Source organism: Pseudomonas sp. W15Feb34 (genome assembly GCF_023127765.1).
Classification (GTDB): Bacteria; Pseudomonadota; Gammaproteobacteria; order Pseudomonadales; family Pseudomonadaceae; genus Aquipseudomonas; species Aquipseudomonas synxantha_A.
This window is the reverse complement of sequence record NZ_SPKN01000010.1, coordinates 1-113440: the sequence shown is the minus strand read 5'-3', so window position 1 is coordinate 113440 and position 113440 is coordinate 1. Positions and strand designations below refer to the sequence as shown.

Here is a 113440-nt window from a genome sequence, read left to right as displayed (position 1 = left end):
AATTGCTGCGCCGCGTGTGGAAAGTGACTGCTCCACCACTGCCAGTAATCCGCCGTCCCGGCCAACGTTTCGACATGGGCAAACTGGCGATGCAGCGCGCACAGCAGCACGGGGAAGCGTGCTTCGAACTCCGGCGAATAGTCGATGACTTGGCTGGTATCCAGGCCCAGCTTGGTCTTGTAGTTGGGGTGCCACGGGTGCCCCAATGTTCCCCACTGCTCAAGTACGGATGTCGGATTGATCGTGCCTGCACCGTGCTTGAGATGACTCAGCAGGTTGCCTTGATGTACTGGGTCCATGGACGCATGCAGCTTGAGCGTCCATTGCTCATGGAAAGCGAGGCACAAGGTGTCGTTGATGAAGCTGTCGTCGATCTCGGCATTGAGGCGGTTGAGCACTTCCAGGTCGGCAGGTGACGTGAGGCTGGCGTTAAGCAACGTCAACAACTGTGATGGGAACTGGATCTTCTGGTCGGGCTGACCTTCGCGCAACAGGATGACTTTGCCACGCAGGTCCCAGCTGACCATGCGGCCAGGACGCAAATGATCAAAGCGCAGGCGAGCCTGACAAGGCAGTGTCAGCGAGCATTGCCCATGTTCGTCGTAAATGAGGGTGCTGGGGTCCAGCAGGCTTTCACGAAACAATGCTTGGATCAGGCGTTGGAAGCTACGTTCAGCGGCAGGTGCCAGCGCATTGACCAAGTCGTCGAGGCTGATGTGGCTGGCCTGGAATTGCGCAGTGGCAAGCGCTTCGCTCCAGCGTTCCAGTAACGCGTTTTCCGGCTTCCTGCTATTTCCGTGCATCTAATTGATTCCCTAATCGTGAGCCTGAATGAAAGGCGCATGAATGATATCGAGAATCATTATTTGTGTGTGCTTTTGTTACATTAATTCATATCGAATTTTTGACAAAAAAACCGCGCTCGAAAAGCGCGGTTTTTGATGTAGACGGCCCGGCTGCGTGGGCCGGGCGTCGACTTGATTTCAGAGTTTCAGGAGCTTTTCGCCTGGCGTTGCAATTCGAGAGTTTCAAGCTCGTTTTTATAATTGTGGGCATCGCTCTCGTTGTGAAACATGCCGACCAATACGTCTTGCTGATGGACATCCCAGATGTGAATCCCGTGGCCTACCGCCTCGTGGGACATATGCTCATCGTCGCGTTCAGTTACTTTTACAGTCATCTGCTTGCTCCAATCTCTGGTTGATCTGCGGCAAGTCGTCGCAGGCCTCTGTTATATTATTTGTTAGCTTGCTAAGTAAACTGATTTTGCGCGCAATAATTCATTGCAGAAAACGCAACAATCGCGCAGGCCGCTAAACCCGTGGCATTCGGTCGCAGGGGCATGAGTTTTATGACAAAAGTTTCATGTTTGCTTCTAGCAATAAGACCTTTGTCGTCCCTACCACCGCTATCGGGAGCAAGCCCCCTCCCACATTTGAAATGCATTCCACTGTGGGAGGGGGCTTGCTCCCGATAGCGTCATAAGCTTCACAGTAAAATTTCCAGGCAAAAAAAAGCCCCGCATTCAGCGAGGCTCTCTTCCAGCTCATCAGCGCAATCAGCTGCCTTTGACGGCCTTACCGTCAACGGTGCCATCCTGCAGCATGATGTTGTATTCCTTGCCGTCGGTCTCAACCTGGCGCAGGGCAACCAGAATGCCGCCCTGGTCCTTGGCAAACCACATCTGCGTGATGCGCTTGCTCTGGGAGGGATCACGTACGCGTTCAACCTTGATCGCGTCAATGGAGCCTACCTTGGTCTGAACCTTTTCCGGGCCAATCACACGGAAGTCATAGGTATCGACATCAGTCCCTTCGGCCACTCGGTAGCTCATGCTCTTCTTGCCGGCAGCCACGTCGCGCTGAAGGGCGAGCTGATACGTGGACTTGTCGAGCATGCCGCTTTCGAGGGTGACGTTGACCGGATCCTTGTTTTCAAAGCCGGTGATTTTCTTGTTCGCCTGGTCGAAATCCAGGTTGATCTTCTTGGCCTTGCCCAAACCGCCGCGCTCGAAGCTGTAGCTCTTGGGTTGCAGGGTGTCCTTGTCGAACAGGATCACGCTGGTTTCGGTCAGGCTGGCAATCATCATCGAGGCCTTGAAGTTCAAGGTCCAGGTGCCGTCGCCGTTTTTGGTCAGGCTGCGTTCAGCCGAACCACTCATGGGCAGTTGCTTCCAGTCGGCGGTGTAGCTGACGGAGAAAGGGTGAAGGTCTGCCGCTTGTACGGCAGGCAAAGCGAACAGCGCAAAAGCGAAGAGCAGGGCGCGACGCATAAAATCTCCTAGGTTCGAATCAAGTGGCCGCTGGCCGCGAGTAACTGACCGTCCAATAATGCACCCTGGTCACCAAGAATCAACCGTCCCTCGGCAAACCAGCGAACAGCCAGCGGGTAAATCCTGTGTTCCTGGGTATGAACCCGTTGCGCAAGCGTCTGCGCCGAGTCGCCTGACTCTACCGGAACCACTGCCTGTACGACCAGAGGCCCGCCATCGAGTTCCTCGGTGACAAAGTGCACGCTGCAGCCATGCTCGCTGTCGCCGGCGTCGAGGGCGCGCTGATGGGTGTGCATGCCTTTGTACTTGGGCAGCAGGGAAGGGTGGATATTGAGCAGGCGCCCTTCGTATTGCCGCACGAAATCAGCACTGAGGATGCGCATGAAGCCGGCAAGCACGACGAGCTTGGGTTTGAAGGCGTCGATCAGTTCGACCAGGGCGCGGTCGAAGGCCTCGCGGCCGTCGAACGCCTTGTGATCCAGCGAGCGGGTGTCGATACCCGCATCCCTGGCGCGTTGCAGGCCGTAGGCGTCGCTGCGGTTGGAAATCACCGCAGCGATGCGCACCGGGCTGTCGCCGCTGCGCGTGCTATCGATCAGGGCCTGCAAGTTACTGCCGGTGCCGGAGAGCAGCACCACGACATCACAGGTTGCAGGCATCAGTGCGCCTTAAGGTTCTTCAGTTCAACCTGGGCTGCGCCTTCTGGAGCAGTGGCGATCTGGCCGATGACCCAAGGTTGCTCGCCGGCTTCACGCAATACGTTCAGCGCGGTTTCAACGTGCTCTTGCGCCACGCAGATGACCATGCCCACGCCGCAGTTCAGCACGCGGTGCATCTCGGTTTCGTTGACGTTGCCTTTCTCTTGCAGCCAATCGAAGACTGCCGGGCGCTGCCAGCTGGCCACGTCGACAATCGCCTGGGCGCCTTTTGGCAGGACGCGCGGGATGTTGTCCAGCAGACCGCCGCCGGTGATGTGGGCCATGGCCTTGACGGCGCCGGTGTCCTTGATCAGCTTGAGCAGTGGCTTGACGTAAATGCGGGTCGGGGCCATCAGCAGGTCGGTCAGAGGCTTGCCGTCGAGCTGGATGTTCTCGATGTCGGCGCCGGACACTTCGATGATCTTGCGGATCAGCGAGTAACCATTGGAGTGCGGGCCGGACGATGGCAGGGCGAGCAGGGCGTCGCCGGCAGCCACTTTGGAGCCGTCGATGATCTCGGCTTTTTCCACGACGCCGACGCAGAAACCGGCCAGGTCGTAGTCTTCGCCTTCGTACATGCCTGGCATTTCAGCGGTTTCGCCGCCGACCAGCGAGCACCCCGACAGTTCGCAGCCGGCGCCGATGCCGGTGACCACCTGGGTTGCGGTTTCGACATTGAGCTTGCCGGTGGCGTAGTAGTCGAGGAAGAACAACGGCGCGGCGCCGCACACCACCAGGTCGTTGACGCACATGGCAACCAGGTCGATGCCGATGCTGTCGTGCTTGTTCAGGTTCAGGGCCAGGCGCAGCTTGGTGCCTACGCCGTCGGTGCCGGACACCAGTACAGGCTGCTTGTAGCCGGCCGGGATTTCGCAGAGGGCGCCAAAACCGCCCAGGCCGCCCATGACTTCAGGGCGCGCAGTGCGCTTGGCGACGCTCTTGATGCGTTCGACCAATGCTTCACCGGCGTCGATGTCTACACCGGCGTCCTTGTAGCTCAGGGAGGGTTGCTTGCTCATGATCCAGGCCTTTAGGGGGGGATTCAGGGGTAACGACCGAGCGGGCGGGCGCTTTTTAAAAAGGCCGCTGCCGTTGACGGTCTGCGAAGGCGCGCGATTTTATCAGGCTTGAAGGGCAGCGGCCATCCTCGGGCCGACGGGCAGGGCCATATAGATTAAAAAAGCCGGTTAAAAAATGCTGATCGGCTCTGCCAAGCGGCGTATTAAGGTATAGCCTTGAACCCGCTATCGTTATGACAGTACAAAAACTTACCGAGGCCCTGTGAATGTTTTGCCGGGTGCTGTGGTCACAGCCTGGCTAAACCGATTCACGCGGTCTGTTCCAGCCGCTAAATTTGTCGTTCGGGAATCTTCCATGCGTCTGTGTAAATTCTTCTTTGTGGGCTGTTTGTCGTTGGTCAGCCTGGCGAGTCATGCCGAAACCCTCAATGGCCTCTATCAAGTGCTCGAGCCGGTCAGCAGCCAGTCGCCCCAGGAGCGTGACCAGGCCACCCAGCGCGCCGTGCAGACTCTGGTGATTCGCCTCACCGGCGACGCCAAGGCCGCCGATGGCCCGGGCCTGGCGGCAATCCGCAAGGCCCCGCAACAAATCATCACCCAATACGGCTACGACGCCGGCCCGCCCGAGAGCCTGCAAGTGGACTTCGACCCGGTCAGCACCGATCGCGCCTTGCGTGATGCCGGCCTGTCGATCTGGGGCAGTAATCGGCCGTCGATTCTCGGTTGGTGGCTGAACGATTCTACCGAAGGCAGCAGCCTGGTCGGCGATGGCCAGGCGGTTGCCCAGACACTGCGCCGGGCCGCGCAACACCGTGGCTTGCCGTTGCGCCTGCCGCTGGGCGACTTGGATGAGCAAGTGGTTGCCACTGCGCCGAATCTGGAAAGCGCGGACGCTGCGCCCTTGCGTGCAGCCTCCGAGCGCTACGGAGCCGATGCGTTGCTGGCTGTGCATGCGCGTCAGGAAGGTAATCAGTGGCAGGCCAAATGGCGTCTGTGGCTGGGCGATAAGTCTGAGCAAGGTACCGTCCAAGGCGCTGATACTGCCGCACTGGCAGATGCTGTATTGCTGGAGGTCAGCCAAAAGCTGGCGCCGCGCTTTGCGGTCAAGCCTGGCGTGAGCAGCGAGCAGTTGCTTGAAGTGCAAGGCATGAACCTGGAGCGATACGCCGCCCTGGGCCGGTTGCTGGAGCCCTTTGGCGGTCAGCCGCAGTTAGTGGATGGCAATCGCATTGTGTATCGCGTCAACGGCAGTGCCGAGCAGCTGCGTACCCAATTGAGCCTGGCCAAGTTGCAGGAAATTCCCGCAGGTGAAACCCCGGCCCAGCAACCTGTGGTCGATGGCACGCAACCGGCTGCTGTACCTGAGCCTCAGGCGCAACTGCGGTTTCGTTGGTAAATAGTGCTCCTTCTTCTATATAGAAGAAGGGCGTCGATAATAGATGGAGTGGTTTATGGCGGATACGCGTCGTTGGGTGTGGCTTGGCGGGATAGTCCTGCTGTGCGGTTTTGTGTTCTTGCTGCATTCGATCCTGACGCCGTTTCTGGTGGCGCTGTTGCTCGCCTATCTGTTCGATCCCGTGGTGGATCGCCTGGAAAAAGCCGGTATGTCGCGTACTTTGGGCGTGGTCACGGTGTTCGCACTGTTCACGCTGATTATCACGGCGCTGGTGTTGATACTGGTGCCGATGCTGGCCAAGCAGCTGTTTCGCCTCTACGAGCTGGCGCCGCAGATGCTCGACTGGTTGCAGCACACGGCAATGCCGTGGGCCCAGTCCAAGTTCGGGTTGGCGGATGGGTTCTGGAAGTTCGACAAGGTCAAGGCGGCCATCAGCGAGCATATGGACAAGACCACCGATATCGTCACGGTGGTGCTCAGCCAGGCAACCGCTTCGAGCCTGGCGCTGATCGGCTGGTTGACCAACCTGGTGCTGATCCCGGTGGTGGCGTTTTACCTGCTGCGTGATTGGGACATCATGATGGCCAAGATCCGCAGCCTGCTGCCCCGTGACCGTGAAGAACGCATCGTCTCCCTTGCTGCAGAATGCCATGAAGTACTGGGGGCATTCGTTCGCGGTCAGTTGCTGGTGATGCTGGCGTTGGGGGTGATCTACGCAGCTGGCTTGATGGCCATCGGTCTGGAGCTGGGGCTGTTGATCGGCTTGATCGCAGGCCTGGCAGCCATCGTGCCGTATATGGGCTTTGTGATTGGTATCGGTGCGGCGCTGGTGGCCGGACTGTTCCAGTTTGGCGGCGACCTCTACCCAATGCTGGGGATTGTCGCGGTGTTCATGGTCGGCCAGGCATTGGAAGGCATGGTACTTACGCCGTTGCTGGTAGGCGATCGGATTGGCCTGCACCCGGTGGCGGTGATCTTTGCGATCCTGGCGGGTGGCGAGTTGTTCGGGTTTACCGGCATTCTGCTGGCGCTGCCGGTGGCGGCGGTGATCATGGTGCTGGTGCGTCATGTTCACGACTTGTACAAGGATTCGGACGTGTATACGGGCGTTGATGAGCCCGAGTTGTAATCGCAATGTCACAAACCCGGCCAAGGCCGGGTTTGTTGTTTCTGGCGGTGGTGCGTCAAACAATCCGCGTGAAACCGCCAAGTTAACGCAAACCTTTGATTTTGCTTGTGGTCTGCTGCATTGTGCACCCGGCGTCACGGGTATAAACTTTGCAAACTTTACACAGAGGCCACTAACGGTTCGATGGGAGCCGTTCAGTCAGCATGAAACCGATTCAGCTGCCCCTAGGTGTGCGTCTGCGTGATGACGCTACCTTTATCAATTACTACCCAGGCGCCAATGCCGCTGCACTCGGCTATGTGGAGCGGCTTTGCGAAGCCGACGCCGGGTGGACTGAAAGCCTGATCTATCTGTGGGGCAAGCATGGCGTGGGGCGTACCCACCTGTTGCAGGCCGCGTGCCTGCGTTTCGAACAGATGGGCGAGCCGGCAGTGTATTTGCCCCTGGCCGAGTTGATGGACCGCGGCATCGGCATCTTCGACAACCTTGAGCAATACGAACTGGTGTGCCTGGACGACTTGCAGGCGGTGGCCGGCAAGGCGGATTGGGAAGAAGCGCTGTTTCACCTGTTCAACCGCCTGCGCGACAGCGGTCGTCGTTTGCTGATCGCCGCTTCCACATCGCCTCGTGAGCTGCCGGTGAAGCTGGCCGACCTCAAGTCGCGCCTGACCCTGGCGCTGATCTTCCAGATGCGCCCGTTATCCGATGAGGACAAGTTGCGTGCCCTGCAGCTGCGTGCTTCCCGACGTGGCCTGCACCTGACCGACGAAGTCGGGCACTTTATCCTGACTCGTGGCACCCGCAGCATGAGCGCGCTGTTCGATTTGCTTGAGCAGCTTGACCAGGCTTCGTTGCAGGCGCAAAGAAAATTGACGATTCCTTTTCTGAAAGAAACGCTGGGTTGGTAAGGCGTTGATTTGCCACTAATCGGCATTTTAGGGGCGCCAGAAAACCTGCGTTTGAGCCCAGCGGGCCACGCAAGTGCAGTGATAAATGGAATTACGGCTTAGATGGCATAGTCCAAACAATAAGTCACATAGATCACGATTGAATTTGCAAATCGATGTGATAGAGGGCATAGTCTCGGCTTCTTTACACATCAGCCACGGTCGTGCCCATGCTAAATCGCTTCGCACCCCTCGTGCCTCTCGCACTCGTTACCCTATTGTTTGGTTGCGCCTCCCACCCTCAACAGGTGGCAGAACAGCCCAAACCACAGGTTCAAAATCAGGCCAAGTTCGTTGCTGCACAGTCTGCTTCTGTTTATGAAGAAGAGATGGCAACCGAAAAAGAACTCGCCGAGTTTTCAGACAGCAAGCCTTACCAGCTGCCCCTTCTGGCCGACAGCATTCTTGAACGCGGCAAGTCCCTGATCGGTACTCGTTACCGTTTTGGCGGCACCTCTGAAGCCGGTTTCGATTGCAGCGGTTTCATCGGTTATCTGTTTCGTGAAGAAGCTGGCATGAACCTGCCTCGCTCCACCCGCGAAATGATCAACGTGGATGCACCGTTGGTCGCACGCAACAACCTCAAGCCGGGCGATCTGCTTTTCTTTAGTACCAGTGGTCGTGGTCGTGTCAGCCACGCCGGTATCTACCTGGGCGATAACCAGTTTATCCACTCCAGCAGCCGCCGCAGCGGTGGTGTTCGGGTCGATAACCTGGGCGACAGCTACTGGAGCAAAACCTTCATCGAAGCCAAGCGCGCACTCGCCATGGCCCCGACTACGGTTACCGCTAGTAAGTAAAGTTAAAGTGATACTTGAAGTTTGACGTGTAAGCGCTAGAATCCCTGGACATTGTTGTTATCCGTTCGCGCGAGCTTTGCTTGCGCGTTCTGGTTTTCAACGTTCGGCAGCGAAAGCCGCATCCAGACCAGGATTGTTCTGCACATGTCGACCTCGGCCCGCCTGATGCTCATTGTTTGCGCCGCGCTGCTCAGCGCCTGCGCCAGCCGTCCACCGCCGCCCGCGCCTGTAGCGGTCAAGCCCAAGCCGGTATTCAACTACGCCACCCAGAATTTTTCGCCTGCTGCCGAAGACGTGCTCTTCCGTGCGCTGGGCCTGGTCGGCACGCCTTATCGCTGGGGCGGCAACACACCGGATTCGGGGTTTGATTGCAGTGGCCTGATCGGCTTTGTGTTCCGCGACGCCGCCGGCATTTCCCTGCCGCGCACCACCCGCGAACTGATCGTGATGCGTGGCCAGGACGTCAGCGAGCAGAACCTGCAAACCGGTGACTTGCTGTTCTTCGCCACAGGCGGTGGTTCACGGGTCAGCCATGCGGGAATCTATGTCGGGGAAGGGCGCTTTGTGCATGCGCCGCAAACCGGCGGTACGGTTAAGCTCGACACGCTATCCAAAGCGTATTGGCAGAATGCCTACCTGAGTGCCAAGCGGGTTTTACCGGGGAATCTGGCACGCAACCCTTGAGTCGTACATAGATCCAGTGTGGGAGGGGGCTTGCCCCCGATAGTGGTGTAACAGTCGGCACATACTCAGCTGACAGACCGCAATCGGGGGCAAGCCCCCTCCCACATTATTTGCAATGCTCTTGAGATGGGTTACTTGGCTGCAGAAACCCGCCACACCTTATTGCCCACATCATCAGCCACCAGCAAATCACCCTGCTGATCAATCACCACGCCCACCGGCCGGCCCATGGCTTTCTCGTCGCTGTTGAGAAACCCCGTCAGCACATCCACCGGCTGTCCTTTCGGCTGGCCCTCTTCAAACGGCACAAAAATCACCTTGTAGCCACTATGCGGCTTGCGATTCCACGAACCATGCTGGCCGATAAACGCGCCGTTGCTGAATTGCGTAGGCAACTTGCTGCCCTCGGCGAAGGTCAGCCCCAGTGAAGCGGTGTGCGGGCCTACCGCGTAGTCTGGCGCGATGGCTTTGGCAACCAAGTCCAGGTTTTGCGGCGTGACGCGAACATCCACATGCTGGCCGTAATAGCTGAAGGGCCAGCCATAGAAGCCGCCATCCTTAACCGAGGTGATGTAGTCCGGCACCAGGTCGCTGCCGATTTCATCGCGCTCATTGACCGCCGTCCACAGCTTGCCGCTCTGTGGTTCCCAGGCCATGCCATTGGGGTTACGCAGACCGGAGGCAAAAATGCGGTGTTGGCCGGTGGCGCGATCGACTTCCCAGATTGCAGCTCGGCCTTGCTCGACGTCCAGGCCGTTTTCGCCAACGTTGCTGTTGGAGCCGACGCTCACATACAACTTGCTGCCATCCTTGCTGGCCACCACGTTTTTCGTCCAGTGGTGGTTCAAGGGGCCACCTGGCAACTCCACGACTGTTGTGCCTGGGGATGTGATTGCGGTTTCACCTGGCTGATAAGGAAAACGCAGCAACTTGTCCGAGTCCGCCACGTACAGGTCGTTGCCCACCAGTGTCATGCCAAACGGCGAATTCAGATTTTGCAGAAATACCGTACGCGTTTCGGCCACGCCGTCATGATCGGCATCGCGCAACAACGTAATGCGGTTCGGGCTCGGCACACCGGCACCGGCGCGGCCCATGACTTTTTCCATCACCCAACCCCGCACGCCTTTGGTGTCGTCTGGCTTGGGTGGCGCATTGGTCTCGGCCACCAACACGTCGCCGTTGGGCAGTACGTAGAGCCAGCGTGGATGCTCCAGGCCCTCGGCGAATGCGGCCACTTGGGTGCCGGCGGCAGCCGTTGGCTTGGCGCCTTCAGGCCAACCGATCGCCGGGGCGATGTTGACGGTGGGAATCAGCGTCTTGTTCGGCTCCGGCAGTTTGGGCGAGGGCCCGGTGCCATCGGAGACTTGCAAGGTAGAGCTTTCGCCGCAGGCGGCGAGGCTGCCGGTGAGCATGATCAGTAAGGCCAGTCGGGTTTTAGGCATGGTTTTCTCCTTGATACCTGTAAGGGTAGAGAAGCACGCTGTACGGATGGTTCAAGTACAAGGCCAGCTTTAATTGACGCTCCACCCCCAACCCACTAACCTTCGCGGCTTGTTCCAGGTGCTCTGTGGCGTGCGCGTCGACAGGGTGAAACAGGGAAGCCGGTGAGCGAGCGCACTTGTACACAGTGCTGCCGCGATTCCGGCGCTGCCCCCGCAACGGTAAATGAGTCAAGACGGTGCTGTTTGCCACTGTATCGCCCGCGATATGGGAAGGCGCGCCCTCGGCTGCTTCGACAAGACGCGCCACTCATGAGTCCGGAGACCGGCCTTGAACATTCAACAGCATCACGGTGGGCGATGCTTGGCTGTCTGTTTTTTCTTTTTCCTGCCCGCCGTTTTTGTCCAGCCCCAACGGAGAGCTGCCATGACCGATTCCCCCGACCGCGACGAACGCCACCTGGCGCGCATGTTGCGCAAAAAAGCCGTGATCGACGAGCGCATCGCCAATTCGCCGAATGAGTGCGGCTTGTTGCTGGTATTGACCGGCAACGGCAAAGGCAAGAGCAGTTCGGCCTTCGGCATGTTGGCCCGCGCCATGGGCCACGGCATGCAGTGCGGTGTGGTGCAGTTCATCAAGGGCCGCAACAGCACAGGCGAAGAGCTGTTCTTCCGGCGCTTCCCCGAGCAAGTTCGCTTCCACGTCATGGGCGAAGGCTTCACCTGGGAAACCCAGGATCGTCAACGCGATATCGCCGCCGCCGAAGCAGCCTGGGCGGTGTCGCGGGCAATGCTCAATGACCCTTCCATTGGCCTGGTGGTGCTGGATGAACTGAACATCGCTCTCAAGCACGGCTACCTCGACCTGGACCAGGTTCTAAGCGACCTGCAAGCCCGCCCGCCGATGCAGCATGTGGTGGTCACTGGCCGTGGTGCCAAGCCTGAATTGATCGAAATGGGCGACACCGTCACCGAAATGGGCATGCTCAAGCACGCGTTCCAGGCCGGTATCAAGGCACAGAAGGGCGTTGAACTTTGAATCAGCCCCGCCAATGCCCAGCCGTCTTGATCGCCGCTCCGGCGTCCGGCCAAGGCAAAACCACGGTCACCGCTGCGCTGGCCCGTTTGCATCGCAACCTGGGGCGCAAGGTGCGCGTGTTCAAATGCGGGCCGGACTTTCTCGACCCGATGATCCACGAGCGCGCCAGCGGTGCGCCGGTGTATCAATTGGACATGTGGATGGTGGGCGAGCAGGAAAGTCGTCGTTTGCTGTGGGAGGCGGCGGGGGAGGCCGACCTGATCCTGATCGAAGGCGTGATGGGGCTGTTCGACGGCACCCCCTCCAGCGCCGACCTGGCGCGGCACTTCGGCGTGCCAGTGCTGGGGGTGATCGACGGGACTGCCATGGCCCAGACCTTTGGTGCCCTGGCCCTGGGCCTGGCGCGCTATCAGCCCGACCTGCCGTTCGCCGGCGTGCTGGCCAACCGTGTCGGCACCCTGCGCCATGCCCAGTTGCTCGAAGGCAGCCTCACGGAGGGCTTGCGTTGGTACGGCGCGTTATCCCGCGAGACCGGTATCGAACTGCCGAGCCGCCACCTGGGCCTGGTGCAAGCCAGCGAACTCAATGACCTCGATGTACGCCTGGATGCTGCCGCCCAGGCATTGGGCAGCAGCTGCGAAGTGGCCCTGCCGCCCCCCGTGACCTTTGCCGCGCCCGAAGTGATCAAGGCCGAACCGTTACTTGCCGGTGTGCGTATCGCCGTCGCCCGTGACGAAGCCTTTGCCTTTACCTATGGCGCCAGCCTGGATTTGCTGCGGGCCATGGGCGCAGAGCTGACATTCTTCTCACCTATTCATGATCGCCAACTGCCGCAGGCAGACAGCCTTTACCTGCCAGGCGGGTACCCGGAGCTGCACCACCAGGCGCTGTCGGCAAACACCTCGATGCTGGAGGCCATCCGTGCTCATCACGCCGCCGGCAAGCCACTGCTCGCCGAATGTGGCGGCATGCTCTATCTGCTCGATTCGCTGACGGATGTAGAGGGCGCCCGAGCCGAACTGCTTGGCGTGCTGCCAGGCGATGCGGTGATGCAAAAGAAACTCGCGGCACTGGCCCTGCAAAGTGTCGAATTGCCGGAAGGTACGTTGCGCGGGCACACTTATCACCACTCCTTGACCAGCACCGCATTGGCGCCGATCTCCCGTGGCCTGAGCCCTAACGGCGGGCGCGGGGCTGAAGCGGTTTACCGACAAGGGCGGCTGACCGCTTCCTACGTGCACTTTTATTTTCCGTCGAATCCTGGCGCGGTGGCCGCGTTGTTCGCGCCAGACCTTGAGACCGCTATCGCAGGCAAGCCAGCTCCCACAGTTGACCGAGTTGAAACCCAATCCAATGTGGGAGGGGGCTTGCCCCCGATGAGGCCATGACTGACAACGCCTTCCCCGAGGCCGACCGCCAGGCCGTATACCGCGCCATCGCCGAACGCCGCGACATGCGCCACTTCACCGGCGGCAGCGTCACCCCGGAACTGTTGCACCGCCTGCTCCAGGCCGCGCACCAGGCACCCAGTGTAGGCCTGATGCAACCGTGGCGTTTTATCCGCATCAGCGACCGCTCATTGCGCAGGCAGATTCAACAGTTGGTGGAAGAAGAGCGCGCGCGCACCGCGCAGGCCCTGGGCGAGCGCTCCGATGACTTCATGAAGCTTAAGGTCGAAGGCATCAGCGACTGCGCCGAGGTGCTGGTGGCTGCACTGATGGATGATCGCGAGCGCCACATCTTCGGGCGCCGCACCTTGCCGGAAATGGACATGGCGTCTCTATCTTGCGCAATCCAGAACCTGTGGCTGGCGGCGCGCGTGGAAGGCCTGGGCATGGGCTGGGTGTCGCTGTTCGAACCCCTGGCGTTGGCCGAACTGCTGGGCTTGCCAGCCGGCGCGAAACCCCTGGCCGTACTATGCCTGGGGCCGGTGGCTGAGTTCTACCCGGCACCGATGTTGCAGCTCGAAGGCTGGACCGAGCCGCGGCCGCTGAGTGACATGCTGTATGAAAACAAGTGGGGAGTGAGTCAATGAGTGTGGCCTTGCTGTGTGTCGCTGCGGTGGCGCTGGATGCGCTGCTGGGTGAACCCAGGCGCTGGCATCCGCTGGTGGCGTTCGGCAACTTCGCCGAGCGCATCGAGCAGCGTTTCAATAGCGGTGGGCGTGGCTGGCGCAGCCATGGCGTGACCGCGTGGTTTATCGCAGTAGTGCCTCTGACCTTGCTGGCCACCGCGTTATCGTGGGCGCCATATATCGGCTGGCTCCTGGAAATCCTGGCGTTGTACTGCGCCTTGGGCATGCGCAGCCTGGGCGAGCATGTGACGCCGGTGGCCCAGGCCCTGCGCAGCGATGATCTGGATGAGGCACGCAAACGCGTGAGTTACCTGGTCAGTCGCCAGACCAGCGAACTGGACCGCACCGAAGTTGCGCGCGCCGCAACCGAGTCGGTGCTGGAGAACGGCAGCGATGCGGTATTCGCCGCATTGTTCTGGTTTGTGGTGGCGGGCGTGCCAGGCGTGGTGCTTTATCGCCTGAGCAACACCCTCGACGCCATGTGGGGCTATCGCAACGAGCGCTTTGAGCGTTTTGGCTGGGCGGCTGCAAAGATCGACGATGTGCTCAACTACATTCCTGCGCGGCTGGTGGCCTTGACCTACGCGCTATTGGGCAAAACCCGCCTGTCTCTCAAATGCTGGCGAACCCAGGGCCCGACGTGGGACAGCCCTAACGCCGGTCCGGTGATGGCTGCCGGTGCCGGTGCGTTGGGCGTCGAACTCGGTGGCGCAGCGATTTATCACGGCGAGGTGCATCAGCGCCCGCAGTTGGGCGAAGGCCCGCCGGCCGATGCCGACTCCATTGATCGTGGCTGGCACCTGGTGCAGCGCGGCGTATGGTTGTGGCTGCTGGTCTTGTGCGTAGGGGCGGAAATCTATGCTTGAACACGGTGGTCGGCTGCGAAAGGCCGCGATTGAATACGGGATTGCCGAAGCGGATTGGCTTGATCTGTCCAGTGGCCTGGCGCCCTGGCCGTGGCCGATTCCCGAGATCCCGCTGCGTGCCTGGGCCCGCTTGCCGGAAACCGATGACGGCCTGGAGAAGGCCGCCTGCGAGTATTACGGCGCCGCCCAGTTGTTACCGGTGCCGGGCTCCCAGGCCGCGATCCAGTTACTGCCGCGCCTGCGCCGCTCCGGCAAGGTCGGCGTGCTTTCGCCTTGCTATGCCGAGCACGCCGAAGCCTGGCGCCGCGCCGGTTATGTGGTGCGTGAAGTGCAGGAGCAGGAGGTCGACTTCTTTCTCGACAGCCTCGATGTGCTGGTGGTGGTCAACCCCAACAACCCCACGGGCCTGAGCCTGCCCCCGCAACGCTTGCTGGACTGGCACGCGCGGCTGGTCCAGCGCGGGGGCTGGCTGGTGGTGGACGAAGCGTTCATGGACGTGACCCCCGATTCAAGCCTGGCGAGCCATGCCGATCAGGTCGGTTTGATCGTACTGCGCTCGTTCGGCAAGTTCTTCGGCCTGGCGGGTGTACGCCTGGGCTTTGTACTGGCCGAACGCAAGTTGCTCAAGTTGCTGGCCGAACAGGTCGGGCCCTGGGCAGTCAGCGGGCCGACGCGGGTATTGGGCCAAGTGTGCCTGCGCGATACGGATGGGCACACCCGCCAGCGCAATCGATGCATCGAAGCGGGCCAGCGCTTGTTCGAACTGCTTGAGCGCAGAGGCTTTCAACCTCACGGCGGCTGCGCATTGTTCCAGTGGTTGATCACGCCTCATGCCGAGCGCCTGCACGAATTCATGGCCCAGCGCGGCATCCTGCTGCGCCTGTTTGTGCACGACAGCAGCGTACGTTTCGGCTTGCCCGACACCGAAGCCGACTGGTTGCGGCTGGACGAGGCTTTGGCCGCATACAAGGAAGCCACATGAGTACACTGATGGTGCAGGGCACAACCTCCGACGCCGGCAAGAGTACCCTGGTGACCGCGCTATGCCGTTGGCTGGTGCGCCAGGGTGTTGCGGTGGTGCCGTTCAAGCCGCAGAACATGGCGCTCAACAGCGCGGTGACGGCCGAAGGCGGCGAGATCGGCCGCGCCCAGGCAGTGCAGGCCCAGGCCGCCAACCTGGCACCCCACACCGATATGAACCCGGTGCTGCTCAAGCCCAACAGCGACACAGGCTCGCAAGTGATCATCCACGGTCGCGCCGTGACCAGCATGAACGCCGTGGCCTATCACGACTACAAAGCCATTGCGATGCAGGCGGTGTTGGCTTCCCACGCACGTTTGAGTCAAGCCTATCCGGTGGTGATGGTCGAAGGTGCGGGCTCCCCGGCCGAGATCAACCTGCGCGCCAATGACATCGCCAACATGGGTTTCGCCGAAGCGGTGGATTGCCCGGTGCTGTTGATCGCCGATATCAATCGCGGCGGCGTGTTTGCCCATCTGGTCGGTACCCTGGAATTGCTGTCGCCCAGCGAGCAGGCACGGGTCAAGGGCTTCATCATCAACCGTTTTCGCGGTGATATCGCGCTGTTGCAGCCTGGCCTGGATTGGCTGGAGGCGCGCACCGGCAAGCCGGTTGTCGGCGTGTTGCCCTACGTGATGGACCTGCACCTGGAGGCGGAAGACGGCATCGACCAGCGCCAGATCGACAAGGCCGCCCACGTGCTCAAGGTGGTGGTGCCGGTGTTGCCGCGTATCAGCAATCACACTGACTTTGACCCGCTGCGCCTGCATCCTCAGGTGGATTTGCAGTTTGTCGGGCCGGGCCAGGCGATGCCTGCGGCTGACCTGGTCATCCTGCCTGGCTCCAAAAGCGTACGCAGCGATCTGGCCTTCTTGCGCGCCAATGGCTGGGATGCGGCCGTGGCGCGGCATCTGCGTTATGGCGGCAAGGTGCTGGGGATTTGCGGCGGTTTGCAGATGCTGGGTGAGCAGGTGCATGACCCGCTTGGGCTGGAGGGTGTGGCCGGGTCCAGTGCCGGCCTCGGGCTGCTGGCGTTTACCACAACGCTGGAGGAGCACAAGCAGCTGCGCAATGTGCGCGGACGCTTGGTGCTCGAAGATGCTGAAGTGAGTGGGTATGAGATTCACGCGGGTGTGACATCAGGCGATGCCCTGCTCAGCGCTGCGGTGCTGCTGGACGATGGTCGCAGCGATGGCGCGCTGAGTGCTGATGGGCAGATTCTCGGCACCTACCTGCACGGGCTGTTCGAAACACCGGCGGCGTGCAGTGCCTTGCTGCGGTGGGCCGGATTGCAGGAGGTGCAAGAGGTGGATTATCACGGGTTGCGCGAGCGTGATATCGAACGGTTGGCGGACTTGGTGGAGAACCACCTGGATACGGATTTATTGCGTCGATTGTGCGGGATTTGACGGCATGTATAGGACGCAAATGTGGGAGGGGGCTTGCTCCCGATAAGTGCTTCACAGTCACTGAGGTATCGACTGATACACCTTAATCGGGAGCAAGCCCCCTCCCACAATGGATGGTATCAATCGCAATTTTTTCGGCTGGCTGGAAAAGGTATTTGCTCATGTATCAATTAATCCTCGGCGGTGCCCGTTCGGGCAAGAGTCGCCTGGCTGAAAAGCTCGCCTGCGACAGCGCTTTGCCGGTCACTTATATCGCCACCAGCCAACCCCTGGATGGTGAAATGAATCAGCGGGTGGCGCTGCATCGCGAACGTCGCCCGGATCATTGGGGGCTGATTGAAGAACCCATCGAGCTGGCGCATGTGCTGCGTGAAAACGCCGCTACCGACCGCTGCCTGTTGGTGGACTGCCTGACGTTATGGCTGACCAATCTGCTGATGCTCGACGATAGCGATCGTCTGGTGTTCGAGCGCGATCAACTGCTGCAAACCCTGGCCTCGCTGCCGGGTGAAATCATTTTTGTCAGCAACGAGACCGGTCTGGGTGTCGTGCCGCTGGGCGAATTGACTCGCCGCTATGTGGATGAAGCCGGTTGGCTGCATCAAGCCTTGGCCGAGCGGTGTCAGCGTGTGGTGTTGACGGTTGCCGGCCTGCCCCTGACTTTGAAAGGTACTGCGTTATGACGGACTCCTGGTGGCTCAACCCCTGCAAGGCCATTGATACTGCGGCCCATGAACAGGCGCTGGCGCGTCAGCAACAATTGACCAAGCCCGCCGGTTCCCTCGGCCAGATGGAAGCGCTGGCGGTGCAGCTGGCGGGTTTGCAGGGCCAGGTCAAACCGTCGGTGGAGCAACTGTGGATCGCGATTTTTGCCGGCGATCACGGTGTGGTGGCTGAGGGCGTATCGGCGTTTCCCCAGGCGGTCACCGGGCAGATGCTGCAAAACTTCGTCACCGGTGGTGCGGCGATCAGCGTGTTGGCGCGGCAACTGGATGCGCAGTTGGAAGTGATTGATCTTGGCACGGTGACGCCCTCGCTGAACTTGCCCGGCGTGCGTCATGTGAATATCGGCGCGGGCACGGCCAACTTCGTCGATGGCCCGGCGATGACCCAGGCTCAAGGGCTGTTGGCATTGCAAGCCGGCCGAGACAGCGCGCACCGCGCTCAGGAACGCGGTGCGCAGGTGTTTATCGGCGGCGAGATGGGTATCGGCAATACCACCGCGGCCAGCGCGTTGGCGTGTGCATTGCTGGATTGCCAGGTGAGCGACCTGACTGGCCCGGGCACAGGTTTGAATGCAGCGGGCGTCAGCCACAAGGTCGCGGTCATCGAGCGCGCTTTGGCGCTGCATGCCGGGCAACGGGGTGATGCGTTGCAAACGCTGTTCAATCTCGGCGGTTTTGAAATTGCCGCGTTGGTTGGCGCTTACCTGGCCTGTGCGCAGGCAGGTATCGTGGTGCTGGTGGATGGGTTTATCTGCAGCGTTGCCGCGCTGGTGGCGGTGCGCTTGAACCCGGCGTGCCGCGAATGGCTGGTGTTCGGGCATCGCGGTGCCGAGCCGGGCCATCGCCATGTGTTGCACAGCCTGGATGCCGAACCGCTACTGGAACTGGGCTTGCGCCTGGGCGAAGGCAGCGGCGCGGCGCTGGCGGTGCCGTTGTTGCGTTTGGCCTGTGCGTTGCACGGGCAGATGGCAACCTTCGCCGAAGCGGCCGTGGCAGATCGCCCCGCATGACCTTGCACCTGGACCTGCTGCGCCACGGCGAAACCGAGCTGGGCGGCGGCCTGCGCGGCAGCCTGGACGATGCCTTGACCGCCAAGGGCTGGGCGCAGATGCGAGCCTCGGTGGTGGGGCAGGGGCCATGGGATCGGTTGATCGGCTCACCGTTGCAACGCTGCGCCTTGTTTGCCCAGGAGCTGGGAGCACAGCTCGGCCTGCCGGTCAGCCTTGAGCCGGCTTTGCAAGAACTCCACTTCGGTGCCTGGGAAGGCCAGAGCGCCGCGGCGCTGATGGAGACCGATGCCGAAGGGCTGGGTTTGTTCTGGGCCGATCCCTACGCGTTCACGCCGCCCCAAGGCGAGCCTGTCAGTGCATTTTCCGAGCGGGTGCTCGGCGCGGTGTCACGCCTGCATCAGGCTTACGCCGGCCAGCGCGTGTTGTTGGTCAGCCATGGCGGCGTGATGCGCCTGCTGCTGGCCCGGGCGCGTGGGATGCCGCGCGAGCAACTGCTGAACGTCGAGGTCGGCCACGGCGCGCTTTTCAGCCTGCAGGTCGGTGCCGACGGCGTACTGAAAGAAGGATCGTGACGATGTTGCCGTTCTGGATCGCCCTGCAATTTCTCAGCTGCCTGCCGATCCGCTTGCCGGGTATGCCGCAGCCTCAGGAGCTAGGCCGTTCGTTACTGTTTTATCCGCTGGTGGGACTGCTGTTCGGTCTATTGCTGTGGGGGTTGAACCTGGTATTGATGGGCGCGCCCTTGCTGCTGCACGCCGCGCTGTTGCTGACGGCCTGGGTGCTGCTCAGCGGTGGCCTGCACCTGGATGGCCTGGCGGACAGCGCCGATGCCTGGTTGGGTGGCTTTGGTGATCGCGAACGCACGCTCAGTATCATGAAAGATCCGCGCAGCGGGCCGATTGCGGTGGTTACCCTGGGCTTGGTGCTATTGCTCAAGTTCAGCGCGTTGGTGGCCTTGATCGAGCAGCGTAATGGCGCCGCCCTGATCCTGGCGCCGTTGATCGGACGGGCTTCGATGCTGGCGCTGTTTCTTACCACGCGCTATGTGCGGGCAGGAGGGTTGGGCCAGGCCTTGTCGGACTACTTACCGCGGATTGTCGGCCAGCAGGTGCTGATCCTCAGCGGATTGACCTGCATCCTGATCGGTGGTTTCAACGGCGGTATTGCGGTGTTGCTGGCGGCGCTGTGCTTTATGGGGCTGCGTCACTTGATGATCAGGCGCCTTGGCGGTACCACGGGCGACACGGCAGGCGCGCTATTGGAACTACTGGAAGTCGCTGTCCTGGTCGGGTTGGCGCTGTAACGCTTTCTTGCAATTCCTTAACTCCGGGTATATACACGCTCTATGCTTGCTTCCCAATGTTTATGCACCAACCTGCGACGCGCCGCCCGTGGCGTCAGCAGGCATTACGACGGCGCTCTCGACGGCTTCGGGATCAACGTCGCCCAGTATTCTTTGCTGTGTAACTTGCAGCGCCTTGACCAACCGAGCATTTCCAGCCTGGCCGAAGCCATGGGCCTGGATCGCAGCACCCTGGGGCGCAACCTGCGTGTTCTGGAGGGCGAGGGGTTGGTGCAATTGGTCGAGGGCGATGACCTGCGAAACCGCCTTGTGCTGTTGACTGAAAGTGGCCAGCAGCGATTGGCCGCCGCGTTGCCGGCATGGGAAGCGGCGCAACAGAAACTGATTGATAAGCTCGGCGCTGAAAAGCGCGAAACCTTGTTGGCCTTGCTGGATGAACTCGCCTGAACGGCGGTTTGTTCGACTACAAGCGGGTATATACCCGCGAGCGGAGAATAAAAAATGACCTCGATGTGGCGCACCAGCGGTTGGATCCTTGTGGGGAGTGCGCTGATCCTGGCGTTGTCCTTGGGCGTACGGCATGGCTTCGGCCTGTTTCTGGCGCCGATGAGCAGCGAATTCGGCTGGGGGCGTGAGACCTTCGCCTTCGCCATTGCCTTGCAGAACTTGATCTGGGGCCTGGCGCAGCCGTTTACCGGCGCCTTGGCCGACCGTTTCGGCGCAACCAGAGCGGTGTTTGTCGGCGGCGTGTTGTACGCCGTGGGCCTGGTGCTGATGGGGATGTCCGACTCCGCGTGGTCATTGTCCCTGAGTGCAGGCTTGCTGATTGGCATCGGCCTGTCCGGTACCTCGTTTTCAGTGATTCTCGGTGTGGTCGGTCGCGCCGTACCGCCGGAAAAACGCAGCATGGCCATGGGCATTGCCAGCGCCGCCGGGTCCTTCGGCCAGTTCGCCATGGTGCCCGGCACCCTCGGCTTGATCGGTTGGCTGGGCTGGTCCGCAGCGTTGCTGGCGTTGGGCTTGATGGTGGCGTTGATCCTGCCGCTGGTTGCCATGCTCAAGGACCGGCCGTTGCCGGTCACGGTCGGTCAGCAAACCCTGCGCGAAGCGTTGAAGGAAGCCTGCTCTCACTCCGGGTTCTGGCTGCTGTCTTTCGGTTTTTTTGTGTGCGGGTTCCAGGTTGTGTTTATCGGTGTGCACTTGCCGGCGTACCTGGTCGACCAACATCTGCCGGCCACGGTGGGCACCACGGTGCTGGCCTTGATCGGTCTGTTCAATGTGTTCGGCACCTATACCGCTGGCTGGCTGGGCGGGCGCATGTCCAAGCCGCGCTTGCTGACCGGCCTGTACCTGCTGCGGGCGGTGGTGATTGTGTTGTTCCTGTGGGCGCCAGTCACTGAAGTGACGGCCTATCTGTTTGGCATGGCGATGGGGTTTCTGTGGTTGTCCACCGTGCCGCTGACCAACGGCACCGTCGCGACGTTGTTTGGCGTACGCAACCTTTCGATGCTCGGCGGGATTGTGTTCCTGTTCCATCAACTCGGTTCGTTCCTCGGCGGTTGGCTGGGCGGGGTAGTCTATGATCGAACCGGCAACTACGATTTGATCTGGCAGGTGGCGATTCTGCTCAGCCTGCTCGCCGCGGCCTTGAACTGGCCGGTGCGTGAGCGGCCAGTGGCGCGTGTGCAGGCGCAGATGGAGGCGGCATGAGGGTAGCGGTGCGCTTGATGGTGATGGCGGCAGGGTTGCTTCTGTTGCTACTGGCCTGGTGGGGTTGGCAGCAAGGTGGCCTGGCGTTGATGCAACTGGGCATGGCGATCTGTTAAGTTCAATGCCTGAACTGACTCAAGGACTTTGATCATGTTGATGCGCTGGCTCGCTGTACCCGTCCTCATGGCTGTTGGCAGCGTGGCCATGGCCGCCAGCTGCCCGTCGCTGCTTACGGGCCAATTGCCCAAACTGCGGGCCAAGGAATCCATTGACCTGTGCCAGCAATTCGCTGGCAAACCCTTGGTGATCGTCAATACGGCGAGCTTCTGCGGCTTTGCCCCGCAGTTCAAGGGCCTGGAAGGCTTATATCAACGCTATAAGGGCGAAGGCCTGGAAGTGATTGGCGTGCCGTCCGATGACTTCAAGCAGGAAGCCAAGACCGGGGAGGAGACCGCCAAGGTCTGCTACGTGAATTATGGCGTGACCTTCACCATGACCGAGCCGCAGAAGGTCAAGGGGCCGGATGCGGTGCATCTGTTCAAGGTCCTTGCCGAGCAGGCCGACGCGGCGCCGAAGTGGAACTTCTACAAGTACGTGGTTGACCGCCAGGGCAATGTTGTCGCCAGCTTTTCCAGCCTGACCAAGCCGGACAGCCCGGAGTTGATCAAGGCGGTCGAGCAGGCGATAGCATCCAAACCCTGATAACCAGCCACTGAAAAGCCCCGCCTCCTTCACAGGAGAGCGGGGCTTTTTTATACGGTCGCGGTTTAGAACTTGTAGGTCATGCCCAGGCCGAAACCGTTGGCACTGTTTTCATACTTGGCGTTGTAGCTGGCCAATTGGTTGGAGCGCGAAACCTTGACGTCTTCTTCCTTCAGGTAGGAGTAGGCCAGGTCGATGGTCATGTTCGGCATGACCTCGTAGCCCAGGCCCAGGCTGAAGATCGTGCGGTCGCCGGTCGGGATGCGTGGCGAACGATCCGTGTTGTTGGTAGGCGACTGGTCGAAAGTCAGGCCGGTACGCAACACCACTTGCTTGGTGAGCTGATACGAAGTACCCACGGCATAGGCCCAGGTATCGTGCCAGTTCTGGTCTTCCTTGATAGTGCCGACCAAGGCAGGGGCGAGCGCGCCGCCTGTTGCGCCGGACACGCCGTCGTTCTTGACGGTGATGTCTTTCAAGCGGCTCCAGCGTGTCCAGGTTGCACCTGCATAGAGTTTCCAGGCGTCGGTCAGGTCTTGGGTCACCGACAGGTCGTAGGACTCAGGCGTATCGATCTTCAGCGACGCATCGTAGCGATTGCTGCGCAGGGCGGCAGCGGTCGCGGCTGGTGCGGTGACTTCGGTGTGGCCGTCCAGCTTGTAGCTGACCTTGGAGTGATAGGTCAGGCCGACGCGGGTGGTATCGGTGGCTTGTACCAGCACGCCGATGTTGAAGCCCAGCGCGGTGTCGTCACCCTTGATCTTGATGTTGGTGTCTGGCGCGAGAGCGTTCAGCGTCAGGTCTGATTCCAGGGTGCCGGCGATGCGGTTGATAGTCGGGCCAAAACCAACGGAAACACGGTCGTTGAAGGCGTAGCTGACCGTTGGCTGGAAGGTGATGACTTTCACTTCACTCTTGCTGCCAAAGCCACGGCCCTGGAAGCCGCTTTCGTAGTCGGTTACCAGGCCGAACGGTGCATAGACACCGAAGCCGACAGCCCACTGATCGTTGAGTTTATTGGTGTAGAAACCGAAAGGGACGGCGGTGAATGGCACCATGTCGCCTTTGTTGCTGCCGCGGGAGCGGCCGCTGACGTCGCTGATATCAGTAGAAGCATCAATGGCTGCAACGCCGCCGGTGATCTGTTGACCTTCCAGGCGTGCCATACCGGCAGGGTTACCGAACACAGTGCTTGCATCATCGGCAGAAGAAGATCGACCTGCAAAACCAGTACCCATCCCGCTGACGCTCTGTTCGTTCAGGGCAAAGCCGCTGGCGAATAGTTGGGAGGATGCCATGGCAACGGCGAGGCTAAGTGTGGTCTTGAGCATTACTTTTTTCATTATTAGAACTCCGAGGTGATCACCGCAGCGGAAAGTAACAATAAATTTGCGATCGCGCTATAGGGTGTAATGCAGGAGATAGAGCGGTTTTGTAGGACAATCCGACCAGATTCGCTGTTTTTTGCCGAATCTTGCAATTTACCCGGTCAGCAGATCACCTGTTTCATGGCTGGAACACAGGTTTGCCAGGCTTGGGTGAAATCCCGCAGCCGACCTTGAGGGTGGAATATTTCTTTCCAGATACGCGCCATGGCCAATACGTCGCCTGGGGCGGGGAGTGCTGGGCGATGTTGTTCTACCAGCAGCCAGGCGATTGCCGTGGCGTATCGCAGGTTTACCGTCAACTCCAACTGGGGCGCACTCAGAAACGCATGTTGGCTGGCCAGCCCGCGCACCAGGCTTGCGCGTTCCGGGTCCAGCGCCAGGTATTCGTCCCAGAGGGCACGGTGGCGGGGTTCAGTGATGCTATAGAGGCCATGGCCGCGCCGATCATGCAGGGCCGACCCCAGTTCTGACTGGCTGGCGGCGATCCCCAGTAACAAGGACTCGGCTGTTGGGTTATGGCAGCCGAGGTAGGTCAAGGTCGGCCTGATCACATAACGACACAATTCGCTGGCGGCAATACCCATACAAGCCTCAGTCCATAAATGGGGTTGACGAGCCTGAGAAGGAGGGCTTGGCAGCGGTGAATCGGATCTCAGGCCCGTCGCAAGCGGACGATGCCGCTTGAGTTGAAGTGTAGTGTCATATTCATGATGTAAAGGACTGTTTTTAAAACATCTTATCTATTCAGTTATAACGTTTATATCTATCGGTGCTTAGTAAATACCGGCCCGCGCCAAATTTCAGGCAATAAAAAACCCTGTTTTTCAGACAGGGTTTTTGTTTTCAGCGACTCGGTCGATCAGGCAGTCAGTGCCTGACGGGTACGCTCGATCACGGCCTGCAGCGGTTCTGCGCTGGAGTATTGATCGGGGTACAGGCGTTCGCTGTGACGAGCGATACCGTGTTCATTGACCAGGGTGAAGCTGAAGCAGCCTTTGCGAGCGGCCATGATCAGGCAGTTCATTGGGGCAAAAGCGTTAGTGAGGGTGCGAATGGCATCCTGAGTGTGGATTTGAGCGTTCATATTATTGGTGTTCCTACAAATGACACGGATAAGAACCGTGCAACGTTAAAACGTTCCAGTAACGCTGATCACCATTGATCAAACGAAGAACCTGACTGGAACAAAGCAGCCAGTTTGAAGCGCTAATAATTTAGGCGCGCTTGGGCTGGCAGGTAGGTACTTAGGAGGGCAGGCAACACAACAGGGGCAAAGGTTCTGGGCCCGGGGTGAAGATCCTGATCAATTTGCAGGTTGGTTCGGTCAGAGTATGTAAACTTCGCGACACCCTTTGCTTGTTCAAAGGCAGTGTCGTCGCAAGCGATACCTGGAAACCATCGAGGTGGTCGATCCCGTGTGGTTCAGGGGACTTGTTCGACCAGAATTGACTTTCAGCTTGGTACTAACGCCGCGGATAGTAACGGAATGAAGCAGGGAAGGGAAGGGGGTTGGTAAAAAACTTTAATCAGCCGCCGAGCAGTCCACGATAGACCAATACGGTCATAGACGCAGCCAGGGCGCAGCCCAGTGCGTAAGCGGCGAGCGTCAGGCGCAAGGACTGGCCGGTCTCGATCAGTTTCATGACCTCGTGCAGATCATTGATCCGGCCGTCACTCAGTTCGATGCACAGGCTCGCGGCGGTAAAGGCGGCCGAGAGCAAAATCGCGATAGCGAACAACGCGCCGTCCGGAGAGGGTAGCGCTGCATTGATTCCCAACGATGTCGCGCAGATGGCCAACAGCAGCATGGCGAAAAGCAGAATTCCTTTCATCGGCCCTACAGAGTTGCGTTGACGGTGGCGCAGTGTGGCGAGCCGGGACAGATTTGAAAAGCCCCCGGGTTTGTCCTGGCAGTAACATGTTTAACGCGTGTTGAATCAAAAAACGCCGGCGATATAACCCTTGAATAGTTACTTGTGCACATTGGTTGCGGCATGTGTAACCCTCCTGCCACTCACCGCGAAGGGCGCCCATTTGCCTGTAATCAAAATTTAAGTCAATGAAAAATCTGGCTTTTTTTTATTGGTGAAAAAATCGTCAGTTTGACCGGGGGCCCCGTTCCATGGGCCTTTGCGCGAGTTCAAGGAGGGTTGTCCACTGAGTTATCCACAGCTTCTGTGGATTGTCCCAAGCGCTTGCTCTAGGACGGGCGTGCAGGTTTTTTTCAGCTTTACCTGTACGAAAAAAAGAGTAGAGTGGCGCGCCTTCCGTTCTGTCCCACAGTGCTTTATGAAGTTTCGCTCAGTATCACCTTCTGTTACCGACACTACTCAAACTGTTACCGCACCCAAGCGTTTTTCCTTGAAGGTCGCTCTGTGGCTGCTCGACAGCCCGCGTCTGGGCCAGAGCCGCAACGTCAAGCACTTCGCTGGGCGTTTGCTCAAGCAGCCTGCCCGGGAAGGCGTGGTGGCCGCACAGAGTCGTCTCGGCCAGCTGATGTGCCGCGAGTGCGGAAACGCACGTGACCGGCGCATTGGTCATGATCTATTACGCTCGGCCGCTCGCGCCGGCGATCGTCGCGCCCAGAGTGAACTGCGCCAGGTCGAAGACTGAGCTGTCTTCGGGCCCTGTGCTTGGTTACCCTTGATCTTTTTTGGTGATGGCAGAAATGGCTATGGTTTTTGACTGGACCAGTATTGCCTTGGGGCTCGTTGGCGCAGCCGTACCGTTACTGGCGCTGTGCTGGCAGATTCAGCGGCGCTTGAACGCGCGCAACACCGGGTGGGAACTGCTGGAAGAACGCCTGGCAAACGCGCAACTGGCCCAAGAGGGGCTCGCCGCCCAGATGGATGCCAGTCGCGATGAAATCAGCGACCTGAGCCAGGCCAACGCCGCCAAACAAGCCGACCTGGCGGCACTGGGTCGCGAAGTCGAACTGTTGCAGATCGACCGCGATAACGCCCGCGATGCCGCCCATGCCTGGAACCTCGATCGCAGCGCCAAGGAAACCGAACTGCGCCGTCTCGACGCCTTGGCCGCAGCCCTGAGCGCGGAATTGCGCGAGCAACAGGAGAGCCATCAGCAGCGCCTCACTGACCTGCAAGGCTCACGGGACGAGCTGCGTGCGCAGTTCGCCGAGCTTGCCGGTAAAATCTTCGACGAGCGTGAACAGCGCTTCGCCGAAACCAGCCAGGAACGCCTGGGCCAGTTGCTCGACCCGCTCAAGGAGCGCATCCAGTCCTTCGAGAAACGCGTTGAAGAAAGCTATCAAAACGAAGCCCGTGAGCGGTTCTCCCTGGCCAAGGAGCTTGAGCGCCTGCAGCAACTGAACCTGCGCCTGTCGGACGAAGCCACCAACCTGACCCGCGCCCTCAAGGGGCAGAAAACCCAGGGCAACTGGGGGGAACTGATTCTTGAGCGGGTGCTGGAACACGCAGGCCTGGAAAAAGGCCGCGAATACCAGACCCAGGTCAGCCTCAAGGGCCCGGATGGCGAGCGCTTCCAGCCGGACGTGCTGATCATGTTGCCGGGTGACAAGCAGGTGGTGGTCGACTCCAAGGTCAGCTTGACCGCCTATCAACAGTACGTGGCGGCGGATGACGAAGTGATTGGCCAGGCGGCGTTGAAGCAGCATGTGCTGTCTTTGCGCAATCACGTCAAGGGCTTGGCCGGCAAGGACTACAAGCGCCTGGAAGGTTTGCACAGCCTGGATTTCGTTCTGCTGTTCGTACCGATCGAGGCGGCTTTTTCCGCGGCCTTGCAGGCTGAACCGAATTTGTTCCAGGAAGCCTTCGATCGCCATATCGTGATTGTCAGCCCCACCACCTTGCTCGCCACCCTGCGGGTGATCGATAGCCTGTGGAAGCAGGAGCGTCAGAGCCAGAACGCCCGGGAAATCGCCGAGCGTGCCGGTTGGCTGTACGACAAGTTCGTGTTGTTTATCCAGGACCTGGACGAAGTGGGCAACCGGCTGCAGCAGTTGGACAAGGCTTACAGTGCGGCGCGCAACAAATTGACGGACGGGCGTGGGAATCTGGTCAGCCGTACCGAGCAGTTAAGGTTGCTCGGCGCCCGAGCCAGCAAGAGCCTTCCGGCGGATTTGCTGGAGCGAGCGATGACAGATTCGGATGGCGTGGCGCATCTCCCCGAATAGACTTGGGGCCAAATGTGGGAGTGGGCAAGCCCCTCCCACATTTTGACCACGCACGACCCTTTTACAAGGGCAGGTGCCTGCTCAACAGTGCCCTCAACGCCGCCGGCTTCACCGGCTTGGCCAGGTAGTCCAGCCCCGCCCCATGCACCTGCGCCACCATCTCCGGGCGCCCGTCGGCACTGATCACCACGCCGGGAATAGGCTCGGCCAATTGCGCTCGCAGCCAGCCCATCAGTTCGGTGCCGGTTTCGCCGTGGTCCAGGTGATAATCCACCAGCGCCAGTTGCGGTCGCATACCGTCGGCCAGCAGCGCTGCGCACTGGGCCTGGTCGGTGGCGGTCCAGACTTCGCAGCCCCAGCGTGTCAGCAGGCTGCGCATACCGATCAGGATGCTTTCCTCGTTATCCACGCACAGCACCCGCGCACCGCTCAGGGGCAGGCCGTTCTCCACGGCGGCTTTTGGCTGCGGGCTGGCCTGGTTGCGCGCCAGCGGCACGCACACGCTAAACACGCTGCCCTTGCCCGGCCACGAGCGCACGCTCAGGCGATGGCCCAACACGCGGCACAGGCCGTCGGCAATCGCCAAGCCCAGGCCCAGGCCCTTCTCGGCGCGGGTCTGGTGGCTGTCCAGGCGCTTGAATTCTTCGAAGATCACTTTTTGCTTGTCCGGCGGAATGCCCGGGCCTCGGTCCCATACTTCCAGGCACAGTTCGCCCTGACGTCGACGTACGCCCAGCAGTACGGGCCCGTCGGCATAACGGAAGGCATTGGTCAGAAAGTTCTGCAACACCCGCCTCAGCAACTTGATGTCGCTGTCCACTCGCAGGCGGCTGCCGCGCCAACGGAAGCGCAAGCCTTGCTCATGGGCCAGCGCCTTGAATTCTGCGCCCAGGGTGTCAAATAGCTCATTGAGTACAAAGGGCTGGCGTTGTGGATTGATCTTGCCGTTTTCCAGGCGCGATATGTCCAGCAAGTCGCTGATCAGGTCTTCGGCTGAGCGCAACGAGCTGTCCAGATGCTGCACCAGTTGCCGCGCCTCGTCGGACAGGCCGTCGTGCTGGTGGGAGAGGGCGGCGGAGAACAGCCGCGCCGCGTTCAGCGGTTGCATCAGATCGTGGCTCACCGCCGCCAGGAATCGCGTCTTCGATTGGCTGGCAGATTCGGCCACGCCTTTGGCGTCGGTCAGCGCCACGTTGAGCTGCGACAACTCATGGGTGCGCTCGGTCACTCGCTGTTCCAGGCCCTCGTTTGCCTCGGTCAGTGCCTGTTCGGCTTCGCGGAACGCGGTGATGTCGGTGAAACTCATGACAAAACCGCCACCTGGCATCGGGTTGCCGATCAACTCGATCACCCGGCCATTGGGAAACAGGCGCTCGGAGGTGTGCGCGCGGCCCTGGCGCATCCAGTGCAGGCGTCGCGCCACGTGCACTTCGGCTTCACCCGGCCCGCACAGGCCGCGCTCGGCGTTGTAGCGAATAATGTCGGCAATCGGCCGGCCGACGCTGATCAAACCGTCCGGGTAGTTGAATAGCTCCAGGTAGCGCCGGTTCCAGGCCACCAGCTTGAGCGACTGGTCCACCACACTGATGCCTTGGGTAATGTTCTCGATAGCGCCTTGCAGCAGGGCGCGGTTGAATTGCAGCACCTCGGAGGCTTCGTCGGCGATGCGTACTACGTCCTCCAGCTGCATTTCCCGGCCTTCGATCGCGGCTTTCACCACTGCCCGCGTCGAGGAGGCGCCGAGTACGCCGGCCAACAAACGCTCGGTATGGGCGATCCAATCGTTGTCGGCATTCTGGTTGGGGTTGAAGCCTTTACCCTGGCGATAGGCAAAGCGAATGAAGCTCTGCTGGGCACGTTCTTCGCCGACGAAACGTGCAGCCAGGCTGAGCAGGTCGCTGATCTGCACCGACAACATGGAACGAGCATTGGCGCGCTGGTTGATTTCCTGGCCGATAAACCGGCCGGCCTGCCAGTGCTCGGAAACTCGCGTGCGCGACAGCATCGATACCCAGACGAAGAGGGTGAAGTTACCCGCCAGGGAGAACACTGTACCCAAGGTCAGCGACGTCACCGACAGCCCGAATGGGTGGGAGTGCATCCAGGTCAGGCCGGGGAAAAGGCTGAGCGACCAGCCAAGGCTTTTCGCCGTCACCGGTAGGACCAAGGTGTAGAACCACAGGAATGTACCGGCGGCCAGGCCGGCAAATACACCGCGCCGGTTGGCCTGCTTCCAGTAGAGCGCACCGAGCATTGCCGGGGCCAGTTGGGTCACGGCGGCAAAAGCGATCTGGCCGATGGTGGCCAGGCTGGCAGTCGAGCCCAGCAGACGGTAGCTCACATACGCCAGCAGCAGAATGATCACAATGCTCACCCGGCGTACCGAGAGCATCCAGTGGCGGAACACTTCGAACGGCCGCTCGGCGCTGGAGCGGCGCAGCAACCACGGCAACAGCATGTCGTTGGAGACCATGGTCGACAACGCGATGCTGGCCACGATGACCATGCCGGTGGCTGCCGAAGCCCCGCCGATGAACGCCAGTACGGCGAGGGCCGGGTGGGCCTGGGCCATCGGCAGGCTGATCACGTAGGAGTCGGGCAGCACCGAACCGGGCAACAGCATTTTTCCGCCCAGGGCGATCGGTACCACGAACAACGCGGCGAGGATCAAGTACGCCGGAAATACCCACTTGGCCAGGCGCAGGTCCTGCGGGTCAATGTTCTCAACGACAGTCACATGGAATTGCCGGGGCAGGCAGATGATCGCCATCATGGCGACGCCAGTCTGCACCACCATTGATGGCCAGTTGATCGTTTCTTTCCAGTATTCCTCCAGGCGCGGCGCGAGCATGGCCTGGCTGAACAGATCGCCGAAACCGTCGTACAAGCCGTAGGTCACAAACGCGCCGACCGCGAGAAATGCGAACAGCTTGACCAAAGACTCAAAGGCAATCGCCAGCACCATGCCCCGGTGGTGTTCGGTGGCATCGAGGTTGCGCGTACCAAACACGATAGTGAACAGCGCCAGCACCAGCGACACGATCAAGGCGGTGTCCTGAGCCCGGGTACCGGTGGTGTCGGGGCCTGCGCCGATCAACAGGTTTACGCCCAGCACGATGCCTTTGAGTTGCAGCGCGATATAGGGCAGCACGCCGACCAGACAGATCAGCGCGACCACCACCGCCAGGGATTGGGATTTGCCATAGCGAGCGGCGATAAAGTCGGCGATGGAGGTGATGTTTTCCTGCTTGCTGATCAGGATCATCTTCTGCAGCACCCAAGGCGCCAACACCAGTAACAGCACCGGCCCCAGGTAGATCGGTAAAAATGCCCACAACTGCTCGGCGGCTTGGCCTACCGCTCCGAAGAACGTCCAACTGGTGCAGTACACCGCCAGCGACAAGCTATAGACCCACGCACGCACCCGGGGTGGCAGCGGCGCATGGCGGCGGTCACCGTAAAAAGCGATGGCAAACATAATGGCCATATAGGCCAGGGCAACGGCGGCGATCAGCCCGCTGGACAGCGTCATGGTAACTCCGAGCATAAGAACACCCGGGCATTCCGGGCCCGGTTGGACAGTCTCGCATGATGCCTGTTGTTAGTCAGTGTCGACCAAGGTCGCGTGGGATCTAATGTCGCAGGTGCGTTCAGCGCGGGGGCAGGGTTTTCTGGCGCAGGATGTAGATCGTCACCAGCACGGCGCTGGTCAGCATGAAGCCGCGAGCCCACGGCAAGGGCACCAGGTAACAGGACAGCGCGATGCTCAGCCACATCAGGCCGATGGCGTAGACCTTACCCTTGAGTGGAATGCCGTTGCCATCCAGGTAATCACGAATCCATGGGCCCAGCCGTGGGTGTTCCACCAGCCAGTGATAGAACCGCGGGGAGCTTCGAGCGAAGCAGGCGGCGGCCAGCAGTAGAAAGGGCGTGGTCGGCAATACCGGTAGGAAAATGCCAATCACTCCCAGCGCTACGCTCAGCCAGCCGATGGCCAGCAGTACGTAGCGCAGGAGCAGTGAGCGGTTGCCCATGGGTGCCACGGGCAAGCGACTCAGTGGTGACGTGGCTTGAGGATCGCCGGTTTTTCGTCAGGCGCGTTGCACAGCAGGTACAGCGCGGTCAGGGCTTCCGGGATCTGCACGATCATGTCGTCCATCAGGTTGGCATCGGCGGCGATGTCGGAGAACTCTGCTTCTTCTTCGAACAGGCCCGAACCGACCATGATCGGCAGGAGCATTTCGCTGACTTCTTCTTCGGCGGTTTCGAACCAGGCGGCTTCACGCAGGAACACGCCTTCCATGAAACCGATGCACCAGCCGCGCAGGTCGGAGTCATCCGGGTCGTCGCCCAGGTCGAGGTCGCATGGCAGCTCGAACTCTTCGTCGGAGGCCAGTTGGCGCGCAATGTGGGCCTTGAGGGCGATCAGGGTGGATTCGATTTCTTCGCGCTGGGCGGCGTCGCTGTAATGAGGCTCTTCAGCGAACAGCGCGTCGATCCATTCACGGTCCGGGACGGTTTCGGAGCAGATCGAAAGGGCGGTCAGGTAGCCGTGGGCGGCCACGTAGTCCAGCGCCTCGTCATGCAGCTCATCGGCGTCGAGGAAGGCTTGCAGGCGGGTTAGTTGCTCAGCGAAGGACATTGAAGGGCTACCTTGGGAATAAACGATGCTGAATTCTAGGCTTTCTTGAGCGCCCAGGCCAGCCGCACGGCATATTTGCCCGGTTTTAGAGCAGGCGTCTATTCGTCAGTCGCGCCCTTTGGCCGATGACGCTCGGGTATACTGCCGCGTTTTGTGATGCCCCTGCAGGCTTAGCGCCAATCCGGGAAAACTTCGCTTACGGATTATTTTCCGTGAAAGCGTATTTTTTCGGCCAGCCTGTACAGAGGGATTTCGGCACCATTTTGGAGTTTTACATGCTCGAGCAGGCTCAACGCGTCCTCAAGGACATCTTCGGCTACGACAGTTTTCGTGGCCGCCAGGGTGCGATCATTGAGCGTGTGGCCAGCGGCGGCGATGCCCTGGTGCTGATGCCTACCGGTGGCGGCAAGTCGCTGTGCTTCCAGGTACCCGCGCTGTTGCGCAACGGCCTGGCGGTGGTGGTGTCGCCGCTGATCGCGTTGATGGACGATCAGGTTGCCACCCTCGAAGAGCTGGGCGTCGCCGCCGCTTCCCTGAACTCCACTCTCAGCGCCGAGCAGCAGCGCGACCTGGCCGCACGAATCAAGCGCGGTGAAGTGAAGATGTTGTACCTGGCGCCGGAGCGTCTGGTGCAGCCACGCATGTTGGCCTTTTTGCAGAGCCTTGAAATCGCCCTGTTCGCCATCGACGAAGCCCACTGTGTATCGCAGTGGGGCCACGATTTCCGCCGCGAATACCTGCAGCTTGGTCAATTGGCGGAGCTGTTCCCCGACGTGCCGCGCATCGCCCTGACCGCCACCGCCGACAAACGTACCCGTGAAGAGATCGTCGAGCGCCTGCATTTGCAGAATGCCGAGCGCTTCCTGTCCAGCTTTGACCGGCCGAATATCTTCTATCGCATCGTACCCAAGGAGCAGCCACGCAAGCAGTTGCTCGCGTTCCTGTCCGAGCGGCGCAGCGATGCGGGTATTGTCTACTGCCTGTCACGCAAGAAGGTCGATGAAGTCGCTGCGTTCCTGTGCGAGCAAGGCTACCCGGCGCTGCCTTACCACGCCGGCCTGCCCAATGAAACGCGCTCTGCGCACCAGAAACGCTTCCTCAACGAGGAAGGCCTGATCATGGTGGCGACCATCGCCTTCGGCATGGGTATCGACAAATCCAACGTGCGTTTCGTGGCGCACATGGACCTGCCCAAATCCCTTGAGGCCTATTACCAGGAAACCGGTCGTGCCGGCCGAGATGGCCTGCCGGCGGATGCCTGGATGGTCTACGGCCTGCAGGACGTGGTGATGCTCAAGCAGATGCTGCAGAACTCCGAAGGTGACGAGCGTCACAAGCGTCTGGAGCAGCACAAGCTCGACGCCATGCTTTCGTTGTGCGAAGAAACCCGCTGCCGCCGTCAGACGCTGCTGGCGTATTTCGACGAAGACATGCCGCAACCCTGCGGTCACTGCGACAACTGCATCGACGGCGTGCAAACCTGGGACGCTACCGAGCCTGCGCGCCAGGCGTTGTCGACGATCTATCGCACTGGCCAGCGCTATGGCGTGGGCCATCTGGTGGATGTGTTGCTCGGCAAGGACAATGAAAAAGTTCGTAGCTTCGGCCACGAAAAACTGTCGGTCTATGGCGTCGGCAAGGCCCGTGCCGAGGGCGAATGGCGTTCGCTGTTTCGCCAGATGGTTGCCCGTGGCCTCGTCGACATTGATATCGAAGGCTATGGCGGGCTGCGCCTGAACGACAGTTGCCGGCCGTTGCTCAAGGGTGAAGTCAGCCTGGAACTGCGCCGCGACCTAAAGCCGCAGGCCAGCGCCAAAAGCAGCAGTACCAGCCAGGCCAGCCAGTTGGTGCGGGGCGAGGAGCGCGAGCAGTGGGAGGCGTTGCGTACCCTGCGGCGCAAATTGGCGCAGGAACACAGCGTGCCGCCCTACGTTATCTTCCCCGACTCCACCTTGCTGGAAATGCTCCGCGAGCAACCCACCACCATGGCCGAGATGGCTCGGGTCAGTGGCGTGGGTGCGCGCAAGCTGGAGCGTTACGGCCAGGCCTTCCTCGAAGTGCTCGGCGGCCAGGCAGAAGCGCCGAAGGAAATCGCCGATATTCGTCACGAACTGATCAGCCTGGCCCGCGCGGGCATGACCCCGATCCAGATCGCCGGCCAACTGCAATGCTCGGAAAAAAACGTGTATACCCTGCTCGCCGAAGCCATTGGCAAGCAACAGTTGTCGCTGGAGCAGGCCCTTGATTTGCCTGAGGATTTACTCGGCGAAATCCAGGATGCCTTCCTCGACGGAGAAGGCGAATTGCCACCTGTAGTGGAGATCGCTCCGTTGTTCTCCGGGCGTGTTCCCGAGGGTGTTTTGTACTGCGTGCGTGCCGCTTTGCAGTCGGAATTCGAAATTTAGTGTGGCAATTACGACAATGTAACGAATCAGTACATACCGGGCCTTGCCTACTGGCATGGCTCATGCTTAGCTGACTAATAATTAGCCACACTTTATTTTCAGTCTTAAACATGAGTTTTTTATGCCGTTAACCGATCAACACCGTTTTGGCATGCAGTTGGCGCAAATGTCCCGAGGTTGGCGCGCCGAGCTGGACCGTCGTTTGGCGGGGCTAGGGTTGTCCCAGGCGCGCTGGCTGGTGCTGCTGCATCTGGCCCGTTTTGTCGAAGCACCTACCCAACGTGAACTGGCACAAAGTGTCGGCGTCGAAGGGCCGACCTTGGCGCGCCTGCTCGACAGCCTGGAAGGCCAGGGCCTGGTGCAACGCCAGGCCGTGGTGGAAGACCGCCGCGCCAAACGCATTTTGTTGTGTGATACCGCTCAACCGCTGATCGACCAGATCGAGACCATCGCCACGGCCTTGCGCCATGAGCTGTTCGTTGGGGTGAATGAAGAGGATCTGCGCGTGTGCATGCGTGTGCACGAGCACATTCTGGCGAACCTGGAAAAGTCCTGACTCCCAATTCGCCGAGAACCAAATGTGGGAGGGGGCTTGCTCCCGATTGCGGTGGGCCAGCTACAGAATTGTTGACTGATACCCCGCCATCGGGAGCAAGCCCCCTCCCACATTAGTTCTGTGCTGTGTCAGAAGGTCTGGCCCAGGTTCAGGTACACCGCCTTCTGATTATCATCATTGAACCCATAGCTGAAATTCAGCGGCCCCAGTGGCGTATCAAACCCCAGGAAAATACTCGCGGCATTGATATACCCGCTGTCGAATTCGTTGTCGTTGTTCCACGCCCGGCCCCGTTCCAGTGAGGCACCCAGGTACAACGGGAAGTCCAGTGGCAGGTACGAGCGTGGGGTCAGCCGGCGGAAGTACACCGCGCGCATCAGGCTGACGTTCTGGCCCGAAATCGCATCCTGGCGAAAGCCCGACAATTGCCGCGCCCCACCCAGCAGGAAGCTGGAGATCACCACATCGGAATTATCCAGCGTGCGTCCATAGCGACCGCCGAGTATCAGAGTGTCCGGGCCATGGCTCATGGCCTTGTCCAGTTTGAACTCCCATTGACGGTAGCGCTGGTCCGAACCCAGTCCGGGTTCGAATTCGCGAAAGGCCAGGCCTATGTCTTCGCCGCTGTGCGGGAAGTAGACGTTGTCGAGGGAGTCGAAGGAATATTTAAGCTCATAGAACCCTTCGCTGAAACTCACGCTCGGCAGGTCGCGCTCGCCGATACGCACGTCCGCCTTGCCCCACGCCTCACCTACGCCGAAGCGGATCTCGCCGCTGTTGCCGATCTGGCGTCCTACGTTCAAGCCAAAGCCATAGCGTTCCAGGCGATATTCGGAGATGGGGTCGTTGTCCAGGATCAGCTCAACGTTCTGCGCCTCGGCTCTGATGTAAGGCGCGACGAAGTAGCGCGACCCGGTGTCCATCGGTTGGTAGAACTCGCTGTACAGCTCCTGTCGATCACCGATCTGCACCCGAGTCAGCCATTCCGCGCCGAGGCGGTTGATGCCGTTCACTCGATAGCTGGCGCCAAGGTTGAAAGCGCTGTCGCCGCGCATGTCATCCGACAGGTTCAAGCCCAGGCGCAGGTAGTCGGTGCCGCTGCGCTTGCCCCGCGCGCTGATCACCAGGGTGTTGTCCTGGCCCTTTTTGACCACGCGGTATTGCACCTGCTCGAAGTAATCCAGGCCGTACAGTGTGCCCATGTCCGATTGCAGGCGCCCCAGGTTCAGCGGTTCTCCCAGCCCCTGACGGATGTAATAGCGGATCACGTCGTCGCTGACTTTGGAGTCGTTCTCCACCTTGATAGCGGTGATCACCGGGGTGCGCTCGCCCGGCGTGCGTGCAGCCACCAGTTGCGCGTCGATGGGCTCGACCGGACGCAGGTTCGCCAGGCGCACATCCAGGGCGCGGGTGGCGCGGTAACCGGCGTCGATCATGTCTTTGGCGCGGCCGAAGTCGGTCACGCCATAGGCGGCCAGAGGCGGTTGGATCAGCACATCCTTGGGGTTCAGAGCCTTGAGTTGCTCCTCGGAATTGCGCCGGGTCATCAGGGTGATGGACTGGTTGAGCACGTCCACCACGGTCGCCAATTGCTTGCGCGAGCGCAGCGGGGTGCCGATGTCGACCACGATGGCAATATCGACGCCCATCTCCCGCGCCACATCCAACGGGATGTTGTCGGTCATACCGCCGTCCACCAGCAGGCGGCCGTCCAGTTCCACCGGGGCGAACACGGCGGGGATCGACATGCTGGCGCGTATCACCTGGGGCAGGTGGCCCTTGCTGAACACGACTTTTTCGCCGGTGGTAATGTCGGTGGCCACTGCGCGGAACGGGATCGGCAGCTTGTCGAAGTTACGCGTGTTGCTGCTGTGGGCAAACATGCTTTCCAGCAGCAGCGCCAGGTTCTGGCCCTGGATCACACCCAGTGGCAGGCCGAGGCTGCCGTCGTCGCGGAAACTGAGTTTCTGCTTGACCAGGAAATCCCGGTCGTCCTGTTTGCGCCGAAATGGTACGTCTTCGCGTGGTGGGGCGTCCGACAGGGCCTGTTGCCAGTCGATGCCCAGCGCCAGCTTCTCCAGTTCGTCGATCTTGTAGCCCGATGCGTACAGCCCGCCAATTACCGCACCCATGCTGGTGCCGGCAATCGCATCAATATGGATGCCCTGTTCCTCAAGGGCTTTGAGCACACCGATATGCGCCAGGCCACGGGCGGCACCACCGGACAACACCAGGCCGATTTTAGGGCGGGGTGCTTCCAAGGCTTCGGCAAGCAGGGGGACTAGGCATAGGAACAGGCAAGACAGCAGGCGGCGCATCATCAATCTCGAGGCTGGGCGATAAAGGCCGCTATTATAGCCACTCGATTCGCTGGGCCCGTCATGTCAGGAGCCGCTTAAATTATGTCTGCAAGCAAACCCGAGATCGTTATCACTTATTGCACCCAGTGCCAGTGGTTGCTGCGCGCCGCGTGGCTGGCCCAGGAGTTGCTCAGTACATTTGCCGATGATCTGGGGCGCGTGGCGCTGGAGCCGGCCACCGGTGGCGCCTTTCGCATCACCTGTGATGGCGTGCAGATCTGGGAACGCAAAGCCGACGGCGGCTTTCCCGAGGCCAAGGTACTAAAACAGCGGGTACGCGACCAGATCGACCCGCAGCGCGATCTGGGCCATAACGATCGTACGCAATGAAAGTCACCGCCACAGAGGGGCGGTGACCCTACCGCTACTTGGCAGCGAGCTTTTGTTTGATAAAACCGACGGCCCACGTCAATACCAACCCACCGACGCCACCGCCGACAATATTGCTGCCGATCGCGGCAACATCCAGCGCTTCGCCGCTGGTGGTGCCCGTGAGTGCGGCGACAATCTGGCCCAGCACCAAGCCGCCGACTCCGCCGAGAAAGGTATTGAGCCCTGTCCCCAGGCTCTGTTTGGTCATGCCGGCGATGTTGCCACCGACGGCACCGCTGATGATCTGGACCAGCAAGCTGATGAGCATTTCCATGATGAAACTCCTGCATCGCATTGAGGGGTGACCACTCGCTTGCAGCAACTTCAGAAAGCACCATGGCTGTCGTCGAGGAGTCTTTATCCGTTGAACGACTACAGACTGTTGCGGACGTTTAAAGTATAGATCAGGCTGTGGTTGCCGGTTGTTTGGCCTGGCTGGCGCTGCCCATCAGGCCGGAAAGCACGATGGCGAGGATGATCAAGGCGCCGCCCAGCAACATGCGTAAGGTCGGGGTTTCGGCAAACAACAGCCAGGCCACGGTGATGCCGTAGACAGGTTCCATGGCAAACACCACCGAGGCGGTGCGCGCCTTGATCACGGCAAGGCTGGCGACAAACAGGCTATGGGCAAGACCAGTACAAAACACTCCCAGCAACCCGATCCACAGCCAGTCAATCCCACGTACATCCGCCAGCCCTGGTGCGGCCACCGGCAGCAGGCAGGCCGCGACCACCACGTTCTGGCACAGCGCGGCCTGTACCGCAGGAATGCGCCCGGAGCTGGCGCGATTGTTCAGCGATAACAACGAGAACAACAGCCCCGAGGCGATCCCCCACAGTAGGCCGCTGGTGGCCTCGCTGGCGAGGTTGAAATCCGGGGTCACCAGCACCAGGCCAACGGTGACCAGGGCCACTAGCAGCACTTCATTGGCGCGAATGCGCTCGCGGAAGATCAACCCTTCAAGGATCACGGTAAAGGCCGGAAAGGCGGTAAACCCCAGGGTCGCCACGGCCACGCCGGCGACTTTGACGGCAATAAAGAACGTCACCCAATGCGCGGCCAGCAACACACCGCTGACCAGCAGGCGGCGCCAGTCGCGCATCTCCAGTGTCTTCCAGGGCGCGTTGCTGGCAAAGCGGGCAAACACCGCCAGGGCGAGCACAGCAAACGCGGCGCGACCAAACACGATGATGGCAGGGGAGGCCGCCGCCAGCTTGCCGAATACGCCGGTGAGGCCAAACATCAATGCGCCGATATGCAGGGCGCCAAGGGCTGAACGGGGAGTCATTGCGATCCTTGAAGCAACGGGGGTAACAGCCTCGCAGTCTAGAGGCATGGTTTGCGGGCGTCTGTCGCCGGCCTCGCGATTTTTAGCGTAGGGCTCTTGTCAGTCGGCCCGACGCAGGGCGCTAGGGGAGGCGCCAAACTCGCGAAGCATGGCTGCACTGAATGCGCTTTGCGAGGCATAGCCAACGCGCTCGGCAATCTCACCAATGGCCACCGGTGTGCTGCGCAAAAGCTCCAGGGCCATATGCAGGCGACGACTGCGAAGATAATCCATCGGCGTTTGCCCGCATTCGGCCATGAAGCGTGCATGCAGGCGCGCCACGGAAAGCCCGGCGATGCGCGCCAGGTCGGCCACCTGCAACGGGCGCGCAGCATGGCGCTGGATATGGGCATTGAACGCTGCATAAGGCAGGCGCCGGCCAGGCTGCGATTTAGCCTGGGGATGATTGAGGCTGGCCAGTAACAGCACCGCACCTTGCTGGACGATCAGCGGGTCGTCCACCGGGCTGTGCGCCAGCCACTGCACCAGTTGGCTTTGCCGCGGATCCAGCGTCAGTCGCGCCGGTTGCCCCAGCAAGCGGCGACTGGCATCGGCATGCTCGCCCAGGGATTGCACCACCCAATGCTCGGTCGGCACATCCAGCACCAGGCAGCGGCTGCCATCGCGGCTGCCACAGGCATGATGGGTGGAGAAGGGCAGCACCATCACACTGCTCTCGCGCACTTGGCTGCCACGGCCATCGACTTCCAGCTCCAGGTGCCCGGACAGGCCGAACACCAACTGCGCATGGTCATGGCTGTGGGCGATGGGGGCTTCGAGGTAGTGGCGTAGCGTGAGGCTCGGGCTCATCGCAATCTCCAGGGCGGCAAGGCGCCAGTCTACAACGCTTTGCGGGCATTTAGCGCTGTCATCAGACTGACGCACAGCTGTCATGGGCTATTAATCGCCAAGGCGCAAGCTCGCGAAAACAGCGTCGAGGGATGCCCATGACCCATGCCGAGTTCACCCAGCCCAGCCGCAAACAACGGGTGCGAACCCTGTGGATTTCCGACGTGCATCTAGGCACCCGGGATTGCCAGGCCGAGCACTTGTCGCAGTTTCTCAAGGGCTACCACGCCGACAAAGTCTACCTGGTGGGCGATATTATCGATGGTTGGAAAATGCGCGGCGGCATGTATTGGCCCCAGGCCCACACCAACGTGATCCGTCGCTTGCTGACCATGGCCAAGCGCGGTACCGAAGTGATCTACGTCACTGGCAACCATGATGAATTTTTACGACGCTATTCCAAGCTGATCCTGGGCAATATCCAGTTGGTCGATGAGGCAGTGCATGTGACCGCCGACGGTCGGCATCTATTGGTGATCCATGGCGACCAGTTCGATGTGATCACCCGTTATCACCGTTGGCTGGCGTTCCTCGGCGACTCGGCCTACGAATTCACCCTCACGCTTAACCGCTGGCTCAACCATTGGCGCGCGCGCTATGGTTATGGCTACTGGTCGCTGTCGGCGTACCTGAAGCACAAGGTGAAAACCGCCGTGAGCTTTATCAGCGATTTCGAAGAAGCGATTGCCCACGAAGTCACCAGGCGCGAACTGCATGGGGTGGTGTGCGGGCATATCCACCATGCCGAGATTCGCAAAGTGGGCGAGGTGGATTACCTCAATTGCGGGGATTGGGTGGAATCGTGCACCGCGCTGATCGAGCACTGGGATGGGCATATCGAGTTGTATCGGTTGGCGGACGTCCAGGCCAGGGAGGCGCAGCTCAAGGCTGAAATGGTCGCTGGCTAAAAGCCTCGCCTCGGTAAAAATGTGGGAGGGGGCGTGCCCCCTCCCACATTTTTGATCCCGCAGTTTTCAGTTGGAAACGTCGGCGATAGCTTGGGCCAGCAGCGTCAAACGTGTCGCATCCACCCCGGCCACGTTGGCCCGGCCTGAACTGACCATATACACGCTGTGCTCCTCGCGCAGTTGCTTGACCTGCTCGGCACTCAAACCGGTATAGGAAAACATCCCGCGCTGCGCGCCGATATGGGCAAACTTCTCGGCCAAGCCATGGGGCTTCAAGGCTTCCACCAACCCGGAGCGCAAGTGCGCGATCCGCGAGCGCATGGCCTCGACTTCCTCGCTCCACAGTTTTTTCAGCTCGGTATCACCGAGGATGGTCGCCACCACGGCAGCGCCATGATCCGGCGGCGTCGACCACAGGTTGCGGGCGATATTCGCCAGTTGGCTGCGCACATCGGTGAGCTTTTCGGCATCCGCAGCACACACGATCAGTGCGCCGACCCGGTCGCGATACAGACCGAAGTTCTTCGAGCAGGAACTGGTGACCAGCACTTCCGGCAACTCGGCTGCAAACAGGCGCACCGCCCACGCGTCCTGCTCCAGGCCATCACCAAAGCCCTGGTAAGCAAAGTCGATCAGCGGCAGCAACTGGCGTTCCCGCACAATCTGCAACACCTGGCGCCAGTCATCCTGGGTCAGGTCGAAGCCGGTCGGGTTATGGCAGCAGGCATGCAGCAGCACCACGTCACCCTTGGGTACCGTGGACAGGGTCGCAAGCATCGCCGCCACATCCAGGCGATTGTCGCTGCCTACGTAAGGGTAGTGACTGACCTTAAGCCCGGCCTTGGCAAAAATGGTCTCGTGGATCGGCCAGGTCGGGTTGCTCAACCACACGCCATGGCCAGGCAGGCTCTGGGCGATAAAGTCAGCGCTCAGGCGCAGGGCGCCGGTACCGCCTGGGGTCTGGGTGGCGCCGGCGCGGCGTTCGCGCAACAAGGCCGAATCGGCACCGAGCACCAGCTCACTGATCAGGGTGCCGAAAGCCGCGTCACCATGGCCACCGATGTAGGTCTTGGTCACCTGGGTATCAACCAGGCGCTGTTCCGCCAGCTTCACCGAGTGGGGAATCGGCGTCAGGCCCTGGTCGTCCTTATACACGCCCACGCCCAGGTCGAACTTGTTCGGGTTGGCATCCTGGGCATACAGGTCCATCAGCCCGAGGATCGGGTCACCGGGCACGCGGCCAATCGCATCGAAGTGCATTACTTGCGGCCCTCGGCAGTCTTGGCCACTTCGTCGGTGCGCGCAGCCATGATGAAGTCGTTGCGGTGCAGGCCCTTGATGGAGTGGCTCCACCAAGTCACGGTGACTTTGCCCCATTCGGTGAGCAGGCCAGGGTGATGGCCTTCTGCTTCGGAGATTTCACCCATGGCGTTGGTGAAGGCCAGGGCGAACTTGAAGTTCTTGAACAGGAAGACCTTTTCCAGCTGCATGACGCCGTCGCGCACTTCGATGTTCCAGTCAGGGATCTGCTTGAGCAGCACCGGCAGTTCTTCATCGCTGACTTGCGGGGCATCGGCGCGGCAGGCTTCGCAGTGGGCTTGGTTCAAGGTGGTCATGGGAGGTGTCCTGAATTCGAATGTTTGAAGGTCAGTGGCGTTACCCTAAAGCAACGCGCGGCCAGGGAACAGACTCACCTGGCCTAAAAAGGCACAGCTCAAGCAGCCTTGGGCTTTGGCGGGAATTTCGGTGCGTGCAAGCCCAATTCCATACCGCGCTCGACCATGCCCATGATGTCTTCCTGCGCCACGTCGAACAGGCGCTTGAGTTCGGGCAATACGAAGTACAGCGGTTGCAGGATGTCGATACGATAAGGGGTGCGCATCGCTTCCAGCGGATCGAAGGCTTGGTGCTCGGGCTCATCCGACAGGCAATACACGCTTTCTTTAGGCGAAGACAGAATGCCGCCACCGTAGATGCGGCGCCCTTGGGGCGTGTCCACCAGGCCGAACTCGATGGTCATCCAGTACAGGCGCGCCAGGTACACCCGTTGCTCCTTGGTGGCCGCCAGGCCGAGCTTGCCGTAGGTGTGGGTGAATTCGGCGAACCACGGGTTGGTCAGCAGCGGGCAGTGGCCAAATATCTCGTGGAAAATATCCGGTTCTTGCAGGTAGTCCAGCTCTTCACGGGTACGAATAAAGGTCGCCACCGGAAATTGCTTGCTGGCGAGCAATTCAAAAAAGGTCTGGAAGGGAATCAGTGCGGGTACACGCGCGACTTGCCAGCCGGTGGTTTCGGCCAGCACCTTGTTGATTTCGCCCAACTGGGGGATGCGATCCAACGGCAGGCCGAGCTTGTCGATGCCGTCCAGGTATTCCTGGCAGGCACGGCCTTCGATCACTTTGAGTTGGCGAGTGATCAGCGTGTTCCATACCGCGTGTTCTTCTGGCGGGTAATGGATAAAACCTTGCGCATCGGGCTCGCGGGCCACGTAGTGCGTCTGCTTCATACGGCTCTCCTGCTAGGCATTCGTTCTTGTTATGTCCTGCGATGCACCTATTGATAACCCGAACAGCGCCGGATTCCATCGCGGTCTTGCCTGGGTGTGTAGGAAAAACTACCCGTTTTCGTAAAGTATTCGTTACGGGTGTAGGCCTTATCTGTGTCTTGGGCTGTGAAAAGGTGACGCGCTGTCACATAATCTTGACGACTATCTGCGCCCAGCGGCAAAAAGACGCGGTGCCTCCCTACTTTTCGAGCCTTTCCATGCGTATCAAAGTGCACTGCCAGAACCGCATCGGCATCCTGCGGGACATCCTCAACCTGTTGGTGGAGTACGGCGTCAACGTCGCCAAGGGCGAGGTCGGCGGTGAGCATGGCAATGCCATCTACCTGTTTTGCCCGAACCTGGTGAACATGCAATTCCAGGCATTGCGCCCGCAGTTCGAGGCGATTGCCGGCGTATTCGGCGTCAAAAGGGTGGGGCTGATGCCGAGCGAGCGGCGGCATATGGAACTCAATGCGCTGCTCGGCGCCCTGGAATTTCCGGTGCTGTCCATCGACATGGGCGGTTCTATCGTCGCTGCCAATCGTGCAGCGGCACAGTTACTCGGTGTGCGGGTGGATGAGGTGCCGGGTATTCCACTGTCGCGCTATGCCGAGGACTTCGATTTGCCGGAACTGGTGCGTGCCAGCAAATCGCGGATCAACGGCTTGCGGGTCAAGGTCAAAGGTGACGTGTTTTTGGCGGATATCGCCCCACTGCAATCCAGTGAGCATGACGACAGTGAGGCCATGGCCGGTGCCGTGCTGACCTTGCATCGCGCTGACCGTGTGGGTGAGCGCATCTACAACGTGCGCAAGCAAGAGCTGCGCGGCTTTGACAGCATCTTTCAAAGCTCCAAAGTGATGGCTGCGGTGGTCCGCGAAGCACGGCGCATGGCACCGCTGGATGCGCCGCTATTAATAGAAGGCGAAACCGGCACCGGCAAAGAACTGCTGGCCCGTGCGTGTCACCTGGCCAGCCCGCGAGGGCAGTCGCCTTTGATGGCCCTCAATTGTGCGGGGTTGCCCGAGTCGATGGCTGAGACTGAACTATTCGGCTACGGCCCCGGTGCTTTTGAGGGGGCGCGAGCGGAGGGCAAGCTCGGGCTGCTGGAGTTGACGGCGGGCGGTACCTTGTTTCTTGATGGCGTTGGTGAAATGAGCGCGAGATTGCAGGTGAAGTTGCTGCGCTTCTTGCAGGATGGGTGTTTCCGTCGGGTCGGCAGTGATGAAGAGGTGTATCTGGATGTGCGGGTGATCTGTGCGACCCAGGTGGACTTGTCGGAACTCTGCGCCCGGGGTGAGTTTCGCCAGGATCTCTATCACCGACTGAACGTGCTGTCGCTGCACATTCCACCCTTGCGTGAATGCCTGGACGGCCTGGCGCCCTTGGTCGAGCATTTTCTTGACCAAGCCAGTCGGCAGATCGGTTGCCCGCTGCCCAAGTTGGCGCCCGCTGCCATGGAGCGTCTTAGCCACTACCACTGGCCAGGCAATGTGCGGCAGTTGGAAAACGTGTTGTTTCAGGCGGTATCGTTGTGTGAGGGCGGCACGGTCAAGGTCGAGCATATTCGTCTGCCGGATTACGGCGTGCGTCAGCCGCTTGGGGATTTTTCGTTGGAAGGCGGTTTGGAGGATATCGTGGGGCGGTTCGAAAAGGCCGTGTTGGAAAGCCTTTACGCCGAGCACCCAAGCAGCCGGCAACTGGGTAAGCGCTTGGGTGTATCGCACACCACCATTGCGAATAAGTTGCGCGACTATAAGGTGATCAAGTAAGGGTATCGCGATGCTGGACACTGCGTCTTGTGAACGCAGTGTCCGATCTGACAACTGTCCAGTGTGTCAGCCGTAGACAATGTTGTACTGGCCTATTTCTTCAATCTTGCCTGTACTTTTGTCCCTCCAGGCCAGCGTTGTGTTTTCGTTGTCAATTTTAAAGAGCTCAATCAGGCTGTAGTTCTTGTCATGTTCCAAGTTGCTCAAACTTTTTTGAATCTCGGGAGAGAGTTTTCCGTACTTGCCGTTTTTCAGGTCCTTGGCAGTTACGCCGTAATCCTTGAATTGTTGGGCTTCGGAATTCGAATTCAACAGCTTTAATAAATCCGTACCGCTCGTTGGCGTCATATAGCCGTTTTCTGGCTGTTCAATAAATACAGGCCTGCCACCGTCGACGGGTGCCCAGAGGTAGGTCAATGCGTATCCGTTAAACTGAGTCACCATCCGGTAGTCCCTATGTTCATCCAGTTTCCCCAGTTCCTTGGTAATACTGGGGGAGAGTGGCCCATATTTGCCGCCAAGCAGATCCTTGGTGGTGATATCCATGTCCATACGGATCATGGCCTGTGGCAGTGTGTCGATAAGTTTATCCAGCGCCTTTACGGCCGGGTTCCAATGTTGATTTATTGGTGCGTATTCGTCTGCGAGCCTTGGAGAGACAAGATAACTTGGCCGCTGATCAGCATACCTGTCAGTAGGGTAGTTCCAGTCACGGCGCATGTCTGGTACGCGCCGCTCGGGAAGGTAGTCCCAGTCGCGACGCATTTGCGGCAAATCCCGGCCAGGGCGATAGTCCCAGTCTGGTTGCATGTCCGAGATGCGTCGGTCGGGGTAATAGTCCCTGGCACGGTGCATCTCTGGAAAGTATCGGTCAGGACGATAGTCTGAAACATCGGCCCTGTGCTCGTGGGTGCACGCGTGATAATGGGGCGCGGCCGATGGGTAGTTAGGTCGGTATACATCATGGTCCGGTCTGCCACCCGCTCTTGTAGGGAAGTAAGGAACACTGAAAGGCAGGGTGGGTACTTGTGAAATAGTGGACATGATACTGATCCTGTAGTTAGTGATAGGTGTGTCGCAAACACGCAACTTTAAATGCTCGGGGTGGTGATGTTGCGATGGGCAGAATTTACGCAGGCAGTAGGGTGTGTTCAAGTTGTCGTTGTTTAGTAATTGTAAGCGTGTGTCGAGACGTTTTAATTGGGTGTAAGTGTCGTGAGATGTCCGAGAAAGCAAGCGTAAAAACATGTATTAACTAAATGCTCAAGCGCCTGATAAAGATGGGTTTCACTCGCTGTACGTGAATTTGAAATAATAAGTCTGGTAGTCACCGCGTGTGTATTAATAACCCATCGCAACATTTCCCTCGATAAGAGCGGCCCAGGAAGCTGAAATGGCGACGCACCGGCGTAATTCAGGCATGGGGAGGGCTTCGGGCGTCAGGTCTTGCCGCAAGCGGCATAAGTCCGCCGTTTTTTCGACTCTTGAGAGTGGGTCTGCTCGACGCTCCAGCCCTCAACCCCCCGTATTCAGGGGGCTCCTTCGTTTTTTTTAAAGTTGGTTCGCAAATTGCTTAAGCCTCCTCAGTACAGCGGTGGGCGGCAAGCGTCCGTCAGAAAGAGGAAAGAGCGTGGACAAGTACCTTTATGTGGCAATGACCGGCGCCAGCCAGAATGCACTGGCGCAGAAGGCCCATGCCAACAACCTGGCGAACATTTCCACCAACGGTTTCCAGCGCGACCTGGAGCAGGCGCGTTCGATGCCGGTGTTCGGTGACAGCTTTCCGGCGCGGGCATTTGCCATGACCGAGCGGCCGGCCACTGACTTCTCCCCGGGCGCGATGATCGAAACCGGTCGCGACCTGGATGTGGCCGTCAGCGGCGACGGCTGGATGGCCGTGCAAACCCCCGATGGCGGCGAAGCCTACGTACGCAGCGCGAGCATGAACGTGGATGCGCTGGGGGTGCTGCGTGCCGGCAATGGTATGCCGATCATGGGTAACGGTGGCCCGATTGCCGTGCCGCCCCAGCAGAAAATCGAAGTCGGTGCCGACGGCACCATCAGCATCCGCGCCATGGGCGAAGGCCCGCGGGTGATGGCGGAAGTGGACCGGATCAAGATGGTCCAGCCCGACCTCAAGAACATGACCAAGGGCCTGGACGGCACCATCCACACCAAGGATGGTCAGCCAGCCCAGGCCGATGCGAACGTCAAGCTGACTTCGGGCTTCCTGCAGGCGAGCAACGTCAATGCCGTGGAAGAAATGACCGCGGTGCTGGCGCTTTCCAAGCAGTTCGAGCTGCACATCAAGATGATGAACAGCGCTAAAGAAGACGACCAGGCCATGACGCGCGTCATGCAGATGAGCTGATTCAAGCCCATTAACTAATTTGCAACGTAGCGCCCACCACCCGGCGCACGAAGGAGAACAGCATGCTTCCGGCTCTATGGGTTGCCAAGACAGGCCTGTCCGCCCAGGACACCAACCTGACGACCATTTCCAACAACCTGGCGAACGTGTCGACCACGGGCTTCAAACGTGATCGCGCCGAGTTCCAGGACCTGCTCTATCAGATCAAGAAGCAGCCAGGTGCCCAATCGACCCAGGACAGCGAATTGCCGTCGGGCCTGCAATTGGGTACCGGTGTGCAGATCGTCGGCACCCAGAAAAACTTCAGCGCCGGTAACCTGCAGCAAACCGGCCAGCCGCTGGACATGGCCATCAATGGCCGTGGCTTCTTCCAGATCCTGCAACCGGATGGGACTACCTCCTACACCCGCGACGGTACTTTCCACCTGGACTCCAACGGCCAGATCGTCACCGCCAACGGTTTCGCCCTGGAACCGGCCGTGGTGGTTCCGGCGGATGCCAAGACCTTTACCGTGGGCAACGACGGCACCGTGTCTATCACTGTGGCCGGCAACCCGGCGTCGCAAGTGATCGGCAACCTGCAAACCGCCGACTTCATCAACCCGGCCGGCTTGCAAGCGATGGGCAATAACCTGTTCCTGGAAACTGCCTCCAGCGGCGCGCCGCAAATCGGCACCCCGGGCCTGAACGGGTTTGGCACCACGCTGCAAAGCACCCTGGAAACCTCCAACGTCAGCACCGTTGAGGAGATGGTCAACATGATCACCACCCAGCGCGCCTACGAGATGAACTCCAAGGTGATTTCCACCGCCGACCAGATGCTCTCGTTCGTCACGCAGAATCTGTAATCACGTCTATGGGGCGCTCTTGACGGCGCCTGCAACACCATGAGGTAAGGGTCATGAATCGCTATGTTTCCGTTTTGGCATTGAGTGGGATCGCCGTGCTCGCGGGCTGTGTCGCCCCAACGCCAAAGCCCAATGACCCGTACTACGCGCCGGTGTTGCCACGCACGCCGCTGCCGGCGGCGGCCAATAACGGCTCGATCTACCAGGCTGGTTTCGAACAGAACCTGTACAGCGACCGCAAGGCCTTCCGGGTCGGTGACATCATCACCATCACCCTCAACGAGAAGACCCAGGCCAGCAAGAACGCCAACTCGCAGATCGGCAAGAACAGCAAGACCAGCATCGGCCTGACGTCGCTGTTCGGCGGTGGCCTGAACACCAACAACCCGCTGGGCGGTGGTGACCTGAGCCTGGACGCCGGCTACAGCGGCGACCGTGCCACCAACGGCAAGAGTGCGGCGGGGCAGGGCAACAGCCTGACCGGTTCGATCACCGTGACCGTGGCCGACGTATTGCCCAACGGCATCATCGCCATACGCGGTGAAAAGTGGATGACCCTCAACACCGGCGACGAGCTGGTGCGCATTGCCGGGATGGTCCGCGCCGATGATATTTCCACCGACAACACCGTGCCGTCGACGCGCATTGCCGATGCGCGCATCACCTACTCGGGGACGGGTTCGTTTGCTGATGCAAGCCAGCCGGGCTGGTTCGATCGTTTCTTCCTTAGCCCGCTGTTCCCTTTCTAGGTGGCCATTTTGAATTTCAAACAGCTGATGGCGACGGCGCTCTTGCTGGCCTTGAGCACTGTGGCCCAGGCCGAGCGGCTCAAAGATATCGCCAGTATTTCCGGCGTGCGCTCCAACCAGTTGATCGGCTACGGCCTGGTGGTGGGGCTCAATGGCACGGGTGACCAGACCACCCAGACGCCGTTCACCCTGCAGACCTTCAACAACATGCTGTCCCAGTTCGGTATCAAAGTGCCGCCAGGCTCGGGCAACGTGCAATTGAAGAACGTTGCCGCGGTGTCGATCAGTGCCGATTTGCCGCCATTCGCCAAGCCGGGCCAGGTGGTGGACATTACTGTTTCGTCCATGGGCAACTCCAAAAGCCTGCGTGGCGGCACCTTGCTGATGACGCCGCTCAAAGGTATCGACGGCAACGTCTACGCCATTGCTCAGGGCAACCTGGTGGTCGGCGGGTTTGATGCTGAAGGCCGCGATGGTTCGAAGATCACTGTCAACGTACCGTCGGCCGGGCGCATTCCCGGTGGCGCGACGGTTGAACGCACCGTGCCGAGCGGTTTCAACCAGGGCAACAGCCTGACCCTGAACCTCAATCGCTCCGACTTCACCACTGCCAAGCGCGTGGTCGACAAGATCAACGACATGCTCGGCCCAGGTGTGGCCCAGGCCATCGACGGCGGTTCGATTCGCGTCACCGCACCACTGGACCCCAGCCAGCGTGTGGACTACCTGTCGATCCTGGAAAACCTGGAGGTCGACCCTGGCCAGGCGGTGGCAAAAGTCATCATCAACTCGCGTACCGGCACTATCGTGATCGGTCAGAACGTCAAGGTCTCGCCGGCAGCGGTGACCCACGGCAGCCTGACGGTGACCATCACCGAAGACCCGATCGTCAGCCAACCGGGCCCGCTGTCCAACGGCCAGACCGCCGTGGTCCCGCGCTCGCGGGTAAATGCCCAGCAAGAAGCCAAGCCGATGTTCAAGTTCGGCCCCGGCACCACCCTGGATGAGATTGTCCGTGCGGTGAACCAGGTGGGCGCAGCGCCCGGCGACTTGATGGCTATCCTCGAAGCTTTGAAACAGGCCGGCGCCTTGCAAGCCGACCTGATCGTGATCTGAGGCCATGGCCATGGATATGCGCAAGAGCGGCATCAGCAGCACGGCGGACTCGGGGTCTTACTCCGACCTGAATCGGCTTAACCAGCTGAAGGTCGGTGATGACAAGAACAGCGAAGGCAACATGCGCAAGGTGGCGCAGGAATTCGAATCGCTGTTCTTGAACGAGATGCTCAAGTCCATGCGCTCGGCCACCGATGCCCTGGGCAAGGACAACCCGTTGAACACCCCGGCGGCCAAGCAGTACCAGGAAATGTACGACCAGCAACTGGCGGTGTCGATGTCCCGCGAGGGCGGTGGTATCGGCCTGGCCGACGTGCTGATGCGCCAGATGCAAAAGAACAAACCGGTGGAGGCCCAGGCCGCCACCTTGCAAGGCCCGGCAGCGGATGGGCCGGTGAGGAAAGTCGATGTGCCGACCGAGATTGCTGCCGGTACCCAGGCTGAGGGCCCGTTGGGGCGCTCCAATGGGCAGCGTCCATTGTGGGCCTATCGCGTGGCCGAGCCGCAGGCCGGGGCCGTTGCGTCTCACAGCAACGACATGGAGCTGATGAACCAGCGCCGTATCGCCTTGCCCAGCAAGCTGACTGACCGTTTGCTTGCCGGCATCGTGCCCAGTACCCAGGTCGAGGCCAAGGCCGCGCCGCTGCGCAACAGTGCCGCCGATGACAACGTCATCAACAGCAGTGCGCGCACCTTTGCCATACCGAGCGGGCGCATGCAGGTGTATGGCCGCGCCATTGCCCAGCCACCGCTGGCACCGGCGAAGAAAGCCTTCAGCTCCCAGGATGAATTCGTTGCCACCATGCTGCCGATGGCCAAGGCCGCCGCCGCACGGATTGGCATCGATCCCAAGTACCTGGTGGCCCAGGCAGCGCTGGAAACCGGTTGGGGCAAATCGGTCATGCGTGCCGAAGACGGCAGCAGCAGCCACAACCTGTTCGGCATCAAGGCTGGCCAGAGTTGGCAGGGCGGCCAGGCCCGTGCGATCACCAGCGAGTTTCGCGATAGGGCGATGGTCAAGGAAACGGCGCAGTTCCGTTCCTACAGCTCCTACCAGGACAGCTTCCACGACCTCGTGACCCTGCTGCAAAGCCATGATCGCTATAAAGAAGTTGTGAAATCAGCCGACAACCCGGAACAGTTTGTACGCGAGTTGCAAAAAGCCGGTTATGCAACCGACCCGGATTACGCCAGCAAGATTTCGCAGATCGCAAAAACCATGAACAGTTACCAGAACTACGCTGCCGCTGGCGCAACCACACATTTATAAGGTCTGAACCATGAGTTTGCTCAGTATCGGGATGTCAGGGCTCAACGCCGCTCAAGGATCGCTGTCGGTCTTGAGTAACAACATCGCCAACGTGAACACCCCGGGGTATTCGCGTCAGCAGACCACGCAGAATACCAACGCGTCGAACCCGTTCGGCGGTGTGTTCATCGGCACTGGTACCACCCTGGCCGACGTGCGCCGGGTGTACAACGAATATCTGGACACTGCCTACCAGAACAGCACGGCCCTGAACAACGATGCCAAGGCGTATCTGGATCAGGTCGGCGCCGTCGACAAAGTGCTGTCGGACAAGACCACCGGTCTGTCATCGGTGCTCAGCTCGTTCTTCGCTACCCTGCAAACCGCAGCGTCCAACCCCAGCGACCTGTCGGCCCGCCAACTGCTGGTGACCAACGCCCAGACCCTGAGCAGCCGTTTCAACGCGATCTCGACGCAGTTGACCCAGCAGAAAGAGACTATCAACAACCAACTGAGCAGCATGAGTGAGCAGGTCAATCAATTGACCGCCTCGATTGCCTCGCTCAACAAGCAGATCTCCCAAGTGCAAGGCGCGTCGGGCAATGCACCGGCCAACCTGCTGGACTCGCGTAACGAGGCGGTACGCTCGCTCAATGAGCTGATCGGCGTAACGGCCACCGAGAAGAACGGCCAGTTCAGCGTGACCACCGGCAGCGGCCAGTCCCTGGTGGAGGGCGGGATCTCCAATACGATTTCCGCAGTGCCGAGCAAAACCGATAACAGCCAGTACACCATTCAGTTGGACATGAACGGCACCACCATGGACCTGGGCGGCGTCATCAGTGGCGGCAGCATCGGCGGCCTGTTGCGTTATCGCAGTGATGCCTTGATGCCGGCTATCAACGACCTGGGCCGTATCGCCATCGCAACCGCAGACACCATCAATAACCAACTGGGGCAAGGCCTGGACCTCAATGGTGACTTTGGCGTTTCGCTGTTCAAAGACATCAACAGTGCCGCCGCCATTGCGTCGCGCAGCCAGGGCGCCTCGGGCAACAGTGCCGGGGCCGGCAACCTGAATGTGACGATCAAGGACAGCAGTAAGTTGTCCACGTTTGACTACACCGTGACCTTCAGCGACAAGACCGACCCCAACAAGGTCACCGTGTTGCGCTCGGACGGCAAGGCCATGGGCACCTTTGACATGGGCTCCACACCGCCGCCGACCATGGATGGCTTTACCCTGGCGCTGGACGGCAAGGGCGCCATGGCGTTTGGCGACAGCTTCAAAGTCAGCCCGACCGCCACCGGCGCAAGCGGTATGGGTGTAGCGCTCACCGATGCCAACAAGCTGGCGTTTGCCGGCCCGCTGGCGGGTACCAGCAGCAAGACCAACAGCGGCACAGGCACATTTACCCAGCCGTCGTTGACGGTGCCGCTGGATATCCATGGCGGCACCGACACCGCACAGTTGCGCGCCGGTATTGAAAACTCGATGCCGGTGAAGATGGTGTTTGGCAAGCCCGCCGCTGACGGCACGCAGTCGTATACGATCAGCGATTCCAAGGGCAACCCGATTGGCACTGGCTCAATCATCCCGGGGCAGGGCAACAAGATCACCGTTGACGTACCGATGCGCGACGCCAGCGGTGCAGCCATCCCCGGCAAGAGCTTCAAGTTCGACACCACCGTCAATGGCTCCCCGGCAGACGGCGACAGCACTACCTTCGCCTTCAACAGCGGCGGCAAATCCGATGGCCGTAACGCCCAGGAACTGCTGAACCTGCAAACCAAGGCCACCGTTGGCATGGGCGAGGGCAACGGGGGCACCAGCCTGGTGGGGGCCAATAGCAAGCTGGTCTCCACTGTCGGCGCCAAGGCCAGCCAGGCCGGGGTCGACAGCGCCGCCACCGGTGCGTTGCTGAGCGCCAATAAAGATGCGCGCAACTCGGTGTCCGGGGTCAACCTGGATGACGAAGCCGGCGACATGATCAAGTTCCAGCAGTACTACACCGCGTCGTCGCAGATCATCAAGGCTGCGCAGGAAACCTTCACCACACTGATGAATGCTCTTTAAGGGAGGCTGGGACGATGCGTATTTCTACACAGCAGTATTTCGAGACCAGCTCTGCCAAGTACCAGAGCAACTATTCCAGCGTGGTCAAGGCCCAGGACCAGGCCAGCACCGGTGTCCGTGTGCAAACCGCCGCGGATGATCCGGTAGCGGCGGCGCGGTTGCTGATGCTGCAACAGCAGAAAGATATGCTGGCGCAATTCAACGGCAATATCGACACGTTGAAGAACTCGCTGACCACCCAGGACGGCGTGCTGGAAAACATCAATATCGCGATTCAACGCGCCAGTGAATTGGCGCTGAAGGCGGGTAACGTCGGCATCAGCGATGCTGACCGCAAGTCGACTGCCGCCGAAATCGGCGCCATTGAAGATCAGGTGCTGGGCCTGCTCAATACCAAGGACGCGAGCGGTAATTACCTGTTCTCCGGGAGCAAGACCGACACGCCTCCCTACACCCGCAACAATGACGGCACCTATAGCTACCAGGGCGATGACACGCCGTTGAGCCTGAAGGTGGCTGAGAACCTGTCGGTCGCCATGGGCAATACCGCCAAGAGCATGCTGGAAAGCTCGGCGAATACAGGTCGTACGCAAACGGCGCCGATCCTCGTGCCGCCAGCGATCGATGATGGCAAGGTCACCGTGTCTGCCGGGTTGATCGCGGCCAACACCAGCTATAACAGCAGTTTTTCCGACGGCCAGCCGTACAAGCTGACCTTCACCAGCAGCACCCAATATGTCGTAACGGACAATGCCGGCAAGGACATCACCTCGGAGATTCCGGGCAACGGCACTTTCGATGCCACCAAGGAAGGCGGTTCGAGTATCAATCTGCGCGGGGTCAAGTTTGACATCGGATTGAACCTGGGCAAGGACGCACTGGGCAAAGACATACTGCCCGGCGCGCCATCGGACGCCATCGTCAAGGATCGCGAGTTCAGCTTGTCGGTCAAGCCGGACACCTTCAGTGTTTCACGCACCCCGAGCAATCCGTCCACTGCGCAACTGAGCGGCGGCACGGTGAGCGATCCGGCGGCATACGCCAGCACCTTTCCCAATTCGGGTGTTGTCGTCAAGTTTGGCGCGGCCGGTGCCTATGATCTGTATGCGCAGCCGTATACCGCAGACAGTAAATCCATTGCCAGTGGCACCCTGGCAACTGGTGCAACGTCAATCACGGCGGCGGGCGTGACCTTCGATGTCACCACCGCACCGGCGCCGGCAGCCGGCGACCAGTTTTCGATCAGTGCCACCAGCAACAAGAACGAGAATGTCCTCGACACCTTGAGTCATTTGCGCAAAATCCTGGAAACGCCGTCAGACGGCAACCCGGCGGCGCAGAAGGAGCTCAAGGATGTGGTGGCCAAGTCCATTGGCAACCTGACCAATGCCTACAGTCAGATCGACCAGGCGCGCGGTTCCCTGGGTGCGCGCCTCAATGGCCTGGATATTCAGTCCAAGGAAAACGTCAGCCTGGACCTGGCCAATACCACCACCATGAATGCCCTGGGCAATGTCGACTTCGCCGAGGCCGCCATCAACCTGAGCTTGCAGCAGACCATGTTGCAGGCTTCGCAGTTGGCCTTTGTGAAAATCTCGCAGTTGAGCCTGTTCAACAAGATGTGATCGGCGCTGTGCACGACGGCCCAGCCTGGAAACAGGCTGGGCCGTCGTCGTTTCCGTGGCGCAATTGTTGAAACGTTTTGCATAAACCACGCAAAATTGAGTGACCTGTGAGTCATAAAGCGCATCTTCACTGTATCGTGTGAAAAGGATAAGTCGTCACAGGGCCTTCATCGGGCGGCTTTCACCGGGATTTTTATGGGGTTATCCCCTTTATTGTCAGCACTTCCGGCATAGCCCGAGGGGTGTTCTCCAGCTATTTAGTATTGGGAAGCCACAATGATTGGCATAAAAAGCATCGCCAGTTACGTGCCGGCGGACGGGATCGATAACTACGCCCAGGGTGCCAAGTTCGCCAAGGATGAAGAATTCATCATTGGCAAGATCGGCTCGGCGTTCCTGCCGCGCAAGGAAGCTGCACAGGAGACTTCCGATCTGTGCGTCGAAGCAGTCAACGCCTTGTTTGCCAACAACCCCGAATTGAAGCGTGAGTCCATCGACGCGCTGATCGTCGTCACCCAGAACGGCGATGAAGAGGGCCTGCCTCATACCGCCGCCATTGTTCAGGACAAACTGGGCCTGCCTACCCACGTTGCCGCCTTCGATATTTCCCTGGGCTGCTCCGGCTACGTCTACGGCATCTACGCGATGAAGGGCTTCATGGAAGCCGCCGGCCTGAAAAACGGCCTGCTGATCACTGCAGACCCGTATTCGAAGATCGTCGACCCGGAAGATCGCAACACCACCATGCTGTTCGGCGATGCCGCCACCGCCACCTGGATGGGCGAAGATGCGCCGTGGTTGCTGGGCAAGTCCAAGTTCGGCACCGACGGTTCCGGCGCGCCGCACCTCAAAGTCAGCGACGGCGTGTTCTTCATGAACGGCCGCCAGGTGTTCAATTTCGCACTGCTGAAAGTGCCCGCGCACTTGCATGAACTGCTCGCCGAGTCGGACCTCAAGGCCGATGACATCGATGCGTTCTGCATCCACCAGGGCAGTGCGGCCATCGTCGATGCCGTGGCGCGTCGCTTTGAAGAAGCGCCGGTGGACAAGTTCATCAAGGACATGGTCGAGACCGGCAACACCGTGTCGTCGAGCATCCCGTTGCTGCTGGAAAAGCACGTGATGGACGCTACCTGGAAGCGCGTGGCAATCAGCGGGTTTGGTGTGGGCCTGTCGTGGGGCTCGGCGATTCTCTATCGCCCGTGATGTTTTAGCCGCTGCATAAAAAACGCCGATGATCCTTCGATCATCGGCGTTTTTTTATTGGCGCCAGAAAAGCCAATGAAACCGGGGTTTTGTGCCGGTGTAAGCCTTTGAAATGCAAGGGCTGGCACAGGGCTACTAAAAAAAATCAAAAAAATCCTCAAGCAACCGGCTACCACGACGATAACTATTACGTAGGTTCTCTAGGCCACACCCGGCGGTCGCCAGGGCCGGAAGCCGCAGTATCCAAATCACGAGGATTTCGTCATGGCATTATCAGTAAACACCAACATCACCTCCCTGGGTGTCCAGAAGAACCTGAACAAAGCTTCCGACGCCCTGAGCCAGTCGATGAACCGTCTGTCCTCCGGCCTGAAAATCAACAGCGCCAAAGACGACGCTGCCGGCATGCAGATCGCCAACCGTCTGAACAACCAGGTCAAAGGCCTGAACGTTGCCATCGCCAACGCCAACAACGGCGTGTCGATTGCCCAGACCGCTGAAGGCGCGATGCAAGAGTCCACCAACACCCTGCAGCGTCTGCGTGAACTCGCCCTGCAAGCGTCCAACGGTGACAAAAGCGACGCTGACCGTGTTTCCCTGCAGCAAGAATTCACCGCTAAAGTGGGCGAGCTGAACCGTATCGCCAGCACCACCACCTTCGGTGGTCGTAACCTGCTCGACGGCTCGTTCAGCAACGTAGCCTTCCAGATCGGCGCCAACGCCAACGAGACTATCTCGTTCGGTATGACCGACATCAGCTCGACTGCGCTGAAGGGTAACTACAAAGAAGCTGCTGTCGACGGTGCTGCGATGACTGGCCTGGCTGCTACTGCTACCGGTTCCGTATTGGGCAATAGCGCCCAAAGAACTGGTACAGCCGCAGCAGGGGCGACTGTTGCTACCGACGCATTCACCATCAACGGCACTGAAATTGCCCTCGGTGTTGCCGCTGCCGGTGTTCCAGCAGCTACCGCTGCACTGAACGCCATCAACGCTCAAACCGCAACCACTGGCGTTACTGCTACTGCCGATGCTGCGGGCGTCGTAAGCCTGACCTCGAAAAATGCCATCGTTCTGGGCGCCTCGGCAACCGGTGGTGCAACAGACGGCCTGGCCAAGCTCAATCTGGGTGCAGCGGGCACCGTTGCTTCGAACAACAACCTCAAGTCTGCCGGTGCTGTCTCGGTTAATGGCACTGCCGTGACTTGGGCTGCTAACGACACCATGGCAGCTGTGCTGACCAAGCTAGAAAACGCGGCAGGCGGCGCAGCTGCTGGTGCTTCGGCCACTTTTACTGACGGCCGTGTCAAGCTGACTTCGGGTAATGGCGCAGACATTAAACTGTCCAACACCTCCAGTGGTTCTCTGACGCAGTTGGGTCTGTCGGCTGGTACTACTCAAGCCAAGTTGACCGCTGATACCTCTATTGACGTGAACGGCGTTGAAGTCAAGTTCAAGAAAGGTGACACCGCTGACGCGATCGTCTCTTCGATCAACAGCGCCAGCACCGGTGTTCAAGCCAGCAAAAACGCTGACGGCACCCTGAACCTGTTCGCTGACAAAGACATCACCATCAAGGATGGTAGCGCCGGTACTGGCCTGGCTGCACTGGGTCTGACCGCTGTTGCAGCGGCCGGCACCAAAACCGCCGTCACCATGGAAACCAGCGTTTCTGACCTGAACATCCTGACTGCCGCTGCTTCGCAGCAGGCTACCCAGGCTCTGGACGATGCCATGCAGCAGATCGACAGCCAGCGTTCGCAGCTGGGTGCCGTACAAAACCGCTTCACCAGCACCGTGGCCAACCTGCAGAGCATTTCGCAGAACTCCTCCGCTGCCAAAGGCCGCGTAGAAGACGCTGACTTCGCTTCTGAAGCCGCTGAGCTGACCAAGCAACAAACCCTGCAACAGGCTTCCACTGCGATCCTGTCCCAGGCCAACCAACTGCCATCCGCTGTACTGAAGCTGCTTCAGTAATAGCGCTAGCGGTTAAATAACGGGAGGGTGCGTTTAACGACGTGCCCTTCCGTTTTTTCAGTTTGGAGGTGGTGACATGGACATGAGCATCAAGCTGACCTCGTCTTACCCCGCAGCCACGGCTTCGGCCAACCTTGGCGCAGTGGTGACCCAGGCCAAGCCTGTGGCCAGCAATGAGCCGATCAAGAGTGAAGAGCCTCAGCGCGTGGCGCTGGAGAAGGCTGTTACCGATATGCGTGAGTTTGTGCAGGCTTCACAGCGCAACCTGGATTTTTCCATCGATGACTCTACCGGCAAGGTAGTGGTCAAGGTGATCGCCACCGACAGTGGTGAAGTGATTCGACAGATTCCATCGGAGACCGCGCTGAAATTGGCGCAGAATCTGAGCGATGCCGGCAGCCTGTTGTTTGATAGCAAGGCTTGAGTTGGCACGAAACATGTTTCTGATTGCGGTCTAGGCGTTTAAGCGCCAAAAAAACGGCCGCCGCAGGACAAGGAGAATGAAAAATGGCTAGTTCAACGATTTCCGGCCCTGGTTCGGGCTACGACACGCAAGCTATCGTCAAGGCGTTGGTGGGGGCTGAACAAGCGCCTAAACAACAGCAGATCACCAACGAGCAGAAAACTGCCACCGTCCAGTTGTCGGCAGTTGGTTCGATCAAGACGGCGTTGGAGGCCTATCAGGCGGCGATCACCAAGTTGAATAACCCCTCCGCGTTCAATGGGTTGGCGGCAAGTTCTTCGGAAGAGAAAAACGCCAAGGTGACGTTGGGTGACGGAGCATCCAGTGGCAAGTACGTGTTGCAAGTCGATAACCTGGCAACCGCTTCAAAAGTTACCACTGCGGTGAATGCTGAGGGTGCCTCGGGCAAGGCCAACACTACAGACGAAGACCAGACGCTGACCATCAACCAGTCGGGTAAAAGCTTCGATGTGGTGATTCCAGGTGGCGCGACCCTGCAACAGGTGCGAGAGTCAATCAATACCCAGCTCTCGTCGCAGGGTATCAGTGCCAACGTATTGAGCGACTCCAATGGTGCGCGACTGGTACTGACCTCGACCAATATGGGCGAAGGCACCGACATCACCCTCAGCGGTGATTCGCAACTGGCCAGCGGGTATGACAAAGGCACGCCGCCGACCAACGCCAAGTACTCCATCGACGGCATTGCAATGTCATCCAGCAGCAACAAAATCACGTCGGCGATCAGTGGCGTCACGTTGGAGCTGTTGGACACCATTGATGTGAAAAAACCGACGACCATTACCGTGGCCAGTAACACTGACACGTTGAAAACCTCGGTACAGTCCTTCGTCAGTGCGTACAACACGCTGATGACCGCCATCAATACCCAGACCAAAGTTACTGCAACCGGTGACGCGTCGACTACCACTGCCGGTGCGTTGACCGGCGATGCATCAATGCGTCAATTGGTGAACAGCCTGCGCTCCGAACTGGTCAGCGGCTCCGGCGCGGGCACCATGACCAGCCTGGCCCAGATGGGTATCACCACCGATCAGAAAACCGGCCTGCTGAGCCTGGATGACAAGACGTGGGACAAGGCGGTAGTCAAAGGCGCTGGCGATATTGCCAAGCTGTTCACCGGCGACACTGGTTTGATCACGCGCATGAACAAGGCGACGAAGAGCTACGTGGGCACCACCGGCACCCTGGCAACCCGGGCGACGGATCTCAACAACAAGTTGACCGACTTGACCAAAGAGACGGCCGACCTGACACGACGTATGGACGCCTTGCAAAAATCCCTGACCGCCAAGTACACGGCCATGGACACCATGATCGCGCAGATCAACGCCAGCAGCTCCAGCATCCTGACCACCCTCAACTCGCTGAACAATCCGAAATCGAACTGATGGGCGGCGCGCTTTCAGGCCCTGATTCAGGGCCTTGGCGTATGGTTGGGAATTAAAGTTTTCGTCGCCACGGTCGAAAAACTGGTTAAGCAAACCTATTCGATTGTCGCCAGTAACGAGGTAGCAACATGAACCCGATGAGAGCCCTTCGCCAATACCAGAAGGTCAGTTCCCATGCCCAGGTCTCCGAAGCCAGCCCGCACCGCCTGGTGCAGATGCTGATGGAAGGAGGCCTTGATCGCATGGCGCAGGCCAAGGGCGCATTGAACCGTGGGGATATTGCCCAGAAAGGGCTGATGCTGGGCAAGGCGATTGAAATTATCTCTGGCCTGCGTGACGGCCTGGAGCCAGAAAAGGCCGAAGATCCGGCGGCAGTGCACCAGTTGGACGCCTTGTATGGCTATATGAGCAATCGTTTGGTCGAGGCCAACCAGGTGAATGACGCCGAGATAATCGACGAAGTCGCCCGCCTGCTGATCACCGTCAAGACCGGCTGGGATGCCATCGCTCCACAATAAGGCCGATCGCCTTGAGGGACACATCATGAGCCATGCACTGCAACGCATCGACGAAACCCGCGAAGCCCTTCTCGGCGCGCTGGCTGAGCGCAATTGGGAAGCCGTGGGCGAGTTGGACTTGGGTTGCCGCGCGGTGATTGATGAGGTGCTCAGCGAAGCGCCGGTGGACGAGGGCGCCTTGCGCGAGAAACTGGAAAGCCTGTTGGTGGTGTATCAGCAGTTGCTGGAGGTCACGACCGGCGAGCGCCAGGCGATTTTCGAAGAGATGTCGCAGATCAACCAAGCGAAAAATGCGTCAAAGGTTTACCATCTCTTCGGTTGAACGGGCGCAGTTAATCCGCACGGCGCGTCATATATTTGACTGTGCCAGCATTTTTGACTTAACTAGTGCTGTTTTCAGATTTCAGACGTCTAGTAGGTAACAAATCTTACAGGCGTCTTGATTGCCCTCATTCCGGGGCAGGAAGTTTTACTAGGGAAGTTGCTATTGCATGTGGCGTGAAACCAAAATTCTGCTGATCGATGACGATAGCGTCCGCCGCCGCGATTTAGCGGTGATTTTAAATTTTCTTGGTGAAGAAAATTTACCCTGCGCCAGCCACGATTGGCAGCAGGCGGTCAGCTCGTTGGCGTCGAGCCGTGAAGTCATCTGTGTATTGATCGGGACGGTAAACGCTCCTGGCGCAGTTCTGGGCCTGTTAAAGACACTGTCAACCTGGGATGAGTTCCTTCCGGTGTTGCTGATGGGCGATATTTCTTCTGTGGACCTGCCGGAAGACCAGCGCCGCCGCGTGCTTTCCACCCTGGAAATGCCGCCCAGCTACAGCAAATTGCTCGATTCGCTGCACCGTGCCCAGGTCTATCGCGAGATGTACGACCAGGCCCGCGAACGTGGCCGTCACCGTGAACCCAACCTGTTCCGCAGCCTCGTCGGCACCAGCCGGGCGATCCAGCACGTGCGTCAGATGATGCAGCAAGTGGCCGACACCGACGCCAGCGTGCTGATCCTCGGCGAGTCGGGCACCGGCAAGGAAGTGGTCGCGCGCAACCTGCACTATCACTCCAAGCGTCGCGACGGGCCTTTTGTGCCGGTCAACTGCGGGGCGATCCCGGCAGAGCTGCTGGAAAGCGAGCTGTTCGGCCACGAGAAGGGCGCCTTTACCGGGGCGATCACCAGCCGTGCCGGGCGTTTCGAGCTGGCCAATGGCGGCACGCTGTTCCTTGACGAAATCGGCGACATGCCGTTGCCGATGCAGGTCAAGTTGCTGCGTGTGTTGCAGGAGCGCACCTTCGAGCGCGTGGGCAGCAACAAGACCCAGAGCGTGGACGTGCGCATCATTGCCGCCACCCACAAGAACCTCGAAAGCATGATCGAGGTCGGCAGCTTCCGCGAAGACCTGTACTACCGCCTCAACGTATTCCCCATCGAGATGGCCCCGCTGCGCGAGCGCGTGGAAGACATTCCGTTGCTGATGAACGAGCTGATCTCGCGCATGGAGCACGAAAAACGCGGCTCCATTCGTTTCAACTCCGCTGCGATCATGTCCCTGTGCCGTCACGGCTGGCCGGGCAACGTGCGTGAGCTGGCCAACCTGGTGGAGCGCATGGCGATCATGCATCCGTACGGGGTGATCGGCGTGGTCGAGCTGCCGAAAAAATTCCGCTACGTCGATGATGAAGACGAGCAGATGGACAGCCTGCGCAGTGACATGGAAGAGCGCGTGGCCATCAACGGTCATACCCCGGACTTCGGTGCCACCGCCATGCTGCCGCCCGAAGGTCTTGACCTCAAGGACTACCTCGGCAACCTGGAACAAGGGTTGATCCAGCAGGCCCTGGACGATGCGCATGGCATCGTTGCCCGCGCCGCCGAGCGTCTGCGCATCCGCCGCACCACCCTGGTGGAGAAGATGCGCAAGTACGGTATGAGCCGCAAAGAAGGTGATGAACAGGCGGATGATTGACGCCTGTTTTTCAACTAGCTGATTTATAAGTAGATTTTTTTCGGCACGGGTATTGCTACAGCCCTCGCAACGTTCCGTTTAACTGACGGTCAGCCAAGCGAGAGAGCATCATGCCCCACGCCGCCCAACTATCTTCGGCCCCTGCCATCCAGGGGCTGGTTTCGCCTGTAGAACCGCCGACCCGCCAGGGCCTGGAACAAGCGTTCTCGCAGTTCAACCAGATGTCGAGCCAACTGACCGACTCCTACAGTCTGCTTGAGGCGCGGGTGTCCGAGCTTAAAGGCGAGCTGGCGGTGGTCAGCGCCCAGCGCATGCAAGAGCTGGCGGAAAAAGAACGCCTGGCCAACCGTCTGCAAAATCTTCTGGACCTGTTGCCCGGTGGCGTAATCGTCATCGACGACCAGGGCCGTGTGCGCGAAGCCAACCCGGCGGCCTGCGACCTGCTGGGCCTACCGCTGGAAGGCGAGCTGTGGCGCCATGTCATCACCCGCTGCTTTGCGCCGCGAGAAGATGACGGTCACGAAGTCTCCCTCAAGGACGGACGCCGCCTGTCTATCGCCACTCGCTCCCTGGATGCCGAGCCAGGCCAATTGGTGCTGCTCAATGACCTGACGCAAACCCGTCACCTGCAAGACCAGTTGGCCCGTCATGAGCGGCTGTCGTCGTTGGGCAGGATGGTCGCCTCGTTGGCGCATCAGATCCGCACGCCCTTGTCGGCGGCGTTGATCTACGCCAGTCATTTGACTGATGAGCAATTGCCTGTAGCCACTCAGCAACGATTTGCCGGGCGCCTCAAGGAGCGCTTGCATGAATTGGAGCACCAGGTGCGCGACATGCTGGTGTTTGCCCGCGGCGAATTGCCGCTGACCGACCGTGTCACGCCTGCCGGGTTGATGCAGGCCTTGCAAGCAGCGGCGGCGACCCATGTACAGGGCGCCAACCTGCGTTGGCAATGTGACAGCCACCAAGGCGAGTTGCTGTGCAACCGCGACACCCTGGTCGGCGCCTTGCTCAACCTGATCGAAAACGCCACTCAGGCCAGCGGCCCGGATGCACGCCTCAAAGTGCACCTCTACGCCCGCGAACAAACCCTGCGCCTGTGTATCAGCGACAGCGGCAGCGGCATCGACCCCCAGGTGCTGCAGCGCCTGGGCGAGCCGTTTTTTACCACCAAGACCAACGGCACTGGCCTGGGCCTGACCGTGGTCAAGGCAGTGGCACGCGCCCATCAGGGAGAATTGCAGTTGCGCTCCCGGTTGGGGCGCGGCACCTGTGCATTGATGACCTTGCCGCTGTTTTCCAGCGCGGCGAGCGCGGAGTAAAAGGATTATGGCTATCAAGGTTTTATTGGTGGAAGACGATCGCGCCCTGCGTGAAGCATTGGCTGACACGCTGCTGTTGGCGGGCCATGACTACCGGGCGGTCGGCTCTGCCGAGGAGGCCTTGGCGGCGGTCGAGCAGGAAGCCTTCAGCCTGGTGGTCAGCGATGTGAACATGCCCGGCATGGACGGCCACCAGTTGCTCGGCCTGCTGCGTGCGCGCCAGCCGCAGTTGCCGGTGCTGCTGATGACTGCCCATGGCGCCGTGGAGCGGGCGGTGGACGCCATGCGCCAGGGTGCGGCGGATTACCTGGTCAAACCGTTCGAGCCCAAGGCGTTGATCGAGCTGGTCGCCCGACATGCCCTGGGTGTGATGTCGGCGGGCGAGGGTGACGGCCCGATAGCCTTTGAACCGGCCAGCGCGCAATTGCTGGAACTGGCAGCGCGGGTGGCGCGCAGTGATTCCACTGTGCTGATTTCCGGCGAATCCGGCACCGGTAAAGAAGTGTTGGCACGCTACATCCACCAGCAGTCCAGCCGTGCCCAGCAACCGTTCATTGCGATCAACTGTGCGGCGATCCCCGACAACATGCTCGAAGCGACGTTGTTCGGCCATGAAAAGGGCTCGTTCACCGGCGCCATCGCGGCCCAGGCCGGCAAGTTCGAACAGGCCGACGGCGGCACCATCCTGCTCGACGAAATCTCGGAAATGCCCCTGGGCCTGCAAGCCAAGTTGCTGCGTGTGTTGCAGGAGCGTGAAGTGGAGCGCGTGGGGGCACGCAAGCCGATCCAGCTGGATATCCGCGTGGTTGCCACCACCAACCGCGACCTGGCCGGCGAAGTGGCGGCGGGGCGCTTCCGGGAAGACCTGTTCTACCGGCTGTCGGTGTTCCCCCTGGCCTGGCGCCCGTTGCGCGAGCGCCCGGCGGATATCATTCCGTTGGCCGAGCGCCTGCTGAACAACCACGTCAAAAAAATGAAGCATGCCCAGGCGCGGTTATCGCCGCAGGCTCAGGCGTGCCTGGTCAGCTATCCGTGGCCGGGCAACGTGCGCGAGCTGGACAATGCCATCCAGCGCGCGCTGATTTTGCAGCAGGGCGGGTTGATCCAGCCGCAGGATTTCTGCCTGGCCATGGGCAATGGCGCTGCGCCGTTGCCGAGCCTGGCCCCGGCTCCAGTGGTCGCCGAGGTTGAATCAGCTGGCGCCCTGGGCGATGACCTGCGTCGTCGCGAATTCCAGATGATCATCGACACCCTGCGCGCTGAGCGTGGCCGCCGCAAAGAAGCGGCCGAGCGCCTCGGCATCAGCCCGCGCACCTTGCGCTACAAGCTGGCGCAGATGCGCGATGCTGGTATGGATGTGGAAGCTTATCTTTTCGCCACATGACCGGTAACAAGTTCTACAAGCTTTGTCGCCTTTTCTTACGAGTTGCTCCAGAGCTGGCACCCTTGTTGCTACCACCCCTAGTAACCGCTGCGTAGTGTCAAAAAATTGCGGGTCGTCGGAGAGAGAAGGTCATGAGCCAGGGTATTGAGTTCAATCGGTTGATGTTGGATATGCGCGCCATGCAAATGGATGCCATGGCTCAACCGAAATCCGTCGCGCCAGCGCCGGAATTGGGCCAAAGCAGTTTTGCCGACATGCTCGGTCAGGCAATCAATAAAGTCAGTGATACCCAACAGGCCTCCAGCCAGTTGGCAACGGCGTTCGAGATCGGTAAAAGCGGCGTGGACCTCACCGATGTGATGGTCGCCTCGCAAAAGGCCAGTGTGTCCTTCCAGGCCTTGACTCAAGTGCGTAACAAGCTGGTTCAGGCTTATCAAGACATCATGCAGATGCCGGTTTAAGGACGAGATTTAAGTCATGGCAGAAGCACTCTCCGACAACCTCCCCGCCAAGGCAGACGGCAAGCCGCCGTTGTTTGGCCTGTCGTTCCTGGAAAACCTCTCGCAAATGACCATGCTGCGTCAGGTGGGCCTGATGGTCGGCCTGGCGGCCAGCGTGGCGATTGGTTTTGCCGTGGTGTTGTGGTCGCAACAACCCGATTACCGCCCACTGTACGGCAGCCTGTCGGGCATGGATTCCAAGCAGATCATGGAAACCCTCGCCGCTGCCGACATCGCTTACACCGTGGAGCCCAACTCCGGCGCCTTGCTGGTCAAGTCTGATGACGTGGCCCGTGCACGGATGAAACTGGCCGCCGCTGGCGTGGCGCCGTCCGACAGCAATATCGGTTTCGAGATTCTCGACAAGGACCAGGGCCTGGGCACCAGCCAGTTCATGGAAGCCACCCGTTATCGCCGTGGCCTGGAAGGCGAACTGGCGCGCACCATCTCCAGCCTGAATAACGTCAAGGGTGCCCGTGTGCACCTGGCGATTCCGAAAAGCTCGGTGTTCGTGCGTGACGAACGCAAACCCAGCGCTTCGGTACTGGTCGAACTGTTTGCCGGCCGCTCCCTGGAGCCTGGCCAGGTGCTGGCGATCGTCAACTTGGTGGCCACCAGCGTTCCCGAATTGAGCAAGTCGCAAATCACCGTGGTCGATCAGAAGGGCAACCTGCTCTCCGACATGGCCGAAAACTCCGCGCTGACCCAGGCCGGCAAGCAATTCGACTACAGCCGCCGCATGGAAAGCATGCTCACCCAGCGCGTGCACAACATCCTGCAACCGGTGCTGGGCAACGACCGCTACAAGGCTGAAGTGTCCGCCGACGTAGACTTCAGCGCTGTCGAATCGACCTCCGAACAGTTCAACCCTGACCAGCCGGCGCTGCGCAGCGAGCAGTCCACCAGCGAGCAGCGCACCGCCGCCAATGGCCCGCAAGGTGTGCCGGGGGCCTTGAGCAACCAACCACCGTCGGCCGCCTCGGCACCGCAGACTACTGGCGGCGCCGCTGCCACTGCTGGCGCGATCCAGCCTGGCCAGCCGCTGCTGGATGCCAACGGCCAGCAGATCATGGACCCGGCCACCGGCCAGCCGATGCTCGCACCGTACCCGGCGGACAAGCGTAACCAGTCCACCAAGAACTTCGAACTCGATCGCTCTATCAGCCACACCAAGCAGCAACAGGGCAAGATCAATCGCCTGTCGGTGTCGGTGGTGGTCGATGACCAGGTCAAGGTCAACCCAGCCGATGGCGCCGTAACCCGTGCGCCCTGGACCGCCGACGAATTGGCGCGCTTCACCCGCCTGGTACAGGACGCCGTCGGCTTCGATGCCAGCCGTGGCGACAGCGTCAGTGTGATCAACATGCCGTTCTCCGCCGAGCGCGCTGAAGTGATCAGCGACCCTGCGTTCTACACCCAGCCGTGGTTCTGGGACATCGTCAAGCAAGTGCTGGGGGTGTTGTTCATCCTGGTGCTGGTGTTCGGCGTGCTGCGCCCGGTGCTCAACAACATCACCGGCGGCGGCAAGAAACAGCTTGCGCTCGCAGGTGGCGACGTCGAGTTGGGTGGCATGGGCGGCCTGGATGGCGAACTGGCCAACGACCGCGTCAGCCTTGGCGGCCCGCAAAGCATCCTGTTGCCAAGCCCGAGCGAAGGCTATGACGCTCAGTTGAACGCAATCAAGAGTCTGGTGGCAGAAGACCCGGGCCGTGTGGCCCAGGTCGTGAAAGAGTGGATTAACGCTGATGAATGATCGAGCCGCTGTGGCCAAGCTCTCCCGGGTCGACAAAGCCGCCGTGTTGCTGCTGTCCCTGGGTGAAACCGACGCTGCCCAAGTGCTGCGCCACATGGGCCCCAAAGAGGTCCAGCGTGTCGGCGTGGCGATGGCGCAGATGCGCAACGTGCACCGCGAGCAAGTCGAGCAGGTGATGAGCGAGTTTGTCGAGATCGTCGGCGACCAAACCAGCCTGGGCGTCGGCTCCGACAGCTACATTCGCAAGATGCTCACCTCGGCGCTGGGCGAAGACAAGGCCAACGGCCTGATCGACCGTATCCTGCTGGGCGGCAACACCAGTGGCCTGGACAGCCTCAAGTGGATGGAACCACGTGCGGTCGCCGACGTGATCCGTTACGAACACCCGCAGATCCAGGCGATCGTTGTGGCTTACCTGGACCCGGACCAGGCCGGTGAAGTGCTTGGCCACTTCGACCACAAAGTGCGCCTGGACATCATCCTGCGCGTGTCGTCGCTCAACACCGTACAACCGGCGGCCCTCAAGGAACTCAACACGATTCTGGAGAAGCAGTTCTCCGGCAACTCGAATGCCTCGCGCACCACCCTGGGTGGCATCAAGCGCGCGGCCGACATCATGAACTTCCTCGACAGCTCGGTCGAAGGCCAACTGATGGACTCGATCCGCGAGATCGACGACACCCTGTCCGGTCAGATCGAAGACCTGATGTTCGTGTTCAACAACCTTGCCGATGTCGACGACCGTGGCATCCAGGCGCTGTTGCGTGAAGTCTCCTCCGACGTGTTGGTGCTGGCCCTCAAGGGCTCGGACGAAAACGTCAAAGAGAAAATCTTCAAGAACATGTCCAAGCGCGCATCCGAACTGTTGCGCGACGACCTGGAAGCCAAGGGCCCGGTGCGCGTCAGCGATGTGGAAACCGCGCAGAAGGAAATCCTCACCATTGCCCGCCGTATGGCCGAAGCCGGAGAAATCGTTCTCGGCGGGAAGGGCGGCGAAGAAATGATCTAAGGCGCCTTGCATGTCGAACAAAGATGAGACGCCCAGCGATCTGATTCGCGCGCGGGATGTCGGCGGGTTCGACATCTGGTCGTTGCCCAGCTTCGACCCCCATGTGCCGGAGCCCGAGCCTGAGCCGGTCGAAGAGCTTCCGGTGGAAATGGAAGAAGTGCCGCTGGATGAAGTCCAGCCACTGACCCTCGAAGAGCTTGAAGCCATCCGCCAGGAAGCCTACAACGAAGGCTTTGCGGCGGGTGAGAAAGACGGTTTTCGCAGCACCACCCTCAAGGTCCGCCAGGAAGCCGAGGCAGCGCTGGGCACCCAGCTGGCCAGCCTGGAACGCCTGATGGGCAACCTGTTCGACCCGATTGCCGAGCAGGACACCCAACTGGAAAAATCCATGGTCGACCTGGTGCAGCACATTGCCCGCCAGGTGATCCAGCGTGAACTGGTGCTGGACTCCAGCCAGATCGAAAGCGTGATGCGTGAAGCTCTCAAGTTGCTGCCCCTGGGCGTCGGCAATGTGCGGCTGTACATCAACCCCCAGGATTTCGAGCAGGTCAAAGCCTTGCGCGAGCGCCATGAAGAAACCTGGCGCATCGTCGAGGACGCTTCGTTGCAACCCGGTGGGTGCCGTGTCGAAACCGAACACAGCCGCATCGATGCCACGGTGGAAACCCGCATCAGCCAGATCATGGCCAAATTGTTGGATCAACTGCATGAGCAAGCCCTGCATCCGGCAGCGCCTGACGTGAGCGTTGACCTGGACGCTCCCGATGCGCCTTGATCGCACCAGCTTTGCCAAGCGCCTGAGCAGCTACGCCGAGGCAACCGAATTGCCCGGCCAGCCGATCCTTGAAGGGCGCTTGTTGCGCATGGTTGGCCTGACCCTTGAAGCCGAGGGCTTGCGCGCCGCCATGGGCAGCCGCTGCCTGGTGATCAATGACGACAGCTACCACCCGGTGCAGGTCGAAGCCGAGGTGATGGGTTTTTCCGGCAACAAGATTTTCCTGATGCCGGTGGGCAGCCTGGCCGGTATTGCCCCGGGTGCTCGCGTGGTGCCGCTGGCCGACACGGGCCGCCTGCCCATGGGCATGAGTATGCTCGGCCGCGTACTCGACGGCGCCGGGCGTGCGCTGGATGGCAAGGGCGGCATGAAGGCCGAAGACTGGGTGCCGATGGACGGCCCCACCATCAATCCGCTCAACCGCAATCCCATCAGCGTGCCGCTGGACGTGGGCATTCGCAGCATCAACGGTTTATTGACGGTCGGCCGCGGCCAGCGCCTGGGCCTGTTCGCCGGTACCGGCGTGGGTAAGTCGGTGTTGCTGGGCATGATGACGCGCTTTACCGAGGCCGACATCATCGTGGTCGGGCTGATCGGTGAGCGGGGCCGTGAGGTCAAGGAGTTCATCGAGCACAGTCTCGGTGAAGAAGGGCTCAAGCGCTCGGTGGTGGTAGCGTCGCCTGCGGACGATGCGCCACTGATGCGCCTGCGCGCAGCCATGTACTGCACACGCATCGCCGAGTATTTCCGTGACAAGGGCAAGAATGTGCTGCTGCTGATGGATTCGCTCACGCGTTTCGCCCAGGCCCAGCGGGAAATCGCCTTGGCCATTGGTGAGCCACCGGCCACCAAAGGCTATCCGCCGTCGGTGTTCGCCAAACTGCCCAAGCTGGTGGAGCGCGCCGGTAATGCCGAGGCCGGCGGTGGCTCGATCACTGCGTTTTATACCGTGTTGTCCGAAGGCGACGACCAGCAAGATCCGATTGCCGACTCGGCGCGGGGCGTGCTCGACGGCCACATTGTGCTGTCGCGACGCCTGGCAGAAGAAGGGCACTACCCGGCCATCGACATCGAAGCGTCCATCAGCCGGGTGATGCCGGCGGTGGTCACCCCTGAGCATATGGCCCGTGCGCAGCAGTTCAAGCAACTGTGGTCGCGTTACCAGCAGAGCCGCGACCTGATCAGCGTCGGCGCCTATGTGGCCGGCGGCGATCGCGACACCGACCTGGCCATTGCCTTGCAACCACAGCTGGTGAACTACCTGCGCCAGGGCCTCAATGACAAGATCAGCATGGGCGAAAGCGAAGCGCATCTGCAGTCCATCTTCGCCCCCGCGCCAGGCGGTTAAGCCATGGCCAACAGCCGCGCCGCGCGCCTGGCCCCGGTGGTGGAAATGGCCGAAAAGGCCGAGAAAACCGCCGTGCAACGCCTGGGTTACTTTCAAGGCCAGGTGCGCCTGGCAGAGAGCAAGCTGGGCGACCTGGAGCGCTTTCGCCTGGAATACCAACAACAGTGGATCGAGCGCGGCAGCAAGGGCGTGTCGGGCCAGTGGTTAATGGGGTATCAGGGCTTTCTCAATCAGCTTGAAACAGCCGTCGGCCAACAGCGCCAGAGCCTGGCCTGGCACCAGAACAACCTCGATAAAGCCCGGGAAAGCTGGCAGCAGGCGTTTGCCCGCGTGGAAGGTTTGCGCAAGCTGGTGCAGCGCTATATCGACGAAGCGCGGGCGATTGAAGATAAGCGCGAGCAAAAGCTGCTTGATGAATTGTCCCAACGCCTGCCCCGCCAGGAACAATTCTAACTAACGACGCAGGGTAAATGTGGGAGCAAGCCCCCTCCCACATTTGATTCGATGTGTTGCTCAGATCCGGTTCGCCTGCTAAACCTTGTTGCACAGTGCCAATGACAAGGAAGCAGTCACATGTCAATCGAGTCCGATGTATCCCTGGATGGGAAGAAGTTGACGATCGCAATCAAGGGCCGGTTCGATTTCGGCAGCCACCAAGACTTTCGCAATGTCTACGAGCATGTTTACCCCAAGCCGGAGACTGTTGTGGTGGACTTGAGGGGGACCACCTACATGGACAGTTCGGCCCTGGGCATGCTCTTGTTGCTGCGTGACCACACGGGTGGCGATACGTCCGATATTCGCGTGGTTAATAGCAACCCCGACGTGCGCAAAATCCTCGCCATCTCCAACTTCGACAAACTGTTCGATATCAGTTGAGCGCCTTGGCCCCGGTCCTTGAGGCGCTGACTATCCTGATCGCCGAAGACAGCGCCGCCGATCGGCTGTTGCTGTCGACCATCATCCGTCGCCAGGGCCATCAGGTGCTGACTGCCAGCAACGGTGCCGAGGCGGTGGAGATCTTCCGTCATGAGGGCCCGCAACTGGTGCTGATGGATGCGCTGATGCCGGTGATGGACGGCTTTGAAGCCGCCCGGCAGATCAAGCAGTTGGCGGGGGAGGCGTTGGTGCCGATCATCTTCCTCACCTCCCTGCGCGAAAGCGAAGCGCTGGCCCAATGCCTGGACGCCGGCGGCGATGACTTCTTGCCCAAACCTTACAACCCCCTGATATTGGCAGCGAAGATCAACGCCATGGATCGCCTGCGCCGCCTGCAGGCCACGGTCTTGCAACAACGCGACCTGATCGCCAGGCACCACGAGCACCTGATGCATGAGCAGCGGGCAGCCAAGGCGGTGTTCGACAAGGTTGCCCACTCCGGCTGTATCAATGCCGCACCCAATATCCGCTACCTGCAATCGCCCTATGCCTTGTTCAACGGTGATTTGCTGCTGGCGGCCTACACGCCGTCCGGTGACATGCACGTGTTGCTCGGCGATTTCACCGGCCATGGCTTGCCGGCCGCCATTGGCGCCATGCCGTTGGCCGAAGTGTTCTACGGCATGACTGCCAAGGGCTACGGCCTTACGCAGACCTTGCGGGAGATGAACGCCAAGCTCAAGCGCATCCTGCCGGTGGACATGTTCTGTTGCGCCACCTTGTTGTGCCTGAGCGCCCAGCGGCGTGCGGTCGAGGTGTGGAACGGCGGTATGCCCGAAGGCTATGTGCATGAAGTCGCCACTGGCAAGCGCACGCCGCTGATGTCGCGGCATCTGCCCCTAGGCGTGCTGTCGGCGGAAAGCTTTGATGACAGCACCGAGGTCTGGCCCATGGCCTTGGGCGACCGGGTGTTTCTGCTCTCCGATGGCGTGCTGGATACGGCTGACGCCAATGATCAACTGTTCGGCGCCGAGCGGTTGCAACAGGTGTTCGCTGCCAACCGCGAGCCTGACCGCCTGTTTGAGGATATCGAGCACGCCCTGGCTACGTTTCGGGGGCTGGCGCGCGATGACGTCAGCATGGTCGAGATCACTTTGCTCTCCGGCCAGGCGCTGCGAGTGGCCGAGCCGATGTATGCCGACAGCGGCCAGTCGTGCCCGCTGGATTGGTCGGTGGGTTTCGAGTTTCGCGCCCAGACGCTGCAGCGCTACAACCCGCTGCCGTACCTGCTGCAACTGCTGCTGGAGATCCATGGGTTGCGCGAGCAGAGCGGCGCGCTGTACAGCGTGATGGCGGAGTTGTATTCCAATGCCCTGGAACATGGTGTGCTGGGCCTGGACTCACGGCTCAAGCGCGATGCGCAAGGTTTTGCGCAGTATTATCATCAGCGCAATGAGCGTCTGGCGCAGCTGAGCAGTGGCTACGTGCGCGTGGATGTGCAGGTGGTACCGACCGACAAGGGCGGCAAGATGACCCTGTGCATCGAAGACAGCGGGCCGGGTTTTGATGTCGAACAGGAGCTGGCGCGGCCCTTGGAAATTGACCGTCTGTCTGGCCGAGGGCTGAACCTGGTGCGTCAACTGAGCAGCGCTGTACGCTGGTCCGAGGGCGGGCGCCGTGTCTGCGTGGAGTTTTGCTGGGAAGCTCTGGCATAATCCGCTGATTCTTGATCAAGGAGCGAGCAAGTGGCTGAGATTCATCTGGACCCCGACGTGTTGTCGGGTTTGCAGGACGTCATGGAGGGTGAGTATCCCAAACTGCTCGACACCTTCCTCGATGACTCGCAAAAACGCATCGAAGCGCTGCGCGACGCGCGCGACGATGCCAAGGCATTGGGACGGATTGCGCACAGTTTCAAGGGCAGCAGTGGCAACCTTGGGGCGGTGCGGCTGGCGCAGTTGTGTCAGCGGCTGGAGGCTGAGTCCGTCAAGCCATCATCGGATCTGGGTGAATTGGTTGACCAGATCGATCATGAGTTCGCGTTTGTCCGGCCGCTGTATGAGTCGGAGCGCCAACGTTCAGTTTCTGAATCATCGCGCTAAACCTGGCCCGAGTCTTGCTCTATCTCCACAGACTGCATCCCCGACCCCATGCAGTGGAGAGCCTTACCCATGCCAGTCGCCCCCAATTCGCTCCTTCAGGCTGCCCCTGCGGCCAAGCCGTCAGCGCCTGCCGCTAACCCGCCGGTAGCGGTTGCGGCCCCGCGAGACAAGGGCGCAGGCTTTGCTCAAGTGTTTGCCAACCAGGGCGCCAAGCCGACGCTGAAGGGCGACGACACCCCTAACAAAGTCACGCGTGACAAGCCTTCCGATACCGGCGCCAAACCGGCTGCCGGCAGCGACAAGCCTGCCGCCAGCAAGCCGGCGGTTGCCGATAGCGGCAATCCCTTGCCTGCCAAGCCGTCGGCCAAGCCCGATGACAGCGCCGGCACCGAGGGCGATAAACCCAGCGATCCAGTTCTGGCGCAGTCACCTGCGGTAGACCCTGTTGTCGACCCTGCGGTAATCGCCGCCGCGACGCCGGTGGCGGTGCCTGTACAAGTGTCGGCGGTTGACGAGGACGCCAAGGCCCAGCCGGTGGTCGCTGTGGTCGAGGAGGCCTTCGACCCGCAGGCTGATCCCCTGGATGCGATGCCGGCCGTACGCCTGGCGATGGAGCAGGGCGGTCATGTGTCGGCCAGCAGCCAGACGCCGCAGAAAAGCGCAGCCGCCCCTACGGATCAACCGACCGCCGCGCAGAGCTTTGCCGCTGGCCTGGCCACGATGGTCGACCAGCAAGCCACCAAGGACAGCACCGACCAGGGTGGCGACAAGGCGTTTGGCGCGTTGATCGATGACGGCCTCAAGGACCTCAAGAACGCCAGCAGCGACACCCGCGTGGACGATTTCGCCAACCGCCTCGCCGCGCTGACCCAGGCCGCCACGCCCAAAACCGCCAACGCCTTGCCGCCGGTTGCCAATGCGCCGCTGGCCATGCACCAGAGCGGCTGGACCGAAGAGGTCGTCAACCGCGTGATGTACCTCTCCAGCGCCAACCTCAAGTCGGCCGAGATCCAGTTGCAGCCGGCTGAGCTTGGGCGCCTGGATATCAAAGTCAACATGACGGCGGACCAGCAGGCCCAGGTCAATTTCATGAGCGGCCATGCCGTGGTGCGTGAAGCGCTGGAAAGCCAGTCTGGCCGCTTGCGCGAGATGTTTGCCCAGCAGGGGATGGGGCAGGTGGATGTGAATGTGTCCGACCAGTCCCGTGGGCAGGACCAGCAGCAACAGCAGGGCCAGGCGCGGGGGGTGAGCGGCAGCGGCAGGCGTGCTGACAGCGGCGACGCTGGTGGCCCTGTGGACGTGGCCGAAGTGGCGGGGCCCGTGAGCCAGAGCGTGATCGGCTCCAGCGCGGTCGACTACTACGCCTGACTTCCTGTCCAAACCCGGTCAGTGTGGGAGCTGGCTTGCCTGCGATGGCGGTGTATCAGTGACACATATGTGAACTGACCCACCGCCATCGCAGGCAAGCCAGCTCCCACATTTGATTTGGTTTGCCTTCGCGCCAGACAACTCTGGCATAACACTTGCTCTTGCCTTCCCGTAGATCTATGAATCCCCGAATAGTGACGGATTATTGGCATGGCGAAGAGCGACGACGCAGCAACTCCCCCCGCAGCAGGCAAAGGCAAGCTCAAGCTGATCCTGTTGATTGTGCTGGGCCTGCTCCTGGCCATCGGTGCCTCGATTGGCGGTACCTGGTACATCATGCACAGCAGTGCAAGCAAGCCGGCACCCGCCGCCGACGCCGCCACCAACGTCAAGCAACCGGCAATCTTTGAGCAGATGCTCCCGGCATTTGTTGCCAATTACAACGTCAACGGTCGTCAGCGCTACCTGCAGGTGAGTATTACCTTGCTGGCGCGCAACCAGGCGGACCTGGATGCCCTCAAGGTGCATATGCCGGTGATCCGCAACAACCTGGTGATGCTGTTCTCCGGGCAGGCCTTCGACAGCCTGGCCACCCCGGTCGGCCAGGAAATGCTACGCCAGAAGGTCACTGCCAGCGTGCAGGAAGTGGCCCAGAAAGAACTCGGCAAAGTCGTGGTCGAGCAGGCGCTCTTCACTAACTTCGTATTGCAGTAGGATCACGACATGGCCGTGCAAGACCTGCTGTCCCAGGATGAAATCGACGCGCTGTTGCACGGCGTGGACGATGGTCTGGTACAGACCGAAATGGCTGCCGAACCCGGCAGCGTCAAAAGTTATGACCTGACCAGCCAGGATCGCATCGTTCGTGGACGCATGCCGACCCTGGAAATGATCAACGAGCGTTTCGCCCGCTACACCCGTATCAGCATGTTCAACATGCTGCGCCGTTCGGCGGACGTGGCGGTGGGCGGCGTGCAGGTGATGAAGTTCGGTGAATACGTGCACTCGCTGTACGTGCCCACCAGCCTCAACCTGGTCAAGATCAAGCCGCTGCGCGGCACCGCGCTGTTCATCCTCGACGCCAAACTGGTGTTCAAGCTGGTGGACAACTTCTTCGGCGGCGACGGCCGTCACGCCAAGATCGAAGGGCGTGAATTCACCCCCACCGAACTGCGTGTCGTGCGCATGGTGCTGGAGCAAGCCTTCATCGACTTGAAGGAAGCCTGGCAAGCGATCATGGAAGTCAATTTCGAGTACATCAACTCGGAAGTGAACCCGGCCATGGCCAACATCGTCGGCCCCAGCGAGGCGATTGTGGTGTCGACTTTCCACATCGAGCTCGATGGCGGTGGCGGTGACCTGCACGTGACCATGCCGTACTCGATGATCGAGCCGGTGCGCGAAATGCTCGACGCCGGTTTCCAGTCCGACCTCGACGACCAGGACGAGCGCTGGGTCAAGGCCCTGCGCGAAGACCTGCTGGACGTCGACGTGCCCCTGAGCGCCACCGTGGCCCGTCGGCAGTTGCGCCTGCGCGATATTTTGCACATGCAGCCCGGGGATGTGATCCCTGTCGACCTGCCGGAAGAACTGATCATGCGCGCCAATGGCGTGCCGTCGTTCAAGGTCAAGCTCGGTTCCCACAAAGGCAACCTGGCGTTGCAAGTGGTTGAGCCGATCAACCGACGCTGATTCAACCCTAATTCATGATTGTTTGCTGCGCCGAGGACATGTAATGGCTACCGAACACGAAAACACTTCCGCCGAAGACCAGGCCCTGGCTGACGAGTGGGCCGCGGCCCTGGAAGAAACCGGCGATGTTGGCCAGGACGACATCGACGCACTGCTGGCCGCCGACGCAGCCACTGCGCCTGCCGGCAAGCGCCTGCCGATGGAAGAATTTGGCAGCGTGCCGAAGAACAACGAGCCGGTGACCCTCGACGGTCCGAACCTGGATGTGATTCTTGACATCCCCGTGTCGATTTCCATGGAAGTGGGCAGCACCGAAATCAATATCCGCAACTTGCTGCAACTCAACCAAGGCTCGGTGATCGAGTTGGACCGCCTGGCCGGTGAGCCACTGGACGTGCTGGTCAACGGCACGCTGATCGCCCACGGCGAAGTGGTGGTGGTCAATGAGAAGTTCGGCATCCGCCTGACGGACGTGATCAGCCCGAGCGAACGCATCAAGAAGTTGCGCTGAGATGAAGTACTCGATGGCGGGACTGTTGCTGGCGCTGCCATTGAGCGCCTGGGCGGTGGAGCCGGTCGCGCAAGCGGCTGCGGCACCGGTGGTCGGCAGCGTCGGCGGGCAATTGACGCAACTGGTGCTGGGCCTGTTGCTGGTGATCGGCTTGATCTTTGTGCTGGCCTGGCTGATGCGCCGCGTACAGCGCATCGGCCCGGGCAATGGCCAGGTGATCGAGCTGGTCGGCTCGCGCGCCCTCGGCCCGCGTGATCGGCTGGTGCTGGTGCAAGTCGGCGAGGAGCAGATCCTGCTTGGCATCACGCCCGGGCGCATCACCCCGCTGCATGTACTCAAGACCCCGGTGGACGCGGCCAAGACCGAGCCTGCCACGCCAGAATTCGCCCAGCGCCTGATGGAGTTGCTGGGCAAGGATCAGAAGGATAAGAAGTAATGCGCGTTTTGCTGACGCTCATGCTGTTGCTGGCTGCGCCGCTGGCCCTGGGCGCCGACCCGTTGTCGATCCCGGCGATCACCCTGGGTACCAACGCGGCCGGCGCGCAGGAATATTCGGTCAGTTTGCAGATCCTGCTGATCATGACCGCGCTGAGTTTTATCCCGGCGTTCGTGATGTTGATGACCAGCTTCACGCGGATCATCATCGTGTTCTCGATCCTGCGCCAGGCCCTGGGCCTGCAGCAGACGCCGTCGAACCAGATCCTCACCGGCATGGCCTTGTTCCTGACGCTGTTCATCATGGCGCCGGTGTTCGACAAGGTGAACCAGCAAGCCCTGCAACCTTACCTCGCGGAAAAGCTCAACGCCCAGGACGCCATCGACAAAGCCCAGGGCCCGATCAAGGACTTCATGTTGTCGCAAACCCGCTCCAGCGACCTTGAACTGTTCATGCGCCTGTCCAAGCGTACCGACATCGCCACTCCGGACCAGGCACCCTTGACCATTCTGGTGCCGGCGTTCGTCACCTCCGAATTGAAGACCGCGTTCCAGATCGGCTTCATGATCTTTATCCCGTTTTTGATCATCGACCTGGTGGTGGCGAGCGTGCTGATGGCCATGGGTATGATGATGCTGTCGCCGTTGATCATCTCGTTGCCGTTCAAGATCATGCTGTTTGTGCTGGTGGACGGCTGGGCGCTGATTATTGGCACCCTGGCCGGCAGTTTCGGAGGGGTATAGGGCCATGACCCCAGAAGTCGCCGTCGACCTGTTCCGCGAAGCACTGTGGCTGACCACCCTGATGGTCGCCGTGCTGGTGGTGCCGAGCCTGTTGGTCGGCCTGCTGGTGGCGATGTTCCAGGCGGCCACCCAGATCAACGAACAAACCCTGAGCTTTCTGCCGCGCCTGTTGGTGATGCTGGTGACCCTTATCGTCGCCGGCCCGTGGCTGGTGCAAACCTTCATGGAATACATCCTGCAGTTGTACGGCAGTATTCCGCAGTTGATTGGCTGAGCCGATGCAGTCCTTGCTGGCGTTGACCGACACTCAGATCAGCACCTGGGTGGCCTCGTTCATCCTGCCGTTGTTCCGCGTCACGGCGATGTTGATGGCCATGCCGGTGTTCGGCACCACCCTGGTTCCGCGTCGCGTGCGTTTGTACTTTGCCGTGGCGATCACCGTGGTGATCGTGCCGGGCCTGCCACCGATGCCGCCGGTCAACGCGCTGGACCTCAGCGCCTTGCTGTTGATCGCCGAACAGATCCTGATCGGCGCCATGCTGGGGTTTTCCCTGACCTTGTTTTTCCAAGCCTTTGTGGTGGCCGGGCAAATCATCTCGATCCAGATGGGCATGGGTTTCGCCTCCATGGTCGACCCCACCAACGGCGTGTCGGCGGCAGTGATCGGGCAATTTCTGACCATGCTGGTGACCTTGCTGTTCCTGGCCATGAACGGACACCTGGTGGCGTTCGAGGTGCTGACCGAGAGTTTCACCACCTTGCCGGTGGGCGCAGGCTTGGTGGTCAACCACTTCTGGGAACTGGTGGGGCGCCTCGGTTGGGTACTCGGCGCGGCGCTGTTGCTGGTGTTGCCGGCGATCACGGCGCTGCTGGTGGTCAATATCGCGTTTGGCGTGATGACCCGTGCGGCGCCGCAACTGAACATCTTCTCGATTGGTTTCCCGCTGACCCTGGTGTTGGGCATGGGGATTTTCTGGGTCGGCCTGGCCGACATTCTCAATCAGTATCAACCGCTGGCCACCGATGCCCTGCAGTTCTTACGTGATCTGGCACGGGCGCGCTGAGCCATGGCCGAGAGCGAGAGTGGTCAGGACAAAACAGAAGACCCCACGGAGAAACGTAAAAAGGACTCCAGGGAAAAGGGCGAGATCGCGCGCTCCAAAGAGCTCAACACCTTTGCCACCATGATCGCCGGTGCCGGTGCCTTGCTGATCTACGGCGGGGGCCTGGCGCTGGACTTGCTGGAGATGACGAAACACAACTTCAGCTTGCCTCGCGAAGTGTTGCTCAACCCCGACGCCATGGGCCAGTACCTGCTGCACTCAGGCAAAATCGCCCTATTGGCGGTGCAACCGATCTTGATCACCTTGCTGCTCGCCGCGCTGATCGGCCCCGTTGCCCTCGGCGGCTGGTTGTTTGCCGCGGGCAGCATGGCGCCCAAGTTCAGCCGCATGAACCCGGGCGCTGGGCTCAAGCGCATGTTCTCCGCCAAGGCCCTGATTGAATTGCTCAAGGCCCTGGCCAAGTTTTTCCTGATTCTGTTCGTGGCGTTGGCGGTGTTGTCGTCCGACATAGACGACTTGTTGCGTATCGCCCATGAGCCGCTGGAGTCGGCGATCATCCACAGCGTGCAGGTGGTGGGCTGGAGCGCGCTGTGGATGGCCCTCGGGCTGATCCTGATTGCGGCCGTGGATGCGCCGATCCAGCTGTGGGAAAGCCACAAGAAACTGCTGATGACCAAGCAGGAAGTGCGTGACGAACACAAGGACCAGGAAGGCCGGCCCGAGGTCAAGCAACGCATTCGCCAACTGCAGCGCGAAATGTCCCAGCGCAAGATGATGGCTTCGGTACCCGACGCTGACGTGATCATCACCAACCCGACCCACTACGCCGTAGCGCTCAAGTACGACCCGGAGAAGGGTGGCGCACCGATGCTGTTGGCCAAGGGCAGCGACTTCACCGCCCTGAAAATCCGCGAAATCGCCGTGGCCAACGACATTCTGCTGCTGGAATCGCCGGCGCTGGCGCGCTCGATTTTCTATTCCACCGACCTCGACCAGGAAATCCCCGCCGGGTTGTACCTGGCCGTTGCCCAGGTACTGGCCTACGTTTACCAGATCCGCCAATACCGCGCCGGCAAGGGCAAGCGGCCTGATCCGCTCAAGGATTTGCCGATACCGCCGGATTTGCGCCGCGACACCTGATTCTTCTTTGACCTGTCAACTTTGACAGTAGCCGTTACGCCGCCTTCACTGTTTGATACAGCGATGAGCCGCGCAGCCATGCGCGGCTCGGGAGGCGGTGATGGATAGGGGCACGGTCAGGTGGTTCGATGCGGTCAAGGGCATTGGTTTTATTGCTCGGGATCGGGATGGCAATGCGGTTGCCGTCCAATCGACGAATGTCGAATGCGCTGAAGTCCAGCAAGCGCCTGCCAAGCAGCGCAAACCCCGCAAACGCAAAAAGTCAGGGGATGCATGATCCGCAACATTGCCATACCTACACTCACTGGAAGCCCGCGTCTACCTGTCAACTTTGACAGTAGCCAAAGGGCGCTGCCCGCTGTTTTATTACCCTCCATGCACTGCGCGTATGTAGTAAACGAGATGCAGGGAGAGCGGTTGTGAAGGTGGTTACGGGTACGGTCAGGTATTACGTCTGGCTCAGAGGCGATTGGTTGATCAAGCCCGATGGCGGGGGAGAGGATGTGTTTATCAATGGCAGAGACTGGCGTTGCACTGCGCTGTGGTTTGGCAAGCGCATGGAGTTCCAAATGGTCCATCGACCCGAGGGTATTTATGCGTTGCCCATTAAACGGTGCAACCCAGGTGAGCCGGGTCTCAAGTGAAGGGTAGGGAGTATGGCAATGGCAACTGGCACGGTGAAGTGGTTTAACGCGGAGAAGGGGTTTGGTTTTATTACTCCGGATGATGGGACTCCCGATGTGTTTGCCCATTACTCGGCAATCCAGTCGCAGGGGCACAAAACCCTGGCGGAAAACCAAAAAGTAGAATTTGAAATCACGCAAGGACCAAAAGGCCCACAGGCTGAGAACGTGCGGCCAGTTTAAAAACTGAATCACAGGTGGGACCTGGCTTGCCTGCGATGGCTGACTCACAGCCAATATCCCAGTGGCTGACACACCGCAATCGCAGGCAAGCCAGCTCCCACCCTTGTCCGTATTATCCGCTGCTTGCTTTGCCCGCCATTGTGGCGCCAAGGTGCAGGCGATCAGCCAGTAATTGCGCCAGTTCGATCAACTGCGCAACACCAGTGGTGTACGGAGACTAGAGAGCCGGTTTCCTAGGGGCAACCCCAAATCCTTGTCAGAAATTTCCTCGATAGCCCCGGCTGTACACAGATCAAATGTGGGAGGGGGCTTGCTCCCGATAGCGGTGAATCAGCCAAACATCAGTGCCTGACACTCAGCAATCGGGAGCAAGCCCCCTCCCACATTTGGATTGATTTACACCCGGTGGCCCGGGGTGTTTGTGAGGTTCTCCGGGCCCAAAAGCAAAGTTGGAAGGCTTCTTGCAACCCCGCCTCCAAGTCGCCTTCCAGCGTCAAAACTTTGCTTCAAGGACCCGAGGAATACCGGTGGTAGATCGCTCTCAAATGCTCAACACGGCCCGTGGCACCCTGACTGACCTGTCGCGGGGCAATCTGGGTGTGCCGTTGTTGTTGCTGGTGATGCTGGCAATGATGATGTTGCCGATGCCGCCGTTCCTGCTCGATGTGTTCTTCACCTTCAACATTGCCCTGTCTGTCGTCGTGCTGCTGGTCTGCGTGTACGCGCTGCGGCCGCTGGATTTCGCGGTATTCCCGACCATTCTGCTGGTGGCGACCCTGCTGCGCCTGGCGCTGAACGTGGCGTCCACGCGGGTGGTGATGCTTCACGGCCAGGACGGCCATGCCGCTGCCGGTAAGGTGATCCAGGCGTTCGGCGAGGTGGTGATCGGCGGCAACTACGTGGTCGGTATCGTCGTGTTCGCGATCCTGATGATCATCAACTTCGTGGTGGTAACCAAGGGCGCCGGGCGGATTTCCGAGGTGAGCGCGCGGTTTACCCTCGACGCTATGCCCGGTAAGCAGATGGCCATCGACGCCGACCTCAACGCCGGCCTGATCGACCAGAACCAGGCCAAGTCACGCCGGGCGGAAGTCGCCCAGGAAGCCGAGTTCTACGGCTCCATGGACGGTGCCAGCAAATTTGTGCGCGGTGACGCCATCGCCGGCCTGCTGATTCTGTTTATCAACCTGATCGGCGGCATGGCCGTCGGTATCTTCCAGCACGGCATGACCTTCGGTGATGCGGGCAAGGTGTACGCCTTGCTGACCATCGGTGACGGTTTAGTGGCGCAATTGCCATCACTGTTGTTATCGACAGCCGCGGCGATCATGGTTACCCGCGCTTCGGGCTCCGAAGACATGGGCAAGCAGATCAGCCGCCAGATGTTCGCCTCGCCCAAGGCCCTGGCCGTGGCGGCGGGTATCATGGCGATCATGGGCATCGTGCCGGGTATGCCCCACTTCTCGTTCCTGAGCATGGCGGCCCTGGCCGGCGGCGCAGCTTACCTGTTCTGGAAAAAGCAGAACGCGGTCAAGGTCCAGGCCCAGCAAGAGATTGCCCGCCAGCAGGATCTGCTGCCATCCCCGGCCCGCGCCCAGGAAACCAAGGAGCTGGGCTGGGACGATGTGACCCCGATCGACATGATCGGCCTGGAGGTCGGCTACCGCCTGATCCCGCTGGTGGACCGCAACCAGGGCGGGCAATTGCTGGCGCGGATCAAGGGCGTGCGCAAGAAGCTGTCCCAGGACCTGGGCTTTTTGATGCCCACCGTGCATATCCGCGACAACCTCGACCTGGCCCCCAGTGCCTACCGCCTGACCCTGATGGGCGTGATCCTGGCCGAAGCCGAGATCTACCCGGACCGCGAGCTGGCGATCAACCCCGGGCAGGTGTTCGGCACGCTCAACGGCATTACCGCCAAAGATCCGGCTTTTGGCCTGGAAGCGGTGTGGATCGAAGTCAGCCAGCGCAGCCAGGCGCAATCGCTGGGTTACACCGTGGTGGATGCCAGCACCGTGGTTGCCACGCACCTCAACCAGATTCTCTACAAGCACTCCCACGAGCTGATCGGTCATGAGGAAGTCCAGCAATTGATGGGCTTGCTGGCCAAATCCTCACCGAAACTGGCCGAAGAGCTGGTGCCGGGTGTCCTGACACTGTCGCAGTTGCTCAAGGTGCTGCAAGCGCTGTTGGCCGAGCAGGTGCCGGTACGTGACATTCGCAGCATTGCCGAGGCCATCGCCAACAATGCCGCCAAGAGTCAAGATACTGCCGCTCTGGTGGCGGCGGTGCGCGTCGGATTGTCCCGTGCAATCGTGCAAAGCATTGTAGGCATTGAGTCCGAGCTGCCTGTGATCACCCTGGAACCCAGGTTGGAACAAATATTGCTCAATAGTATTCAGAAGGCAGGGCAAGGCCAGGAAGAGGGCGTTTTGCTGGAGCCGAGCATGGCTGAAAAGCTGCAGCGTTCGTTGATCGACGCCGCACAGCGCCAGGAAATGCAAGGCAACCCGGTGATCCTGCTGGTGGCCGGCCCGGTTCGGGCGATGTTGTCGCGGTTTGGACGCCTGGCTGTACCGAATTTGCACGTGTTGGCTTACCAGGAAATTCCTGACAATAAGCAAGTGACTATCGTCGCGACAGTTGGGCCCAATGGCTGAGGTAGTGGGTTATGCAAGTTAAGCGTTTTTTCGCCGCCGATATGCGTCAGGCCATGAAACTGGTCCGTGATGAGCTGGGCGCCGATGCCGCGATTATCGGTAACCGTCGGATTGCCGGCGGTGTCGAGCTGACGGCTGCCCTGGATTACACCCCCCAGGCGCTGGCCCCGCGCGTGCCGAACATGGAACTCGAAGACGAGCTGCGCAAGACCGCCTCGCGCATTGTGTCGGCCCAGGCTGAACTGAGTATGCGTGGCGACAGCGATGCCAGCACCAATCGCCAATTGTTCGCCGGCCTGCCGTTGACCGCCGCCGAGCCGCTGGTAGAGCCGACATTTGTCGAACCGCCGCGTCCAGCCGCGCCCGCCCCGGCTGCTGCTGTCGACCAGCGTGTGTTCGATTCGATGCGCTTTGAACTCAATGGCCTGCGTGAACTGCTGGAAGTGCAGCTGGGCTCGTTGGCCTGGACGCAACTGCAAGGCAGCAAGCCCCAGCAAGCCAACCTGTGGCGCCGCCTGCAACGCATCGGCTTGTCCGGCCCTTTGTCCCGCGACCTGCTGGCCTTGACCGCCGAAGTCGAAGAGCCGCGTCAGGCCTGGCGCATGTTGCTGGCGCACTTGGCGCGCATGATCGCCACCCCGGAAATCGAACCCCTGGAAGAGGGCGGTGTGATTGCCATGGTCGGCCCCGCCGGCATGGGCAAGACCACCACCCTGGCCAAGCTGGCCGCACGCTACGTACTCAAGTACGGCGCACAGAATATCGCCCTGGTGAGCATGGACAGCTACCGCATCGGCGCCCAGGAGCAGCTCAAGACCCTTGGCCGCATCCTCAATGTGCCGGTGACGCACGTCGATCCGGGCCAGTCCCTGGCCAATGCCCTCGACCCGTTGCTGCGCAAGCGCGTGGTGCTGATCGATACCGCCGGCCTGCAAGCCAGCGACCCGGCCCTGCGTATGCAGCTCGAAAGCCTGGCCGGGCGTGGCATCAAGTCGAAAAACTACCTGGTGCTTGCAACCACCAGCCAGAAACAGGTTCTTACCGCCGCGTACCATAGTTACAAACGCTGCGGTCTGGCCGGCTGCATCCTCACCAAGCTCGACGAAACCGCGAGCCTGGGCGAAGTGTTGAGCCTGGCCATCAGTCATGAATTACCGGTCGCCTACCTGACCGACGGGCCGCGGATCCCTGATGATCTGCATCTGCCGCGCCGTCATCAGTTGGTCAGCCGTGCCGTCAGTGTGCAAATGCAAGAAGAGCCTAGCGAGGAAGCGATGGCCGATATGTTCGCCGACCTTTACCACCACCCGGCAAAACGGGTCGGTTGAGGCAGGATGAACACCGTGAAATGTACCTACATCGATGGTCTGCAAGCGTTTCAAGCGGCCAAGCCATGTAGCCTGCGTCTAAGCAAGACAAGGTAAAGAAATAAAATGGGCAGCATGCATCCCGTACAGGTGATCGCGGTGACCGGCGGCAAAGGTGGCGTCGGCAAAACTAACGTGTCAGTGAATTTGTCCCTGGCCCTGGCAGAGCTTGGCCGTCGCGTCATGCTGCTGGATGCTGATTTGGGCTTGGCGAACGTGGACGTTCTGCTGGGGCTGACACCCAAACATACCCTTGCCGATGTGATCGAGGGCCGCTGTGAGCTGCGCGATGTGCTGCTCCAGGGGCCCGGTGGCATTCGTATCGTGCCGGCTGCCTCGGGCACCCAGAGCATGGTGCACCTGAGCCCCGCGCAACATGCCGGGCTGATCCAGGCCTTCAGTGATATCGGCGACAACCTCGATGTGCTGGTGATCGACACCGCCGCCGGGATCGGCGAATCGGTGGTCAGCTTTGTGCGCGCCGCGCAGGAGGTGCTGCTGGTGGTGTGCGACGAACCTACTTCCATCACCGACGCCTATGCTCTGATCAAACTGCTTAACCGTGACTACGGCATGAACCGCTTTCGCGTGCTGGCCAACATGGCCCAGAGCCCGCAGGAAGGGCGCAACCTGTTCGCCAAGTTGACCAAGGTCACGGATCGCTTCCTCGATGTGGCTTTACAATACGTCGGCGCAGTTCCCTATGACGAGTGTGTGCGCAAGGCCGTGCAAAAGCAGCGTGCGGTCTACGAAGCGTTCCCTCGTTCGAAATGCGCACTGGCGTTCAAGGCCATTGCCCAGAAGGTCGATACCTGGCCGTTGCCCGCCAATCCGCGTGGGCATCTGGAGTTTTTCGTCGAGCGTTTGGTGCATCAGACGAGTGCGGGACCGGTGCTATGACATCCAGCGGCTACAACCTTTACAAAAAGTCGGCACGTGACAGCCAGGGCGAATTGATCGAGCGCTATGCGCCTCTGGTCAAGCGCATTGCCTATCACCTGTTGGCGCGCCTGCCGGCGAGCGTGCAGGTCGAAGACTTGATCCAGGCCGGCATGATCGGCCTGCTTGAAGTGTCGACCAAATACGACGCGAGCAAGGGTGCGAGTTTCGAGACGTATGCGGGTATCCGTATTCGTGGCGCAATGCTCGACGAGGTGCGTAAAGGCGATTGGGCGCCGCGTTCGGTACACCGCAATACCCGCATGGTCAGTGATGCAATTCGTGCAATTGAAGCAAAAACCGGTCGTGACGCTAAAGATCATGAAGTTGCGGCCGAACTCCAATTGAGTCTCGACGATTACTACGGGATTTTGAACGATACCTTGGGCAGCCGCCTGTTCAGTTTCGACGACCTTTTACAGGACGGCGAACACGAAGGGCTGCACGAGGACGGCGCGAGTGCACATCTTGAACCGTCGCGCGATCTGGAAGATGAACGTTTCCAGAAAGCGTTGGCGGACGCGATTGCCAACTTGCCGGAGCGTGAGCGCCTGGTGCTGGCGCTGTACTACGACGAAGAGCTGAACCTCAAGGAAATCGGTGAGGTCCTGGGGGTCAGCGAGTCGCGTGTCAGCCAATTGCATAGCCAGTGCGCAGCCCGCTTGCGGGGGCGATTGGGAGAGTGGCGCGCGCGCTGACAGGCAGTGTGGGGACACTGCAGACGCTACCGCGAAACCGCAGGGTTTTGCGGGTGAGTACCGTGGTGCCCTGGGCAGTCCTTTTTGTGTAACGCCTGTTGATTGAAATGGCGCGTCCAGGTGCTGGGCGCGTTTAAGACTGCTTGGAGGTCGAATTGGACAAGAACATGAAAATCCTCATCGTTGATGACTTCTCAACGATGCGGCGGATCATTAAAAACCTGTTGCGTGACCTTGGGTTCACCAACACGGTCGAGGCGGATGACGGCATTACGGCGATTCCGATCCTCAACAGTGGCAGCATCGACTTTCTGGTAACCGACTGGAACATGCCGGGTATGACTGGTATCGACCTGCTGCGCCACGTGCGCGCCGATGAAAAGTTGCGCAGCCTGCCTGTGCTGATGGTGACCGCCGAAGCCAAGCGTGAACAGATCATCGAAGCCGCCCAAGCCGGGGTCAACGGTTACGTGGTCAAGCCATTCACGGCGCTGGCCTTGAAAGAGAAGATTGAAAAAATCTTCGAACGCATCGGTCATTGATGTCGCCACGGGGGAGCTATGGAGCATAACGAAACGTCACAGGGCGACTTTGAGTCGACCCTGAAAAAACATGCTCACCAGTTGGTCGACAGCCTGGAAAAAGGCCAGTTCGCCGATGCGGTGCAGTTGATCCATGAGCTTAACCAGACCCGTGACCGCGGCCTGTACCAGGAAGTGGGCAAGCTCACACGCGAGCTGCACAGTGCGATCGTCAATTTCCAGATTGACCCGCGCATGCCCCAGGCCGAAGAAATTTCCCAGATCACCGACGCCACTGAACGCCTGTCGTATGTGGTCAGGCTGACCGAGGCCGCTGCCAACCGCACCATGGACCTGGTGGAAAACGCCACGCCTCTGGTCAACGGCATGGCCAGCGAAGCCCAGGCCCTGAGCCTTGACTGGGGCCGCTTCATGCGCCGTGAAGTGGGCGCTGAGGAATTTCGTGAGTTGGCGCGTCGGGTCGACGGTTTCCTGTCGCGCAGCGAGCAAGAGAACCGCACGGTGGCCAGCAACCTCAACGACATCCTGCTGGCCCAGGATTACCAGGACCTCACCGGCCAGGTGATCAAGCGCGTGACCCAGTTGGTCACCGAAGTGGAAAGCAACTTGCTCAAATTGGTGCTGATGGCCGGCCAGGTCGACCGTTTTGCCGGCATCGAACACGACCGCGAAGCGATCCTCTCGGAAAAAGATCCACAAAAACATCTCGCCAAGGGTGAAGGTCCGCAGATTCATGCCGATAAACGTGAAGACGTTATGTCAGGTCAGGATGACGTAGATGACCTGTTATCCAGTTTAGGCTTCTAAGGAGCACACCCATGAGCTTCGGCGCCGATGAAGAAATCCTTCAGGATTTCCTTGTAGAGGCCGGCGAAATTCTAGAGCAACTGTCCGAGCAACTGGTCGAGCTGGAAAGCCGACCGGATGATGCGAACCTGCTCAATGCAATTTTTCGCGGTTTTCACACTGTAAAAGGGGGCGCCGGCTTCCTCCAGCTCCATGAACTGGTGGAGTGCTGCCACATCGCCGAGAACGTGTTCGACATCCTGCGCAAGGGTGAGCGTCACGTTGATTCGGAATTGATGGACGTGATTCTCGAAGCACTGGATGCGGTCAACGGCATGTTCAGCCAGGTGCGTGAACGTGCGCCGATCACGGCGGCTACCCCGGAACTGCTGGCCGCCCTGGCGCGCCTGGCTGAACCGGCTGCCGCTGCGCCGGTTGCGCAAGCGGCGCCTGAGCCGGTGGTAGAAGCCGAGCCGGACGTGACCGACAGCGAGTTCGAACAGCTGCTCGACTCGCTCAATGCGGTCAAGGCCGAAGCCGAAGGCCCGGCGGCGCCTGTCGCCACGCCGACCAGCGAAGACATTACCGACGCAGAATTCGAATCCTTGCTCGACCAGTTGCATGGCAAGGGCCAGTTCGCGGCCGATGCCGTGGCCCCTGTGGCGCCGCCGCAAGTGCCGGATGCCAATGCCAGCACCGACATTACCGACGATGAGTTCGAAGCACTGCTCGACCAACTGCATGGCAAAGGCACCTTTGTGGCCGAAGCCCTGCCGGAAGTCGCGGCCACGGCTGCCGCCCCGACCACCAAGGCTGGGCCTGCCGACGACGGGCTGATCTCCGATCACGAGTTCGAAGCGCTGCTGGACGAGCTGCACGGTAAAGGCAAGTTCACCGAAGTGGCCCCGGCTGCCGCCGCAGCGGTCGCCACTGCCGCACCGGCGGCTGCCAAAGCGCCTGCGCCAGTCGCCAAACCGGCACCCGCGCCGGCACCTGCCCGTGCAGCGGCACCGGCCGCGGCGGAAAAGCCCGCCAGTGAAGCCGAAACCACCGTGCGCGTCGATACCGCACGCCTGGACGACATCATGAACATGGTCGGCGAACTGGTGCTGGTGCGTAACCGTCTGGTGCGCCTGGGCCTGAACAGCGGCGACGAAGCCATGCAAAAGGCCGTGTCGAACCTCGATGTGGTCACCGCCGACTTGCAAACCGCCGTGATGAAAACGCGGATGCAGCCGATCAAGAAAGTCTTTGGCCGCTTCCCGCGCCTGGTCCGCGATCTGGCGCGCCAGCTCAAGAAAGAAATCAACCTGGAACTGGTGGGCGAAGAAACCGACCTGGATAAAAACCTGGTCGAGGCCCTCGCCGACCCGCTGGTCCACTTGGTGCGCAACGCTGTCGACCACGGGGTAGAAACCCCGGAAGAACGCGAAGCCGCCGGCAAGTCGCGTAACGGCAAAGTGATTTTGGCGGCGGAGCAAGAGGGCGACCACATCCTGCTGTCGATCACCGATGACGGCAAAGGCATGGACCCGACCATCTTGCGCAATATCGCGGTCAAGCGCGGCGTGATGGACAAGGACGCCGCCGACCGCCTGACTGACACCGAGTGCTACAACCTGATCTTCGCCCCGGGCTTCTCGACCAAGACCGAGATTTCCGACGTGTCCGGCCGTGGCGTCGGCATGGACGTGGTGAAAACCAAGATCAGCCAGCTCAACGGCTCGATCAACATCTACTCGACCAAGGGCCAGGGCTCCAAGATCGTCATCAAGGTGCCGTTGACCCTGGCGATCATGCCGACCCTGATGGTGATGCTGGGCAACCAGGCGTTCGCTTTCCCGCTGGTCAACGTCAACGAAATTTTCCACCTCGACCTGTCGCGCACCAACGTGGTGGACGGCCAGGAAGTGGTGATCGTGCGCGACAAGGCATTGCCATTGTTCTACCTCAAGCGTTGGCTGGTGGCGTCGGCCAAGCATGAAGAGCAGCGTGAAGGCCATGTGGTGATTCTGTCCGTGGGCACCCAGCGCATCGGCTTTGTGGTCGATCAACTGGTGGGCCAGGAAGAAGTGGTGATCAAGCCTTTGGGCAAGATGCTGCAGGGCACCCCGGGCATGTCGGGCGCGACCATTACCGGTGACGGTCGGATCGCGTTGATTCTCGATGTTCCAAGCATGCTCAAGCGTTACGCCGCACGGCGTATTTGATTCTGGTGGGGCAGGGCGGTCATGCCCGCCCCACCTAACGGAGTGTTTATGGCAGTCAAGGTCCTGGTGGTGGACGATTCGGGTTTCTTCCGCCGCCGCGTCTCGGAAATTCTTTCCGCCGATCCAACGATCCAGGTGGTCGGCACGGCCACCAACGGTAAAGAGGCGATCGATCAGGCCATCGCGTTGAAGCCGGACGTGATCACCATGGACTACGAGATGCCAATGATGGACGGCATTACCGCCGTGCGTCACATCATGCAGCGCTGCCCCACCCCGGTATTGATGTTCTCGTCGCTGACTCACGAAGGCGCACGGGTGACCCTCGACGCGCTGGATGCCGGCGCGGTGGACTTTCTGCCGAAGAATTTCGAAGACATCTCGCGCAACCCCGACAAGGTCAAGCAGATGCTGTGCGAGAAGGTGCACAGCATTTCCCGCAGTAACCGTCGTAGCCTGTTCAGTGCACCTGCGCCGGCACCTGCGCCTGCGCCCGTAGCGGCTGCACCGACCTCATCGTTTGCACGCCCGGCCCCTGCGCCGGTGGCTCGGCCTGCGGTGGCGCCGGTACGTGCCGCCGCTGCACCGAGCACCCATTCGCCAGCGCCCAAGCGCAAGGCTTACAAGCTGGTTGCCATCGGTACCTCCACCGGCGGCCCGGTGGCCTTGCAGCGGGTGTTGACCCAGCTGCCGGCCAACTTCCCGGCGCCGATTGTGCTGGTGCAGCACATGCCCGCGGCGTTCACCAAGGCGTTCGCCGAGCGCCTGGACAAGCTGTGCCGGATCACCGTCAAGGAAGCCGAGGATGGCGACATCCTGCGTCCTGGCCTGGCGCTGCTGGCGCCGGGTGGCAAGCAGATGATGGTGGACGGCCGTGGTGCGATCAAAATCCTGCCGGGCGACGAGCGCTTGAACTACAAGCCGTGTGTGGATATCACCTTCGGTTCGGCGGCCAAATCCTACGGTGACAAAGTTCTGGCGGTGGTGCTCACCGGCATGGGCGCCGATGGCCGTGAAGGCGCACGCCTGCTCAAGCAAGGTGGCAGCGCCATCTGGGCCCAGGACGAAGCCAGCTGTGTGATCTATGGCATGCCCATGGCCATCGTCAAGGCTGACCTGGCTGACGCGGTCTACAGCCTGGACGACATCGGCAAGCATCTGGTGGAGGCCTGCCTCTGATGGATGTCTTGAGCCTGATCGGGATCACCATGGCATTTGTCGCCATCATCGGCGGCAACTACCTCGAAGGCGGCCACCTCGGCGCCCTGGCCAATGGCCCGGCGGCGCTGATCGTGATTGGTGGCACCGTGGGCGCGGCGCTGTTGCAGTCGCCGCTGAGCTCGTTCAAGCGGGCCATGCAGATCCTGGTGTGGATCATTTTCCCGCCACGGGTCGACCTGCCCGGCGGCATCGACCGCGTGGTCAACTGGAGCCTCACTGCCCGCAAGGAAGGTTTGCTGGGCCTGGAAGGCGTGGCCGATGCCGAGCCCGACAGCTACGCACGCAAGGGCCTGCAATTGCTGGTGGACGGCGCTGAGCCGGAAGCGATCCGCAGCATCCTGGAGGTGGATTTCTACACCCAGGAAAGCCGTGACATCAATGCGGCCAAAGTCTTTGAAAGCATGGGTGGCTACGCGCCGACCATCGGCATCATCGGCGCGGTGATGGGCCTGATCCACGTGATGGGCAACCTGGCTGATCCTTCGCAACTGGGCAGCGGTATTGCCGTGGCGTTTGTGGCGACCATCTACGGCGTGGCCAGTGCCAACCTGGTGCTGTTGCCGGTGGCCAGCAAGCTCAAGTCAATTGCCATGCGCCAGTCGCGTTATCGCGAAATGCTGCTTGAAGGCATCCTCTCGATTGCCGAGGGCGAGAACCCGCGCTCCATCGAATTGAAGCTCCAGGGCTTCATGGATTGATGGGGAGGAACCGCCTGTGAGCCGTCGCCGTCGCGAGCCTGAAGAACATGTCAACCACGAGCGCTGGCTGGTGTCCTACGCGGACTTCATCACCTTGTTGTTTGCGTTTTTCGTGGTGATGTATTCGATTTCGTCGGTCAACGAAGGCAAGTACAAGATCATTTCCCAGGCACTGGTGGGCGTGTTCAACGATACCGAGCGTGCGCTCAAGCCGATTCCCATCGGTGACGAGCGGCCCAAGACCGTCACCCCGGCCAAGCCGCTGGTTAACGACAGCGATGAGATCGCTGCCGGTGTCGGCGGCACCAGTGACCCGCTCAAAAGCATCGCCGATGACATCAGTGCCGCCTTTGGTGACCTGATCAGTTCCAATCAGATGACCGTACGCGGCAACGAGTTGTGGGTGGAGATCGAACTCAACTCCAGCCTGTTGTTTGCCAGTGCCGATGCGTTGCCCAGTGACCAGGCGTTCACCATCATCGACAAGGTGGCGGCGATCCTTAAACCGTTTGAAAACCCGATCCATGTGGAAGGCTTCACCGACAATTTTCCCATCAGCACCGCGCAGTACCCGACCAACTGGGAACTGTCATCGGCCCGTGCATCGAGCATCGTGCGCATGTTGGCCATGCAGGGTGTGAACCCTCAGCGGCTGGCGTCGGTGGGCTATGGTGAATTCCAGCCGGTGGCCAATAACGCCACGGTGGAAGGGCGGGCACGCAACCGCCGGGTGGTGCTGGTGGTGTCGCGCAACCTGGATGTACGTCGCAGCCTGACCGGCACCGGCACGGCCAATGCAACACCGGATGCGGCGTTGAAGCGCGCTGGCACACAAACTGCACCGGCCCCTGTAAAGTCGCCGGTTCGGGCAAGCGCCGTCAATTCTCCGTCACCGGCTCAATAACCTTATGCCATGTCTCGGTCGCGCCTGTGCCCGCCGGGAGGAACCAACCGAATGAGAGTCTGGGCAGTTGCCAATCAAAAGGGTGGAGTGGGCAAGACCACCACCTCCATCGCCTTAGCCGGCTTGCTGGCCGAAGCGGGCAAGCGTGTGGTCGTGGTCGACCTCGACCCCCACGGTTCCATGACCAGCTATTTCGGCTACGACCCGGATGCGCTGGAACACAGCTGCTATGACCTGTTCCTGCACAAGGGCAGCGTGCCGGCGGATTTGCCCGGGCAATTGCTGCTGCCCACCAGCAACGAGAGCATTTCGCTGTTGCCGTCGAGCACCGCGCTGGCCACCCTTGAGCGCCAGTCGCCGGGGCAGAGCGGCCTGGGCCTGGTGATCGCCAAGACCCTGGCGCAGCTGTGGCAGGATTTCGACTACGCGATCATCGACAGCCCGCCGTTGCTGGGCGTGCTGATGGTCAACGCCCTGGCGGCCAGCCAACAATTGGTGATCCCGGTACAAACCGAGCACCTGGCGGTCAAGGGCCTGGAACGCATGGTCAGCACCCTGGCGATGATCAACCGTTCGCGCAAACAGGCGCTGCCGTTCAGCATCGTGCCGACGTTGTTCGACCGCCGTACCCAGGCATCCCTCAGCACTTTGCGTGTATTGCGCGATGCCTATCCGGACACCATCTGGAACGGCTACATCCCCGTGGATACGCGCCTGCGTGATGCCAGCCGTGCGGGGCTCACGCCGTCGCAGTTCGATGGCAAGAGCCGTGGTGTGCTGGCCTACCGTGCGTTGCTCAAGCATCTGCTGTCGCAGCAGCTTGTGGCGCAGGTGGCGTGATGAACCGTCCTGTCGAATACAAGACCCGGCCGCAGCTGGCGCTGGAATCCTACCTGGACGCGCTGCTGCAGGATGCGACTGACGAAGCGCTGCCGGAACCGATTCTGGTACTTGAGCCTGCTGTCGAGCCTGACACTACGCTGGACGATTTCCAGCAGGCCGTCATGGAAGAGCAGGCGCGCGATGCGCAGGTGGTGGAGGCTCCAGTCGTGGTGCCGATCACCCCTGCGGTGGTGGCGCCGATGGTGGTCGAACCGGTGGTGGACGTGCACCTGCCGCCGAGTATCACGCCACCGCCGGTAACCGGTGACGGCCGCCCGGCGTGGGCGGCCGAGCCGTTCGAGTGCCTGCTGTTCGACGTCGCCGGCTTGACCCTGGCAGTGCCGCTGGTGTGCCTGGGCTCGATCTATTCTTTGGAAGGCCAGGAGCTGACACCGCTGTTTGGTCAGCCGGAGTGGTTTCTCGGCATCCTGCCCAGCCAGGCCGGCAACCTCAAGGTGCTGGACACCGCGCGCTGGGTGATGCCCGACCGCTACCGCGACGATTTCCGCCAGGGCCTGCAATACGTGATTTCGGTGCAGGGCTACGAATGGGGGCTGGCGGTGCATCAAGTCAGCCGCTCGTTGCGCCTGGACCCCAATGAAATCAAATGGCGCAGCCACCGCGGCCAGCGCCCCTGGCTGGCGGGCACCGTGATTGAGCACATGTGCGCATTGCTGGATGTCGCTGAACTGGCCGAGTTGATTGCCAGCGGTGCGGTCAAGGCGATGCCACAGAACAAACGTAGTTGATTGAACAATAAGGGCCGTGCGGTTGCGCGGCGCAATAGCATACACGCCGTCGATAGCGGCATTTGAAGGGGTTACACGAATGAACAAGTCAGCGTCCGCACAAGGTTTGGATGATCCGATCCTGCAATGGGTTACCTTCAAACTCGACAACGAGACCTACGGCATCAACGTGATGCGCGTGCAGGAAGTGCTGCGCTACACCGAGATCGCTCCGGTACCGGGTGCACCGAGCTATGTGCTGGGCATCATCAATCTGCGTGGCAATGTGGTGACAGTCATCGACACCCGCCAGCGTTTTGGCCTGGACACGGTTGAAGTCAGCGACAACACCCGTATTGTGATCATCGAAGCCGACAAGCAAGTGGTCGGGATCATGGTCGACAGCGTGGCCGAAGTGGTTTACCTGCGCCAATCGGAAGTGGAAACCGCACCGAATGTCGGTAACGAAGAATCGGCCAAGTTCATCCAGGGCGTGTGCAACAAGAACAACGAACTGCTGATCCTGGTTGAGCTGGACAAGATGATGAGCGAAGAAGAGTGGTCGGAACTGGAGAGCATCTGATTGTTCCTTGAGGCAGCGGTGATTGTCCTGGCCCTGTTGTGGGCCGGGACCTTGGCGTTTGTACTGCGCTATATGCGTCAGCAACGGGAATTGGCCTTGCAACAGGCCGAACGCGATGCCGTGCGTGATCGGCGCATTCTGGAGCTGGTCAAGCGCGTGGATCATTACCAGCAGAGTGCGGTGCGGGTCGGCGATGAAGTGCATGAACTGCGCGCGATTCTCGGGCCTTTGCCGGATAAGCTGGTGCAATTGGAACAGCGCGACCCTTCGAACCTGTCCTTTGCCCAGGCGGCCAAGCTGGTGGGGATGGGGGCGACGGTGGACGAACTGACCCAGTCGTGCGGCTTGACCCAGGCCGAGGCGCAGTTGATGAGCAAATTGCACAAGAGCTGATTCGGTTGGTCAGGTTCAATGTAGGAGCGAGCTTGCTCGCGAAAAACCTCAACATGACGCGTGCTTCCTGCATAAACACGGCGCCTATGGGTTTCTCGCGAGCAAGCTCGCTCCTACAGTGGACATTGGAGGTTGCCCCCTCCCACCTGTTGATCATCAGTCAATTTTTCTCCAGCCACAGACTTTTCCCGTTCTCCAAGGGTCAACATCCTTCAAGCACCTTGACCCAGGAGATACCCTCAAATGACTACCCCCAAAGCCCTGTTGATCCTTCACGGCAAACAAGCCCTGAACGAGGACGTGCGTGCCGCCGTGCTGGCCCGACGTGAGCAGGGTTGGGAGTTGGCGGTGCGGGTGACGTGGGAGGGTGGTGATGCCCAGCGGCTGGTCGATGAAGCCCTGGCTGACGGCTACACCCATATCATCGCCGGCGGCGGCGACGGTACGCTGCGCGATGTGGCCGAGGCCATGGCGCTGGCCAAGGCCGACGCCAGCCTGGTGTTGATGCCCCTGGGCACCGCCAATGACTTTGCCAAGGCCGCGGGCGTGCCGTTGGAACCGGCCGGCGCCCTGGCGTTGCTTGACGTCGAGCCCAAGGCCATCGACCTCGGCCAGGTGGGCGGGCAGATCTTCCTGAACATGGCCACCGGCGGTTTCGGTAGCCAGGTCACGGCCAACACCTCCGAAGACCTGAAGAAAGTCCTAGGCGGCGCCGCCTACCTGTTCACCGGTTTGTCGCGCTTCAGTGAATTGAAGGCCGCCTACGGGGAGCTGGAAGGCCCGGATTTCCACTGGAAAGGCGAGCTGCTCGCGCTGGGTATCGGCAACGGTCGCCAGGCCGGTGGCGGGCATGTCCTGTGCCCCGGCGCATTGGCCGATGATGGATTGCTCGACGTCAGCATCCTGCCAGCCCCCCAGGAAGTGGTCGGCACCCTGCGTGAATTGATGAACAATGGCTGGGGGCTGGACACCATGTTCGTTCGCGCACGTCTGCCATGGGTCAATATCAAGGTCGCCCAAGGCTTGTACATCAACCTCGATGGCGAGCCGCTGGAAGGCGACGACCTGCATTTCGAAGCGTTGCCCAAGGCGCTTCGCGTGCATCTGCCGCTGGGTTCGCCGTTAGTCGTCCAGGCTGATGATTTGCTCACGCACGGCGAATAACACCAGGCCCGCCACGTCGAAAATCTGCAAGCGCTTCATGATCTGCGAGCGATGGGCCTCTACGGTTTTGATGCTCAGACCCAGGCCCTGGGCGATTTCCCGGGTGGACTTGCCACGTACGATCAAACGCAAAATCTCCAGTTGCCGCGCCGTCAGATTATGGCTGTGGGCAACGGGGGCGCTGGGGCTCTGGCTGCGGATCAGCGCCTGGTTGATCACCGTGTGGGCGATGGCGGGGCTCAGGTAGCGTTCGTTGTTACGCAGGGCCAGCAGCGCATGTTCCAGCTCGTTGGCGGTGGTGTCCTTGAGCAGGTAGCCGTGGGCTCCGGACTCCAGCGCGCGCATGATCAGGTCTGGTTCGGTGTGCATCGACAGAATCAGCACCTTGCAGTTGGGGTAAAAGCGCTTGAGTTGCTGCAAGGCATCCAGCCCACCGGTGTGCCGCATCGACAGATCGAGCAGCACGATATCCGGCTGCAAGGCGCTGTATTGCGCCAGCAGTTGTGCGCCATCGCTGGCTTCGCCGATGACGCTGTAGCCGGGAATATCCAGAATCAGCGCACGCACACCGGCGCGAATCAGTGCGTGGTCATCCACCAGGAGTAAATTGCAGGTCACTCGAGAACCTTAGGGGCGCTGGCCCGTTCGAGAGCGCGGGGCGCCCAGGGGAAAAGTGCGTTGATACGGGTGCCGTTGCCAGGCTGGCTGCTGATGGAAAAGGTGCCCCCCAGCTGGTGTGTCCGTTCGCACATACCGGCCATGCCCCGTTGGCCTTCCCGGCCCGGGTCGGGGGCAGGCGAGAACCCCTGGCCGTCATCGCAGATCATCAGCGACAGGCCTTCAGGCAGGCGTTGCAGGCGCACCAGCAGGTTGCGCGCCTTTGCATGGCGAAGCATGTTGGTCACCGCTTCCTGGGTGATGCGAAAGGCCGCCACGGCCACTTCTTCGGGGATGCCGGTGAGCCGTTGCTGACACTCCAGGCTCCAACACACCTGGGTGTTTTCCAGGGTCTTGAGCAGGTGCGCGCGCAGGCTGGCTTCCAGGCCCAGGCTGGTCAGTTGGCGGGGGTTGAGGATGGCGCAGACGTCGCGCACCTTGGCCAGGGTTTCATTGAGCGTATTGCACAGCACCGTGCAATGGGTGTTCAGGTCCGGGGGCAGGCGGCGCTGCAACCATTCGCTTTGCAGTTTGGCGGCGGTCAGCAGTTGGCCGATATCGTCATGCAGTTCGCGGCTGAGCCGGTGGCGTTCGTTCTCCTGCACTTGCAGCAAGCGGTCGGCCAGCTCCTGGGGCTCGAACTTGATGGCTTTGCGCGAATTCCACTGTTGCAGCCCCACCACCACCAGCGTGGCGAAGTTGAGCAGCAGGATCGGCAACGGCAGCGGCGCGTCCTGCAGATAGGCCCACAGGCTGCCCAGCAATGAGCACAGGCACAGCGCAAGGGTGAGTCGGCGCACATGGCTGCGGGACACGGACCTGGCGATAAGTGACTTGAAACTCGCGTACATAGCGGATGGAGCCAATGAGGGTTCACTGCGGTGAGGCCGGTTGACCGGGCTCTGTTTGGAGTGCGCTGCCAAATCGTCTTTAAGCATGTTGAAGTTAAATCACTTCGAGCGGGGCATAGTACCACCCCGCTTACCGTTGGTCGCCTGATTGGTTTATGGCCCACACAAATACTCTGGCCGTTAATCCCAGAGTTGAAAGCGGAAAGTTGTATTAACGAAGTTGGTTTGTATAATTATTACATTGATGGCTAATTAATATTTTCCCATTGCGTCCAAGCCGGTCGTTTTTAGATAACTCGGCAGTTAAATACGACCTGCACGACGCTCACGACCCATGATGCAGATGCTGCGGCGGTGTACGGCTCAAATCCTTTTGCGGGATCTGCAAGGCAACCGTTGCGATCAATGAAGTTTGCTCGCTGTCATCCAGGCTCAGTTCACCGGTGCGGGTGTCGATCAGTTCCAGTTGCCAGGCCAGCAGGGTCAGGCAGTCATGCAGCGCGTCCAGCGCCTCGTCATGCAACTGCAGAGGGCTTTGGGCATTGGCGATCAGATTTTGCAGATGCCCCGAGAACTCGCTGATTGCCTGCAGCGCCAGGCCATCGGCTTTTTCAGCCAGTTTGGCCAAGCTGGCTTTCATGCAGTCGATGGCGTCGCTGTCGTTGCGGATCAAATGCAGATGGCTCAAACACTCTTCGGATTTGCCCAGAAGCAGTTGAGCCTCGCCCAGAAACGCGAGAAGTGCTGTTTGCCATTCGTTTGCGCTATTCATCATGCAAGTCTCCGCAACGTAAGGTCGGGTGATGAGATGTCGCACCGGGTGAATGGCTTAAAACTAGCGCTGAAATACGACTTGGACTTGTAGGTCGCTTCCGATGTTTCAGTAGGACGTTTATTGAAATGCTCACGAAAGTCGTATGTAGCCCCTGGGGTGCGGGATGACACGACTTCAGTTGCCGATACGTGAGTGCCTGAAAGGCCCGTGGGCCAAGGGCTGGGGATGGCAAACAAAAGCCTGACTCCATTCATGCAATGAGAATGGCGTCACATTAATGGCTATTAGATATCGCGAATATCAGGTTGGGCCTGATTGCGTATAGGGGAACCCCCTATATGGTGGAACTGCACGTCGGTTCGACTGTCGCGCACGGCGCCTTGAAGCAGTATTAAGGGCCGAAGCAGTAAAGCATGATGTCAGTGTGACATCAATGGATTTACATGGCATTTTATTGGGGTCAAGGTCCGGCGCTTGCCGCCGATAATGTACCTATACGACTGCACACCCTCTCAACGCGCCTGCGGCGTGTACACCAGGAGCTTTTAATGGCCGGCATTCTCGACACGGTAGATCAACGCACGCAATTGGTGGGTGAGAATCGCCTGGAAATTCTCATGTTCCGCCTCTTCGGTCGGCAGTTGTTCGCGATCAACGTGTTCAAAGTGCAGGAAGTGCTGCAGTTACCCAAGCTGACCCTGATGCCCCAGCGCCACCCATTCGTGTGCGGGGTGGTCAACCTGCGGGGCCAGACCTTGCCGGTGATCGACTTGTCCCAGGCCATCGGTATGCGCCCTTTGGTGCCGGGGCCCAACAGCACCATCATCGTCACCGAATACAACCGTTCGGTGCAGGCGTTTCTGGTGGGCGGCGTTGACCGCATCGTCAACATGAACTGGGAAGCCATCCTGCCGCCGCCGACCAGCGCCGGTCGCCAGCACTACCTTACTGCCATCAGCAAGGTCGATGACCAGTTGGTGGAAATCATCGACGTGGAAAAAGTCCTCGCCGAGATCGTGCCCTATAACGCCAAGGTCTCGCGGGAAAAACTCGAAGACCCGGTGCTCGAACGTGCCCGTGGTCGCGAAGTGCTGCTGGTGGACGACTCCAACGTGGCCCTGTCGCAGTTGCGCGATACCCTGGGACAGTTGGGGGTGAAGATGCACATCGCCAGCGACGGTCTCAAGGCGTTGAACATGCTCAAAGCCTGGGCCGACAGCGGCCAGGTGATGACCGACAAGCTGCTGATGATCTTCACCGACGCCGAAATGCCCGAGATGGACGGCTACCGCCTCACCACCGAAATCCGCAACGACCCGCGCCTGCGCGGCCTCTATGTGGTGCTGCACACCTCGCTGTCGGGCAGCTTCAATGAGTCAATGGTGAAAAAGGTCGGCTGCGATAATTTCCTCTCCAAATTCCAGCCGGACAAGCTGGTGGATGTGGTGCGCGAGCGACTGATGTTGGACGAAGTGCCCGCCTGACTTTAGGATGACACTTTGTTTCCCAGGAAGGCAGGCCCATGCTTCGTCTCAGCGCGTTGTACCGTTACCCCCTCAAATCCGGCAAGGCCGAAGCCTTGCAGCACATCGGCCTGGATAAACTCGGCCTGCAAGGGGATCGACGTTGGATGCTGGTGGACGAAGCCAGTGGGCGGTTCCTGACGCAGCGGGCGGTGGCGAAGATGAGCCAACTGTCGGCGCTGTGGAACGACGCGGGCGGCCTGACCTTGAGTTCGCCGGGCTACTCATCGTTGGAGGTGGCGTTGCCGGAGGGTGCCAGTGAACTGCGCGGCGTGACCATCTGGCGCGACGCCCTGCGCGTACCCGATGCTGGCGATGAGGCGGCCGCCTGGGTCAGCGAGTTTATCGGCAAGCCTACGCGCCTGGTGCAGCTTCCCCTGGAACGTGCGCGCACCACCGAAGCCGGCTACGGCAAGGATGACGACAAGGTCGGCTTTGCCGACGGCTACCCGCTGTTGCTGATCGGCCAAGGCTCCCTGGATGACTTGTGTGAGAAGATCGGCCGCCCGATGGAGATGCTGCGTTTTCGTCCCAACCTGGTGATCGAAGGCGCCCAAGCCTTTGCCGAGGATGGCTGGAAGCGCTTGCGCATCGGCGATGTGGAGTTCCGGGTGGTCAAGCCGTGCTCGCGTTGCATCCTCACCACCATTGATCCCCGCACCGGCGAGCGCAGCCCCGACCGCGAACCCTTCGCGACGCTGGAGACCTATCGCAAGACCGAGAAGGGCGCGATGTTCGGCCAGAACCTGGTCAACGATGGCATCGGCCACTTGGAAGTCGGGATGCCGGTGACGGTCCTGGAATAAAAAATGCCCGTCTCGCTGGAGACGGGCATTTTTGTTTACCGGTGATACTTAGCCGCGGTATTCACACAGGTAAGCGGTGTCTACGGCGACCTTCAACTGGAACTTGCTGTTGGCCGGTACGTTGAACTGGCTGCCGGCGGCGAAGGTTTCCCACTCGGCGTCGGGCAGTTTGACGATCAGTGCGCCGCAGACCACATGCATGATTTCACGCTGGGCGGTACCGAATTCGTATTCACCCGGAGCCATCACGCCGATGGTCGCCGGACCTTCTGCAGTGCCGAAAGCGATCGACTTGACGGTGCCGTCGAAGTACTCGTTGACTTTGAACATGGGTGAATCCTCGGAAAAAGGGTCTGGAAAGGTCGGCCAGTATGCCCAAGCCCACGGGAGCTGCCTAGACCGGCAAAATCAACGGTAACAGGCGTGCGGTGTTACGCGCGTCTTCCAGGGCGCGATGCTGTTGGCCATTGAACTGCATCCCCGCCAATTGCAGCGCACCATTGAGCCCCAGTGGTTTGTCCAGGCGCCGGGCCTTGGCAAAGCGTTGCTTGAGGTTCACATGGGGCGTTTGCCCCAGGGCGCTGGACAGGCCATGGCGCTGCCATTCGAGTTCAAGTTGCACGCGATCGTAATCACCCCAGCTGGCCCAGCCTTCCAGGCGTGCCTGGTGCTGGCCCAGCCAGCGCTCGAACAGCGGCCACACCTCGGTGATCGGTGTGGCTGCGTCGATATTGGCTTGGGTGATATGGGTCAGCTTGCGGCAAAAGGGCGTCAGCAACGGCCGTCGCAGTGGCCGCACAAAGCGCTGAAAGTGATCCAGTTCGCGGCCCTGGCGGTTGACCAGGCTGGCGCCGATCTCGATGACTTCCATCTCCGTCACGGGCCAACCGCCGTCATCCGTTGTGGCTTCAAGGTCAATAATCAGCCAATGAGGCATGGTGCAGGTTCCCGTACTCGTCCCTTTCTGATGGGGATAGAGCGTAGCCCGGCCCTGTAGTTCCGCCTAGGGCGTTATTCGATCTGTAGCAAAACCTGACGATTGCGCACCTGATCGCCCGCCATGACCTGCACCGCCTTGACGATGCCGTCGATCCCGGCCTTCAGCGGGTGCTCCATTTTCATCGCTTCGAGCACCAGCAACAGTTGGCCTTTGGTGACTGTGTCGCCGACGCTGACCTGGATATCGACAATGGCGCCATCCATCGGCGCCTTGACCGTGCCACTGCTGGCATCCACCTGGCGGCTGGCGACCTGCTGGGTGCGGTTGGTCACCTTCACGCCGGGCAGCCACAGTTGGGTATCGTCGATGTAGTAGGCGGTACGCCGCCGGATGCCGTTGAGCACCCAGGTGGCCCAGCGACCGTCGATGGTGAGTTGCAGGTCGTCGGCACTCACGGTGTGGGTTTGGCCATTGACCTCCAGGCGGTAGGTGCACGGCACATTGGCGGTGTTGCGCCATCCCGCCAGGCCTTGGGGATGCTGGTCGGCGCTGTGCCGGTAAAACAGCGCTGCGGCCAGGCTGAGCTGTTCAGTCGATGGCGCCTGGGGCGGTAGCTGGCCGAAGCGTTCGGCGATAAAGGCGGTGCTGAACTCGCCGGCGATAAAATCCGGCTGCTTGAGCAAATCAACCAAAAACCGCTGATTGGTGGTGACACCCAGTAGCACGGTGTCTTCCACTGCCCGCAGCAACTTTCGGCGAGCTTCTTCGCGAGTGGCGCCGTGGGCGATGATCTTGCCCAGCATCGGGTCGTAGAACGGGCTGATGGTTTCGCCTTCGCGTAGGCCATGGTCGATGCGCACGCAGGCGGCAGGCTCCCAGCGCAGCACGTCACCGGTTTGCGGCAGGAAGCCCTGGGCCGGGTCTTCGGCGTACAGGCGTACTTCCATGGCGTGGCCGTTCAGCACCACATCGGCTTGTGCCAGCGGCAGAGGCTGGCCGGCGGCGATGTGCAGTTGCCAGGCCACCAGATCGAGGCCGGTGATCAGCTCGGTCACCGGGTGTTCGACTTGCAGGCGCGTGTTCATTTCCAGGAAATAAAACCGACCATTGCGATCGAGCAGAAACTCCACGGTACCGGCGCCGACGTAGCTCACCGCCCGCCCGGCCTTGAGCGCCGCGTCGCCCATGGCCTGGCGCAGTTCGGGCGTCATCACGGGGCAGGGCGCTTCTTCGATGACTTTCTGATGGCGGCGCTGGATCGAACAGTCGCGCTCGCCCAGGTAGATCAGGTTGCCATGGCGATCGCCGAACACTTGCACCTCAACGTGGCGCGGGTCGATCAGGGCCTGCTCAAGAATCAGTTCGTCGCTGCCAAAAGCGTTCATTGCCTCGGAGCGCGCAGTGCGCAGTTGCTCCAGCAGCTGTTCAGGTTGGTGTACCAGGCGCATGCCACGCCCGCCGCCACCGGCGCTGGCCTTGATCATCAGCGGGAAGCCGATGCGCTCGGCTTCCTGTTGCAGCGTGGCGTCGTCCTGGGCGCTGCCTTGGTAACCGGCGATACAGGGCACACCGGCGTCGAGCATGGCGATCTTCGACAGGCGCTTGCTGCCCATCAGCTCGATGGCTTCGCTGCTGGGGCCGATGAAAACGATATGGGCGTTCTGGCAGGCGCGGGCGAAGTCGGGGTTTTCCGAAAGGAAGCCGTAGCCTGGGTGGATGGCGTCGGCGCCGGTGCGTCGGGCGGCGTCGAGGATGGCGGCGATGTTCAGGTATGACTGTTGTACGGGAGCCTGGCCGATATTCACGGCTTCGTCGGCCATCTGCACGTGCAGGGCATGGGCGTCGGCGTCGCTGTACACAGCCACGGTGCGGTAGCCCAGGGCTTGGGCAGTGCGCTGGATACGACAGGCGATTTCGCCGCGGTTGGCGATCAGGATTTTGGTGAAGGCGGGCATTGGGTTATCCCTTACTGGATGTGGCGTGTGTTGGGGCCTCTTCGCAGGTAAGCCAGCTCCCACATTTGAAATGTGTTCCCTGTGGGAGCTGGCTTGCCTGCGATGGCGTCATCGAGACCAACCCGGCTTTCGCTTCTGCACAAACGCCTGCGTCCCCTCAATCCCTTCCTCGCTCGCCACCGCCTCGGCAAACCACTGCGCCCCGCGGTCCAGTACTGCATCAAGCGGCTCATCCACGCTTGCCAGCAACAGGGATTTGGTTCGCGCATTGGCCCCCGGCGCGCACTGCAATACCTGCCCCAACACTTCATCCAGCCGCTGCGCCAGTGCCTGGGCATCGTGCTCGACAAAATGCACCACGCCCAAATGGCCAGCCTCGATCCCATCAAACCGCGCCGCCGTCAGCGCCAGCCGCCGTGCCTGGGTCAAGCCGATGCGCTTGACCACAAACGGCGCTATCTGCGCCGGCAACAACCCCAGGCTGGTCTCCGGCAAGCCGAACTGCGCCTTGTGTTCGGCGATCGCAATATCGCTCACACAGGCCAACCCAAACCCACCGCCCAGCACCGCGCCCTGCAGCACTACGATCACCACCTGCGGCAGCGCTTGCACCTCTTGCAGCAAGGTGCCAAACGCGCGGTTCAACGCGTGTAACTGATCCCCCGCGCCGACCAGGTCCTTCACATCGGCCCCCGCGCAGAAATGCCCCCCCGCACCGCTGATCACCACGGCGCGTACCTGTCTGTCCAATTGCGCCAGTACTGCACGCAGTTCCTTGACCATGGCCAGGCTCATTGCATTGCGGCATTCGGGCCGGTTGAGGGTGATATGCAGCACGCCGTTATGGGCTTCCAGCAGCAGGGTACTCATGGTTTTTTACCGGGCAGGGTGCCCATCAGTTTGCAGATGATGCCCAGCATGATTTCGTCGGCACCGCCGCCAATCGATACCAGGCGCACGTCGCGGTAGGCGCGGGCCACCGGGTTGTCCCACATGAAGCCCATGCCGCCCCAATATTGCAGGCAACTGTCGCTGACCTCACGGCCCAGGCGTCCGGCCTTGAGCTTGGCCATGGACGCCAGGCGAGTCACGTCCTGGCCCTTGATGTACTGCTCGGTAGCCTGGTAGACCAACGCACGCAGACACTCGATTTCGGTGGCCAGTTCGGCCAGGCGGAAGTGGATCACCTGGTTGTCGATCAGCGCCTTGCCGAAGGTCTGGCGCTCTTTGCAGTATTCGATGGTGCTGTCGATGCAGTACTCCAGGCCCTTGATCATATTGGCCGCGCCAAATAGGCGTTCTTCCTGGAACTGCAGCATCTGCATCATGAAGCCTGCGCCTTCATGGCCGATGCGGTTGCGCTGCGGCACACGCACGTCGTCGAAGAACACCTGGGCGGTTTCGGAGCTGTGCATGCCGAGCTTTTCCAGGGGCGGGCTGACGCTGATGCCCGGCGTGTTCATCGGCACCATGATCAGCGACTTGTTGATATGCGGCTTGTCATCGGAGGTGTTGGCGAGCAGGCAGATAAAGTCGGCGCTGGGCGAGTTGGTGATCCACATCTTGCTGCCGTTGATCACATAGTCTTCGCCGTCTTTACGCGCATGGGTCTTGAGCCCGGCCACGTCGGAGCCGGCGCCGGTTTCCGACACGCCGATGCAGCCGACCTGTTCACCGCTGATGGCCGGGCGCAGGAACTCTTCGCGCAATTCATCGGAGCCGAAGCGAGCCAGGGCCGGGGTGCACATGTCGGTCTGCACGCCGATGGACATGGGGATGCCGCCACAGCGGATGCTGCCGAACGCTTCGGCGGCGACGATGGAGTAGCTGTAGTCCAGGCCCATGCCGCCGAACTGCTGCGGCTTGGAAATGCCCAGCAGGCCCAGGTCGCCGGCCTTGCGGAAGATCTCATGGATGGGAAAGCGCCCGGCTTTTTCCCACTCGTCGACATGGGGGTTGATCTCGCGGTCGACGAAAGCGCGCACGGTGCGGCGCAGTTCCTGGTGTTCCTGGGTGAAGATCATTTTTATTGTTCTCCTGATTAGAATCGCGCCACACCAAAGCTGTTCGGTTGCAGTTGCCTTAGTTCAGCCTCATGGCAGATATCCAGCAGGAACCCAAGCAAGGTGCGGGTATCCCGTGGATCGATCAACCCGTCATCCCACAGATTGGCGCTGCCGTAGAGCGCCGTGGACTGGCTGTCGAGCTTCTGCGCGGTGACCTGTTCGAGCATGTCCAGCACCTTTGGGTCGGGCACCAGGCCGTCCTTCAACTGCTTGGCCTCGGTGACGATGCGCAGCACCTTGCCGGCTTGCGCGCCGCCCATGACCGCTGTGCGGCTGTTGGGCCAGGCGAATATAAAGCGGGGGTCAAGGCCGCGCCCGCACATCGCATAGTTACCGGCACCGTAGGAGCCACCGACCACCACCGTGAGCTTGGGCACGCGGGCGTTGGCCACCGCCTGAATCATCTTTGCACCGTGCTTGATCACCCCTTGCTGTTCGGACTCGGTGCCAACCATGAAGCCGGTGGTGTTGTGCAGGAACAGCAGCGGCGTACGGCTCTGATCACACAGCTGGATAAACTGCGCGGCCTTGCTCGCGCCTTTCGGCGTGATGGGGCCGTTGTTGCCGATCACACCAACGGCGCGGCCCTGGATATGCAGATGGCCGCAGACGGTATGGGCGTCGAACTCGCTTTTGAACTCCAGGAAATGAGAGGCGTCGGCCAGGCGCGCGAGGATTTCGCGCACGTCGTAGGGCTTTTTCGGATCATCGGGGATCAGCCCCAGTAACTCGTCGATGGGGTACAGCGGCTCGGCATAGGTGTTTTTTACCGCTGGCGGCTGCCGGTCATTCCACGGCAGCAGGCCGACAATTTCTCGCACGATACGCACGCCATCGGCATCATTTTCCGCCAGGTATTCAGCGGTGCCGGCGGTTTGCGCGTGCATCTGCGCACCGCCCAAATCTTCGTCGCTGGCGACTTCGCCGGTGGCGGCCTTGAGCAGTGGTGGCCCGGCAAGGAACAGCTTGGCCTTGCCGCGCACCACCACCACGTAATCCGACAAGCCCGGCTGATAGGCACCGCCTGCCGTGGCCGAGCCATGCACCACGGTGATCTGCGGCAGGCCCATCGCCGACATGCGCGCCTGGTTGGCAAAGCTGCGCGCGCCTTCGACGAAAATATCGGCGGCATAATTGAGGTTGGCGCCGCCGCTTTCGGCGAGGGTCACCACCGGCAGTTTGTTCTCCATGGCGATCTGTTGCAGGCGCAGGGATTTCTTCAGGCCCGATGGGGAAATGGTGCCGCCCTTGATCGCGCTGTTGTTGGCCACCACCAACATACGCACGCCGCTGACATAGCCGATGCCGGCGATCAGCCCGCCACCGGCGGCGCTGCCGTCCTTGTCGTCGTGGAGTTTGTAGCCGGCCAGGCTGGCCAGTTCCAGAAACGGCGCGCCCGGGTCGAGCAGCAGGTTGAGGCGCTCGCGGGGCAGCAATTGGCCGCGCTTGTCGAACTTGGGCCTGGCCTCCTCAGCCTTGGCCAGCAGGTTGTGTTCCAGTTGATGCAACTGGGCAATGGCGGCCAGCATGGCGGCGCGATTCTGTGCGAACTGTGGGCTGTGGGGATCGACCAGGGTTTCAATCGTCGGCATCGTGTTATTGCTCCGTCTTGAGCACATCCGGCAGATAGGCGCGGTGGAACCCATTGAAGGGTTGGCTCGGCGCCTGCGCCTTGTGCAGCGGCCATGCCCGACTGCCCAGGCTGGCGGCACCGTCGATGCGCAGCGTGCTGCCGCTGACAAAGGCCGCGGCCGGGCTGAGTAGAAAAACGATGGCCGCGCTGACTTCCGACTCGGTGCCGATGCGTTTGAGCGGCACATGCTCGCGCAAGGTGGGGATCACGGCCTTGAACGCGCCTTCATAGGTGTCCATGCCGCTGGAGGCAATCCAGCCGGGCGCCACGGCGTTGACGCGCACCCCGGCATAGCCCCATTCAAACGCGGCGGTCTTGGTGAAATTATCCATGCCCGCGCGCGCTGCGCCGGAATGGCCCATGCCGGGCATACCGCCCCACATGTCGGCGAGCATGTTGACGATTGATCCACCGTGCTTGCTCATCGACTGGTTGAACACTTCCCGCGCCACCAGGAAACCACCCACCAGGTTGGTGCGCAGTACGGTTTCAAAGCCCTTTTGGTTGATGGCGGCCAGGGGCGAGGGGTATTGGCCGCCGGCGTTATTGACCAGGCCATGGATGTGGCCATGGTCGTGCAGGATCTGCGTGACCAGCGCCTTCACCGCCTCTTCATCACGAATATCACAGACATGCCAATGGGCGACGCCGCCATCTTCGACAATTTCCGCTGCGACCTTCTGCAGTTTTTCCGGCTTGCGACCCACCAGGATCACGCGAGCGCCCAAGGCCGCCAGCTCATGGGCGGTGCAGCGGCCAATGCCACTGCCGCCTCCGGTGACAATCACGGTTTGCCCCTGGAACAGGTCGGCTTTGAAGATCGAGTCGAAGGCCACGGCGACGGTCCTTTAGGTGTGTTGGTCGGCAATGTGTTGCGGCACGGCGATGGGGATTTCCAGCAGTTGCTGGGCAAAGGCTTTGCCTTGCGGGTCGATGCGCAGGCTGGCGATACCACCGCCGCCCAGGGCATTTTCCAGCAGGAAATTCAGGCTGTGGCTGCCGGGTAGATACCAGCGCTCGACGCGGCCGTGACGGGGGTCGAGCACGTGGCTCATCCAGTCGACGATCACCTCCCGGGTCAGCGTTTCGGCGATCCATGGCAGGTAGTCGGGGTGGCGGGCGATCACGCCGATATTGCTGTGGTTGCCCTTGTCACCGGAGCGCGCCACGGCAAGTTTCACCAGGGGCACGCTGGCGTCGGCGCGGCCTTGGGGTTTGGGCGGTTCGATGGGGGCAGCGGGCGTGCGTAGGGGGAGCGCGGCGGGCAGTTCGACGGCATGGCGTTGGCCTTGATAATCGATGCTCAGTGCACAGGCCGCCTTGTCGATCAGAAACGAAAACAGCCGAATCAACGGGTAGACCGTAGGCCGCCCGCCGACGATGCCGGTGAGCCCCGGCGCCATGCCGGTGGCCGCTTGTGCGATCTCGCGGGCGAACAGCACCAGGGCCTGTTTGCTCGGGTGCCTCACGGCCAGTTTCATCACCACTTCGCGGCAATCCTCACGCCGGGCATGGGCGCCGTAGGTGGCTTCGCTGCCCAGCAGCTCAATGTTCACGTCGGTGTAGGGCGCCCAACCGCGTTGGCTGAACAGTTGCTCGGTCTTGTTGATGATCGCCTGGCTGACCCGCTCGGCCTTGGCCACTGCGTCGATCCCGGCAAGCAGGCAACTGGCGGTACAGCGGAAACCATCAGGATAGGTGGCGCTGACCTTGTACTGATCGGTGGGTGGCAGCCCCTTGGCGCCGTGCACGCGCACTGAATGCTTGCCTTGCTGCTGCAACTTGACCTGGCTGAAATCGCAGATCACATCCGGCAGCAGATAGGCGCGCGGATCAGCGATTTCATACAGCAGCTGTTCAGCCACGCTGAGTTCACTGATCAGGCCGCCGCTGCCTTCGACTTTGTTGACGGTGAACTGGCCGTCGGCGCTGACTTCGACGATGGGGAAGCCGATGTGCTCGTAGTCCGGTACGTCGCGCCAATCGGTGAAATTGCCGCCGGTGCACTGGGCACCGCATTCGATGATATGCCCGGCCAGGGCGGCCTGGGCCAGATGATCGTAGTCCTGCCATGACCAGTTGAACTCATGCACCAGGGCCGCGCTGACCACCGCGCTGTCGACCACCCGGCCGGTGATGACGATGTCGGCGCCGAGTTCCAGGGCCTGGGCAATCCCCGGCGCGCCGAGGTAGGCATTGGCGGACACGCACAAAGGTGGCAGCGGGGTGCCGTTGAACATGTCGGTGACGTTGGGCAGGTGTTTGAGTTGGGGGTGCAGGTCATCGCCGAGCAGCACCGCGATCTTCAGCGCAATGCCGGCCTGGTCGCAGGCCGCTTGCAGGGCGGCGGCGCAGGCCTGGGGGTTGATGCCGCCGGCATTGCTGATCACGCGGATGCCCTGGCGTTGGAGATCCGCCAGCAAGGGCGTGAGGACCTCGACAAAGTCCGTGGCGTAACCGGCCTTGGGGTCTTTCATGCGTGCTCCGGCGAGAATCGACATGGTGACTTCCGCCAGGTAGTCGAACACCAGGTAATCCAGGGCGCCGCCTTGCACCAATTGAGCGGCCGCCGTGCAGGTGTCACCCCAGAAGGCGCTGGCGCAGCCGATACGAACCGTTTTGCTCATGAGAAATCCGTCCTCCAGGGGCTGGCGTCGAGACTACCAAGCAAGCGCTTGGTTTGTAAACTGGGCGCGCAAGTTTTACCCAAGCGCTTGCTTGGGTGGCGGCCACGGCCTAAATTGCCGCCCAAGATGTCAGCACAAGTGAAGGAGAGCAGCATGGATGAGCACAAAGCCCTGGGGGTGATGCGCGCCATGGTCGCCGGTGGCCGATTGACCGACCCCGAGAGCGCCCGGGGCAAATTGCTGCAAACCGCGGCTCACCTGTTTCGCAACAAGGGTTTTGAGCGCACTACCGTGCGTGACCTTGCCAGCGCCGTGGGCATACAGTCGGGCAGCATCTTTCATCATTTCAAGAGCAAGGACGAGATTCTGCGGGCGGTGATGGAAGAAACCATCCACTACAACACCGCAATGATGCGCGCCGCGCTGGAAGAGGCGAGCACTGTGCGCGAGCGTGTGCTGGCGCTGATTCGCTGCGAGTTGCAGTCGATCATGGGCGGCAGCGGCGAGGCCATGGCGGTGCTGGTCTACGAATGGCGTTCGCTGTCGGCCGAGGGCCAGGCCCAGGTGCTGGCCTTGCGCGATGTTTATGAAGATATCTGGTTGCAGGTATTGGGTGAGGCCAAGACCGCCGGGTATATCCGCGGTGACGTGTTTATTACTCGGCGCTTCCTGACGGGCGCGTTGTCCTGGACCACTACCTGGTTCCGTACCCAGGGCAGCCTGACCCTTGAAGAATTGGCCGAAGAGGCCCTGCTGATGGTGTTAAAGGCGGATTGAGGTGCACGTTATTAATTTGAGGGCGAACGTTGTCTCCCCCGATAAAAACGCCTAGCTTAGCGCCATCAGAATATTCAACGGTGTGTGCCTCGATGTTTTCGCCATGGCGGCTGGCTGCAGGACTTGCATTATGGGCACTGGGCAGCGCCGCGTGGACGCAGGCGGGCGCTGCGCAATTGGTGAGGATCGGCGCGGCGCACTTTCCGCCTTACACCGTACGTCCTGAACAAGGTGCCGATACCGGTTTGCTGCCGCAATTGATCGAGGCCCTGAACGCTGCGCAAACCGACTACCAGTTTGTCTTGGTACCCACATCTATTCCCCGGCGTTTCCGTGATTTCGAGCAAGGCCGGGTCGACATGGCGATCTTCGAGAATCCGTCCTGGGGCTGGCGGGATATTGCCCATACCAGCGTCGACATGGGCCTGGAAGACGCAGAAATCTTCGTCGCCCAACGTCAGCCCGGTCGCGACGAAAGCTATTTTGCCGACCTTGCCGGCAAGCGCCTGGCAGTCTTCAGCGGCTATCACTATGCCTTTGCGGGTTTCAACCCGGATCCCAGGAACATGGCCCAGCACTTCAACGCCACCTTGACCTATTCCCATGACAGCAACCTGCTGATGGTCGCGCGTGGGCGTGCCGATATTGCCTTGGTGACGCGTTCGTACCTGAGTGATTTTCTGGTGCGCAATGTGGACATGGCCGGGCAATTTCTGGTGTCCGAGCGCATTGACCAGGTGTATCACCATTACGCGTTGCTGCGGCCCAAGGCACCGATCACGGCAGAGGCGTTTTCCGCATTGCTCAAGGGCTTGCGGGACAATGGGCAGATGCTGAAGATTTTCGAGCCGTATCGTATTGATCTGACGCCAGTGCCCTGAGGGGGATTTGAAACCTTTTTGATGGGGCGCGAGGGAGCTGGCTCCCGTGACGGTCGGATAGCTGGCGCATATCTACCTGACACGCCAAGATCCAAATGTGGGAGGGGGCTTGCCCCCGATGGCGGCCTAAGAGCCGACCAGGATGTTGGATCAGACCGAGTACATATCCATTCCTGCGGTAAC

112 protein-coding genes and 1 riboswitch (1 of these 113 cut by a window edge) are annotated in these 113440 nt (G+C 60.6%); of the genes, 79 read left to right on the top strand and 33 right to left on the bottom strand.

What is annotated here, in order from left to right; all coding sequences use genetic code 11:
* The 5 genes from E4O97_RS06385 to purM all read right to left on the bottom strand — a co-directional run.
* Positions 1-803 carry the 5' end (the start) of an IucA/IucC family protein gene (locus E4O97_RS06385; protein WP_248160978.1) on the bottom strand. It extends 1123 nt beyond the left edge of the window, so 803 of the gene's 1926 nt are visible here — the first part of the coding sequence; the start codon lies at positions 801-803; its stop codon lies beyond the left edge, outside the window.
* A 188-nt stretch (positions 804-991) separates the two neighbouring features.
* The gene (locus tag E4O97_RS06380) at positions 992-1180 is read right to left on the bottom strand and encodes a hypothetical protein (RefSeq protein ID WP_003193064.1); all 189 of its coding nucleotides are present in this window, start codon (positions 1178-1180) and stop codon (positions 992-994) included.
* 378 nt (positions 1181-1558) lie between these two features.
* Positions 1559-2272, bottom strand: a complete 714-nt coding sequence (locus tag E4O97_RS06375; RefSeq protein WP_032880017.1) for a DUF3108 domain-containing protein — start codon at positions 2270-2272, stop codon at positions 1559-1561.
* A gap of 8 nt (positions 2273-2280) precedes the next feature.
* Positions 2281-2931: a phosphoribosylglycinamide formyltransferase gene (gene purN / locus E4O97_RS06370; RefSeq protein WP_248160977.1), complete on the bottom strand. Its 651-nt coding sequence runs from the start codon at positions 2929-2931 to the stop codon at positions 2281-2283.
* Positions 2931-3989: a phosphoribosylformylglycinamidine cyclo-ligase gene (purM, locus tag E4O97_RS06365; RefSeq protein ID WP_248160976.1), complete on the bottom strand. Its 1059-nt coding sequence runs from the start codon at positions 3987-3989 to the stop codon at positions 2931-2933. Before purM ends, purN begins: the two co-directional genes overlap by 1 nt.
* 355 nt (positions 3990-4344) lie before the next feature.
* Here purM and E4O97_RS06360 point away from each other — a divergent pair, with 355 nt between their 5' ends.
* The 5 genes from E4O97_RS06360 to E4O97_RS06340 all read left to right on the top strand — a co-directional run bounded on the left by E4O97_RS06360 (position 4345) and on the right by E4O97_RS06340 (position 8945).
* Entirely contained in the window at positions 4345-5385 is a 1041-nt protein-coding gene (locus E4O97_RS06360) for a DUF2066 domain-containing protein (RefSeq protein ID WP_248160975.1), read from the top strand.
* Between the two features lie 55 nt (positions 5386-5440).
* Positions 5441-6514, top strand: coding sequence for an AI-2E family transporter (locus E4O97_RS06355; protein ID WP_005790179.1), 1074 nt, complete (start codon positions 5441-5443; stop codon positions 6512-6514).
* A gap of 203 nt (positions 6515-6717) precedes the next feature.
* Positions 6718-7422, top strand: a complete 705-nt coding sequence (hda, locus tag E4O97_RS06350; RefSeq protein WP_027603798.1) for a DnaA regulatory inactivator Hda — start codon at positions 6718-6720, stop codon at positions 7420-7422.
* A gap of 209 nt (positions 7423-7631) precedes the next feature.
* Positions 7632-8261: an NlpC/P60 family protein gene (locus E4O97_RS06345; RefSeq protein ID WP_005790175.1), complete on the top strand. Its 630-nt coding sequence runs from the start codon at positions 7632-7634 to the stop codon at positions 8259-8261.
* A 144-nt stretch (positions 8262-8405) separates the two neighbouring features.
* The gene (locus E4O97_RS06340) at positions 8406-8945 is read left to right on the top strand and encodes a C40 family peptidase (RefSeq protein ID WP_005790173.1); all 540 of its coding nucleotides are present in this window, start codon (positions 8406-8408) and stop codon (positions 8943-8945) included.
* Between the two features lie 131 nt (positions 8946-9076).
* Here the strand turns inward: E4O97_RS06340 and E4O97_RS06335 are convergent, their stop codons facing one another.
* A complete protein-coding gene (locus E4O97_RS06335) occupies positions 9077-10390 on the bottom strand; it encodes a sorbosone dehydrogenase family protein (protein WP_216091917.1) in 1314 nt (437 codons plus the stop codon).
* A 99-nt stretch (positions 10391-10489) separates the two neighbouring features.
* Positions 10490-10736, top strand: a riboswitch (cobalamin riboswitch).
* A 78-nt stretch (positions 10737-10814) separates the two neighbouring features.
* Between E4O97_RS06335 and cobO the strand changes: the two genes are divergently transcribed.
* From cobO to E4O97_RS06270, 13 genes are all read left to right on the top strand, one after another.
* Entirely contained in the window at positions 10815-11426 is a 612-nt protein-coding gene (gene cobO / locus E4O97_RS06330; protein WP_005790169.1) for a cob(I)yrinic acid a,c-diamide adenosyltransferase, read from the top strand.
* Entirely contained in the window at positions 11423-12814 is a 1392-nt protein-coding gene (locus tag E4O97_RS06325; RefSeq protein WP_032880028.1) for a cobyrinate a,c-diamide synthase, read from the top strand. The genes cobO and E4O97_RS06325 overlap by 4 nt, the downstream gene beginning before the upstream one ends.
* Positions 12811-13461: a 5,6-dimethylbenzimidazole synthase gene (bluB, locus tag E4O97_RS06320; RefSeq protein ID WP_078821987.1), complete on the top strand. Its 651-nt coding sequence runs from the start codon at positions 12811-12813 to the stop codon at positions 13459-13461. The genes E4O97_RS06325 and bluB overlap by 4 nt, the downstream gene beginning before the upstream one ends.
* Positions 13458-14366: an adenosylcobinamide-phosphate synthase CbiB gene (cbiB, locus tag E4O97_RS06315; protein ID WP_248160974.1), complete on the top strand. Its 909-nt coding sequence runs from the start codon at positions 13458-13460 to the stop codon at positions 14364-14366. Before bluB ends, cbiB begins: the two co-directional genes overlap by 4 nt.
* Entirely contained in the window at positions 14359-15348 is a 990-nt protein-coding gene (gene cobD, locus E4O97_RS06310; RefSeq protein WP_103733670.1) for a threonine-phosphate decarboxylase CobD, read from the top strand. Before cbiB ends, cobD begins: the two co-directional genes overlap by 8 nt.
* Positions 15345-16796, top strand: a complete 1452-nt coding sequence (locus E4O97_RS06305; RefSeq protein ID WP_248160973.1) for a cobyric acid synthase — start codon at positions 15345-15347, stop codon at positions 16794-16796. The genes cobD and E4O97_RS06305 overlap by 4 nt, the downstream gene beginning before the upstream one ends.
* Positions 16797-16957: 161 nt before the next feature.
* Positions 16958-17479 carry a bifunctional adenosylcobinamide kinase/adenosylcobinamide-phosphate guanylyltransferase gene (gene cobU, locus E4O97_RS06300; protein WP_032880036.1) on the top strand — a complete coding sequence of 174 codons (522 nt, stop codon included), beginning with the start codon at positions 16958-16960 and terminating at the stop codon, positions 17477-17479.
* Positions 17476-18531, top strand: a complete 1056-nt coding sequence (gene cobT, locus E4O97_RS06295; protein WP_248160972.1) for a nicotinate-nucleotide--dimethylbenzimidazole phosphoribosyltransferase — start codon at positions 17476-17478, stop codon at positions 18529-18531. Before cobU ends, cobT begins: the two co-directional genes overlap by 4 nt.
* Entirely contained in the window at positions 18528-19103 is a 576-nt protein-coding gene (gene cobC / locus E4O97_RS06290) for an alpha-ribazole phosphatase family protein (RefSeq protein ID WP_032880038.1), read from the top strand. The genes cobT and cobC overlap by 4 nt, the downstream gene beginning before the upstream one ends.
* 2 nt (positions 19104-19105) lie before the next feature.
* The gene (locus E4O97_RS06285; RefSeq protein WP_248160970.1) at positions 19106-19834 is read left to right on the top strand and encodes an adenosylcobinamide-GDP ribazoletransferase; all 729 of its coding nucleotides are present in this window, start codon (positions 19106-19108) and stop codon (positions 19832-19834) included.
* 42 nt (positions 19835-19876) lie between these two features.
* Positions 19877-20281: a MarR family transcriptional regulator gene (locus tag E4O97_RS06280; protein WP_005790150.1), complete on the top strand. Its 405-nt coding sequence runs from the start codon at positions 19877-19879 to the stop codon at positions 20279-20281.
* Positions 20282-20344: 63 nt separating this feature from the next.
* The gene (locus tag E4O97_RS06275) at positions 20345-21544 is read left to right on the top strand and encodes an MFS transporter (RefSeq protein ID WP_164365808.1); all 1200 of its coding nucleotides are present in this window, start codon (positions 20345-20347) and stop codon (positions 21542-21544) included.
* 150 nt (positions 21545-21694) lie between these two features.
* A complete protein-coding gene (locus tag E4O97_RS06270) occupies positions 21695-22246 on the top strand; it encodes a redoxin domain-containing protein (RefSeq protein ID WP_005790144.1) in 552 nt (183 codons plus the stop codon).
* A gap of 65 nt (positions 22247-22311) precedes the next feature.
* On the opposite strand, the gene E4O97_RS06265 is transcribed toward E4O97_RS06270, so the two are convergent.
* The 4 genes from E4O97_RS06265 to E4O97_RS06250 form a co-directional block, all read right to left on the bottom strand.
* Positions 22312-23589, bottom strand: coding sequence for an outer membrane protein transport protein (locus E4O97_RS06265; RefSeq protein WP_005790143.1), 1278 nt, complete (start codon positions 23587-23589; stop codon positions 22312-22314).
* Positions 23590-23735: 146 nt separating this feature from the next.
* Positions 23736-24218 carry a hypothetical protein gene (locus E4O97_RS06260; RefSeq protein ID WP_078821982.1) on the bottom strand — a complete coding sequence of 161 codons (483 nt, stop codon included), beginning with the start codon at positions 24216-24218 and terminating at the stop codon, positions 23736-23738.
* A gap of 275 nt (positions 24219-24493) precedes the next feature.
* Entirely contained in the window at positions 24494-24718 is a 225-nt protein-coding gene (locus tag E4O97_RS06255; protein WP_005790139.1) for a hypothetical protein, read from the bottom strand.
* A 442-nt stretch (positions 24719-25160) separates the two neighbouring features.
* The gene (locus E4O97_RS06250) at positions 25161-25466 is read right to left on the bottom strand and encodes a hypothetical protein (protein WP_216091913.1); all 306 of its coding nucleotides are present in this window, start codon (positions 25464-25466) and stop codon (positions 25161-25163) included.
* Positions 25467-25923: 457 nt separating this feature from the next.
* Here E4O97_RS06250 and E4O97_RS06245 point away from each other — a divergent pair, with 457 nt between their 5' ends.
* Positions 25924-26247: a hypothetical protein gene (locus tag E4O97_RS06245; protein WP_032880044.1), complete on the top strand. Its 324-nt coding sequence runs from the start codon at positions 25924-25926 to the stop codon at positions 26245-26247.
* A gap of 175 nt (positions 26248-26422) precedes the next feature.
* Complete coding sequence (gene rmuC / locus E4O97_RS06240; RefSeq protein WP_248160984.1) at positions 26423-27787, top strand: DNA recombination protein RmuC; 1365 nt, start codon at positions 26423-26425, stop codon at positions 27785-27787.
* Between the two features lie 61 nt (positions 27788-27848).
* On the opposite strand, the gene E4O97_RS06235 is transcribed toward rmuC, so the two are convergent.
* From E4O97_RS06235 to E4O97_RS06225, 3 genes are all read right to left on the bottom strand, one after another.
* Positions 27849-31319 carry a PAS domain-containing hybrid sensor histidine kinase/response regulator gene (locus E4O97_RS06235; protein ID WP_032880045.1) on the bottom strand — a complete coding sequence of 1157 codons (3471 nt, stop codon included), beginning with the start codon at positions 31317-31319 and terminating at the stop codon, positions 27849-27851.
* Positions 31320-31437: 118 nt separating this feature from the next.
* A complete protein-coding gene (locus E4O97_RS06230) occupies positions 31438-31821 on the bottom strand; it encodes a YbaN family protein (protein ID WP_032803663.1) in 384 nt (127 codons plus the stop codon).
* Positions 31822-31841: 20 nt separating this feature from the next.
* Positions 31842-32429 (bottom strand): YecA family protein, encoded by a 588-nt coding sequence (locus E4O97_RS06225; protein WP_005790129.1) that lies wholly within the window; start codon positions 32427-32429, stop codon positions 31842-31844.
* Positions 32430-32704: 275 nt separating this feature from the next.
* Here E4O97_RS06225 and recQ point away from each other — a divergent pair, with 275 nt between their 5' ends.
* Positions 32705-34834 (top strand): DNA helicase RecQ, encoded by a 2130-nt coding sequence (recQ, locus tag E4O97_RS06220; protein WP_078822103.1) that lies wholly within the window; start codon positions 32705-32707, stop codon positions 34832-34834.
* A gap of 121 nt (positions 34835-34955) precedes the next feature.
* On the top strand, positions 34956-35390 hold the full coding sequence (locus E4O97_RS06215; RefSeq protein ID WP_003193007.1) for a MarR family transcriptional regulator: 435 nt from the start codon (positions 34956-34958) through the stop codon (positions 35388-35390).
* Between the two features lie 128 nt (positions 35391-35518).
* On the opposite strand, the gene E4O97_RS06210 is transcribed toward E4O97_RS06215, so the two are convergent.
* Positions 35519-37708: a patatin-like phospholipase family protein gene (locus E4O97_RS06210; RefSeq protein WP_005790125.1), complete on the bottom strand. Its 2190-nt coding sequence runs from the start codon at positions 37706-37708 to the stop codon at positions 35519-35521.
* 84 nt (positions 37709-37792) lie between these two features.
* Between E4O97_RS06210 and E4O97_RS06205 the strand changes: the two genes are divergently transcribed.
* Entirely contained in the window at positions 37793-38080 is a 288-nt protein-coding gene (locus tag E4O97_RS06205) for a SelT/SelW/SelH family protein (protein WP_043049661.1), read from the top strand.
* 34 nt (positions 38081-38114) lie between these two features.
* Here E4O97_RS06205 and E4O97_RS06200 read toward each other — a convergent pair whose 3' ends face one another.
* From E4O97_RS06200 to E4O97_RS06190, 3 genes are all read right to left on the bottom strand, one after another.
* Positions 38115-38396 (bottom strand): hypothetical protein, encoded by a 282-nt coding sequence (locus tag E4O97_RS06200; protein ID WP_003193002.1) that lies wholly within the window; start codon positions 38394-38396, stop codon positions 38115-38117.
* 130 nt (positions 38397-38526) lie between these two features.
* Positions 38527-39411 (bottom strand): DMT family transporter, encoded by an 885-nt coding sequence (locus E4O97_RS06195; RefSeq protein WP_032880046.1) that lies wholly within the window; start codon positions 39409-39411, stop codon positions 38527-38529.
* A 99-nt stretch (positions 39412-39510) separates the two neighbouring features.
* Positions 39511-40260 (bottom strand): AraC family transcriptional regulator, encoded by a 750-nt coding sequence (locus tag E4O97_RS06190; RefSeq protein WP_216091912.1) that lies wholly within the window; start codon positions 40258-40260, stop codon positions 39511-39513.
* A 137-nt stretch (positions 40261-40397) separates the two neighbouring features.
* Between E4O97_RS06190 and E4O97_RS06185 the strand changes: the two genes are divergently transcribed.
* Entirely contained in the window at positions 40398-41207 is an 810-nt protein-coding gene (locus tag E4O97_RS06185; protein ID WP_228308799.1) for a UDP-2,3-diacylglucosamine diphosphatase, read from the top strand.
* 66 nt (positions 41208-41273) lie between these two features.
* On the opposite strand, the gene E4O97_RS06180 is transcribed toward E4O97_RS06185, so the two are convergent.
* From E4O97_RS06180 to phhA, 3 genes are all read right to left on the bottom strand, one after another.
* Positions 41274-42467 (bottom strand): amino acid aminotransferase, encoded by a 1194-nt coding sequence (locus E4O97_RS06180; RefSeq protein ID WP_248160969.1) that lies wholly within the window; start codon positions 42465-42467, stop codon positions 41274-41276.
* Positions 42467-42823 (bottom strand): 4a-hydroxytetrahydrobiopterin dehydratase, encoded by a 357-nt coding sequence (locus E4O97_RS06175; protein ID WP_005790113.1) that lies wholly within the window; start codon positions 42821-42823, stop codon positions 42467-42469. The genes E4O97_RS06180 and E4O97_RS06175 overlap by 1 nt, the downstream gene beginning before the upstream one ends.
* A 98-nt stretch (positions 42824-42921) precedes the next feature.
* Complete coding sequence (gene phhA, locus E4O97_RS06170; RefSeq protein WP_043049667.1) at positions 42922-43713, bottom strand: phenylalanine 4-monooxygenase; 792 nt, start codon at positions 43711-43713, stop codon at positions 42922-42924.
* 257 nt (positions 43714-43970) lie between these two features.
* Between phhA and E4O97_RS06165 the strand changes: the two genes are divergently transcribed.
* Complete coding sequence (locus tag E4O97_RS06165) at positions 43971-45524, top strand: sigma-54-dependent phenylalanine hydroxylase transcriptional regulator PhhR (protein ID WP_005790109.1); 1554 nt, start codon at positions 43971-43973, stop codon at positions 45522-45524.
* Between the two features lie 66 nt (positions 45525-45590).
* On the opposite strand, the gene E4O97_RS06160 is transcribed toward E4O97_RS06165, so the two are convergent.
* On the bottom strand, positions 45591-46568 hold the full coding sequence (locus E4O97_RS06160; RefSeq protein WP_216091910.1) for a hypothetical protein: 978 nt from the start codon (positions 46566-46568) through the stop codon (positions 45591-45593).
* Positions 46569-47154: 586 nt separating this feature from the next.
* Between E4O97_RS06160 and E4O97_RS06155 the strand changes: the two genes are divergently transcribed.
* The 34 genes from E4O97_RS06155 to flhB all read left to right on the top strand — a co-directional run bounded on the left by E4O97_RS06155 (position 47155) and on the right by flhB (position 81125).
* Positions 47155-47895 (top strand): flagellar basal body rod protein FlgF, encoded by a 741-nt coding sequence (locus E4O97_RS06155; protein WP_032880052.1) that lies wholly within the window; start codon positions 47155-47157, stop codon positions 47893-47895.
* 62 nt (positions 47896-47957) lie between these two features.
* Complete coding sequence (gene flgG / locus E4O97_RS06150) at positions 47958-48743, top strand: flagellar basal-body rod protein FlgG (RefSeq protein ID WP_005790105.1); 786 nt, start codon at positions 47958-47960, stop codon at positions 48741-48743.
* 53 nt (positions 48744-48796) lie between these two features.
* Entirely contained in the window at positions 48797-49492 is a 696-nt protein-coding gene (gene flgH / locus E4O97_RS06145; protein WP_005790104.1) for a flagellar basal body L-ring protein FlgH, read from the top strand.
* A gap of 27 nt (positions 49493-49519) precedes the next feature.
* Complete coding sequence (locus E4O97_RS06140; RefSeq protein ID WP_164699565.1) at positions 49520-50608, top strand: flagellar basal body P-ring protein FlgI; 1089 nt, start codon at positions 49520-49522, stop codon at positions 50606-50608.
* Between the two features lie 4 nt (positions 50609-50612).
* On the top strand, positions 50613-51878 hold the full coding sequence (gene flgJ, locus E4O97_RS06135; RefSeq protein ID WP_248160968.1) for a flagellar assembly peptidoglycan hydrolase FlgJ: 1266 nt from the start codon (positions 50613-50615) through the stop codon (positions 51876-51878).
* Between the two features lie 10 nt (positions 51879-51888).
* Complete coding sequence (gene flgK, locus E4O97_RS06130; protein WP_005790099.1) at positions 51889-53934, top strand: flagellar hook-associated protein FlgK; 2046 nt, start codon at positions 51889-51891, stop codon at positions 53932-53934.
* A 14-nt stretch (positions 53935-53948) separates the two neighbouring features.
* Positions 53949-55559 (top strand): flagellar hook-associated protein 3, encoded by a 1611-nt coding sequence (locus tag E4O97_RS06125; RefSeq protein WP_248160967.1) that lies wholly within the window; start codon positions 53949-53951, stop codon positions 55557-55559.
* 276 nt (positions 55560-55835) lie between these two features.
* Positions 55836-56765: a ketoacyl-ACP synthase III gene (locus tag E4O97_RS06120; RefSeq protein WP_005790096.1), complete on the top strand. Its 930-nt coding sequence runs from the start codon at positions 55836-55838 to the stop codon at positions 56763-56765.
* Positions 56766-57029: 264 nt separating this feature from the next.
* Positions 57030-58742: a flagellin gene (locus E4O97_RS06115; RefSeq protein WP_078821975.1), complete on the top strand. Its 1713-nt coding sequence runs from the start codon at positions 57030-57032 to the stop codon at positions 58740-58742.
* Between the two features lie 76 nt (positions 58743-58818).
* On the top strand, positions 58819-59166 hold the full coding sequence (locus E4O97_RS06110; RefSeq protein ID WP_078821974.1) for a flagellar protein FlaG: 348 nt from the start codon (positions 58819-58821) through the stop codon (positions 59164-59166).
* Positions 59167-59249: 83 nt separating this feature from the next.
* Entirely contained in the window at positions 59250-60617 is a 1368-nt protein-coding gene (fliD, locus tag E4O97_RS06105) for a flagellar filament capping protein FliD (RefSeq protein ID WP_005790092.1), read from the top strand.
* A 128-nt stretch (positions 60618-60745) separates the two neighbouring features.
* The gene (fliS, locus tag E4O97_RS06100) at positions 60746-61135 is read left to right on the top strand and encodes a flagellar export chaperone FliS (RefSeq protein WP_005790090.1); all 390 of its coding nucleotides are present in this window, start codon (positions 60746-60748) and stop codon (positions 61133-61135) included.
* A gap of 25 nt (positions 61136-61160) precedes the next feature.
* On the top strand, positions 61161-61457 hold the full coding sequence (locus tag E4O97_RS06095) for a hypothetical protein (protein ID WP_014719354.1): 297 nt from the start codon (positions 61161-61163) through the stop codon (positions 61455-61457).
* A gap of 169 nt (positions 61458-61626) precedes the next feature.
* Positions 61627-63099 carry a sigma-54 dependent transcriptional regulator gene (locus E4O97_RS06090; protein WP_122732108.1) on the top strand — a complete coding sequence of 491 codons (1473 nt, stop codon included), beginning with the start codon at positions 61627-61629 and terminating at the stop codon, positions 63097-63099.
* A 110-nt stretch (positions 63100-63209) separates the two neighbouring features.
* On the top strand, positions 63210-64421 hold the full coding sequence (locus tag E4O97_RS06085; RefSeq protein WP_005790086.1) for an ATP-binding protein: 1212 nt from the start codon (positions 63210-63212) through the stop codon (positions 64419-64421).
* A 7-nt stretch (positions 64422-64428) separates the two neighbouring features.
* Entirely contained in the window at positions 64429-65805 is a 1377-nt protein-coding gene (locus E4O97_RS06080; RefSeq protein WP_005790084.1) for a sigma-54 dependent transcriptional regulator, read from the top strand.
* Positions 65806-65936: 131 nt separating this feature from the next.
* Positions 65937-66266, top strand: coding sequence for a flagellar hook-basal body complex protein FliE (gene fliE / locus E4O97_RS06075; RefSeq protein ID WP_005790083.1), 330 nt, complete (start codon positions 65937-65939; stop codon positions 66264-66266).
* Positions 66267-66282: 16 nt separating this feature from the next.
* The gene (gene fliF, locus E4O97_RS06070) at positions 66283-68058 is read left to right on the top strand and encodes a flagellar basal-body MS-ring/collar protein FliF (RefSeq protein WP_032880061.1); all 1776 of its coding nucleotides are present in this window, start codon (positions 66283-66285) and stop codon (positions 68056-68058) included.
* Positions 68051-69067 (top strand): flagellar motor switch protein FliG, encoded by a 1017-nt coding sequence (gene fliG, locus E4O97_RS06065; protein ID WP_003192957.1) that lies wholly within the window; start codon positions 68051-68053, stop codon positions 69065-69067. The genes fliF and fliG overlap by 8 nt, the downstream gene beginning before the upstream one ends.
* Before the next feature lie 10 nt (positions 69068-69077).
* Complete coding sequence (fliH, locus tag E4O97_RS06060; protein WP_032880062.1) at positions 69078-69842, top strand: flagellar assembly protein FliH; 765 nt, start codon at positions 69078-69080, stop codon at positions 69840-69842.
* Positions 69832-71190, top strand: coding sequence for a flagellar protein export ATPase FliI (gene fliI / locus E4O97_RS06055; protein WP_005790078.1), 1359 nt, complete (start codon positions 69832-69834; stop codon positions 71188-71190). Before fliH ends, fliI begins: the two co-directional genes overlap by 11 nt.
* Before the next feature lie 3 nt (positions 71191-71193).
* Entirely contained in the window at positions 71194-71643 is a 450-nt protein-coding gene (gene fliJ, locus E4O97_RS06050) for a flagellar export protein FliJ (protein ID WP_005790077.1), read from the top strand.
* A gap of 120 nt (positions 71644-71763) precedes the next feature.
* Complete coding sequence (locus E4O97_RS06045; protein WP_032880063.1) at positions 71764-72069, top strand: STAS domain-containing protein; 306 nt, start codon at positions 71764-71766, stop codon at positions 72067-72069.
* Entirely contained in the window at positions 72066-73784 is a 1719-nt protein-coding gene (locus E4O97_RS06040) for a fused response regulator/phosphatase (RefSeq protein WP_216091908.1), read from the top strand. The genes E4O97_RS06045 and E4O97_RS06040 overlap by 4 nt, the downstream gene beginning before the upstream one ends.
* Before the next feature lie 30 nt (positions 73785-73814).
* The gene (locus E4O97_RS06035) at positions 73815-74171 is read left to right on the top strand and encodes an Hpt domain-containing protein (RefSeq protein WP_078821970.1); all 357 of its coding nucleotides are present in this window, start codon (positions 73815-73817) and stop codon (positions 74169-74171) included.
* 69 nt (positions 74172-74240) lie between these two features.
* The gene (locus tag E4O97_RS06030; RefSeq protein WP_078821969.1) at positions 74241-75539 is read left to right on the top strand and encodes a flagellar hook-length control protein FliK; all 1299 of its coding nucleotides are present in this window, start codon (positions 74241-74243) and stop codon (positions 75537-75539) included.
* A gap of 210 nt (positions 75540-75749) precedes the next feature.
* Complete coding sequence (gene fliL, locus E4O97_RS06025) at positions 75750-76253, top strand: flagellar basal body-associated protein FliL (protein ID WP_005790069.1); 504 nt, start codon at positions 75750-75752, stop codon at positions 76251-76253.
* Between the two features lie 9 nt (positions 76254-76262).
* Positions 76263-77231, top strand: a complete 969-nt coding sequence (fliM, locus tag E4O97_RS06020; protein WP_005790068.1) for a flagellar motor switch protein FliM — start codon at positions 76263-76265, stop codon at positions 77229-77231.
* A gap of 43 nt (positions 77232-77274) precedes the next feature.
* On the top strand, positions 77275-77742 hold the full coding sequence (gene fliN, locus E4O97_RS06015; RefSeq protein WP_005790067.1) for a flagellar motor switch protein FliN: 468 nt from the start codon (positions 77275-77277) through the stop codon (positions 77740-77742).
* Position 77743: 1 nt separating this feature from the next.
* Entirely contained in the window at positions 77744-78178 is a 435-nt protein-coding gene (gene fliO, locus E4O97_RS06010; protein ID WP_078821968.1) for a flagellar biosynthetic protein FliO, read from the top strand.
* On the top strand, positions 78178-78921 hold the full coding sequence (fliP, locus tag E4O97_RS06005; RefSeq protein WP_005790064.1) for a flagellar type III secretion system pore protein FliP: 744 nt from the start codon (positions 78178-78180) through the stop codon (positions 78919-78921). The genes fliO and fliP overlap by 1 nt, the downstream gene beginning before the upstream one ends.
* 4 nt (positions 78922-78925) lie before the next feature.
* Positions 78926-79195 carry a flagellar biosynthesis protein FliQ gene (gene fliQ / locus E4O97_RS06000; protein ID WP_003192936.1) on the top strand — a complete coding sequence of 90 codons (270 nt, stop codon included), beginning with the start codon at positions 78926-78928 and terminating at the stop codon, positions 79193-79195.
* Between the two features lie 4 nt (positions 79196-79199).
* The gene (gene fliR, locus E4O97_RS05995) at positions 79200-79985 is read left to right on the top strand and encodes a flagellar biosynthetic protein FliR (RefSeq protein WP_005790062.1); all 786 of its coding nucleotides are present in this window, start codon (positions 79200-79202) and stop codon (positions 79983-79985) included.
* A 3-nt stretch (positions 79986-79988) separates the two neighbouring features.
* Positions 79989-81125: a flagellar biosynthesis protein FlhB gene (gene flhB / locus E4O97_RS05990; protein WP_248160966.1), complete on the top strand. Its 1137-nt coding sequence runs from the start codon at positions 79989-79991 to the stop codon at positions 81123-81125.
* A gap of 34 nt (positions 81126-81159) precedes the next feature.
* Here the strand turns inward: flhB and E4O97_RS05985 are convergent, their stop codons facing one another.
* Positions 81160-81348 carry a hypothetical protein gene (locus tag E4O97_RS05985; RefSeq protein WP_032803657.1) on the bottom strand — a complete coding sequence of 63 codons (189 nt, stop codon included), beginning with the start codon at positions 81346-81348 and terminating at the stop codon, positions 81160-81162.
* Between the two features lie 439 nt (positions 81349-81787).
* Between E4O97_RS05985 and E4O97_RS05980 the strand changes: the two genes are divergently transcribed.
* From E4O97_RS05980 to yegS, 16 genes are all read left to right on the top strand, one after another.
* Positions 81788-81991: a cold-shock protein gene (locus E4O97_RS05980; RefSeq protein WP_248160965.1), complete on the top strand. Its 204-nt coding sequence runs from the start codon at positions 81788-81790 to the stop codon at positions 81989-81991.
* A gap of 545 nt (positions 81992-82536) precedes the next feature.
* A complete protein-coding gene (gene flhA / locus E4O97_RS05975) occupies positions 82537-84651 on the top strand; it encodes a flagellar biosynthesis protein FlhA (protein WP_032880069.1) in 2115 nt (704 codons plus the stop codon).
* A gap of 11 nt (positions 84652-84662) precedes the next feature.
* Positions 84663-85979, top strand: a complete 1317-nt coding sequence (gene flhF / locus E4O97_RS05970) for a flagellar biosynthesis protein FlhF (protein WP_005790047.1) — start codon at positions 84663-84665, stop codon at positions 85977-85979.
* Between the two features lie 105 nt (positions 85980-86084).
* Positions 86085-86918 carry a flagellar synthesis regulator FleN gene (gene fleN / locus E4O97_RS05965; protein WP_003192912.1) on the top strand — a complete coding sequence of 278 codons (834 nt, stop codon included), beginning with the start codon at positions 86085-86087 and terminating at the stop codon, positions 86916-86918.
* Positions 86915-87655, top strand: coding sequence for an RNA polymerase sigma factor FliA (fliA, locus tag E4O97_RS05960; RefSeq protein WP_005790042.1), 741 nt, complete (start codon positions 86915-86917; stop codon positions 87653-87655). The genes fleN and fliA overlap by 4 nt, the downstream gene beginning before the upstream one ends.
* Before the next feature lie 167 nt (positions 87656-87822).
* The gene (locus E4O97_RS05955; protein WP_005790040.1) at positions 87823-88197 is read left to right on the top strand and encodes a chemotaxis response regulator CheY; all 375 of its coding nucleotides are present in this window, start codon (positions 87823-87825) and stop codon (positions 88195-88197) included.
* Positions 88198-88215: 18 nt separating this feature from the next.
* A complete protein-coding gene (locus E4O97_RS05950; protein WP_032880071.1) occupies positions 88216-89004 on the top strand; it encodes a protein phosphatase CheZ in 789 nt (262 codons plus the stop codon).
* A gap of 11 nt (positions 89005-89015) precedes the next feature.
* A complete protein-coding gene (locus E4O97_RS05945; RefSeq protein WP_216091905.1) occupies positions 89016-91193 on the top strand; it encodes a chemotaxis protein CheA in 2178 nt (725 codons plus the stop codon).
* Between the two features lie 48 nt (positions 91194-91241).
* A complete protein-coding gene (locus tag E4O97_RS05940) occupies positions 91242-92372 on the top strand; it encodes a chemotaxis response regulator protein-glutamate methylesterase (RefSeq protein ID WP_216091904.1) in 1131 nt (376 codons plus the stop codon).
* Positions 92372-93112 carry a flagellar motor protein gene (locus E4O97_RS05935; protein ID WP_005790033.1) on the top strand — a complete coding sequence of 247 codons (741 nt, stop codon included), beginning with the start codon at positions 92372-92374 and terminating at the stop codon, positions 93110-93112. Before E4O97_RS05940 ends, E4O97_RS05935 begins: the two co-directional genes overlap by 1 nt.
* 16 nt (positions 93113-93128) lie before the next feature.
* Positions 93129-94016 carry a flagellar motor protein MotD gene (gene motD, locus E4O97_RS05930; protein WP_032880074.1) on the top strand — a complete coding sequence of 296 codons (888 nt, stop codon included), beginning with the start codon at positions 93129-93131 and terminating at the stop codon, positions 94014-94016.
* A 51-nt stretch (positions 94017-94067) separates the two neighbouring features.
* Complete coding sequence (locus E4O97_RS05925) at positions 94068-94856, top strand: ParA family protein (protein ID WP_005790028.1); 789 nt, start codon at positions 94068-94070, stop codon at positions 94854-94856.
* The gene (locus E4O97_RS05920) at positions 94856-95647 is read left to right on the top strand and encodes a CheW domain-containing protein (RefSeq protein WP_032880075.1); all 792 of its coding nucleotides are present in this window, start codon (positions 94856-94858) and stop codon (positions 95645-95647) included. Before E4O97_RS05925 ends, E4O97_RS05920 begins: the two co-directional genes overlap by 1 nt.
* 79 nt (positions 95648-95726) lie before the next feature.
* Entirely contained in the window at positions 95727-96209 is a 483-nt protein-coding gene (locus tag E4O97_RS05915; RefSeq protein ID WP_005790025.1) for a chemotaxis protein CheW, read from the top strand.
* Positions 96210-96602: a DUF2802 domain-containing protein gene (locus tag E4O97_RS05910; protein ID WP_005790023.1), complete on the top strand. Its 393-nt coding sequence runs from the start codon at positions 96210-96212 to the stop codon at positions 96600-96602. It abuts the gene before it with no gap.
* A 243-nt stretch (positions 96603-96845) separates the two neighbouring features.
* Positions 96846-97766: a lipid kinase YegS gene (gene yegS, locus E4O97_RS05905; RefSeq protein WP_032880078.1), complete on the top strand. Its 921-nt coding sequence runs from the start codon at positions 96846-96848 to the stop codon at positions 97764-97766.
* Here the strand turns inward: yegS and E4O97_RS05900 are convergent.
* The 3 genes from E4O97_RS05900 to E4O97_RS05890 all read right to left on the bottom strand — a co-directional run bounded on the left by E4O97_RS05900 (position 97725) and on the right by E4O97_RS05890 (position 100049).
* Positions 97725-98384, bottom strand: a complete 660-nt coding sequence (locus tag E4O97_RS05900) for a response regulator transcription factor (RefSeq protein WP_078821959.1) — start codon at positions 98382-98384, stop codon at positions 97725-97727. The two genes, yegS and E4O97_RS05900, sit on opposite strands and share 42 nt — an antisense overlap.
* Positions 98381-99274 (bottom strand): sensor histidine kinase, encoded by an 894-nt coding sequence (locus tag E4O97_RS05895; RefSeq protein WP_032880081.1) that lies wholly within the window; start codon positions 99272-99274, stop codon positions 98381-98383. The genes E4O97_RS05900 and E4O97_RS05895 overlap by 4 nt, the downstream gene beginning before the upstream one ends.
* Positions 99275-99599: 325 nt before the next feature.
* Entirely contained in the window at positions 99600-100049 is a 450-nt protein-coding gene (locus E4O97_RS05890) for a hypothetical protein (RefSeq protein WP_103733692.1), read from the bottom strand.
* A gap of 548 nt (positions 100050-100597) precedes the next feature.
* Here E4O97_RS05890 and E4O97_RS05885 point away from each other — a divergent pair.
* Both E4O97_RS05885 and E4O97_RS05880 read left to right on the top strand, forming a co-directional pair.
* Complete coding sequence (locus E4O97_RS05885) at positions 100598-101533, top strand: chemotaxis protein CheV (protein ID WP_005790014.1); 936 nt, start codon at positions 100598-100600, stop codon at positions 101531-101533.
* A gap of 38 nt (positions 101534-101571) precedes the next feature.
* Positions 101572-102378, top strand: coding sequence for an MOSC domain-containing protein (locus E4O97_RS05880; RefSeq protein WP_248160964.1), 807 nt, complete (start codon positions 101572-101574; stop codon positions 102376-102378).
* Positions 102379-102426: 48 nt separating this feature from the next.
* Here E4O97_RS05880 and E4O97_RS05875 read toward each other — a convergent pair whose 3' ends face one another.
* The 8 genes from E4O97_RS05875 to E4O97_RS05840 form a co-directional block, all read right to left on the bottom strand.
* Positions 102427-102708: a pyrimidine/purine nucleoside phosphorylase gene (locus E4O97_RS05875; RefSeq protein ID WP_032880083.1), complete on the bottom strand. Its 282-nt coding sequence runs from the start codon at positions 102706-102708 to the stop codon at positions 102427-102429.
* A gap of 64 nt (positions 102709-102772) precedes the next feature.
* Positions 102773-103315: an exonuclease domain-containing protein gene (locus E4O97_RS05870; protein WP_005790007.1), complete on the bottom strand. Its 543-nt coding sequence runs from the start codon at positions 103313-103315 to the stop codon at positions 102773-102775.
* A 74-nt stretch (positions 103316-103389) separates the two neighbouring features.
* Positions 103390-105273, bottom strand: coding sequence for an acetyl/propionyl/methylcrotonyl-CoA carboxylase subunit alpha (locus tag E4O97_RS05865; RefSeq protein ID WP_248160963.1), 1884 nt, complete (start codon positions 105271-105273; stop codon positions 103390-103392).
* A gap of 108 nt (positions 105274-105381) precedes the next feature.
* Entirely contained in the window at positions 105382-106143 is a 762-nt protein-coding gene (locus E4O97_RS05860) for an enoyl-CoA hydratase-related protein (protein WP_248160962.1), read from the bottom strand.
* Entirely contained in the window at positions 106140-107297 is a 1158-nt protein-coding gene (gene atuD / locus E4O97_RS05855) for a citronellyl-CoA dehydrogenase (RefSeq protein ID WP_032880087.1), read from the bottom strand. Before atuD ends, E4O97_RS05860 begins: the two co-directional genes overlap by 4 nt.
* Before the next feature lie 17 nt (positions 107298-107314).
* Positions 107315-108931: an acyl-CoA carboxylase subunit beta gene (locus tag E4O97_RS05850; RefSeq protein WP_032880088.1), complete on the bottom strand. Its 1617-nt coding sequence runs from the start codon at positions 108929-108931 to the stop codon at positions 107315-107317.
* Between the two features lie 4 nt (positions 108932-108935).
* Positions 108936-109808, bottom strand: a complete 873-nt coding sequence (locus E4O97_RS05845) for an SDR family oxidoreductase (protein WP_248160961.1) — start codon at positions 109806-109808, stop codon at positions 108936-108938.
* Between the two features lie 12 nt (positions 109809-109820).
* Positions 109821-111599, bottom strand: a complete 1779-nt coding sequence (locus E4O97_RS05840; RefSeq protein WP_216091898.1) for an acyclic terpene utilization AtuA family protein — start codon at positions 111597-111599, stop codon at positions 109821-109823.
* A 153-nt stretch (positions 111600-111752) separates the two neighbouring features.
* On the opposite strand from E4O97_RS05840, the gene E4O97_RS05835 reads away from it, so the two are divergent.
* A complete protein-coding gene (locus tag E4O97_RS05835; protein ID WP_005789994.1) occupies positions 111753-112376 on the top strand; it encodes a TetR/AcrR family transcriptional regulator in 624 nt (207 codons plus the stop codon).
* A gap of 92 nt (positions 112377-112468) precedes the next feature.
* Positions 112469-113257 (top strand): transporter substrate-binding domain-containing protein, encoded by a 789-nt coding sequence (locus E4O97_RS05830; RefSeq protein WP_078821952.1) that lies wholly within the window; start codon positions 112469-112471, stop codon positions 113255-113257.
* Positions 113258-113440 lie beyond the last annotated feature (183 nt).

Excerpts from the sequence above, each read along its gene's own strand:
- E4O97_RS06265 (WP_005790143.1), bottom strand. The coding sequence starts at position 23,589 with ATGAAAAAAGTAATGCTCAAGACCACACTTAGCCTCGCCGTTGCCATG.
- E4O97_RS06085 (WP_005790086.1), top strand. The coding sequence starts at position 63,210 with ATGCCCCACGCCGCCCAACTATCTTCGGCCCCTGCCATCCAGGGGCTG.
- E4O97_RS06285 (WP_248160970.1), top strand. The coding sequence starts at position 19,106 with ATGTTGCCGTTCTGGATCGCCCTGCAATTTCTCAGCTGCCTGCCGATC.
- E4O97_RS05830 (WP_078821952.1), top strand. The coding sequence starts at position 112,469 with ATGTTTTCGCCATGGCGGCTGGCTGCAGGACTTGCATTATGGGCACTG.
- E4O97_RS05870 (WP_005790007.1), bottom strand. The coding sequence starts at position 103,315 with ATGCCTCATTGGCTGATTATTGACCTTGAAGCCACAACGGATGACGGC.
- fliO (WP_078821968.1), top strand. The coding sequence starts at position 77,744 with ATGAAGTACTCGATGGCGGGACTGTTGCTGGCGCTGCCATTGAGCGCC.
- E4O97_RS06355 (WP_005790179.1), top strand. The coding sequence starts at position 5,441 with ATGGCGGATACGCGTCGTTGGGTGTGGCTTGGCGGGATAGTCCTGCTG.
- E4O97_RS06215 (WP_003193007.1), top strand. The coding sequence starts at position 34,956 with ATGCCGTTAACCGATCAACACCGTTTTGGCATGCAGTTGGCGCAAATG.
- E4O97_RS06125 (WP_248160967.1), top strand. The coding sequence starts at position 53,949 with ATGCGTATTTCTACACAGCAGTATTTCGAGACCAGCTCTGCCAAGTAC.
- E4O97_RS06165 (WP_005790109.1), top strand. The coding sequence starts at position 43,971 with ATGCGTATCAAAGTGCACTGCCAGAACCGCATCGGCATCCTGCGGGAC.
- E4O97_RS06260 (WP_078821982.1), bottom strand. The coding sequence starts at position 24,218 with ATGGGTATTGCCGCCAGCGAATTGTGTCGTTATGTGATCAGGCCGACC.
- E4O97_RS06375 (WP_032880017.1), bottom strand. The coding sequence starts at position 2,272 with ATGCGTCGCGCCCTGCTCTTCGCTTTTGCGCTGTTCGCTTTGCCTGCC.
- cobT (WP_248160972.1), top strand. The coding sequence starts at position 17,476 with ATGACGGACTCCTGGTGGCTCAACCCCTGCAAGGCCATTGATACTGCG.
- flgJ (WP_248160968.1), top strand. The coding sequence starts at position 50,613 with ATGGCCATGGATATGCGCAAGAGCGGCATCAGCAGCACGGCGGACTCG.
- E4O97_RS06115 (WP_078821975.1), top strand. The coding sequence starts at position 57,030 with ATGGCATTATCAGTAAACACCAACATCACCTCCCTGGGTGTCCAGAAG.
- E4O97_RS05895 (WP_032880081.1), bottom strand. The coding sequence starts at position 99,274 with ATGTACGCGAGTTTCAAGTCACTTATCGCCAGGTCCGTGTCCCGCAGC.
- cobU (WP_032880036.1), top strand. The coding sequence starts at position 16,958 with ATGTATCAATTAATCCTCGGCGGTGCCCGTTCGGGCAAGAGTCGCCTG.
- E4O97_RS05885 (WP_005790014.1), top strand. The coding sequence starts at position 100,598 with ATGGCCGGCATTCTCGACACGGTAGATCAACGCACGCAATTGGTGGGT.
- flgG (WP_005790105.1), top strand. The coding sequence starts at position 47,958 with ATGCTTCCGGCTCTATGGGTTGCCAAGACAGGCCTGTCCGCCCAGGAC.
- E4O97_RS06095 (WP_014719354.1), top strand. The coding sequence starts at position 61,161 with ATGAGCCATGCACTGCAACGCATCGACGAAACCCGCGAAGCCCTTCTC.
- phhA (WP_043049667.1), bottom strand. The coding sequence starts at position 43,713 with ATGAAGCAGACGCACTACGTGGCCCGCGAGCCCGATGCGCAAGGTTTT.
- E4O97_RS06175 (WP_005790113.1), bottom strand. The coding sequence starts at position 42,823 with ATGACCACCTTGAACCAAGCCCACTGCGAAGCCTGCCGCGCCGATGCC.
- E4O97_RS06045 (WP_032880063.1), top strand. The coding sequence starts at position 71,764 with ATGTCAATCGAGTCCGATGTATCCCTGGATGGGAAGAAGTTGACGATC.
- fliL (WP_005790069.1), top strand. The coding sequence starts at position 75,750 with ATGGCGAAGAGCGACGACGCAGCAACTCCCCCCGCAGCAGGCAAAGGC.
- E4O97_RS05915 (WP_005790025.1), top strand. The coding sequence starts at position 95,727 with ATGAACAAGTCAGCGTCCGCACAAGGTTTGGATGATCCGATCCTGCAA.
- E4O97_RS06180 (WP_248160969.1), bottom strand. The coding sequence starts at position 42,467 with ATGCACTTCGATGCGATTGGCCGCGTGCCCGGTGACCCGATCCTCGGG.
- E4O97_RS06110 (WP_078821974.1), top strand. The coding sequence starts at position 58,819 with ATGGACATGAGCATCAAGCTGACCTCGTCTTACCCCGCAGCCACGGCT.
- E4O97_RS05835 (WP_005789994.1), top strand. The coding sequence starts at position 111,753 with ATGGATGAGCACAAAGCCCTGGGGGTGATGCGCGCCATGGTCGCCGGT.
- purN (WP_248160977.1), bottom strand. The coding sequence starts at position 2,931 with ATGCCTGCAACCTGTGATGTCGTGGTGCTGCTCTCCGGCACCGGCAGT.
- fliQ (WP_003192936.1), top strand. The coding sequence starts at position 78,926 with ATGACCCCAGAAGTCGCCGTCGACCTGTTCCGCGAAGCACTGTGGCTG.
- fliG (WP_003192957.1), top strand. The coding sequence starts at position 68,051 with ATGAATGATCGAGCCGCTGTGGCCAAGCTCTCCCGGGTCGACAAAGCC.
- E4O97_RS06245 (WP_032880044.1), top strand. The coding sequence starts at position 25,924 with ATGAAGTTTCGCTCAGTATCACCTTCTGTTACCGACACTACTCAAACT.
- E4O97_RS06185 (WP_228308799.1), top strand. The coding sequence starts at position 40,398 with ATGACCCATGCCGAGTTCACCCAGCCCAGCCGCAAACAACGGGTGCGA.
- E4O97_RS06140 (WP_164699565.1), top strand. The coding sequence starts at position 49,520 with ATGGCGACGGCGCTCTTGCTGGCCTTGAGCACTGTGGCCCAGGCCGAG.
- E4O97_RS05940 (WP_216091904.1), top strand. The coding sequence starts at position 91,242 with ATGGCAGTCAAGGTCCTGGTGGTGGACGATTCGGGTTTCTTCCGCCGC.
- E4O97_RS05945 (WP_216091905.1), top strand. The coding sequence starts at position 89,016 with ATGAGCTTCGGCGCCGATGAAGAAATCCTTCAGGATTTCCTTGTAGAG.
- fleN (WP_003192912.1), top strand. The coding sequence starts at position 86,085 with ATGGGCAGCATGCATCCCGTACAGGTGATCGCGGTGACCGGCGGCAAA.
- E4O97_RS06305 (WP_248160973.1), top strand. The coding sequence starts at position 15,345 with ATGAGTACACTGATGGTGCAGGGCACAACCTCCGACGCCGGCAAGAGT.
- E4O97_RS05955 (WP_005790040.1), top strand. The coding sequence starts at position 87,823 with ATGAAAATCCTCATCGTTGATGACTTCTCAACGATGCGGCGGATCATT.
- E4O97_RS06205 (WP_043049661.1), top strand. The coding sequence starts at position 37,793 with ATGTCTGCAAGCAAACCCGAGATCGTTATCACTTATTGCACCCAGTGC.
- E4O97_RS06200 (WP_003193002.1), bottom strand. The coding sequence starts at position 38,396 with ATGGAAATGCTCATCAGCTTGCTGGTCCAGATCATCAGCGGTGCCGTC.
- hda (WP_027603798.1), top strand. The coding sequence starts at position 6,718 with ATGAAACCGATTCAGCTGCCCCTAGGTGTGCGTCTGCGTGATGACGCT.
- E4O97_RS06255 (WP_005790139.1), bottom strand. The coding sequence starts at position 24,718 with ATGAACGCTCAAATCCACACTCAGGATGCCATTCGCACCCTCACTAAC.
- fliD (WP_005790092.1), top strand. The coding sequence starts at position 59,250 with ATGGCTAGTTCAACGATTTCCGGCCCTGGTTCGGGCTACGACACGCAA.
- E4O97_RS06280 (WP_005790150.1), top strand. The coding sequence starts at position 19,877 with ATGCTTGCTTCCCAATGTTTATGCACCAACCTGCGACGCGCCGCCCGT.
- E4O97_RS06360 (WP_248160975.1), top strand. The coding sequence starts at position 4,345 with ATGCGTCTGTGTAAATTCTTCTTTGTGGGCTGTTTGTCGTTGGTCAGC.
- atuD (WP_032880087.1), bottom strand. The coding sequence starts at position 107,297 with ATGATCTTCACCCAGGAACACCAGGAACTGCGCCGCACCGTGCGCGCT.
- yegS (WP_032880078.1), top strand. The coding sequence starts at position 96,846 with ATGACTACCCCCAAAGCCCTGTTGATCCTTCACGGCAAACAAGCCCTG.
- flhB (WP_248160966.1), top strand. The coding sequence starts at position 79,989 with ATGGCCGAGAGCGAGAGTGGTCAGGACAAAACAGAAGACCCCACGGAG.
- E4O97_RS05950 (WP_032880071.1), top strand. The coding sequence starts at position 88,216 with ATGGAGCATAACGAAACGTCACAGGGCGACTTTGAGTCGACCCTGAAA.
- flhA (WP_032880069.1), top strand. The coding sequence starts at position 82,537 with ATGCTCAACACGGCCCGTGGCACCCTGACTGACCTGTCGCGGGGCAAT.
- E4O97_RS05860 (WP_248160962.1), bottom strand. The coding sequence starts at position 106,143 with ATGAGTACCCTGCTGCTGGAAGCCCATAACGGCGTGCTGCATATCACC.
- fliE (WP_005790083.1), top strand. The coding sequence starts at position 65,937 with ATGAGCCAGGGTATTGAGTTCAATCGGTTGATGTTGGATATGCGCGCC.
- E4O97_RS05890 (WP_103733692.1), bottom strand. The coding sequence starts at position 100,049 with ATGATGAATAGCGCAAACGAATGGCAAACAGCACTTCTCGCGTTTCTG.
- E4O97_RS06210 (WP_005790125.1), bottom strand. The coding sequence starts at position 37,708 with ATGCGCCGCCTGCTGTCTTGCCTGTTCCTATGCCTAGTCCCCCTGCTT.
- fliH (WP_032880062.1), top strand. The coding sequence starts at position 69,078 with ATGTCGAACAAAGATGAGACGCCCAGCGATCTGATTCGCGCGCGGGAT.
- E4O97_RS06160 (WP_216091910.1), bottom strand. The coding sequence starts at position 46,568 with ATGTCCACTATTTCACAAGTACCCACCCTGCCTTTCAGTGTTCCTTAC.
- E4O97_RS06120 (WP_005790096.1), top strand. The coding sequence starts at position 55,836 with ATGATTGGCATAAAAAGCATCGCCAGTTACGTGCCGGCGGACGGGATC.
- E4O97_RS05925 (WP_005790028.1), top strand. The coding sequence starts at position 94,068 with ATGAGAGTCTGGGCAGTTGCCAATCAAAAGGGTGGAGTGGGCAAGACC.
- E4O97_RS05935 (WP_005790033.1), top strand. The coding sequence starts at position 92,372 with ATGGATGTCTTGAGCCTGATCGGGATCACCATGGCATTTGTCGCCATC.
- E4O97_RS06270 (WP_005790144.1), top strand. The coding sequence starts at position 21,695 with ATGTTGATGCGCTGGCTCGCTGTACCCGTCCTCATGGCTGTTGGCAGC.
- E4O97_RS05865 (WP_248160963.1), bottom strand. The coding sequence starts at position 105,273 with ATGCCCGCCTTCACCAAAATCCTGATCGCCAACCGCGGCGAAATCGCC.
- flgH (WP_005790104.1), top strand. The coding sequence starts at position 48,797 with ATGAATCGCTATGTTTCCGTTTTGGCATTGAGTGGGATCGCCGTGCTC.
- E4O97_RS06235 (WP_032880045.1), bottom strand. The coding sequence starts at position 31,319 with ATGACGCTGTCCAGCGGGCTGATCGCCGCCGTTGCCCTGGCCTATATG.
- E4O97_RS06345 (WP_005790175.1), top strand. The coding sequence starts at position 7,632 with ATGCTAAATCGCTTCGCACCCCTCGTGCCTCTCGCACTCGTTACCCTA.
- E4O97_RS05880 (WP_248160964.1), top strand. The coding sequence starts at position 101,572 with ATGCTTCGTCTCAGCGCGTTGTACCGTTACCCCCTCAAATCCGGCAAG.
- E4O97_RS06090 (WP_122732108.1), top strand. The coding sequence starts at position 61,627 with ATGTGGCGTGAAACCAAAATTCTGCTGATCGATGACGATAGCGTCCGC.
- E4O97_RS06250 (WP_216091913.1), bottom strand. The coding sequence starts at position 25,466 with ATGAAAGGAATTCTGCTTTTCGCCATGCTGCTGTTGGCCATCTGCGCG.
- fliP (WP_005790064.1), top strand. The coding sequence starts at position 78,178 with ATGCGCGTTTTGCTGACGCTCATGCTGTTGCTGGCTGCGCCGCTGGCC.
- fliF (WP_032880061.1), top strand. The coding sequence starts at position 66,283 with ATGGCAGAAGCACTCTCCGACAACCTCCCCGCCAAGGCAGACGGCAAG.
- E4O97_RS05920 (WP_032880075.1), top strand. The coding sequence starts at position 94,856 with ATGAACCGTCCTGTCGAATACAAGACCCGGCCGCAGCTGGCGCTGGAA.
- E4O97_RS06275 (WP_164365808.1), top strand. The coding sequence starts at position 20,345 with ATGTGGCGCACCAGCGGTTGGATCCTTGTGGGGAGTGCGCTGATCCTG.
- E4O97_RS06080 (WP_005790084.1), top strand. The coding sequence starts at position 64,429 with ATGGCTATCAAGGTTTTATTGGTGGAAGACGATCGCGCCCTGCGTGAA.
- recQ (WP_078822103.1), top strand. The coding sequence starts at position 32,705 with ATGCTCGAGCAGGCTCAACGCGTCCTCAAGGACATCTTCGGCTACGAC.
- fliA (WP_005790042.1), top strand. The coding sequence starts at position 86,915 with ATGACATCCAGCGGCTACAACCTTTACAAAAAGTCGGCACGTGACAGC.
- E4O97_RS06190 (WP_216091912.1), bottom strand. The coding sequence starts at position 40,260 with ATGAGCCCGAGCCTCACGCTACGCCACTACCTCGAAGCCCCCATCGCC.
- E4O97_RS06380 (WP_003193064.1), bottom strand. The coding sequence starts at position 1,180 with ATGACTGTAAAAGTAACTGAACGCGACGATGAGCATATGTCCCACGAG.
- E4O97_RS05850 (WP_032880088.1), bottom strand. The coding sequence starts at position 108,931 with ATGCCGACGATTGAAACCCTGGTCGATCCCCACAGCCCACAGTTCGCA.
- fliM (WP_005790068.1), top strand. The coding sequence starts at position 76,263 with ATGGCCGTGCAAGACCTGCTGTCCCAGGATGAAATCGACGCGCTGTTG.
- bluB (WP_078821987.1), top strand. The coding sequence starts at position 12,811 with ATGACTGACAACGCCTTCCCCGAGGCCGACCGCCAGGCCGTATACCGC.
- E4O97_RS06340 (WP_005790173.1), top strand. The coding sequence starts at position 8,406 with ATGTCGACCTCGGCCCGCCTGATGCTCATTGTTTGCGCCGCGCTGCTC.
- E4O97_RS06030 (WP_078821969.1), top strand. The coding sequence starts at position 74,241 with ATGCCAGTCGCCCCCAATTCGCTCCTTCAGGCTGCCCCTGCGGCCAAG.
- fliJ (WP_005790077.1), top strand. The coding sequence starts at position 71,194 with ATGGCCAACAGCCGCGCCGCGCGCCTGGCCCCGGTGGTGGAAATGGCC.
- fliR (WP_005790062.1), top strand. The coding sequence starts at position 79,200 with ATGCAGTCCTTGCTGGCGTTGACCGACACTCAGATCAGCACCTGGGTG.
- E4O97_RS06225 (WP_005790129.1), bottom strand. The coding sequence starts at position 32,429 with ATGTCCTTCGCTGAGCAACTAACCCGCCTGCAAGCCTTCCTCGACGCC.
- cobO (WP_005790169.1), top strand. The coding sequence starts at position 10,815 with ATGACCGATTCCCCCGACCGCGACGAACGCCACCTGGCGCGCATGTTG.
- cobC (WP_032880038.1), top strand. The coding sequence starts at position 18,528 with ATGACCTTGCACCTGGACCTGCTGCGCCACGGCGAAACCGAGCTGGGC.
- fliN (WP_005790067.1), top strand. The coding sequence starts at position 77,275 with ATGGCTACCGAACACGAAAACACTTCCGCCGAAGACCAGGCCCTGGCT.
- cbiB (WP_248160974.1), top strand. The coding sequence starts at position 13,458 with ATGAGTGTGGCCTTGCTGTGTGTCGCTGCGGTGGCGCTGGATGCGCTG.
- fliI (WP_005790078.1), top strand. The coding sequence starts at position 69,832 with ATGCGCCTTGATCGCACCAGCTTTGCCAAGCGCCTGAGCAGCTACGCC.
- E4O97_RS05840 (WP_216091898.1), bottom strand. The coding sequence starts at position 111,599 with ATGAGCAAAACGGTTCGTATCGGCTGCGCCAGCGCCTTCTGGGGTGAC.
- flgK (WP_005790099.1), top strand. The coding sequence starts at position 51,889 with ATGAGTTTGCTCAGTATCGGGATGTCAGGGCTCAACGCCGCTCAAGGA.
- E4O97_RS05875 (WP_032880083.1), bottom strand. The coding sequence starts at position 102,708 with ATGTTCAAAGTCAACGAGTACTTCGACGGCACCGTCAAGTCGATCGCT.
- E4O97_RS06335 (WP_216091917.1), bottom strand. The coding sequence starts at position 10,390 with ATGCCTAAAACCCGACTGGCCTTACTGATCATGCTCACCGGCAGCCTC.
- E4O97_RS05980 (WP_248160965.1), top strand. The coding sequence starts at position 81,788 with ATGGCAACTGGCACGGTGAAGTGGTTTAACGCGGAGAAGGGGTTTGGT.
- purM (WP_248160976.1), bottom strand. The coding sequence starts at position 3,989 with ATGAGCAAGCAACCCTCCCTGAGCTACAAGGACGCCGGTGTAGACATC.
- E4O97_RS06230 (WP_032803663.1), bottom strand. The coding sequence starts at position 31,821 with ATGGGCAACCGCTCACTGCTCCTGCGCTACGTACTGCTGGCCATCGGC.
- cobD (WP_103733670.1), top strand. The coding sequence starts at position 14,359 with ATGCTTGAACACGGTGGTCGGCTGCGAAAGGCCGCGATTGAATACGGG.
- flhF (WP_005790047.1), top strand. The coding sequence starts at position 84,663 with ATGCAAGTTAAGCGTTTTTTCGCCGCCGATATGCGTCAGGCCATGAAA.
- fliS (WP_005790090.1), top strand. The coding sequence starts at position 60,746 with ATGAACCCGATGAGAGCCCTTCGCCAATACCAGAAGGTCAGTTCCCAT.
- E4O97_RS06195 (WP_032880046.1), bottom strand. The coding sequence starts at position 39,411 with ATGACTCCCCGTTCAGCCCTTGGCGCCCTGCATATCGGCGCATTGATG.